Origin of the sequence: Flavobacterium kochi (assembly GCF_048286715.1) — a bacterium.
Classification (GTDB): Bacteria; Bacteroidota; Bacteroidia; order Flavobacteriales; family Flavobacteriaceae; genus Flavobacterium.
In genome coordinates, this window is record NZ_JBLVPW010000002.1 from 1 (window position 1) to 115,343 (window position 115,343).

Sequence of the window (115,343 nt, forward strand, 5' to 3'; positions counted from 1 at the left end):
ACTTTGATCGTCTGGGAATGTCTTTATAAACTCTAAAATATTCTCACCCTGAAATATCTTTTCCATATCCTTGTATTTACTATAAATATAAGTGTTTTTTATGTAAGTAACTCGATAAACTTAAAATAAAAGGAAATACAAGGTGACTTACTATTTTTTTCATTTAATAGATTTTTAATTTTGTAAATAAAGAAGACATAATTAGTGCTATAGTGATTCTTGTTTTATAGTTACGACAACCTCTTTTTTAATGTCACGAGAAGAACTTCCTAATTTCAAGGTGTAATTTCCTGGCTCAACAGTCCATTTTTTAGTGGCAACATTATAGTATGCCAATTCTTGTACTGGAACCTGAATGGTTACGGTTTTGGAATTTCCAGCTGCAACCAATACTTTTTGGAAGCCTTTTAACTCTTGGGCAGCACGAGTAATTTTCGAATCTGATTGAGACGAATACAATTGTAGCACTTCTTTACCATCCACTTTTCCAGTGTTTTTAACCGTTACAGAAATAGCAATTGTTTCATCAGTAGTATATGATTTCTGGTCTGTTTTCACATTGTCGAAAGCAAAAGTGGTGTATGATAATCCGTATCCAAAAGGATAAAGAGGCTCAATTTTTTTAGTGTCAAACCAACGATATCCTACCAGAATTCCTTCGGCATAATTTACTGATTTGTCTCCAGGGAAACTGTTAGTAGCGTGTGCAGGGGAGTCCATGATATTTTTTGGCATCGTCCAGGGTAATTTCCCGGAAGGATTTACTTTTCCTAACAATACATCTGCCAAAGCATTTCCACCTTCGGAGCCATTGAACCAGCTCCAAACCAAAGCCGATGTTTTTTTGCTGATGTCCTGAATATCAAAAGGAGCTCCTGCAATCATTACAACAATTGTATTAGGATTTGCTTCTCTAACTTTGTTAATCAATTCTTCTTGCCCGAATGGTAACGTTAAGTTTCTACGATCGGAAGCTTCGGTTTCATAATCACGGTTTGAACCTGCAAAAACGATGACTACATCTGAATTTTTGGCGGCTTCTATCGCTTCCTGTAATTTAACAGGATCCAATTGATCAATGGTTACAGGACCGTTCAACGTAATATCTCCTAATTTCCCTTTGTTTTTTTCATCGTATCGCTCTAAATACCCTTCTGCATAATTAATTTTGATGGAGCTTGGCAATCTGTTTGTTAAACCTTCTAAAGGGGTAACCTCTCTTTTTGTTTTAACCCCTGCGCCAAACCCGCCCAAAGCGTTTTTCTTAGTTGCATTATTCCCAATGACGGCAATAGATTTTACGCTATCTAGTTTTAAAGGCAATGTGTTGTTGTCGTTTTTTAATAAAACCACTGATTCTGAAGCAATTTTGTAGGCATCCTGATAATGTGCTTCGGTTGCAATGCTTCCTTTTACACGGTCTTTGCCACCAATTGCTTTTACCTGGAACAAGACCCCTAATATCCGTTTTACGTGTTTATTAATTTCTGATTCTGAAATTTCACCAGCCTTTGTTGCAGCGATCAGTTTATCAGCCAGGAAAAATTCGTTGAAAGGTTTTGGTGTTCCCATTTCGATATCCAATCCATTTTTCAAAGATTTTACTGTGGTATGTACTGCCGCCCAGTCTGAAACAATAATCCCTTTAAAACCCCATTCGTCGCGCAGTACTTCATTCAGCATGTAATCGTTCTCACATAAATATTCGCCTCTAAACTTGTTATAAGCTCCCATTAAACTATACGCTTTAGCCTCTGTCACTGCAGCTTTAAATGCGGGCAAATAAATTTCACGAAGGGTACGTTCGTCAATTTGAACATCAACAAAATCGCGATTGGTTTCTTGATTATTGGCAGCAAAGTGTTTTACGCAAGCCATAACGTCGTTGTCCTGTAGTCCAACAATCAATGGCACAGCAATTTTTTTGTTTAGGAAAGGATCTTCAGTTAAATATTCATACGTTCTGCCTCCAAGCGGCGTTCTGATAATATTTATAGCTGGCGAAAGCAACATATCTTTGTCTCTGGCACGCAATTCCTGCCCCACACTGTTCCCGAAAAGATGAGCCAAATCGGTATTCCAGGTTGCTGACAAACCTCCACCGGCCGGATAATACGTAGCAAAATCGTTAGTTAATCCAGCAGGCGCCCAGTTATCACGAGAAATTTCTTCACGAACTCCTATTGGACCGTCGGCCATTTTTAATTCTGGAATACCCAGTCGTTTTACACCACCGGTAGAAAACATACTGTTACCATGTAACATACCTATTTTTTCTTCGAGGGTCATTTTTGAAATCAACTTGTCAATTTCGGCATCGCATTTAGTGCTTAAAGATTTTGCAATACCGGTTTTTGTTTGTTTTTTATTTTTAAGCGTTTGAGAATGGGCATCATATCCAGCGAAAAGCATTACTGAAAATGTGATGGATAATGTGATAATTTTATATTTCATCTGTAGCTAATTTTATTTTTAAATTATTTTTTTTGCAACTATTTTTTTACAAAATTCAGCAGTAAAACATCATTTTCATTGGTAGTAAATTCCTTGGAATAGATTCCTTTTGAATCAATGGTCACTTTTTCTGTTGCAATCGGTGAACCGTTATTTTTTTCTTTAAGGATAGCAACTTGTTGCTTCGTCAACTGATTTGGTTTATTCATCCCTAAATAATCCGTGTAAACGTCATTCGCTTTATATCCTACTTTGTATAGCTCCAAATTATATTTTCCTTTTGGCAATCCTGTCACTTCAATTTTTATACTTCCTTTTGGTCTAGACGGTAAATCCTGCACATAATATTTTTGGTTATTGACTGAATCTCCAGGATGTGTATTGGTAAAATCCCAAAAAAGCAGCTGTACATCTCCTTTTGAATTTTTGGTTGCCCAAGAGGACTGGTCTGTATTTTGGAGTTCTGTTTTTCCCAGCTTGTTTAGCAAATAATAGGAGAAATAGGCGGGTTTCTTGATCCCTTGCGTATTCAGCAATCCAAATCCTCCATGAAAAGGCGTAAATCGTGGGCCGGCTTCTTCGAAAATATCAGTAAAAACCCAATAAGACATAGAGTTTGGTGCATTTCCCACTTGCTTCAGTTTTTGAAGAATATAAGCAGCTGAATGATAACTGTCATGAATGGGGTCGGCAGGAGTATAGGATGAACTCCATTCGGTATAGTGCAATTCCAGATTTGGCTTAGCCGAACTAGAAATTTGCTTACGTGAATTAACAATATCGCCACTCACACTGGATTCCTCTTTATTCAAGACGGTTCCAGAAGTTCCAAATTCATCTAAAAACCCTTGTTTTACTCCGTAGGTGTGTGTTGAAATGAAGTCCAAGGGAACATTATTTTTAGCGCAAAAATCAATTGTTTCAGGAACCCAGGCAGCACCGGCTGTAGCAGGACCACCCACTTTGTAGGCCACATTTACACTTTTTATGGCACGTGCACTGTAATCATACAATTTGAAATATTCCTCCTGAGTACCTGTCCAGAAGCCTGGTGACAGGTTGGGCTCATTCCATACCTCAAAATACCATGTTTTCACTTCATCGGCACCATAACGTTCCGTAAAATGAATGGTTAAGTTGCGGATTAAGTCTTCCCATTTTTTATAATTTTTTGGCGGTGTTACATTGCCTTTCCACCAAAAAATGGTTTGATTTCCACTCGCCAATGCTGAAGGCATAAAACCTAATTCAACAAAAGGTTTCATTTTGATACTCAAAATAAAATCATACAGGGCGTCGATGTATTGATAATTATATTCCGGATTTCCTTTTGCGTCTTCACGATAAATAGCCATGTCATCAGACAATAAACCATGCATTCGAATGTATTTAAAATCGCATTCTTTTTTTACAATAGCTAGCTGTTGCTGCCAATCGGCACGCAATCCTTCATTCGCTCTTCCTGCTCCGATACACTCTTTGAACATGGTATTCAATTCGCCTACTGATTTATTATAATCGACTTTTATAATTCGATCTGTAAAAGTCGATTTTTCAGCGTCTTTATTTTGCCCAAACAAATGAAGGTTTGCAGAGCAAAAAAGAATAATAAGTAATACTAAATTTCTTTTCATCTTAAAATAATAATTGTTTTTAGAATCATAGTCATTCTATTCTTACTTTTTAATCAAACTCGTTATGACAAAAAGAGGTTAGACAGGCACGGTAAGTGCGTCTTTACAAGAGATCTATAAATTACAGTTTTTTAAATCGAATGGCTGTTCCTCCGGCTCCGCCTAAATGCAATTTTAATACATCCGAAGCCTTCACTGTTTTTTTAGAAATGGCTACTGCAGATGGATTGTGTGTTTCATCTGTTCCTTCTGCATCAGCATAAATCTGTGCTTCGTAAGTTGCTTTAGCATCTAAAAAGGTCAATGGAATAGCTAAATCTCTAGCTTTTTCATTGGTAATACTTCCTAAAAACCAGTCAGCACTGTTTCTGTCTTTACGAGCGGTAGTAATGAATTGCCCGATTTCGCCATTTAAGACTTTAGTCGTTTCCCAATCAGTTGGAACATCTTTTAGGAATTGCAAAGCTGGTTTACCTTCGTAATTTTCAGGAAGGTCCGCCATCATTTGAATTGGAGCGTAAATGGTTACATATAATGCCAATTGTTGGGCGGTTGTACCGTGTACTCTTTTGCCCGGATAGCCCTGTTTTACCTCCACATCAAAAATCCCTGGTGTAAAATCCATCGGTCCGGAAAGCAATCTGGTAAAAGGAATAATCGTCAGGTGATTTGGCGGGTTTCCTTCACTCCAGGCATTGTACTCTTGTCCTCTTGCTGCTTCTCTTGAAACCATATTAGGATAAGTACGACGTTCTCCCGTATCTTTTATGGACTCATGATACAATACTGCCAAATCATATTCGGCCGCTTTTTCTAATATATATCTAAAATAATTTACTCCAAATTGTCCGAAGTGCCACTCTTTCATATTCAATTTTGAACCTACATGACCAATTTTAACCGAATGCATTCCCAGTTTTTTATATAAAGCAAAAGCTGCGTCGATTTCTTTTAAGTAATTAATTAAGTTCGAGCCCGTCTCGTGGTAACCAATAAGCGCTACATCATTTTTTTTACCGTATTCCACTACTTTTTCCAGATCAAAATTATCGGCATTTTTTGTAAAACTAAACTGGTGCATCTTATTTTCATACCAGGCAGGTGTCCAGCCTTTGTTCCAGCCTTCGATCAGCAAATGATGAAAGCCTTCTTTGGCCGTAAAATCAATATATTGTTTAGCATGCTCAGTTGTGGCACCTTGTTTGTCGCTTTCCCAAAATGTATATTTCCCGATATGCATTCCCCACCAAATCCCAAAATATTTGTAGGGTTTAAAGTAACTTGTATTGGCTACTTTATTTGGTTCGTTCAGATTCAATATCAAATAAGACGTAATTAAATCTGTAGGTTTTTCAGCAATTTGTACCGTTCTCCACGAAGAAGTAAAAGTATCTTTTACACGAACTTTTACACCATCAGCCCAAGGCACCAGGTCGGTTTTTAATTGCGTGCCTTTATTATTTACCAGAGTCATACTCGCAAAATCTATCAAATTAGCTTCGTGGAAACTCAAGGCTAATCCACTTTTGCTTTCAATAGTAAGAGGGGTAAGAACAGTATCGAGAGAACTTACGGGCGCATCTTTAAAAAGGTATTCATCGCGATTTTCTCTGTTAGCAGGAATCCACCATGCTTTTCCATCTTCTTTTAGGTTGAAAGTTGTTTTTTCATCCATAATGAAAATACTGTCTTTTGTACCTTGTTTTGGATATACATACCTAAAGGCAATTCCATCATCAAAAGCACGGAACTGGATTTCCAGTTTGCGTTTTTGTTTGTTTTTTTGTTGCAGTTTCACCACCAATTGATTGTAGTGGTTGCGGATTTTATGTTTTTCTCCCCAAACTTGTTCCCAAGTTTCATCGAAGGTTGATTTTTCAACTTTAATGATTTCAAAATTGGTACTTAAATCATCATTGTTTTTTAATAAAAAACCCATGTCAGAAGGTGTGATAACTTCTGTTTTTCCGTGTGAAACAGCATATTTTGGAACGCTGTTTACTAGTTCAAATTTGATTTTATTTTGCCCTCCCGGAGCAGTCAATTCGTAGGATTTTACTTTTTTGCCTTGAGAGTTACCTATAACTATTGAAAACAACAGAGCAGGAAGTATCAGTCTTTTTATCATGGTATTATTTCTTAATTGTCTTTTTATAAATCAGGGAATTAAGAAACTCAACTCCCCGATTTAAAACTAACTCAACTTATTTATTTTACCCACTCCGTTTTGAAAGTGGTTTTTCCAGTTAAGGGATTTGATGTTGTTTCAAAATTGGTTCCCTTTTTAGAAAGTGAGATGGTCTGAACGGCATCTCCTTCAGGTAAGAAAACTTTTGCGGTGGCGGTATTAGTGCCTTCAGTTGCGAATACTTTCAGAGTTAATTTGCTCCAATCCATGTCTTTTGTAGATTGTGCCAATGCAATATGAGGGATCGCTGAACCATCTCTAACCAAAACTACGATTGGAATAGCACCTGCTTTGATTTTATGCCAGCCGCCCTGGTATACTTTTTTGGTTTGGTAATCAATCCAAGTCCCTTCCGGAAGATAGACATCTCTTTCAGTAACTTCTTCGAATAAAGGGGCAACTAACATGCTTGAACCAAATAAATATTCATTGTCCACCAACCAGGCTCCCGGGTCATTTGGATATTCCAGAAACAAAGCACGCATCATTGGCAATCCTTTTTGAGAACTTTCTTTGGCTTGCGCATAGATATAAGGCATTAATTCGTAACGCATATTATCGGCGTTTCTAAATCCTTCCAAAAAGGCTTTGCTGTATAGCCAAGGTTCACGCGGAGGCTCACCATGACTTCTCACGTGTGAGGTTAACATCCCGAACGGTGCCCATCTGCGGTATAGATTTTCCGGTGATTTTGTTGCAAATCCTCCTACATCATGACTCCAGAAACTGAATCCGCTTAATCCTAATGAAAGTCCGCCTCTTAATTCGGCAGACATCGCACCATTTGTTGTTTCGGCATCACCACCCCAGTGTAATGGGTAACGTTGGCTACCTGCCCAAGTGCTTCTTGCCCAAATCAAAGTATACCCTTTTTCTTTTTGAGTAATTTCGGCAACGGCTTTGTTGTAACGCAATGGATATAAATTGTGCTCATAGAAACCAGTACGTCCTGAATGATAAATCCCTTCTGGCGGGGCAGCTTCTCCAAAATCTACTTTGAATACACTTACTCCCTGGTCAAATAAATGTTTCAGTTTAGCCTGGTACCAGGTCACTGTTGCCGGGTTTGAAAAATCCAGTACTGCATCTTCATAAGGAAGGTTTCCTTTGCGGTCTCTTACTGCTAGATTTTTGTCTATGATTTCATTGAACAAGGTGTTCTTTGGAGAGAAATAAGGCAATTGCCATAAACATACATGGAAACCATCGTCTTTCATATCCGACATCATTTTTACTGCATCCGGAAAACGGTCTTTAGAAAACTCATAATTGTTTCTCCAATCTACATCAAACCAACCTGTATCAAAGTGAATTACATCGGTTGGGATTTTATAGGCGCGTAAATCTTTAGCCACTTGACGGCCTTCTTTTTCAGAGAAATAGGTGATACGACTCATCCAAAAACCAAATGACCAAAGTGGAGGCATTGCAGCTTTTCCTGTCAAATTAGTATATTCATCCAGTATTTCTTTTGGTTCCCCAATGAAGAAAAACAAATCGGCTTCATCATCGCCAATATACATTTCATTGGCACTGCCAAAATACCTTCCAAAATCAACAGTGATAGGAGTGGAGTGGTGCATGAACACCCCATAACCACGGCTGCTCATATAAAACGGAACTGGTTTGTACATGGTTTCATTTTGGATTCCATTGGCATCATCTGTCCATAATACCACTTTTTGTCCGCGTTTGTTGAATTGGGTGAATGATTCCCCGCAACCAAATATTTTTTCATCTGGTTCTAAGCTGAAAGCAGCTCCCATACTTCTGGAATAATCGCTGTTTCTGCGAACAAACGAGAACGGTAGCGTTGGCGTGTAGGTATTTTTAAAATCAGAATCATGTAAAGTTCCTGTTAACAATTTTCCTTTTTCATCGTAAATTTTTACGTGCCAAGGTTTAGTCTGAATTTCAACAGAACCGTGTTTGCTGGTAAATTTATAACCGCCGTCAATTTTAGAATAGTTCCATAATTCCGGATGATTTGGCGCTACACCGTTGATCAGCATCAGTGATTCTTTTTCTGGATGAAATTGTGGTCCGGAAGTCATTTTGATTCTCAAGGTACGGTCTGAAACGAACTGAATTTGAAATGGCAATTCAGGTGTTGCTGCATACTCCGTAGCTGGAAACTCATTCGCAGGAACTACATCCGGTTTCATCATCATATTGTTGAATGCCTGACGCGTTTTGTAATTGTATCTCAGGTATTTTACTGTTCCTTTTCCTGTTTGAGGGTCAAAGCCTGTAAGCTCGTCAGCAAAATAAAAAGTATTTAGGTAATTCTGAAAATCTTTGCTGATATCAATTGGCGCGTTAAGAACATCGGCGTTTTGTATTTGAGCTATAGCTTTTGGGGCTGCAAAAAGACCAAACGCCAGGAATATGGATAATATAAGTTGTCGTTTTTTCATTGTTGTTTGTTTTAAAACCTCACCCCGCTCCAAAGGAGAGAGCCGAAGCCGAAGTAATGTGAATTGTTATTATAGTATTCTTTATTTAACCGCAATCACTGTAGTGCTGCTTTTCAAACCATTGGCACTGGCAGTCAATTCTAGTTTTCCTGCTTGGTCTCCCGCTTGGATTACGACCAGACATTTTCCATTTAAGGCTGTGTGTGTGGTTCCTTTATACGATTCGTGACTAACAGGATCTCCACTACAAACACCTACAATTTTACCATTACCTTTTAATGAAAATTGAATCTCATTATTGGCATTTGGTGAAAGCACACCATTTGCATCAGTAATAGCAACTGTTACAAAAGACAAATCATTTCCATCAGCATGAATAGTTGCTCTGTGAGAGGAGAGTTTGAAAGTTGCAGGAGCTCCAGCAGTTTTGATTGTCGATTCTAAAACTGTTTTTCCATTTTTGCGCGAAATCGCTTTTAGTATTCCCGCCTGAAAGGGTACGCGCCACATGATGTGTAAATCGTCGCCTTCTTTCTTTTTAATGCCTACTGATTTTCCGTTAAGGAAAAGTTCCACTTCATCAGCATTGTTATAGTATGCCCAAACATCTACGTTTTGTCCTTTCTTCCAATTCCAGTGTGGAAAGATGTGCAATACAGGCTTGTTAGTCCATTCGCTTTGGTACATATAATAAACATCTTTGGGGAAACCTGCCAAATCTACTATTCCAAAATACGAACTAATCGATGGCCATTCATAAGGGGTTGGTTCACCGATATAATCAAAGCCGGTCCAAATGTACATTCCTGAAAGATTATCGTTTTTCTTGATGACTTTCCAAGTGGCTTCGTGCGTAGAACCCCAAGGTGCCTGCACTTGGTCATAAGCAGATACTGTGTTGCCAGGATTTCCTGTTGTTAACGGAAGATCCCATCTTTTTGGCCATTGTTTAATGGTATCAGAAACGGCATCGTAATATCCTCTTGTCTCTAAAGCCGAAGTAGTTTCGGTGGCGATGAAAGGAATTCCGGGAAATGTTTCTTTGTGTTTGGTATACGACTCATGAGCATAATTGTATCCTATTAAATCTAATGCTCCTGAAGCAGCGATTTTATTTTCCTTTGTTGGCGGATTCATCGCCGAAGTAATCGGGCGTGTTGCATCTAATTTTTTTGTTAATCCTGCCAGCTCCAACGCGATTTTTGTACCAGATTCATCCCATTGTTCTGGAATTTCATTGCCGATACTCCAAATAAAAATACTGGAGTGATTGCGGTCACGAAGTACCTGATCTTCTAAATCTTTTACATGCCATTGATCCCAATTAAGACTATAATCATATTGGGTTTTGCTTTTTTTCCACATGTCAAAAACCTCATCCATTACAATGAAACCCATTTTGTCACAAAGGTCTAAAAGTTCCGGAGCAGGAGGATTATGGGAAGTTCTGATGCCGTTTACACCCATGTTTTTCAAAATTTCCAATTGGCGTTCAATCGCTCGGGTATTAATAGCAGCGCCCAATGGTCCTAAATCATGGTGCAAACAAACTCCTTTTATTTTTACTTGTTTTCCGTTTAAAATAAATCCCTTATCGGCATCAAATTTAAAACTTCTGATTCCGAAATTGGTTTTATATTGGTCTATAATCGTATGGTCTATCCTGATTTCAGTAATGGCAGAATAAAGCTTCGGTTTTTCAACAGACCATAATAAAGGATTACTTACCGTGGCGACTTGTTGGATTGTTTGACTTGCATTGGCATTAACAGTAATTTTTTGACTAACAGAAGTTATTTTTTTGCCATTACTATATAATGTAGTAACTACCAAAGCATTCTTAGCAGTTGCATTCTGGTTTTTTATTGTGGTTTCAAGATTAATTGTTGCGCTTTCTGAACTGGTTTTTGGCGTAGTAATATATGTTCCCCATTGTTCAATATGTAATTTATCTGTAGTTTCAAGCCATACGTTTCTGAATATTCCAGAACCGGAATACCAACGTGAATTGGGTTGTTTTGAATTGTCAACTTTTACTAAAATTTCATTGTTTTTATCACCGTAATTTAAATAAGGAGAAAGGTCGTATTGAAAACCAATATATCCGTTTGGACGTTTACCGAGATAATGCCCGTTAATCCAGACTTCACTGTTTCTATAGACGCCATCAAAAACTATAGCAGTTATTTTTGTTTTATCTGCAGTAGCAACTTTAAATGTTTTTTTGTACCAGCCCAATCCCCCATTAAGAGCACCTCCGCCATAACCTGCAGGACTTTTTTCATCAAATTTTCCCTCGATACTCCAATCATGCGGAAGATTTAAAGTTCTCCATGATGTATTGACATTTATGGTATCCCTATCTTTTATGCTTTCATTCAAGTGGAAATTCCAACCCGAATTAAAGCTGGTCTTTCTGGAATTTAAGTCAGTTTTGTCTTCTGTACTATTAAAAGCCAAAGTGATAATAATCCCAAGCAGAATAAGTATTTTTTGAAAATGGCTGAAATTTTTCTTTTTGTTCATAATGAATTAATTATGGTATTTAAACTACCGATAAGTGCAAAATAGTGCTTACCGGTAGTATAAAATATTTTAAAGCGTTTTCCAATACCGTTAAAAAAAGATGAAGCTATTATACTGGTATTAGAGTAAAGTATTGAGATTAGATACTGTTAAAGCAATCGTATTCTCAATACTTTTATTCTTTTTAGAACTAAACAAATTTAGTTTAATTACTAGTTTTTGGTATTAAATTCATAACAACTTGTACACCGTCGTTACGAATTGCGGCATATCTTAAAGAAGTTGCAGTAAGCTCTATTAATCTAACATTAGAGAATGAAAAACCTGACAGGGTTTCATTATAATAGGCATTAAGATGTAGCATTTCTATTCCTCCATTTAATATGATTCTATCATTTGTAGCACCATTTGTAAGACTAAAATTGTACGTTCCGGTTTGAGTGGTTTTAACAGTACTCCCTGTGGTCAATGAAGTTTGTTTGACTTTTACATTATAACCTCCGTTCAGGTCGAAAGTAACTTCTCCCCAATCTTTGTTTTCTATACCCGACCAGGATACGTCATTGATACTGCCTGGATACCAGGCCCAATCTCCTTCTACTGTCTTGTTTATATATCCACCACCAACAAATGCAAATGGACTTTCAGTTACCATGTTAAAAACCCATGTTTTTCCAGCTACACCGTTTGTAAGCATTGCCCATCTGGGATCACTAAATAAAGTTTGATCATTTTTTAAGATGGTTACCGTTTTTGTATCTGTTACTGAACCGCCTTTTGTATAAGCTGAAAAATTAACAGTGTAAGTACCGGCAAATGGCATGGCAATAGTTAAGTCATTTAGGTTTGAATGCCCCAATTCATTCCCTTTTGAATCAACATAACTCCAATACGGTATGATATCCGGAGTTAGGTTTTTCAATTGGATGTTATTCCCATTTGCTACAACCGTATAATTAAGATCTGAGGACTTGAGCGTCATGGCAGGAAGGCTGTTACGGTCTTCTACCGGTTCGCAAGAAAATAACGAACCGACTGCAGTTATAGCTATTAATGTTAAAAATATATTTTTCATAGTCATTATTTTTAAGGTTATTACCAACCTGGATTTTGTTTTATTGCTCCGTTAGAAAGTACGATTTGTGACTGAGGTAATGCAAATAAACCTAGTGTTTCTGTTCTAAATGTTACATTAAATTGAGAATCACTATTTACATTGTCAATAGCAGCTTTGGCTACAGCTGGACTTTGTCTGATTAAATCAAAGAAGCGTTGCCCTTCCAATGCAAGTTCTAATTGACGCTCCTTCATTATATTTGGTAAAGTTGCTGCAACGCGGTGAGTAGCATTTTGAAACGCACGGTCACGAACTTTATCAAGACAAGTTTTTGCAAAACCGGCATTAGTACCAAGATTAAGTTCAGCTGCCATCAACAGTACATCAGAAAATCGTATTACTGCATAATCTTCGACATTGTCAATTTGGAAATTTCCACCGTTAGCAGTTACGTCTGCAATTCCAGCTTCATTGGTAACCGGACAATATTTTTTCCAGGCATATCCTGTATATTGACGTTGGTCTCTTTTATTTGGTGCCGGATCAAAATTCAATCCTTCTCCTGCAAAATTGATGATTGTAGCATCTCTACGAGTATCTCCAACTTCGTAGGCATTATAAAGACTAGGAGTAACGGTAAGTCCGCCCCAACCATAAGCATATCGGCCTATGTTTCCACCACGTGGTGCAATTAATACTGATAAACGGTTTCCTTCGTGTAGATTCCAGTCTCCTTTACCGCTTGCATTATAGCGGATGGCCCAAACCATTTCTGTATTACCTTCACCTGCATAATTTGCAAGTGATGCAGCAAGCCATAGACGAGAATAATCTGCTATCAAAGCATGTCCACTGGTATTTACAACATCATTGATGCTGGTTATGGCTTCTGCCTTAGTAATTACACCTGCCAAATCAGTTTTATCATAATAATCCGTGTAGAATAAAAATGCTTTAGCGATGTAAGCTTCTGCAGCCCATTTAGTGATGCGACCGTAATTTGGATTCCCTACCTGAGAATAATTATCGGTCCCTAAATTAGCAGCAGCAAATTTTAAATCATTGGCAATTAATGCATAAGTAACTTCAGGAGCTACTCTTGGAGAATTGAATTCATTTGTGCTAATGGTATGATCAAGTGGAACAATATCTCCAAAAACTCTTGCTAATTCAAAATGGAAATGAGCTCTTAAAAAACGAGCTTCTGCTTCATATTTTGTTTTAAGGGCAGTGTCAGTACCCCAATTTACTTTATCCAAGTTTTCTAATAAAATATTGGCTCTGTATATTCCTTTGTAGCACGTTTGCCAAACCACATTATTCATTTCTGGATCGGAATTATTTTTAAAACGATCCCAGTCTAAAACAGCTATTCCATCAGCAGTTCCAAAACCTCCAAAACAATCATCTGAAGCTTCTTCGGTAATCATTTGGAATCCTGCCCAGCCACCTTCCTGTTGCAATACATCATATATTGAAACGAGTCCTTCAAGAGCATCTTTTGGAGTTCTATAAAAATTTTCTGAAACTTTTTCAGTTACAGGTGTGGTGTCTAAAAAATCATTCGAGCAAGAACTTAATACTAATAGGGTTGATGCTGTAAATAGTTTAATATAATTTTTCATTTTTTTGATAATTAGAAGTTAACATTAAGTCCTATCATATAGGTTCTTGGCTGTGGGTAGTACCCTACATCAATCCCTTTTGCCCATGATTGGTTTGTGTTTCCAAACCCAATTTCTGGATCCATTCCCTGATACTTTGTAAAAGTGAATAGATTGTTTGCGGCAACATATAATCTGAATTTAGAAAAGAAATTTAACTTGTTTGTTAGTTTCGTTAAATCACAACCTAATGTAGCAGACTTAATTCTAAAGAAGCTCGCGTCCTGAACATATAAATCTGACATTTTGGTATAATTTCCATTTGCATCTGAACCATAGGTAACTCTTGGAATAGTGTTAGAGCTTCCCTCTGTTGTCCAGCGATTCAAGATACTGGTTGTGAAATTTGAGTAAGGACGTTCGATACTGCGAATTCCAATAACATTTTGGTTTCCTGAAACGCCATAGGTATAAATAGATAAATCAAAAGCTTTGTAAGATAGTTCCATGTTCAATCCATAAGTAAAATCAGGATTTGGATCTCCAATATTAGTTTTATCATTAGCATCAATCTTTCCGTCACCATTTAAGTCCACAAACTTAACATCACCAGGCATTGCATTAGGTTGAACTCCTGCAGCAACTTCGGTTGCGTTTTGAAAAATGCCATTTGTTTTAAGTCCGTAAAAATAACCAATAGGCTGTCCTACTTCTACACGATTCATTTCATCCAAACCTTGAAAAAGAAGATTAGAATCACCATGAATTATGCCTTCAGAATTGGCAACACGAAGTACTTCGTTTTTATTGTGAGATATATTTCCGTTTATAGAAAATGCCCAGTCTTTTCCAAAATTGGTTCTGTATCCTAATCCTAATTCAATTCCTTTATTATTAACATCTCCACCGTTAGTATAGGGAGGCGTAGCTCCTGCAATTTCAGGAATAGACGCTTGTACTAACCAGTCCTTGGTAGTTTTGTTGTAATAATCGAATGTCAAAGTAAGGTTTGAGAATAATGTAGCATCAAAACCAAAGTCAGTCTGCTCAGATGTTTCCCATTTTAAATCTGGATTTGAAAGTGCATCCGGGCTGGAACCTGTGTATAGTGTTTCATTTGAACCTGTTCCAAAATGATAGTTTTTATCATAAGAGTTTATGGTTGACATGTATGCAAATCGTTTTGAAAACTGATCATTACCGTTTTGTCCCCAACTGGCTCTTATTTTAAGGTTTTTTATGACAGCTTCTTTTGGAAAGAAATTTTCACGATCTACATTCCATCCGGCTGATACCGCAGGAAAGTAAGCGTATTTATTATTAGACCCAAATTCAGAAGAACCGTCTCTTCTTATTGTTGCCGTGAATAAGTATTTATTGTCATAATCATATAATAATCTCCCAAAATAAGATTGAAGTCTATAATCATATCTTTCACCGGAAACTGTATTTGATGTTTTATCTGTTGCATTGCTTAAATATGCATGGGTAAAGTCGTTAAAAGTTAAATTTTTGCCCGTAGCGCCCATACTTTCTGAAGTGTTGGACTTAGCAGAAGTCCCTAACAATACATCAAAATGATGGATGTCGTTGATAGCCGCTTTGTATTGCAATGTGTTTTCCCATAACCAGCCCAAACTTTTATTAGAATTTTGCGTAACACTTGAGATAAGATTATTGTCAAAAAGCGTTTCATTATATTCTGGTTTAAAAGAACGATAAGAACTATCCGACATATCCACTCCAAAGCTGGTTTTGAATGTGAAATTTTTCATGAATTTTGCTTCTGCAAATACATTTCCCACATAACGATTTATTTTATCTTCTTTAAAATTATTATGATAAAGAGAAGCCACGGGATTAAAAACATCAGCGGCAATAATTGAAGTCGCAAAATTACCATTAGGATCATATGCAGCATCTAACGGAGATGCATTTAGAAAACTTCTTATACTATTATTGTAAAGACCCTGGTCAGAAACACCACTACTTTTGATATTGGCAAAAGAGAAATTTTCCCCAATTTTCAAATGATTTTCTATAACATCAGATGTGGTGTTCACATTGAATGTTATACGATCGTATTGTGACTGGTTAGTTTGACTACCAATAAGACCTTCTTGTCCATAATAAGATAATCCTGTAGCGATGGTAGATTTTTTATCACCACCGGTAATCATTAACGAGTGATTTTGTTTTAGAGCTCCATTATTGAATAAATCGTTTTGCCAATCATGGTTCGGAAGTGCAGCTATTTGCGATGCAGTATACAAAGGCGTAAAGCCAGAATTAACTCGTGCCTCATTCATGATAACCGCATATTCATTTGAATTTAGCATGTCTAATTTTTTGGCAATTTGTTGGTATCCGGTATAACTGTTAAGTGATACGTTCATTTTACCTTCTTTACCTTTTTTAGTCGTTACTAATATAACTCCGTTGGCAGCTCTGGCTCCATAAATTGAAGCTGCTGATGCATCTTTAAGGATGTCAACTCTTTCAATAGAAGAAGGATCTAAATATCCGATACCATTGTCCACAACAACTCCATCTACAACATAAAGAGGAGAATTGTTTCCCGCGGTTCCTACACCACGAATGTTTACTACCATACCAGCTCCTGGTTGTCCGGAAGTTGAAGTGATGGATACCCCGGAACTTTGTCCCTGTAAGGCGTTAACAACATCAAGACTGGCAACTTGCTGAATGTCTTTTCCGGTTACTAACGAAGTAGCGGCTGTAGACACTTTTTTCTTCTGAGAGCCGTATCCTATTACAACTACCTCTTTAAGATCTGCTGATTCCACTTGCATGGCAACGTTAATCTGTGCTTGGTTTTTTACTGACACTAGTTGTGTTTTGTAACCCATGGAGCTGATTTTTAATACAGCATCTGATGCTGCATTAATTTGATAATTGCCATCAAAATCGGTCATGGTGCTCTTATTTGTTCCCGCTACAAAAACACTTGCTCCAGGAATACCCATGCCGTCGTTACTAGATGTTATCTTTCCGCTAACGGAAAGAGATCGCTGTTGTGCAAAACCTGATTGCAGCATAAATACGCTGAATAGAATTGACATACAAAAGGGAAGCATTGTCGGTATACAATATTTTCTTTTCATAATTAAGAATTGATTAATTTGGTTAGTTTATGTTTGTTTTTAATGGACTAATAGGTGTTGGCAATAATTTGTTCAAATAATTCTTGTTTTCCACTTATTTGTTGAGGTTCTCCGTTTGCACGTGCAATTTCGTTAAGGGCTTCTAAAGAGAGTTCTCCTTTTTCATACTTAGCTCCATTGCCATTGTCAAATGATCCGTAACGCTGTTTGCGTAAATTTTTATAATTCGTATTTTGTAAAATATGCTCCGCATAAATAAGACCTCTGGCAAAAGCATCCATTCCAGAAATGTGCGCAATGAATTTATCCTCTAAATCGGTAGAGTTTCTGCGTACTTTTGCATCAAAGTTGATTCCGCCGCCTTGAATTCCACCACCTTCTAAAATGACAAGCATGGCTTGAGTAATTTCATAAACATTTACAGGAAATTGATCTGTATCCCAGCCATTTTGATAGTCACCGCGGTTCGCATCAATACTTCCTAACATTCCGGCATCTGCTGCTACTTGTAACTCATGTTCAAAAGTGTGGCCTGCAAGAGTAGCGTGATTTACTTCTAAGTTCAATTTAAAATCGTCTTGAAGTCCGTGTTTATTAAGGAAGCCTAATGTAGTGGCAGCATCAAAATCATATTGATGTTTCATAGGTTCCATCGGTTTTGGTTCGATAAGAAAAGTCCCTTTGAAACCTTCTTTACGAGCGTACTCTTTGCAGGTAAGCAAGAATTGTCCCATATGATCCAATTCTCTTTTCATATCGGTATTCAAAAGACTCATATACCCTTCGCGACCTCCCCAGAAAACATAATTTTCACCACCTAATGCAATAGTGGCATCAATAGCAATTTTAGCCTGAGCACCGGCATAGGCAACAACATCAAAGTTTGGATTGGTTGAAGCTCCATTCATGTAACGTGGGTTACTGAAAAGATTCGAGGTTCCCCACAATAATTTTATTCCGGATTCTTGTTGTTTTTGTTTGGCATATTCCACCATAGTTTGCACCCGATTCTCAAATTCTGCCAAGGTTGGAGCTTCGTCTACGATGTCCAAATCATGAAAACAGTAATAGGGCAGTCCTAATTTGCTCATGAATTCAAAAGCGGCATCCATTTTATCTTTGGCTCTTAGAATAGCGTTTTCATTTTTATCCCAAGAAAAGGTTTCTGTATTAGCGCCGAAAGGATCACCTCCTTTGTTGCAGAGTGTGTGCCAATAAGCCATAGAGAAACGCAGCTGTTCTTTTAATGTTTTTCCCGCAACCACGCGGTTTTCATCATACCATTTAAAAGCAAGCGGATTATCACTTTCTCTACCTTCAAATTTTATGGTATCGATGTTTTTGAAATAAGATTGTTTAGTTGTATTCATTATGGTTCTAGTTTAATATGATTTTTCCATTCTTGATATAGGTCTTGATATTGTGAAATCAGCGAATGATTGGGTTCCATTCGCCCGATGCATTTTAAACCTCTAAAAGCTTCATCAAGGCAAGCATAAAATCCAAAACCATAGGCTGCACCACGAGCTGCGCCTTCAGCTCCGGAAGTGTTGTATAATTCTAAAGTAGTTTGAGTGGTATTGGTGAAAATTTCTCTGAAAACAGGGCTTAAAAATAGATTGGCATTTCCAGCTCTCACGACATCTGCTGATGCTCCTACTGATTTCATGACATCAAAACCGTAATTCATTGCAAATACAATCCCCTCACAGGCTGATCGGATGAGGTGTTTGGACTGGTGGATATTAAAGTTTAAATTCTGAATTCCTGAATTCGCATTTTTATTATTAAAGATACGTTCGACTCCGTTCCCGAAAGGGTAGAAGCGAAGCCCTTTGCTTCCTGCTTCTGCCTTGGCGGCTTCGGCATTAAGAGTTTCATATGCAATTAGATCCGCTTTGTCAACCGACATAATTTTTCGTAACCATTGGTACAAAATACCCGAACCATTAATGCAAAGCATAACACCATTGTTTTTTTGGGATTCCGTATTGTTTACATGTAAGAAAGTATTGATGCGATTTTGTTTATCGTAGATATCCTTATCACTTACCGCATAAATTACTGCCGAAGTTCCTGCTGTTGCAGCTATTTCTCCCGGTTTTAATACATTTAGCGCCAAGGCATTGTTAGGCTGATCACCAGCACGGTAAGTGATTTTAGTATTTTTATCAAGACCTAATTCGGTAGCTATATCGGGATGAACTGTTGCCTGGTATCCAAAGTTTGGTACGATTTCAGGTATCATTTTCTCCGGAAGCCCCATTTCTTGGAGTATTTCAGTTGCCAAACCTCCTTTTACAAAATTCCATAAAGCGGCTTCTGATAGTCCGGAAGTACTGATTTGTGGAATTCCAGAAAGTTTTGCGGCTATAAAATCACCTGGAAGCATCATGTAGACTGCTTTTTCAAAAATTTCAGGTTCATTGGTTTGAACCCATTTTAATTTTGAAGCAGTAAAATTCCCAGGACTTCCTAAAATTTGTTGCTGGCAGTATTCGTGCCCCATATGATTGTACGTTTCATTCCCTATGGCTGCAGCTCTGCTGTCACACCAAATAATAGATGGGCGAACCGGATTTAGTTTTTCATCGGTTAAAACCAAACCATGCATTTGATAGGCAATACCAATCCCTGCTATTCGTTTTAAATCAATATGATGTTTAGTCCCTAAAGCCAGTATGCCATTTTTTACATTTTGCCACCAGGAATTCGGATCTTGTTCAGCCCAGCCAAATTTAGGCGCAATAATATCCATCTCAAATTCCGGAACACTCACCGCAGCAACAGTAATTCCTTTTTCGGGATCAAATACCGATAATTTTATAGAAGAACTTCCTAAATCTATTCCTAAAAAATACATATACTTGTTTTTAAGGGGTTGTATTTTATTGTTTATATTTGCTGCATTTTTAAACTTATAGTCAAACTAACTTTATGCTTATAGTAAATTTGACTACAAGTGTAACACATTTTTTTTATATTAACAATATATTGTGTTTAAAAATTTGTAATTGATAATTAATTGAGGGTATTATTATACATTTGTATTAAATAAGCGCAGTGTTATCTGATAATTTTTTAAAATTTTTTTAAAAGGAAATAAAATTTTTAAAAATAATCGGCTAATAATTCCATGATTTTTTAAATATTTACAAAAAAGCATTCGACTCTTAAAACACAAAAAGAAACAAGGCTTCTTTTTATTTTTTTCTATATTTAATTCAAATTTCTATACCATGTTTGAAAAACATACCGATACCGATTCCTTAAAAATAACAGAGCAAACGGCCATGAACGCGATTACAATAGATTGTGTAATATTTGGTTTTGATAACGGAATTTTAGAAGTTCTGTTGGTGCAACATGCTGAAGGTATCAGTAAAGGAAAATGGGGTCTTCCGGGTGGCTGGATCAAGAAAAAAGAAAGTATAGATAATGCTGCCCATCGACTGCTGGGAGAGCTCACAGGATTAGATAATATATTCTTAGAGCAATTGAAGGCTTTTGGAGATCCTGACCGTTTCCCGCTGAGACGGGTTATTACAATTGGCTATTATGCTTTGATTAAAAGAGAAGATTATGATGTAAAGGCTGGTTTTACTGCGTCTGATGCAAAATGGTATAAAATTAATGAAATACCGGATTTAATTTATGACCACAATGAAATTTTAGATTACAGCTTAAAACAGTTGCGCAACAGAGTACGTCAGGCTCCTATCGGTTTTAATCTTTTACCCGAAAAATTCACGTTATTGGAGCTCATGCATCTTTATGAAGAGGTTTTGGGTGTGGAGATGGATAAGTCTAATTTTAGGAGAAAAATATTGCATATGAAACTATTACTTGCCTTAGATGAGAAGCAACAAGATGTTTCTCACCGAGCGGCAAAGCTGTATAAATTTGATCCTGAAATTTACAATAAACTTACCGAAAAAGGATTTAATTTTGAATTTTAACATTAGCTTATATAATTAAAAAATGACCTTCTCCACTTCCAAAAATAATCCCGAAAATAATAGCAATATAGCTAAAGACATTAAACAACCAACGACTGATGGAATTTCGATTGACTGCGTTATATTTGGATTTAACAAAGAAAGTCTTGAAATTCTTTTAGTGCAACATGCAGAAGGAGAGAGCGTAGGGAAATGGGGGCTTCTTGGAGGCTGGTTAGGAAAAGATGAAAGTGCTGATGACGCAGCGCAACGCATATTGCATGAACTAACTAGTCTGGACAACATCTATTTGGAGCAATTAAAAGCTTTTACCAATCCAAATCGTGTAAGCGAAAGAAGAGTTATAACCATTGCTTACTATACATTGGTAAACCGGGAAGACTATAATATAAAAGCCAGTTTTACCTTAAGGGAAGCTAAGTGGTATAAAATTAATGAGATACCAAATTTAATTTTTGACCACAACGAAATTTTTGACTTTAGTTTGATGCAGTTGCGCAATCGGGTACGCCAAGCTCCTATTGGCTTTAATCTTTTACCTGAGAAATTTACATTATTGCAGTTAATGCATCTTTACGAAGAAATATTAGGAATCGAATTGGATAAATCAAATTTTCGCCGAAAAATTTTACACATGAAATTACTGGTTGCTTTGGATGAAAAACAACAAGATGTATCGCATCGGGCAGCGCAATTGTATAAATTTGATTCGGAAATTTACGAAAAACTGACTCTCAAAGGTTTTAACTTTGAGTTTTAAAGTCAAAAGCCGCGACAGATTAAAAAAACTGTGATCATAAAAAAGGGTAAACCAAACAATATTTGAATCTGACTGATTGAATGTATTCCTCTCTTTTAAACAATTGCAAAATATGTATTTTTGATTCAAAACCTTCGCAATACCCTATTTGTATCACTTGTTTTTGAAACAAGTAATGATTTTTAATTTTTGGTATTTGATACCTGACTAATGCACAAATTTTCAAGCATCAGGTTTAAAAGATTCTCCGCAGAGCTCCAAACTTTATCAAAAGTATAGCGTTTTGAAGCTTTAGTTTTGTTAATCATAATGATTTCTTCAGCAAACATTTTAGCTTTATCTATCATATCTCTGCTGTTATACCTGTATTTGCTTGAAGTATTTATTCTTTTTAACAGGGTGGTAACCTAGCTTATGACTGTTTCTGATACATATCTAGAAAGGATATAGCAGCCTAGCTGAGCAAAGGAAGCGGCAGGAGAGTGACCGCTTGACTACTACGAATAGAGTCTTAAGTTTGTAAATACTTTTGATAGTAGCTCTTAAACACAAAATTATAAAAAATCACACTTGGTTTTTGTAACGTAGACGGTACTCTCGAGGTGATATTTCCATCACGGAGCTGAATGATTTTGAAAAATGAAATGGATCGTAATAACCCAAATGATAAGCAATTTCTTTTATTTTCAGGGTGCTAAATTGCAACAGGGTGCAGGATTTCTGTATTTTTAATTGATTGTAATAATCAATTGGTGTAAAGGATGTTTTCTCTAAAAACAAAGATCCAAAATAGGAACTCGAATAGCCGACATGTTGCGCAATTTGCTGTAATGTTATTTTGTTAGTCAAATTGTTTTTCATATAAATAATACTCATGGGTATGACATCCAAAGATTCCGTATCAACTGTTTTTATTTTTAAAAATTGATCTATATACTTTATGCTAGCTAAAAAATGTTGTAAGCAAATACTAGAATACTCCAGATTGTCAGGATAAAATCCCATTTCCAAATTTTGATAAATCTCCTCGAAAAGGTCCAATCTGTCCGACAATCTTGTATCATTTAGATTGATGATTTTTCCAGAAATAGAAGAATATAATGATGTGTTCGTCCCTTTAAAATGAATCCAGTAGATGCTCCAGGGATTTGATGCTTCAGCTTCATAACTATGACTCTTGTGGGCAGGAATAATGAAAGCTTGATTTTTAGAAAGTGAAAATTTTTCGTTTTCAAAAGTTATAAATCCTTTTCCGTTTTCACAGTAAATGAGTATATGCTCGAGGGCACCTTTTGACCGCTTTCGGAAATGGTATTTTGCATTTGGATAGTAACCAATATGAGTTATGAATAGCGCATTTGTCAATTCATTTTCAGATTGGAAATTACGAACACTATAAGGAACAACTATTGCTCTTTCACCTTTAAATCCATCAGCTATTTTATCCATATAGCACTATATATACGTTGAAAAAAAATATTCTAAGGAATATTAATTTGGACCTAAATTTACGAAATAATCATATAGTACATTATTTGAATAGGTATGAATTTTTTTCTGAATCAAATCTATTGGTGTAGTGTAAACTCCAATAATGAAATAAAAAGGTCGTTTTAGGGTTCAAAATTACTAAAAATCATTGCGTTACAACAGAAAAATTTACAGCAAAATTTAATAATCGCAATTTTTGGTTTAATGTCCAACTTTTAAAGGTTTTAAAATAAGAATTTTAGCTAGAATAATGATACTAATTTTCTTAGAGCTATCCGTAAATTCATTTTCGCCAAGCCAATAAACTGTATTTGAACTCCCGTGATTTAAAAATAATTAACTGGTTATCTCATTTATTTTTAACTAAAAAAATAGGCATACTGTAAAAAAAACTTTTTTTATTTTCAGTATAATAACTTATTTCTTTAAATCCATCTTTTTATACATGTTTTACATGAATATTACATTTCAACAGGCTTACCATGTAACGATCTTTGTAAACGATAAATAAATTAAAAATTGAATATATGAGTAAGTATAATTCTTCTTATCTGCTTTTCATCGCATTGGTTTCAGCCATGGGCGGTTTATTGTTCGGATACGACTGGGTAGTAATTGGTGGCGCAAAGCCTTTTTATGAAGTTTTCTTCAATATTGGAGATTCTCCTTCGATGCAAGGTTTGGTAATGGGTAGTGCTATTTTGGGGTGTCTATTGGGAGTAATGATTTCAGGGAGTTTATCGGATAAATACGGAAGAAAACCCTTGATGATCATAGCTTCTGTCTTTTTTACGCTGGCCGCTATTGGCACTGGTATGGTCAATACTATAGAATGGTTTATTGTATGGAGGGTAGTAGGAGGTGTTGGTATCGGTATTGCCTCAAACCTTTCCCCTATATATATAGCCGAAATTGCTCCTAGCGAATCAAGGGGTAAGTTCGTTTCTATAAACCAATTAACGGTTGTTATTGGTATTTTGGCTGCTCAAATCGCAAATTGGTTGATCGCAGATCCGATTGTTGAGGGACAGGCTATTTTAAATTCATGGAATGAACAATGGGGCTGGAGATATATGTTTTGGGCTGGAGCAGTTCCTTCTGTTTTTTTCTTTGCCTTGATATTAATTATTCCTGAGAGTCCTAGATGGCTCGCTAGTCAATATAAATATGAAAAAGCGCAATCGATTTTTAGTAAGATAGGAGGATCTAAATTTGCTCTGGAACAAATCGAACAATTGAAGTCGAGAGTTAGCAATGTAAAAGAAGATGTTAGCTATAAAATGTTATTTGAAGGCAAAATGCCTAAAATTCTTTTATTAGGAATTGTTATAGCGATTTTTCAGCAATGGTGTGGTATAAATGTAATCTTCAATTACGCTCAAGAAATATTTTCTGCCGCCGGTTATGGCGTGTCAGATATTCTATTCAATATTGTTATCACAGGTTTAACCAATGTCATATTCACATTTGTAGGGATGTATTTAGTTGATAAATTGGGACGAAGAGCACTAATGCTATTCGGGTCGATAGGATTAACTTGTATTTATGCCATATTAGGAACATGTTATTATTTTGAAGTGACAGGTGTTGTAGTTTTAATCCTTGTTATTGCTGCTATTGCTTGTTATGCAATGACACTTGCTCCCATTACTTGGGTAGTTCTATCTGAAATATTTCCTACAAGAATACGGGCAATGGCAATGGCTGTGTCTACTTTCTCACTTTGGACAGCTTGTTTTGTCCTTACTTATACTTTCCCGTTATTAAATAACGGTTTGGGATCTTACGGAACATTTTGGCTTTACGGTATAGTTTGCTTGCTGGGATATCTTTTCCTGCGCTTGTATTTGCCTGAAACAAAAGGTAAGTCATTGGAAGAAATAGAAAACGAATTAACAAAATAAAATATAATAAGATGGAGAAATTAACTTCGAATTTAACTCAGCCGAATGGAATTAAAGAAGATGTGTCGCTTAAGAGGTCACAAGATAGAATACTATCTAAAGATAAAAATTGTAAAGACGAAAAAATCACTTCTTATTTAATTCAGTCTACCGTTAATGAAGATGGTGTTGTACGTGTTTGGGCGGAAGATATATTGTTGCCTACTTATCAAATAGGGGAAGAGGAAAAAAATCCTATTTTTCTAGAAAAACGAGTTTATCAAGGTAGTACAGGAGTTGTATATCCTTATCCTGTTGTAGAAAAAATATCGGATTTAAAGGAAGATAAATCATATCATGCCTTATTTATAGAAAATAAATATATAAAAATAATGATACTTCCTGAACTAGGGGGGCGTATCCATATGGCTTATGACAAGGTAAAACAACGTCATTTTGTATATTACAACCAAGTAATTAAACCTGCACTTGTGGGCCTAACAGGACCATGGATTTCAGGAGGTATCGAGTTCAATTGGCCTCAGCATCATCGTCCAAGTACTTTTCTACCTACGGATTATAGTATAGAAGAAAATGCGGATGGTAGTAAAACAGTCTGGTGTAATGAGGTTGAGCGAATGTTTAGGACCAAGGGTATGCAGGGATTTACCTTGTATCCTGATAGAGCATATATAGAGATAAAGGTAAAAGTGTACAATCGCACTGCTTTTCCTCAAACTTTTCTTTGGTGGGCTAATCCCGCAGTTGTGGTTAATGATGGTTATAAGTCTGTATTTCCACCGGATGTTAATGCGGTATTTGATCACGGAAAACGAGATGTTTCCAAATTTCCGATAGCAACAGGAGAATATTACAAACAAGACTATTCTGCAGGGGTTGATATTTCTAAATACAAGAATATACCTGTTCCTACCTCCTATATGGCTGTGCAGTCAAAATATAATTTTGTTGGAGGCTATGAAGACAACGTACAAGCGGGGTTATTGCATGTTGCAAATCATCATATATCTCCTGGAAAAAAACAATGGACATGGGGTAATGGAGATTTTGGTCTTGCATGGGACAGAAATCTAACTGATGTTGATGGCCCGTACATAGAACTGATGACAGGTGTTTTTACAGATAACCAACCTGATTTTTCTTGGTTACAAGCTTATGAAGAAAAATCATGGGTACAATATTTTATGCCATATACCGAAGTAGGCTATGTAAAAAATGCGACAAAGGACGCAATTATAAACATTGAAGTAGAGGGTAATGAAGCTGATTTAATACTATATACAACGAGTCTTTTTGAAAAAGTAAAATTAGAACTTAAGGACAATGTAGATAAGGTATTATATGAAGAAGAAATCACGATATCTCCATTAAATCCTTATAAAAAAAGAGTTTCAATTGGTGATAGATTATCAGAGAATTTAATTTTTACTATTTACACAGCTGATGGTAAAATTCTTGTTCAATATAAAGAAGAAAAAACAGAAATAAAACCTGTTCCCGATCCTGCAAAATCTGCACTTGAACCAAAAGAGATTGCTTCAATGGAACAATTGTATTTAACGGGACTACATCTCGAGCAATACCGTCACGCCACTTATAACCCACTCGATTATTATCTTGAGGCTTTAAGTAGAGACTCTAAAGACGTTCGTTGCAATAATGCGGTAGGATTGCTAATGATGAAAAGAGGACAGTTTGAAAAAGCAGAAGCGCATTTTAAAATTGCAGTGGAAGTATTAACAGAGCGTAATCCAAATCCTAATGATGGAGAGCCTCTCTATAATCTGGGCTACTGCCTGAAGTTGCAAGGAAAGTTTGATGATGCTTACAATTCACTTTTCAAATCTACTTGGAATGCCGCTTGGCAAGATGCTGCTTTTTATGCGTTGGCACAAATTGACAATACAAAAGGAGAATGGGCAGAAGCTTTAGAGCGTATAGAATCATGTCTTATTCGCAACTGGCACAATCACAAAGGACGTCAATTGAAAGCTTCTATTTTGAGAAAATTACATAGAAACGATGAGGCTTTGGCTTGGATTGAAGAGTCAATTAAGATTGATCGTTTTAATATGGGATGTCGTTTTGAGAAATATTTACTAACAAAAGACAAAGCTATACTTGATGAGATGAATACCATAATGCGTCAATGGTCACATGGATATATAGAATATGCACTCGACTTTGCGGGTGCTGGATTGTATGACGAAGCGAGTCAATTGCTGAAAGAATGTATCCAAGAACCTGAAACTACTTATCCGATGGTATATTACACTTTGGGGTACTTCGCCTCTATGCAGGGGGATAGTAATAAGGCAATGAAATGGTATGAAAAAGCATCTTTGCAGTCTCCTGAAAAGTGCTTTCCTAACCGTATCGAGGAAGTAAATATTTTGCAAGATGCAATTCGATTGAACCCTAACGATGCCAAAGCTCCTTATTATTTAGGTAATTTCTGGTATGCATTTCGTCAGTACGATAATGCTATTAAGTGTTGGGAATCTTCGGCTACTATTGATAATAAATTTCCAACTGTGTTGAGAAATCTTGCCCTTGCTTATTTTAATAAACTGGACAACAAGGTAGCGGCTCAAGAATTACTGGAAAAAGCATTTGAATTTGATAGAACTGATTCTAGAATATTTATGGAACTAGACCAATTATATAAAAAAATTGGTAAATCTCCTTCTGAAAGATTGGAATTTTTGGAGCAATATGGTAACATGGTCGAAGAGCGTGATGATTTATGTATTGAACGTATTATTTTGTACAACCAACTAGGGAAATATGATATTGCAAAAGATCTTATCTCTAAACGAAAATTTCATCCTTGGGAAGGAGGTGAAGGAAAGGTAACTGGACAGTATACACTATGTAGAGTAGAATTGGCAAAGATTGCAATAGCTGAAAAACGATTCACTGATGCTATTCAACTACTTAAAGAAACAGAAGTATATCCTCATGATTTGGGGGAAGGTAAATTGAAGAATGCCGAAGAAAATGAGGTGTATTACTATAAAGGATTAGCTTATAAAGGGCTTGGAGATTTGGAAAATGCAAATGCAAATTTTATTCAGGCAACTCTTGGGTCATCAGAACCTGTTCAGGCTTTTTTCTACAACGATCAACAGCCGGATAAGATCTTCTATCAAGGACTTGCTTGGCGTGAATTGGGAGACGAAAATAAGGCTTGCAGCCGTTTCAATAAGCTAGTTGCTCATGGAGAAAAGTATTTGTTTGAAAAATGTCGAATCGACTATTTTGCGGTATCCCTTCCAGACCTTGCTATTTGGGATGATGATTTAAATATTCGAAATCAAGTGCATTGTTATTATGTTATGGCACTTGGGTATAGTGGATTGGGAAGTGCAGCGCAATCTGAAAAATATTATGAAAAGGTTAAACAATTGGATATAAACAAGCAAACCTTTAGCAAGTAGCAATAGTATTTTATTAGAATGTCTTCGGATAACTGAATAAAATATTTAATTATAAAATTTTAATACTATGCAAATGAAACATTTAGTAGCAGCTGTCTTACTTTTATTTTTACTCTGTTCATGGGACTCTAGGGATAAGTTGGTAATGGATATAGCCGGAAAGTGGACTGTGCAGTTAGACAGTATAGGTATTGGGCTGCAAAACGGATGGCAAAATAAGGCCTTTAAGCAAGTAATGCAATTACCGGGAACTACTGATGATGCCAGACTTGGAGTTCCCAACAAACTAAAACCAAGTTTGCAGAAACCTCAATTGAGTCATTTAACTCGAAAAAATAGTTATTTAGGAGCGGCATGGTATACCCGTGAAATAACAATTCCTGATAATTGGAAAGGTAAAGAATTTATATTGAAATTGGAGCGTGTAATCTGGAAAACCAATGTTTGGGTAGATGGCAAAGAGCTAGAAAGGGAACAACATAGTCTAATTGCTCCTCATTATTTTGACCTTACGAAATATCTAATTCCTGGACAAACACACCGACTGACTATTCGTGTTGACAATCGAAAACAGTTTGATATGAGTGTAGATAATATGGCGCATGCTTATACCAATGAGACACAGATTATTTGGAACGGTATCATAGGCGATATGAAAATAGAAGCCTTGGATCCTATTCGTATTACTAATTTGCAAGTAAATCCAGATATTGACTTAGGAAAAGCAAAATTAACTATTACTCTAAATAACAATACGAAAAAAAACGAAAAAGGAGTTTTAAATATTGTTGCGGTTAATAAAAAGAGTAAAATTTTGATTAATGCCCTTAAACAGACTATTCAAATAAAAGCAGGACAATCTGTAATTGAAGTTGATTATAATATGGGCGAGAATATAAAACTTTGGAGTGAATTTTCTCCAGAATTATATGAATTAAAAGTCCAGTTGAAAACAACAAAAAACAAATCATTCACTTCGGTAGATTTTGGGATGCGTAAGTTTTCTAGAAAGGGTTCTGTACTTACGATAAATGAGAAACCTGTGTTTTTAAGAGGAACATTAGAATGTGATATTTTTCCGCTTACAGGTCATCCACCAATGGACAAAGATGGCTGGAAAAAAGTATTTGTAACTGCTAAAGAATGGGGGTTAAATCACCTTCGTTTTCACTCATGGTGTCCTCCTAAAGCAGCTTTTGAAGTAGCTGACGAAATGGGCTTCTACTTGCAGGTGGAGCTGCCAGTTTGGGCTCTTAATATTGGTCAGGATCAAAGGGTAACCGATTTCTTGTATGCTGAAGCGCAACATATGATTGACGAATATGGTAATCACCCCTCTTTTTGTATGTGGTCTATGGGCAACGAATTACAAGGCGATATATCTGTATTGGCTAAAATGATGAACAGCTTAAAGAGTAAAGATACAAGGCATCTTTATACAACTACCTCTTTTACTTTTGAAAAAGGATATGGGGTTTGGCCAGAACCTGGAGATGATTTCTTTATTACCCAATGGACTAAAAAAGGTTGGGTACGCGGGCAAGGCGTTTTCAATAGTGAATCTCCCACCTTTAACAAAGATTATTCAACTTCAGTAGAAGGTATGAATGTGCCTTTGATCACACATGAAATAGGGCAGTATGCAGTTTATCCTAAGGTAGACGAAATTTCCAAATATACAGGAGTTTTAGAACCGCTCAATTTTAAGGCAGTAAAAGAAGATTTGGAACGCAAAGGAATGATAAATAAGGCAGCAGATTATACCAAAGCCTCAGGTAAATTGGCCGTGATATTATACAAAGAGGAGATAGAGAGAGCCTTAAAAACAGCTGGAATTAGCGGTTTTCAATTGCTGGACTTACACGACTTCCCGGGTCAGGGAACAGCTTTAGTAGGATTATTGGATGCTTTTTGGGATAGTAAAAATCTAATTTCTGCAGAAGAATTTAGAGAATTTTCGGCTCCCGTTGTTCCTTTAATCCGTTTCCCCAAAGCAACATACACAAACGATGAATCTTTTGTTGCCACTTTGGATGTAAGCAATTATTCGCAGGGTGCCCTAAAGGATCAAATAATAGAGTGGAGTATCATGGATAACAATACTTTACTGGCTTCGGGGATGGTGAAAACTACAATTTCGTTAGGCTATAATCAAAAGGTTATTGAGATCCATGAGCGTCTTCAAAAAATAAATAGGGCAGCTAAATTGATAATCAAAGTAGCGCTAAAAGGAACCGATTACAAAAATCAGTGGAATATATGGGTTTATCCACAAAAGCAGATTATAGATTATGGCAAAGTGGTTTACACGAGAAGCCTCAAAGAAACGTATAAACTTCTTGCTGCCGGGCGTAAGGTATTGTTAAATCCGGATTGGAAAAAAATTAAAGGCATTGAAGGGAAATTTGTCCCTGTATTTTGGAGCCCTGTCCATTTTCCTAAACAAGCTGGTACTATGGGCGTGCTTTGCGATCCAACGCACAAAGCCTTGGCTGATTTTCCAACAGATATGCACACTGATTGGCAATGGTGGGATTTAAATGTCAATTCTACGACTCTTATTATGGACAGTATTCGTGGTGGCAATCCTATTATAGAGATGGTAGACAACTTTGCGAACAACCGTAAACTGGCATCACTTTTCGAAGGTAGTGTAGGATCAGGAAAACTTGTAATAGCGTCCTTTGATTTAGCTGCAGATTTAGACAAACGCCCAGTTGCCAAACAGATGTTAATTTCCATACTTAATTACATGAATAGTGAATTATTTAAGCCTGAAACTATTAAAAATCCGGATGCTTTGAAATTGATTTTGACAGATGAAAAGGATAAAGTCAAAGAATCAGCCATAAGTATTTATTAAAATAAATCAAAACAACCAATTTATTTATACTAACCTAATTTTTGCAAACATGAAAAAAATGAAATTATTATTTTTGCTTGTTCTATTTTCTGCCTTTATAGGCTGTGAAAATAACGAGCCAACTTTTCCAGCTTCTGGTGATCCCAGCGTAGGAGTGGAGACAAATGAAATTTATGGCGGGCCCGATAGAAAGTTTGAAATTAAAGCATCATTAAATGATGATTTGGGTCTAAAATCAGTCCAAATTAGAATACCTGAACTTCAATTGGATAAAGTAATTGAATTCGCTACAGATCCTTTGATTAAGGAGTACGATCTTAATTATAAATTTTTGGTTCCTGAGGGTAAACTTACCACAGATAAATTCGAAGTAGAGTTGTTAGTGACCGATGTATCGGGTAATGTTGCGACAAAAAAAATAAACTTAAGATTAGATGGTGATTTTGAAGCGCCAAAATTGACTAATTTAAAACCTGCAGAGGGAAGTGTTGTTTTTAAGACAAATGATACAAAAGTTACGGTAAGTTTTAAAGCAGAAGATATTACAGGTATTGATAACTTAACTGTATCATGTGCTGCTTTGGGAATTAGTGATGTAGTTACTGTTGGAGATGCTAAATTATATGAATATTCTAAAACCTTTTCAATTCCAGCAGATCTTAAATCCTACGATATTTTAATCACTGCTAAAGACAATTTTTTAAAGCAAAATCAAGCCACCACTAAACTAAATTTCACAGTTGCAGATGGCCTGACTTCCATGTATTTAGTTGATCTACCTATTAATTCAAACCTGTCTAGTGATGCTTTTGGAGTTCCTATGCGTTTTCATAGTAAAGCAGGGAACGTATTCACTTTCAAGTACTATGCTGATTCAGATAATAAGGGAATCTATTTTCTTGGCCAAGAAACATCTTTTGAGCCCCACTGTTTTGGATTATCTTCCGGGGGATCACTTGGAAATAGTATAACTACTCATGCTATTATTTTGCCAACCAAAGGGTATTATAAAATCGCTGTTAATCCAATTGACTTAACTTATTCAGTTACACCATATGTCCCAACTCAGGCCCCAATTAATTTGAGTACTACCCCTATAACGATATGTGGTAATGGTATGGAAAATGGCGGTTGGGATCCAAATTCTACTCTTCTTTCACTTTCTGCCGATCCATCAAATCCGTATAGGCTGTCTCGAGAAATAAAATTAGATGGAAAGGGTATAGCAATGACAATTACAGGGAATAATTGGAATCCGTTCTGGCGATTAGACAGCTTTGGTGTTGCCCCTTTTCTTGGTGGAGGAAATGCAACATACAGTGGAGTAGCTGCGGGTACTTATATTTTTACACTTGATACTGAATTAGAGCGTACCACTTTAATAAAAAAACAATAAAAAATAATTTAAGATGAAACAAAAAATAATTTTGATTCTTACTGCCTTGTTATTTAGCGTGATAGCTGTAGGGCAGATAACTGTGAAGGGCAAAGTTTTAGATATAAAATCAGAGCCTCTTGTTGGTGTAAATGTTGTGCTGAAAGGTTCAACTATGAACACCAGTACCGATTTTGACGGTAATTATTCACTTACTGTTCCAAGTAAGCTGTCGGAAATTGAATTTTCGTATGTTGGTTATACTAGCAAACTAATAAAAATAGGTGAAAATACAATCATTAACATTACGCTTGAAGACCTCAAGAATGAATTACAGGAAATAGTTGTGATCGGTTTTGCTACGGTAAAAAAGAGTGATTTAACAAGCTCTATTGCCACAGTAAAAGGAAAAGAATTGAAGACTATGACTGTGGGGAATGTAAACGAATCACTTCAAGGTAAAGTTGCAGGAGTACAAGTTGTAAGTGGAGGGAGTCCAGGAGCCATGCCTAAAGTATTAATTCGTGGAATCTCAACTATAAATTTAAGTACAGATCCACTTTACGTAATTGATGGCGTGCCTATGGGGACGAATGCAAACTTTTTGAATCCTAATGAAATTGAAAGTATGGAGATACTTAAGGACGCTTCCGCAAGTGCTATTTATGGTAGTCGGGCTTCAAATGGGGTAATTTTGATTACAACTAAAAGAGGTAAAGCTGGAGCGACTACTTTCAATCTAGATGCCAGCTATGGGGTACAGTTAATGAAAAATCCTTACAATATGGCAGACGCGGAAGAGTATGCAACTATATTTAATACTGCAGCTTTGGCTTCCGGATTTCCTGCCGAGTTTGGTGATCCTGCTAGTTATAGAGGAAAATCCACTGATTGGTGGAACGCTGGTATTAGAAAAAGATCATTTGTTAGCAATGTAAGTTTTGGATTTCAAGGCGGTAGTGAAAAAAACACTTATGCTGTTAGTTTGAATTATTATAAGAGAGAATCTTTCTATGAAAAAGGAGGATGGGAAAAAATTACTTCTCGTATTGCATCAGATTATAAGTTTTCGAAAAAGATATCGGCAGGTTTTTCACTTAATCCTAGATACGAATCTTACGGTAGTCCCGACAATTGGGCTGATTTTGACCAAATTGATCCTATTACGCCGATCTACAAACCTGCCAATCAATTGACGGGAGATGAGAATGAATACAGTATCTATGCAAGATCCCCAACTTACGTATGGAATCCTATTGCAAGAATTAAAAGATTTAAATCCAAAAATAAAAATTATGCACTCGCTACTAATGGATATGTTCAATTTAGCCCTATAAAAGATTTAATTTTACGTTCACAAGCTTCTTTTGAATTGAATTCTGCTATTTCAGATAATTTTTATCCTGATTTTATAATTGATGTCGCTCATGAAAGTCAATTGATTAACTCAATTTCCCGTAGCACAAGTATGACTCGTTCTTGGAGTGTCCAAAACACAGCGACTTATATGAAAACTTTTGCTGAAAAGCATAATTTCTCTCTTATGGTTGGTAATACGGCCGAAGAAGTTAATGGAGCAGATTTATATGGTTCAAAGCAAAAACTTCCTAATAATACTGATGCTTTGCAAGAGTTGAATGCGGGGACTTTGAACCCGCAAACAAGTGGAAGTTCATATACCAATTCGATTATGTCTTATCTAAGTCGTTTGACTTATAATTATGATAGTAAATATTACCTGACAGCCACATACAGACGAGATGGATCTTCTAAATTTTTAGCTAATAACAAGTGGGCTTCTTTTCCTTCTGCTTCATTTGCCTGGAGAGCTTCAAATGAGGAATTTATGTCTAATTTTTCCGACGTATTAAATGATCTTAAGGTTAGAGTAGGATGGGGGAAAGTTGGAAATCAAAATTTGCCAGCAAGTGTGTATCTTTCTAAACTAGGGCAAAATTATTATTCTATTGGTGATATGGTTGTAAATACCACTTATCCAAGTGCGGTTCCTAATAAAGACATACAGTGGGAGACAGTAGAGGATATCAATGCCGGAATAGATTTTGGACTTTACAAAAATAAGCTTTCTGGATCGATAGAGTATTATGTGAAAAACACTGAAAACATGTTGTTCCAAAAAGCATACCCTAATTACAGTGGGTATCCATCTGATGCTCGAATCTGGTCCAACGTAGGTTCAATGAGATCGCAAGGTCTGGAGTTTAGTCTCTCTTATAAAAATTCAGTAAGAGATTTTAACTACGGAGCAAATTTTAACTTCACAAGTACCAATGTAAAAATGACAAAGCTTAGTGTTGAGAATGAGCAATTATTTGGTTTTGGAGAAAAAACACTTACAGTTGAAAATGATGAGCCGGGTTATTTCTTTGGCTATAAAGCCGATGGTTTGTTTCAAAATAAAGTCGAGTTGAATGCGCATACAAATGAATATGGAGATTTATTGCAGCCTTATGCTAAGGAGGGAGATATTCGATTCGTGGATGTAAATGGTGATGGCGTGCTTGATTCTAGTGATAGAACAAAAATTGGTTCACCTTGGGCTGATTTCACAATGGGCTTAAATTTGAATTGCTCCTATAAAAGATTCGACTTTTTGGCCAATTTATATTCAAGTATAGGGAATGATTTGGTAAATCAAAACAAAGACGGGCTCAATAATGCGTCATCTAGAACTAATAAATTAAGTGGCTTGTCAGAATCAGCTTGGCATGGTGAAGGGACCTCTAATGATATACCACGTTTGTCACAAACGGATAATAATCAAAATTACTCTCGTTTTTCTTCATTTTATATTGAAGATGGTTCCTATCTACGTCTAAAGAATATCCAATTTGGATATACAATAGATAAAAAAATGGGATTTGAGAAAATAAGATGTTCGGTGTCGGCTCAGAATCTGTTTACTCTTACAAAATACTCCGGTGTAGATCCTGAAGTTGGAGGAGATGTACTTGGATTTGGATTTGGTGGTTGGAATTATCCAGTTCAAAAAACCATTTTATTTGGAATTAATGTATCATTTTAATTTATTATTCATGAAAAAAATAATTTTATCAATCATAGCCTTGTGTTTTATTTCAAGCTCTTGTAGCAACGATTTCATCGAACACAATGAGAGGGGTACACAAACCCTCGACAACTATTTCTCCAGTTCAGAAGAGTGTCAGACCTTTGTAAACGATTTGTATAAGCGTGCATTTTTGCACTACGACTGGTATCAACTGATTCCAGGGCGATTGGCAAATGAAACTGCCACAGATGATGCCTGGATGGGTAATACAGGACAAAATGCATCGGGTTTCATTCCCGCAGCCCAGTATCTTATGACTCCCAATAATATGGGGTATCTGTCGGACTTGTTCAAAACGCGCTACGAAAATATTGGAGCATGTAATGTTGCAATAGATGGCATTAAAAAAGCTCCAATAAGTGATACGCTGAAAAATCAATATTTGGGAGAATCCTTGTTTCTTCGGGCCTATAATTATTATGATTTAGTCAACAATTTTGGAGGTGTACCCTTGGCATTAGGTCCTTTAGGGATTGGTGATTTGACTTTGGAAAGAGCTCCGAAAGATAAGGTGTATGAAAGTATTGAAAAAGATCTTTTGATGGCAGCCGATATGTTAAAACCATCTTATGCAGCCTCAGATAAGGGAAGGGTCACTAAATGGGCCTGTTATGCATTACTGGCAAGAGTTTCTTTGTTTCAAGAGAAATGGGCAGAGGCTGAGAACTATGCAAATAAGGTAATCACAGAAGGAGGATTTTCTTTGGAAAATAATTTTCTGAATATATGGAGTGTAAACAATCACAATGGTGTCGAATCTATTTTGGAAGCTCAAAGTAATAGTGATCCAAGCAAGCAACTAGGTAACATATTGTCTACATTCACTGGAGCTAGGGGTGAATCGAAAGATAACTTTCCAAGCAAAAGCGCTTCTGATGTGATGGATGGATGGGGATGGTGTGTGCCAACAAGTGATTTAGAGAACTGTTATTTATCTGAAAATGATGTGGTTCGTCGTCGCAGTACAATCACAGTTACTGGAGATGCAGCTTACGGAGATGAGGCAGACAATCCGACTCATATTTGGGATGTTAAGCAAAGCAAATCGGGACGTATTATTCGTAAATTTTATATACCTATAGCAACTCGGCGTACACTTGTAAGTACCTATGGTAATGCTCCGCTTAATGTTCCGGTCATACGTTTAGCTGAGATGTATCTGACTAGTGCGGAAGCAGCTTATCATTTAGGCAAATCGTCCCAAGCAATGAATTATGTAGATATTATACGAAAGCGTGTAGGACTTTTACCAAAGACAGGAAAAGTTTTTGGAGATGATATTCTTCGAGCCATTTGGAAAGAACGTCGCATGGAATTAGCTTTTGAGGGACTTCGTTTGTTTGATATTCGTCGTGAAATAGATCCCAGTTCCAATAAGCCTGTAATAGCCAGTATTTTGGGGGCTTCAGGAACTTTTGTGTTGTATAATACTACTTTGTCCACAGACAAATATGAAACAACCAATTTAAAAGAACTGCAAGATAAAGGTGTCAACTTTAATATAAATAAAAATCTTGTATGGCCTATACCGCAATCTGAAATAGATAGAAGTGCAGGTTTGATCAAACAGAATCCAAATTATTAAAAAATTATGAGGATATTAAAAATAACTTTAACAAGCTTGTTTTTTGCAGGCTTGTTAATAATGTCTTGTTCATCAGAAGTCGGTCTGGAAGCACCACCAATACCTTCAGATGTCAGAGAAATTAAAATCGACTTGAATCAAGAGCTACAAACGATGGATGGTTTTGGAGCATCGGATGCCTGGCGATGTCAGATGGTTGGGAAAAATTGGCCAATTGAAAAAAGAAATGCTATTGCCGATTTACTTTTTAGTAAGGAAATTGATGCATCAGGTAACCCCAAAGGAATAGGGTTATCCATCTGGAGATTCTATTTAGGTGCAGGCAGTGCAGAGCAAGGATCAAACAGTAATATTACAGATGAGTGGCGTAGAGGCGAGTGTTTTCAGAAACCAGATGGAACTTATGATTGGACAAAACAGACAGGACAACGATGGTTTTTACAAGCAGCTAAAAGTCGCGGTGTAGAAAAATTCCTAGCATTTACAGTCAGTCCACCTGTGCAAATGACTCTAAATGGAAAGGCTTTTTCCTCTCAGAAAGAGAATATGAACATCAAAACAGGAATGCTTCCGAATTATGCGGATTTCTTGGTCGAAACCATAGATAATTTGCAACGTAATGAAGGAGTTACTTTTGATTATTTAAGTCCGATAAATGAACCACAATGGGATTGGATGGCAGGAAGTAATGGACAAGCGAGTCAGGAGGGAACGCCTGCTACCAATCAGGAGATATTCGATTTCACTAAACTATTGTCCGACAGAATGAAATCGAAGTCATTAAAGACCGAGATTGTTCTTGGTGAAGCAGCAATAATTAATTATTTATATGATGATGTTAATGGGGAAAATAGAGACGACCAAATAAATGTTTTTTTTGGTGCTCCTTCAACAAATATATCACAACTTGCTAACTTAAAAAAGGTAATTACAGGGCATAGTTATTTTTCGGTTTGGCCAGTAAATGATCAGGTAAGCTATCGTGAACGATTAAATTCTCGTATTAAACAAGTGGGTAGCTTAAAATACTGGCAAACCGAATATTGTATCTTGGAACAACCAGGTACGGCAGAAATTCCCGGTGGATCAGGTAATCAAAGAGATCTTGGAATGAAGACCGCATTGTTTGTAGCGCGTATCATTCACAACGATATTGCAGTTGCCAATGCTTCATCCTGGCAGTGGTGGACTGCTCTTACCAGAGCTGACTTTAAAGATGGATTAATTTATCTTGATGATGGTAGTAATAATGGTAGTACTATCGGTGACTATTGCAAAAATGATGGATTTTACCACGATTCAAAATTATTATGGGCTTTTGGGAATTACTCGCTTTTTGTACGTCCAGGAATGATTCGTCTACAAGTACCTAATCAAAACGTAACGTTGGCATCTACCGATGTAATGTTAACTGCTTATAAAGATTTAGCCAAGAAAAAACTGGTTATTGTAGCTGTTAATTTTAGTGATTCAGCGAGATCTTATAAACTCAATTTAAGTATTTCTTTGAAAAACAATGAGTTAACTCCTTATGTAACTTCTGAAGATTCAAATTTAAAAAGAGGAGCCAACGTAAACAGTAGCAAGTTTGAAATACCTGCTCGTTCTATCGTTACTTATGTTGGGGAGTATAATTAATATTTTTTAGAATTTAAAATCGTTTGTCTTCTTGTCTGTCTGAGCTTTTCGACGTCTTATTTATGTAAGTACTTCGGAAAGACCAGTATGGCTGTGCGGTAAAATGATGGGTATCAATTAGACTAATTCACATAATTGATTATAATTTTTAAATTAATTTTTCATAAAAAAAAGCAATGGAGATAAAAAAAAAGTCACATTTTATGTATAATTCTACTGTAGAATTATTTGGGTTAATGCCTAATGACGAAGTGGTTGATTCTTGCGAATTAACGAACAAAAATGGAATGCAGTTGAAGGTTATCAATTATGGTGCTACCATTACTTCATTGAAAATGCCATTAAAAAACGGAGAAGTTGTTGATGTGGTTTTAGGGTTCGACACTTTAGAAAAATATATAAAATCCTTCGATTTAAAGGGAGCACCTTATCTTGGAGCTACCGTAGGGCGTTTCGCGGGCAGAATCAACAATAGTGTTTTCAGTTTGAATGGAAAAACAATTCATTTAAACAAAAACAGTAACAATCATTCGTTACACGGTGGAAATCATAACTTCAGCCAAAAGGTTTGGAAGGTTAAAAAAGTAAAGAATGGTAAAGACCCATCAATAACTTTAAGCTATTTTAGTCCAAATAATCAAGAAAATTATCCAGGGGATTTATCGGTAGAATTGACCTATACTTTGTCTGAAGAAAATGAATTAATAATTGAGCACATAGCCACTACCACTCAAGATACACCTTTAAATTTAACCCATCACAGTTATTTTAATCTTGATGGTCACGAATCCGATATCACGGAACAAGAATTGATTGTGAATGCAAAAAAAATGTTGGAAACTACGAGGGAAAATATTCCAACGGGTAGTTTTTTGAATCTGGAAAACAATCCTTTTGATTTTAGTCAGCCGAAAAAGTGTCCTTCAAAAATAGATAACACATTTGTTTTAGAAAAAGAAAATGAATTTGCTGCATCGCTTTTCAATAAAAATAATAATCTGAAAATGTCGGTACACCAATCAGCCTGGAGTTCATATTTATGTTGGAGGGAATTGTTTTAAAACTATAAAAGGAAAACAAAGCACAGAATATCATTCTTTGAGTGGTATTTGTTTTGAAACACAGAATTTTCCTGATGCGCCTAATCATAGCCATTTTCCAAGTTCGATTTTGAAAAAAGGAGAGAGGTTCCATCATAAAACGATTTATAAGTTTCAATCCTTTTAAGATAAAACTAACGCTAGATTGTAGGGGTATAATATCATTTGATGAATAACAAAAAAATATATAATGGCTACTAAAAGATTCTTGTTACCAATTTTTATTTTATCCTGCCTTACTTTTAATCAGATATTATTTGGAGAATCTCAAAAAATTAACATGAAGATTAAATAGTAGTCAGGGTAAATAAAAAGAGATGAGAAAAGTTGGAAGTGAAACGGATTTTGAGCGTTAAACGTCTTTTAAGAGTTTCGTTAAAGCAAGATTCCCCGCTTTTTCAGAAGAGGGGAATCTATTTTCTTTTATTTAGTTGTCACTACATTAGAATGCAGGAGGCTTATTTTTTTGGACTGTAAATAAAATTTTTAAAGGTTACCTGTCCTTCTCCAACTGCAGAAAGCCCCAAACGAAGACTCATAAAGCCACTCAAGACATTATGATTAAAGGAGGAAACTTCTGCTGAATTTTCAATTTTATGCCACTCCTTTGCATTGGTACTGTAAAACATATCGAGGAGCTGTTCTTTTTTTTCTAAACGAAGAAAGATATGGTTCTTGTTGATGCCTTTCTTGGTCGGGAACTGCCATGACCTAAGTATTGCCATTACATTTTCTTTATCTACAGCTATGCCAGTATAGAGTTTGTTATCATAGAAAAGTATTAGTCCTGCTGTAGCGTTGCCCTGAATTTCAACTTCAACTTCAGCAGTATAAGAATGATCAGAGGGTGTACAGAGAAGCGGTGCACTTTCCCCGATGCTTTTTCCTTTGGCTTTGATTTGAATTCCACCTTTAGTTAATTTGAACCTCTGGGGATCATAATCGTTAAAGAACTGCCATTGCGGGCTGAGTGCTGTACCGGAAAAGGTATCTGTAAGAATGAAGATGCTTGGTGTAGGCTTGCCTGATGGTTTTTTAATGGGTCCCTGTGTTTTTATACCTTCAGGGGTTTTATACCATCCATCCTTAGCCCATTCTACTGACTGTAGCAATGTTTGGCGTCCCATATTATAATAACCGTTTTCATATCCATGAAAAACCATCCACCATTTTCCTTTGGCATCATCAATTAGACTTGCATGACCTTTAGACCACCATTTTTCCGAACTGTCTTTTGTTTTGAGAATTGGATTGTAAGGAGAATTTTCCCATGGTCCCAGAGGTGATTTGGATCTTGCTGATATTACCATGTGACTTGTTGCCGGCCCAGCGGTGCCTCCTTCGGCAACAGTAAGATAGTAGTACTCCCCATGTTTTACAATTTTTGGACCTTCCATGCAAAAACACTCTATTGACCACAGGGCGGGTACCGGCCATCCGTCATAAACATGTTTTGCTTCTCCGACAACCGAAAGACCATCTTTAGATAGTGGTACATAACTTCCGTTACTAAAATAAAGGAAACGGTTTCCATCCTGATCCGCGATGTGGCCTGGATCTATATTGCCAATTTTTAGATCTATTGGATCATTCCAAGGACCATTTATCGAATCAGCCCATATGACATAATTAGTGTCGTTTGCAGGGAAATAGATATAAAATCGGTTGTTATACTTCACCAAGTCAGGAGCCCATACTGATCCTACATTTTTTTTAAGGGCGTGTGTCACGGGAGTCCAGTTGATTAAATCTTTGGAGGTCCAGATCAGTAGTCCCGGGAAATAGTTGAATGAGGAATGCACAATGTAGTAATCTTCACCATCTCTAATTATCGATGGATCGGGATAATCTCCTGAAAATATCGGATTTTGATATGTGGTGTTATTGTTTGGAGTAGGCTGCTGTTGCTGTGCAATGGTCCCCAGTGATAGAAAAAGTAAGGATAAGGAGAGAATTTTTTTCATAGTTTTAATCAAGGCTATTTTTAATTTAAACAGTTGTAATTTGAACCTTATGGTCAAATGTACTAAAAGTTATTTAAAGAAAAGAAGTTCCTGAATAATTAGGGTTTTTTCATAGTAATCCCGGGCCACAATAGAATAAAAGTTGTACAGACAGGGAGCACTGATTAGGAGGCGTAAGGGAGTAAATTAAATGATTGTCACAACACTATTTGTTTAGGATTTTTTTGGGTTAACCAATGGGAATCAATTGAGGTCACAAGTAATTAGCCTGGGTTAGTTAGAAGACTTGTGTAAACAAAAAACCATACCATCAATGATACAGGGTTTCACACTAGCAAAATCACGAATAGGAAGAACTGCACTTCGCTTCAGCCTTGAAAAAAATAACCGCAGATTCACAGTTTCAAAAACTGTAAATTTGCGGTTTAATTTTCTTTAACTTCTACACAAGACGTAAAACCGTAATAGGAAGTGTTACGTCTGTGCATGAAGTAAAAACTTTCTAGAGGAATTGAAAGTTTTGCTATTCTTTTTTAAATGAAGTTGACTTGTGTAGTATTAACAATTTTCTTAACGCAAATACCCCATTCAAAAAAGTATAATTATTTATTTTTATGTTCTATTTCTCTGGACAATGTAGGTTGTTTTTCGTTCATGATTTTCGTTACCGTAATGTGCATCCAAACCAGACAGATTGCCGAGAATAACAGGATAAATATCCAAGAGCTTGACCAAATTCCGGTTGCAGTCAATAGGTAACTGAAAATAATTGGTCCGAAGAAACCACCAAGACCACCGATCATACCTACCATTCCGCCTACAACACCAACTTCTGTTGGGAAATATTCAGGAATGTGTTTGTAAACGGCTGCTTTCCCGATTCCCCAGGAAATACCAATTAAAATTACTAAAACTAAGTACACCCACATATTCGCATCAAAATGGATTGCGGTAATTCCTTTAGCAACTAATTCCTTTTTCTTTACGTCTTGGTTTTGCGTCACAACCACTTGTTGCCAAGAATTACGAGTTGGGAAAATAGAGCTTTCTGCCGGTTTGTCAAATCTTTTAGCGATAGGGAAATCTTTATCTCCAATTTTTACATTGGTGTCAGAAACGGCTGTAATAGTTCCTTTTTTTGTAGCCATTACACCAGGACCTGTGGTGGTGATATCCATTTTAGGAATCATCAATAAAGCACTTAAGACTACAGAAGATCCTAATACCCAGTACATCACTTTTCGAGCTCCGAATTTATCGGATAAATAGCCGCCAAAAGCACGAATCACTCCAGAAGGTAAGCTGAACATGGTAGCAAATAATCCGCCCATGACAAGGCTGGTTTGATACACATTCATAAAATTGGGCAACAACCATTGGGAATAGGCAACGAAACATCCAAAAACTAAGAAATAATAGGCTCCAAATCTCCAAACGCGTACACTTTTTAATGATTGAAGCATTTGAGAAACTGTTTTTGTCTGGTTTTCTATTTTTTTGTTTTTGGCAAAAACTAAGAAAACAACACCAATAACTACCAGGGCAGCGCCATATATTACCGGTAATAATTTCCAGCCATTTTGAGGATCTTCAATTGAAAAATGATTCAATAGAGAAGGCGCAAGAAATGTTGTTATTGCAGCTCCTGCATTTCCCATTCCAAAAATCCCCAAAGCCCTGCCTTGCCATTCTTTTGGATACCAAATAGAGGTATATCCAATACCAACGGCAAAACTTGTTCCTACCATACCAAACAAAAAGCTTAGCAAAGCAAACATGAAAAAACTATCAGCTAAAGGAAGCAGAAACAAAGGAATAGAGCAGAGTAGCAGCAATATTGAGAATACGTATTTTCCACCAAATTTATCAGTCAGAATACCAATTGGTAAACGCATAATAGAACCTGTTAGAATTGGAATTCCAAGAAGCCATCCTACCTGGACAACGCTCCATTTAAAAATTCCATTGTCTACTAAGAATGTAACCAAAACACCATTTAAAGTCCAACAAGCAAAACATACAGTAAATGCAAGTGTATTTAAAACCAAAATTTTATGTGATTGGGATAAAGAGTTTGAATTTTTCATAATACTTATATTTTTTTACAAATGTAAGTACAAGAACTTAGTAAAAACCTGCGTTTTCGCAGTTTATGTAAAATAATTAAGTATTTATACTTAATTTATATTGTTATACGTAGTTTTTAAGGGATTGCAAAGACGCTTTAGCAAAAAAAAATTACAATAAAGAATATTCAGTAGCTTTATTAGACAGTTCCATAAGATTTTTTACTTTCAATTTTTTCATCAAATTAAAACGGTGAACCTCCGCAGTACGTTTACTGATATCTAAAGCTTCGGCAATTTCTTTATTGCCTTTTCCGGATAATAAAAGTTTAAGAATTTCCTTTTCTCTTTTGGTGATTAGCAGTTCTTCGTCAACTATTTGTTTTGTTTCCATTACATTAGACGGATTACTAAGCTGACTAATTAATATAGAAGAGATATCTCCGCTAAAATATTTTCCGCCATTAGCAACGGTATGAAGTGCCTTAAGAAATTCTTCTTTGCTGGAACCTTTTAGTAAATAACCATCGGCTCCGGCTTTGATTGATTTTAATACGTACTCTTCTGATTCATGCATAGAAAGCATAACAATTTTTACCATATTGTTTTGACTTCTTAGTTTTTCAACTACTTCAATACCGGTTAAATTAGGCATACGAATATCTAAAATCAGTAAATCAGGTTTAGCTGTTTCTACCATTTTTAGTGCTTCTAAACCGTCCGTAGCTTCGCCTACAACTTCTATGTTGACTTCGTTTTCCAATAATGATTTGATACCATCTCTTACAAACACATGATCATCTGCCAGAACAACTCGAATAGTATTATTCATAACTTACTTAATTTTGAAACTTGATTATTACGTATATTAACCTAAAAATAAAGGCTAAGATACGTATTCTAATGAAATTATTTTATTTGGATTGAAAAAAGAGTGAATTTTGTAAATTTACGAGATTCTTGTTTGGTTTAATAATTTGCTCAACTGCTCAGATAAAAATAATATTCTTTTTGCGGGAGTTAAAAACAGCTCTTTTTACGAGTTGACTATTGATATCAGGTTTTATCCCTGAAGACATAAATTATCGGATATATATGGTATTTCAATTGTCTAAAAAAAATGCCCTATATAAAATACGGGGCTAATTTTTTAAAAGACCTTTCAGATTAAAAACCCTGCCTTAACGGCCTATCAGATTTTTTATCCTGTCTTAATAGTACAAATTTATAATTGTTACCATTAATTATCATTACTTATCAGTAAATTTTAACAAATAAAGACTCTATTTACAAATATTCTAAATTATTTGCGTTTTTTATTTTCTTTTGATGGCTATTTATCTTTATTTAAATAGTCTTCTACAGCCTTTCGAATTCGCACAGCTGGTTTGAAGTTTTTTTTATATTTTTAAACAAACTAGTTTTGTTATGATGTAATTGAACAACACATTGACCATCACGGATAAAAAAGTCTCTTGTATTCGTTGCGGTCCAAATTGTTATTTCATAAGTATTTACATCAACAAAATGATAGTCGATCGCGACATTTAAAATATCATCAACAACGTCCATTCTATTTTGGAGGACAATTCTAACCGATTTGTTTTGTATAAACGGAGGAAAATTTATAATTGTTTCCATATGTGCATAATTAACCACATGATTAAAAGTATCATTTATAAGATTTTTTACATCTTCGATATCAATTCCTTCTCTCATGCCATTTTCATCTCCGATATGCAGCCTAATCATGTAGTGCTGATCTGTCCAAACATCAGATTAAATCCGAGTGTAGAGTCATATAAACGCTTTGCATTTTTAGAGCATTTGTTAGTTGAGTATGTTTCTACATCAACTATTTGATTTCCCCTGTCTATGGTAATCCTCGGTCTTTTTCCTTCTCTCATTTTAATTTTATCGGAAAACAATATTAAATAAAAAACTGAGACGAATTTCCTAACTAATCAATTTTTTATTCATATTAATATCCGAAATATTGAAAATTGACCTATGTAATCCATTGGCCGCTTAAAATATCGCTAAAAATGGGAACAATCTTCGATTGATTCATTTTAGCCGGGTTTTATTTAATATGAGTTTTATTTAAAATGCTTGTTAGATTGAATTTTGTAAATTTCCGAAGATTATATAGGAATATTGAATGTAATTCGGGTTCCTTCACCTGGAATCGAGTTAATAAAAACCCGGCCATTAATATATTGGATTCTTTCTTTCATGAAAAGCAGTCCCATTCCGGACTCGCTGTTTCTCTTTTTCTCGGCTGTAGTGATATCAAATCCTTTTCCGTTGTCGTCTATCGTAATACTTAAAATAGAATTGCTATGCGACAATTGTACAATAATATGTGTGGAATCAGCATATTTTAAAGCATTGTTGATGGCTTCCTGGGTCAGTCGATAGATGTTGATTTCAATTAAGGAATCCAGTCGTTTATCAAAATTGGTCTTATTATAAAAAAGAATATTCTTTCCTGTCAGTTTTGATAATTCCAGAGTCAGTTTCGCAATAGAGGAAACGATACCATGGTCGCTTAATTCCGGAGGCATTAAGTTGAATGTGGCGGTACGAACTCCTTTTATAATGTCAAGCGATAATTTTTTTAGGTATTCTATTTTTTGGGCTGCTTTTTCTTTATCATCCAGATTGATACTTTCCAGACTAAATTTTAAGCCGGTAAGCATTTGCCCGATTCCGTCGTGAATTTCTCTGGCGATCCTATTTTGTTCGTTTTCCTGATTTTCTACAATTTTACTCGAAATAATCTTTTGCTGATTAATTTTATCGGTTACATTTTCAGTATTCAGTCGTTCGACTTCCTGTTCCGCTTTCTTACGCTCGGTAATATCAAAACAGATAATCAATAATTCGGATTCCTCTTTTTTTATGGTTACGGGAACCATGGATAAGTCGAGCCAGATCGATTCTCCGTTTCGATTGGTGATATTGAGTTCACCCTGCCAGCCACTACGTTGTTTTTCGGTAATAATACGGTCAATTACGACTTGTTCTTTTTCTAAGGGGGTCAAAACCTGAGAAAAGGTCTTTTCAGAAATGAAAGGGTTGTACTGAAGTAGTTTTGAGAATTTTTCGCCAATGTGGATCACGGTACCATCAGGGGCAACGCGGCAATAGAGCAGCGTGTTCTCCATGGCGTAATTGAGTGATTTCAGTTCTTTAACAGAATTTTCTTTTATTTCACTAATTATTTCAGTGTTGTAAGCGAGTTTTAGTGCTTTTTTTTCGGAAGATAAAAGTTTAGAAATAAGTTTTTCTACTTTTTGATTTGTCGGTTTAAAAATGAACAGAAATTCCAGTAATAAAACCAATAGCGTAAAGGCTAAAATCGCATATTCTGTTTTACTTTGCAGTCTCACTTTTTCCAGAGCCTCTTTGTCGTATTCATCAACAATTTGGTTCATTTTAGAAAGGAAAACCACTTGGTTTTCGAGAATGGCCTGTACTAATTTTTGATTTTCGGGTTCTTTGGTATTTCGTTTCTTATTTTCTAAAAAAAGGGATGTAGCGTCAACAATACTGTCAAAATTAGGTTTGATTACCTTAAATAATACAGAAAGGGTAGTGCTTTTTTCTTTTGGAAAACCCAGGCTGTCATTTCCTTTTTCTAAATTAAAATGAGTAGTTTTCCAAAGCGAAAGCGTTTGGTTAATGTTTGTGATTTCCTCATTTTTTTTGGCAGTATCCGTTACGAAATTCAAAATGAGAACCTCTTTGGTCAACTTCTGGCTCAGCATTCTTTGTTTTCCCGAAATGTTTATTATTCGGGAATCACTCAGCTGACTGTTGAGATTGTATTGTATCAGCAACTGGCTTAACAATACTGTAATGGCAATAGTTAATAAGGCGAAAAGATACAATCGCCTTAAGTTTTTAAATGAAATAGTATCGATGGATCCTTTGGCGCTTTTTGTCATAACGAAATCGAATTACAGTTCGAGAGCCTCTTTGATCAATTCAAGATTCTCAACACTGTAGTTGATTTTTAAGGCTTCCTGACGTCCTTTTTCAGACATTTTAAGCCAAGTTTTCAGAATGATATTTTTCATTTTCTCCCTGTCGTGTTTGTGAACGAAAGGGTCTAGATAATACTCCAGGAACACTAAACAGATTACGTCTTCTAAAAGTTGCGTTTCTTCGTCTTTCTTAAGTAATTTTTTTTCTATCAGAAATGAAACTCTGGCGATAAATTCATCGCTGTAACCCGCTTTTTCTAAAATAACAGCGGTTGTTTTGGCGTGAAATTTTTTCAAATCTTCGCGCCATTTTAGATAACCCACACGATCCATAGGGTAGGAGTCCCGGGCTATTTTCCATCGGCAGATGTGTTGTGCTTTAGCAGCAATCTGAACTGTTTCTGAAGCATTTGGATGGAAATCCATCAGTCTTTCATACATTCGATTCGAATATAATAATTCCTTTGGATAGGTTATAAATTGGTATGTTTCGTGGTTTGGATCTTGAGCATTCTCTGCATCAATCCATTTACTTGCGTTCTGGAATGGTGTTGTTGTCATTTGAAATGTTTAAAATCAAAGATACATAATTAATCCAAAAAGCCAACGAATACTTCATCTTCTACAATTTTTACAGGATAGGTTGCGATTTTTAAATCATCACCATTCAGATTTGATCCATCTACAAGAGAAAATGTTTTCTTGTGCATCGGACAGGCTATTTTAGGGATTTCATCAGCAGAACCGATCATTCCTCTTGAAAGCACCATTTCCATTTTATGAGGACATAAGTTTTGGCAGGCGTACCATTCGTTTCTTCGATCAAATTTTATAATGGCTATCTGTTTGTTTTTGTATTTGATACAACCACCACCATTACTAGGAAAATCAGATGTTTTTCCTGCCTTGAACCATATTTTTACTTCGTTTTGAGAAACGGTTTGGTATTGATTTAGAATATTTTCCATTTGAATAATCTTTTAATTTTTTCGCTCCTAATCCCGCTCTAAGGAGCGGAATCAACAGCTGAAAAATAGTTATTTAGTTGTGTATAGTATAGTAGTTGTTTTTATTTTGAAAAACGGCTGATTACCACGATTTAGGCATTTTTTGATCTCTTAATGGTACAAAAACGATGTTGTCATCCGCTTCATCAGAATTGGTGAAATGACTAAAACGTTTCATCATTTCAGGATCTTCAATAGCTTGTTTCCATTCACATTCAAAAGTATCCACCAAACCTTGCATTTCTACTTCTAATGCTTCTACAATTCCCAAACTGTCCTCTATTACCACTTCTTTTAAGTAGTCTAATCCACCTTCCAGTTTTTCTAACCAAGTAGAAGTACGTACTAATGGACCTGCGGTACGGATGTAAAACATTAAGAAACGGTCTAAGTATTGGATACAGGTAGCTCTGTCAATTTGCTCCGCCAATAATACAGCGTGCTTAGGATTTGCCCCACCATTACCACAGATGTATAAGTTCCAACCGCCTTCAACCGCGATTAATCCAAAATCTTTTCCTCTTGCTTCAGCACATTCTCTGATACAGGCAGAAACACCACCTTTTATTTTATGAGGCGAACGAAGTCCTTTGTATCTGTTTTCTAATTCGATGGCAAAACCGGCACTTTCGTCCATTCCGTAGCGACACCAGGCATTACCAACACAACTTTTTACAGTACGTAATGATTTTCCGTAAGCGTGACCGCTCTCAAAACCGTTGTCGATCAGAATTTTCCAAATTTTAGGTAAATCATTTAATTGTGCTCCGAATAAATCAATTCGTTGCCCTCCGGTAATTTTGGTATAAAGATTATATTGTTTGGCAACTTCACCTATCACTATAAGTTTGTCGGCAGTAATTTCTCCACCAGCGATTCTTGGCACCACTGAGTACGTTCCATTACGTTGAATATTGGCCAGGAATCTATCATTTGAATCCTGTGCTGTGACGTGTCTGTTGGCAGTGTCATTATAAATACTAGAGAATATTGAAGATAAAATAGGTTTACAAACCTCACATCCATCTCCTTTTCCTACAACACCCAGCACTTCGTCATGGCTAGTGAATTTGTTGATTTTTACGATATCGTATAATTCTTGTCTGTTGTATGCAAAATGTTCGCAAATCACATCTTTTACTTCCTTTCCTAATGATTTTTGAGTTGCTTTCACAAGGTCAACTACCATCGGTTTGCATCCGCCACAACCTGTTGTCGCTTTGGTGTGTTTTACCACATCTGATAAAGTCGTGCAGGTTTCATCAATGATAGAGCAGCAAATAGCGCCCTTGGTAACATTTTCACAAGAGCAGATTACGGCAGTATCCGGTAAATCCATTGCACTTCCAAAGGATGATGCTTCACCGCCTCTGGAACCAAGAATCAAATCTTCCGGGTTTTTAGGTAATGGCATCGCATTGCTGTAAATTTGGAACAATGCATTATAATCGCTTGAATCACCTACTAAAATTCCGCCCAATAAGGTTTTGGAATCTTTGGTAACGTTGATTCTTTTATAAATTCCACTTAATTTGTTTTCGTAAACAATGGCGGTCACATCCTCATTTTCTATAAAAGGATCACCAAAACTCGCAACTTCAACACCAATTAATTTTAATTGTGTAGACATATCGATGGTATCCCTCATCGTTTTTGCCCCTTTCAGGATTTGCTCAGCGGCCACATCGGCCATCTCGTATCCAGGAGCTACAAGACCATAAATCATATGATTGTAAAGTGCTACTTCTCCTATCGCATAGATATAAGGATCTGAAGATTGCATTTGGTTGTTTACTACAATTCCTCCTCGCACGCCTACTTCAAGTCCGGAAACTCTTCCTAGTTCGTCACGTGGTTTGATCCCTGCAGAAATTACCAGCATGTCTACTTTTAAGAGTTTTTCCCCTTCAAACATCATTCCTGTTATCGTATCCTCACCAGCAATATATTGTGTTGATTTGTTCAGGTGAATGCTAATATTGAGTTCCTCAATTTTTGATTGCAACATATCACTCGCCCCTTTGTCAAGCTGTCTTGGCATCAATCTTGGAGCAAATTCCACAACATGAGGATTTAAACCTAAATCATATACTGCCTTAGCGGCTTCAAGTCCTAACAATCCGCCACCAAGGACGGCAGCTTCTGTAGCACCATTTTGTTTTATTTTCTTGGCGTAAGCCATAATCGCATCCAGATCCTCAATAGTTCTGTATACAAAAACCCCTTCTTTGTCAACTCCTTCAATTGGAGGAACAAAAGCCGCAGATCCTGTAGCTAAAACTAAGTAGTCGTAAGTATGCGTTTTTTCTAAATGCGTATGTATCGTTTTTTGTTCTCTGTTAATATCAGTAATTAATTCAGAGGTGTTTAGAGTAATATTGTTTTCTTCATACCAATTTGATGTTGATAATGATAAGTCATCAGCGCTTTTACCCGCAAAGTATTCACTCAAGTGAACTCTATCATAGGCGCGTCTTGGTTCCTCTCCAAATACGGTGATTTGATATTCTTCCTGTCCTGATTTTGCGATGAATTTTTCACAAAATTTGTAACCTACCATGCCGTTTCCGACTACTATTACTTTAATCATAATCTCATTAATTAAGTATTATTACGCAAATATAAGTATTAATACTTAATTTAGGTACTTAATTTTGTGTTTTTGAAATTAATTGGTAATTCTTCAAAAAAGAGTATTTTAAATAGGATATTTATAATTTAAGGCCTGTTTTGCTGAAATAAATATTTAGTATTTGAGGATTTAAAACAGTAGTGGATAAAAAAAAGCTCCCAAAACGGTGTTTGGGAGCTTTGTATTACTTTAAAATGGGTACTTATTTTTTACAGGTTTTTGCATCGAATGCAAAAAGACTACTTATTTATTTAATAAATTAAAAAAAATTGAAGCTACTGAGACGGGTAGTACCTTTTTCTTAACCAAAAAGCAATATTTACCAAAATTATCAAAGCAGGAACTTCTACTAAGGGTCCAATAACACCGGCAAATGCCTGTCCGCTATTGATACCGAAAACTCCGATTGAAACTGCAATGGCCAATTCGAAATTATTTCCGGATGCTGTGAATGAAAGCGCAACAGCATCTCTATAATTGGCTCCGATCTTTTTTGAAACAAAAAACATCAGGAAAAACATAATGGTGAAGAAAATGACAAGCGGAATGGCAATTCTGATCACATCCAGTGGCAAATCAACAATCATTTCGCCTTTTAGGCTGAACATGACGACGATGGTAAAAAGTAAAGCAATCAACGTGATGGGAGAAACAAAAGGAATAAACTTTTGATTAAACCATTTTTCTCCAATGAATTTCTTAATGGTGTAGCGGCTAATTACGGCTAATGCAAATGGAATTCCTAAATAAATTCCAACTGTTGTGGCAATTTGGGCTACCGTAATATTTAATGCCAGCCCTTTTATTCCGAATAAGGGCAGCATGATTTCCAAATAGAAATAAGCGTACAAACCAAAAAACAAGACCTGAAGCAAGCTATTGATCCCGACTAAACCAGCCGTTAATTCTCTGTTTCCCTCGGCTAATTCATTCCAAACAATGACCATTGCAATGCAAGGCGCAATTCCAATTATGATTAAGCCCGTCATGTATTGCGGATCGTCTTTCAAAAAGAATGTTGCCAGTAAAAACATTAAAAACGGACCGAAAATCCAGGTGATCAAAAAAGAAGCGGTCAGTAATTTTGGTTTTTCAAACATTAAAGGAATTTTTGAAAAATCAATTTTAGTCAATGGCGGGTACATCATTACTATTAATCCGATTGCCAGCGGGACATTTGTCGTTCCACTGGAAAAGGAATTGATGAAATCACTGCTTGATGGAATAAAGTATCCAATGGAAACACCCAATGCCATTGCCAGAAATATCCAAAGTGTAAGATAGCTGTCGAGAAAGTGTAATCTTTTTTTATGTAGTGCCATTAACAGGATTTTATTTGGGAGAATACATAGCACATTTCGATTGCAATTTGCAAACTGCGTTCCTGATATTTTTCTGCTTGTTGTGGCGTATTATCAAACGCTTTCGGATCTTCAAAAGTAACTGGAATGCGTTTTTCGGCTCCGGCAATAAAAGGACATCCGCTATCGGCTTGTGAGCAGGTCAATACCGCTGCAAATTCACTTTGAGGATTAAAATCATCATCATAGGTTTTAGAAAAGCCGATAACAGGATGCTCGTTTTTAGCATATTTTATGGCATAAATTGGATTGTTTCCCGCTGCAATGGTTTTAATTTTAAATCCCGATTGCACTAATGTTTTGGCAGCCATGGGAAATAAAGCTGTTGCTTCTGTGCCTCCGGAATAACAAAATACATTTTTGATAGCATAGTGCGCGGCCGCTGTTTGTGCCCAAACCTGAGAAAGATGGCTTCTTCTGGAATTGTGAGTGCAAATCAGGTTCAGCCTAATTTCCTGCTGATTCGTTGCTTTTGCCTGGATAAAATCAATAAGGGGTTGCAAAATAATTTTGCGTTCTGCCGATATAGTGTCAAAATCAAAAGCGCGAATTGTTTTTTCGATTTCCGGAAATAGGAGGGTTTTGGTTAAAGTCATTTTATAGTATTAAAAAATTAGCAACAGCTTCCGCCAGGAGTACAACAGCTCGATTGCGTTGGGATTTCGGATAATTTCATTTTCTGTTTTTCTGCAGGAATTCCACATTGGTCCTGAGCCAAACAAGCTGTTTGCTTGTTTAAAAGAGTGAATTCTTTTCCGTTGAAACCAATGTCATATTTTCCAATAGTTTCAGCTTGATATTCTACTTCAATTTCGTGGTCTTCGATTCCCAGCACTTTTTCTGAAAGGGAGATGATATCCTGAAGTTTTTGCGGTTTTAGACGGTGTTCGAAGTCATTGGCATCCCACAACTGGAAATTTACCACAGTCTCTTTTCTTAGTTTTCCACCGCAATCAATAAAATTTTTGGTGATTAAACCCACTTCGGTTACGTGAAAATGTTCAGGAACATAAGTTCCGTTTGGCAATACAAAAGCAACGTTGTCTACGGTGCCTAACTGCTTTTTAATTTCTGATAGTTTCATTTTTTTATAATTTAAAAATTAACAACATTGATTTTTCCTGTTTTCTAAATAAGCGTTTATGTGCTGGAAAAAGCCTTTTATTTTATTGAATCCCTCCTCGTTCAGGCAATAACAAATTGCATTTCCTTCAAAATTGCCCTTTATAAGTCCGGCATTTTTTAGCTCCTTCAAGTGTTGAGAAACGGTAGGTTGTGCCAAAGGTAGTTCGTTTACGATATCACCGCACACGCAACTGTTTACTTTTATGAGATGTTCTATTATGGCAATTCGGGCTGGATGGCCTATGGCTTTGGCTAAGGTAGCCAATTCGTTTTGCTCGTCTGTGAAATGTTCTGATTTAGTAATTCCCATCGTTATATATTTATATTGCAATATTACGATATAGATAGGTAATAAACAAATTTGGAATACTATTTTTTATTTAAATTTTTATTGCCGGCCTGGTATGCTATAGGCAATAGTATGTCTGGCATTTTGAAGTTAACGCCTGTAAAAAGGAAAATGGTTTCCAAATAAAATTTAAAAGATATTCAATTCCTAAACCTCCAAAGGGATAGTTGTTACTTTTTTTTCCGAAAAAGATACATCGAGTTTTTATAAATTATTCAATTCACATCCATTTCGATAGAAAATCAATCAAATCTTCTCTCAGATCTTTAAATAATTTCTCAAAAATTGCGATACTTTCCCGGTGCTTTTTATGATCTGAAAATTTTTCTTTATCAATACCATTAGGATTGTCAAGCGCTGCTGCTTCAAGATACAATTCGTGACTTTTAATATCATGAGTTAAGATATCAATCTGTTCCTTTTGTATAATCAGCTGATTATTAAAATGATCCGCCAGGGAGCGTACTTCTTTAGAAGTGTTTTTTTTTGCCACTTCCAAAATTCGGCTATCCATGATTTTAAGTTCATCTTTATAAAAGGAAAGTTTGTTTAACCACGTTTTGTGTTCTTCGTGTAATTGATAAATTGTTTTTTTAGTTTCCATTTTTCGTCTTTTTTAAATAATTTGAGATTAATTGAGTCGGAGCTGTTTTTATTTCAGTGGCAATTGCAAAAGCTAAAGAATTGGGGAAATTTATTCCAAAATATTAAAGCTCGAATATGTCTTTTGGGATGGCGTGAAAGCCTACTGATTTTACTTTGTCTTCAATAGCACTGATCAATACCATTTTGGAGGTGTGAACGGTGAATTCCCGGGGAAAGATTTCTGCATTCAACAATACATCTTTTATTCCGTCTAACTCCAATACGCTGGCTTTAATTTCCATTAAATCGGCTTCTTTCATGGCATTTGTTCCAAAAATCTGACCGTGATTTCCCGGTATTACATTGTCTTTTAATGCGCTCATGTTTTTATTTTTTAAAATTAGGGATCCGGTTTGGATGTATTCAAATAAATAATTAAGTTGTTTAAAGTTAATCATTTATGTTGTATTAAATGAAAAAAAACTGCAGATTTTAAGATGTGAAAATGGATTGTTTAAACAAAAATGTACCTAAACAGAAAGCGATCCCAAGAGAAGCCTGAATCCTTCTCCAGGAGGTAAAACGGTTTTACTGTCGCCAGTTTTTGTAAATCCATTGGTTCTGTCATTCTTTATCTTTGAAAAATAAAACGGCTTGCTGTGCAGAAATAACTTTGTCTTTGTAACTTTGAAATGTATTGTATTGCAATTTTAGTGGAATTAGAATTGGATAGATATCGTAATAAGTTATAAAATTATTCATTTCAGTCGCAATGGGTTTATCTGAAACTGCAGAAGAGAAATATTATATAAAAGAGGTTGATACGGATAAAAAAAGTATTTATTGTCATCATGATTTAATGGGCGAATTATTTATTCCAAACCATAAGCATGAAAAAGCCCAAATGCTCTATTCCGAAGGAGGGATTGTTTATGTTACCACGGAAACCAAAACTTATTTTCTTCCTGCTCGTCACTTTATTTGGATTCCGGGTGGAACAGAACATAGTATTCATCCCAATTCGGAAAATGTTATGATGCGGAACCTTTATTTTCCAATAGATTCGAATGACCTTTCCTTTTATGGAAAAGAAGGGATTTATCCCATTAATGATTTATTGCTTCAAATGTTGCTTTTCACAAACCGATGGAATGGAAACCTGAAAAAAGGAAGTAATAATTTTAGTATTGCTCATGCGATAAAAGCTATTTTACCAGAAATCTGTCCGACCAATTTACCGTTATCGTTGCCGTTACCAAAGGATATCAGGCTCCACAAGATTAGTGACTTTTTAGATAAAAACTTAGATGAAACTATTTTATTCTCTGATTTGGCAGTTCGGTTTGGTTTTAGCGAGCGCTCTTTGTATCGTTTGTTCCAAAAAGATTTCGGCATGTCGTTTATTCAATATTTTACTATTCGAAGAATTTTAAAAGCAATTGAATTGTTACTTGAAAAAAAACTGTCAGTAAACGAAGTGGCCCATGCCGTTGGCTATAATAGTGTGCCTACTTTTAGTAATACCTTTTTCAGGATTTTAGGACAACGCCCTTCCGATTACTTAAAAGGAGTTGAAATATTAAAAAAAACAAACCCTTTATAAAACCAATTATCTAAAAAGTACTCACACGTTGAAGCTGATTCTTTTGATTGCGTATTGTTTGTCCGAAATGAATAGTTATTTGACTTTAGTTGATTTTAGGACATAGATTAAATTGAGGAACTTTGGACCCTATTCCTTTATCAATATTATGTTTCTTAAAAAATGGGTTCTTTTGGGCCAGTCGAAAATTAATTTTTCAAAAAATGCGGGCTTACTATTTCTTTTCTTTCAAGGGATAACGGCACTACAAGCACAACAAGCTACTGCTCTTTCTTTAAATGATGCTTTAAAAATCGCTAAAGAAAATAATAAGACGATTCAGAAATCTCATATTGAACAGCGTATTTCAGAAAAAGAGATTACCGAGACAAAAAATCTTCGTTTACCAGAAGTTAATTTTAATGCCATGTATTCCCGATTATCAGATCTGACGGAATATGAAGGTGGTTTTTTTTCCGACAAACATACCTATACTCCGGAACCCGGAACTTTCCTGTATGATGCAGTTGCAAAATTTGATATGCCGCTTTATACAGGCAATAAAATCAATAATGCGATTAAAAAGTCAAAGGAGGAAAATGAAATTGCCAAAATCAAAGTAGAGCAGACGCAGAAGGACATTCAATTACAGGTTACTGCTACTTTTTTGGGTATTTATAAAATGATGGAACTCCAGAAAATCATTGATGAAAGCATTAAAGAAGAACAGGAAAGAGTAAAGGAGGTTACCGCTTTTAAAACCTTTGGAGCGGTTACTAAAAACGAAGTACTCCGTTCTGAACTGCAATTATCGGATAGAGAACTCCATTCGCTGACCAATAAAAAAAATATCAGGATTGCGCTTCAGGAGTTAAAAACAGTATTGCAGTTGCCCGAAGAATCAGAAATTGCAATAGATACAACAGGCTTACTCGATATAGCCCCATTGAAAGATTATGATTTCTATTTTAAAGAAGCCCTTCAAAACGAAGAAATGCGCATAACAAATAGGGAAGTAGACGTAAAAAAAACAGAGTTAAAGATGGTGAAAGGGAATTATTATCCCAGGGTCAGTTTCTTTGGGAATTACAATCTAAAATATCCCGACTACATGCTGTTTACGTTGAATCGTCCCTATCTCTATACTATAGGACAGATAGGAGTGGAGGCTACTTATAATTTGTCTGGTCTTTATAAGAATAAAGCCAAAGTTCAGGTTGCCCGTTTAAAAGTGGAATTGCAAAAAAATGAATCTGAGATTGTGAAAAATGAAATGGTGGATAAGGTGTTTAGAAAGCATACCCAATATCAGGAAATACTCGACAAGTTAACCGTTACGGATAAAGCATTAGATTTAGCTACTGAAAATTACCGTATTGTAAAAGTAAAATACCTTAATCAGCTGGTGTTGATTACTGAAATGGTCGACGCAGATAATGCTTTACTTCAGGCAAAATTCAACAAAGTTTCGACCAGAATAGACATGGTTATGAAACATTATGAATTGCTTCATACGGCAGGATTACTCAACGAATAAGAATTTCAATTTAATATAATTTAGTTTCAGGTTTATATGGTAAAAATACATTATTCGTCAAGGGCTCATCGATCATTTCATTTACTAATTACCGTGATTGCCGGTATTCTGGTTCTCAGCGGAATTGTTTTAGGGATTTGGTTTTATATTTTTAATAAAAATCACGAAGAAACTAATGACGCTCAGGTGGAGCAATATGTAACACCAATTATGGCCCGAATAACGGGTTATGTTGCCGAAGTGCGCTATAATGAAAATCAGTTTGTTCACAAAGGAGATACTTTGATTGTAATTGACAATAGAGAATACCAGGCGCATTTAGACATGGCATTGGCAGATGTTGAAAATGCAAAAAGTAATAGCATTACCATTGAAAAAAGTGTAGTAGCAACGTCCAATACAACTTCAGTCAGGAAAGCTCAGTTAGAAGCTGCAAAGACAGAAGTGTGGAAAACGAAACTGGAATTCAATCGGTACAAAGGATTAATAAGCCAGGAAGCGGCTACTGAACAGCAGCTTGAGAAAGTAAAGGCGGATTACGAATTGGCACAGGCACGCTATCAGGAAATAGCAAAAACAATTCAATCGGCGGCATTAAACACAGCAGAAGCTTCGGCTAAAATCCCAACAGCGCAGACGGTAATTCAGTCTAAGCAAGCCATAGCAGATAACGCCGCTTTGTTTCTTTCCTATGCTGTAATTACAGCCCCCTATGATGGCTGGGTTGGTAAAAAAATGATGCAACCGGGACAAATGATAAAAGAAGGGCAGACCCTAGTTTCTATCGTCAGTAAGGAAAAATGGGTTACGGCCAATTTTAAGGAAACGCAGGTGCAATATTTATCCATTGGCCAAGAAATTGAGCTGAAAGCAGATGCGATAAACGGGAGGGAATTTTTGGGAAGTATCGAATCTTTATCGCCAGCCAGTGGTGCACGTTTTTCACTATTGCCTCCTGATAATGCTACGGGTAACTTTATAAAAATTGAACAAAGAATTCCGGTTCGAATAAAATTAAAAGAAAGTGACGCACAAACGGACTTTCTCAGAGCAGGTATGAATGTTACCGTAATAGCCGAACACAAATAATAAGATGTTAGCACTAAGTGTTTTTAAATCCTGGGTTCCCAATTGGGCTATTATAGCTATCATCTTTTTCTGTATGCTTCACTCCATGGTTTTATTGGGAGTATATACTTCTAATGTGACCTATGCAGCGAGTTTTTTAGATGTGGAAGTCGAAGATTTGCAGTTTTCCATGTGTGTTACCTATGGGACTTTTTTGTCCACAATTCTCATTGAAAGCAGGTTGTTTAAATTTTTTCCAACTAAGAAGTACTTCCTTGTTATTTACAGTCTGGCAGCTCTAACATTTGTATTAACGGCGTACACAACGTCTTTTTCTTTGTTTATTATGCTAAGGATGGCCGAAGGAATTCTGATGGCATTGCCCGTATTACCTTTACGGCAATTTTTAATCGCAAGATTTAAGTCTAAAAATACCCTGATTATTGCTTTTACGATTAATTATGGAGCTCTGATGCTGGCTGCTCCTTTTATAATGAATATTGCGGTCTGGCTGCTTGAAAATTACGATTGGAAATATATGGCCTATGGTTCGGCATTCTTCCAAATTGTCTGTGTGGCCCTGGTTATGATTACCTTTAATAATAATCGTTTTCATAAAAAAATCCCGCTGTATCAGATCGATTGGGCAAGTTTTATTCTGGTGCTTACCGCTATTTTGTGCGGCAGTTATTTTGTGGTTTATGGTGAAAAAAAATATTGGTTTGAGTCCCCTCAAATTGTTGTGGCACTTATTAGTGCCTTGATAACCGGAGGTTTTTTTATCGCCAGGCAAATGCTGGTCAAAAGACCTACTTTTGATATGAGGGTATTTCGGTATGCGAATCTGCGAACTGGATTATTATTGTCGGTGGTTTTTTACATTGCCAGATCGACGTTGAATATCTGTCATAGTACGATGGCTGTCGTTTGGAATTGGGAACCTTCAAGAGTGGCGCAGGTGCAATATCTGAATTTAACGGGGAATGTAATCGGGATGATTTTGACAGGGGTGTTTTTGGTCAAATCAGTTGCTTCTCGCTCTATTTTTATAATTGGGTTTTCACTTTTTGCCCTATTTCATTTTTGGTTTACTTTTCTTTTTGTGCCAGATGCTTCTTTATTGGATATTGCGATTCCTTATATGTTGCAGGGCGTGGCGGTTGGAATACTATTTGTTCCGTTAGTTTTGTTCACAGTAGCTGCCGTTCCGACCCATTATGCTCCGTTTGCGGGAGTAGTTGGCGTTGCAGGCCGATTCTGGGGAAGTATAATGGGTTTTGCGATGATTCAAAATGCAGGGTTGTTTTTACAAAGTACTCATTTTACGAAATTCAGACAATTTGTTCTTCCGGAAAGTCCAGAGACCCAAATGCGTGTCGAGCAAATCACCCGAAGTTTTGTGGCTAACGGATATACCTTGGATGATTCCAATAAATTAGCGATGAAACAAATTATCGGTTCTGTTTCAAAACAATCGGTTTTATTGTCCAATATGGAAATCTTTACCGCTGTTGGTTACCTCATGCTGATTGTTGTTATTTTTCTATTGCTTAATCAGCACTTAAGACAAACATTTGACCTCTTCAAAAATAGAATTTGGGGGAATTGAAAAGAGTACTATAAGGCAACCTGGGGATACTGTTCGAATTTCTGATTTACATCCCTTAAAAAACAAGTTTGGGATTTAGAATTAGCTGTCTGCTTTTTACCGGAGGTGAGCATGTTATGATCTTGAACAGCCATTTAGAGAAACAGTGTTATTTTTATTTTTGCATAGTGTAATAAGCAAAATAACCATTTTTTTGTATTCTAAATAGCGCATTATGGAGGAATTGTTTCAAAAATATCAAACAAAATTACAAAATACGTCTACCCAATTTGTACGGAGTTTTATTAATGATGTGAACTGAGACGCCCGATTAATTGGGATTAAAGGGGCGCGAGGTGTAGGTAAAACGACTTTGCTTTTACAGTATATGAAACTGAACTTTAGTAAAGAATTAGAAAAATCATTATACGTAAGTTTAGATTCTATAGGATTTAGCAATACCACTTTGGTTGATTTGGCAGATGAATTTGTAAAAAAAGGAGGGAAATATTTGTTTTTGGATGAGATTCATAAATATGCCAATTGGGCACAAGAGCTCAAAAATATTTATGATGATTATCCAGAGCTGAAAGTAGTTTTTACAGGTTCCTCTCTTTTGGAAATTTTGAATGCTAGATTTGACTTGAGTAGAAGAGCCATTGTATATCATCTTCAGGGGCTTTCTTTTAGAGAATATATTTCGCTAGAAACAGGAATACATTTTGAGCGTTTGTCTTTAGAAAATATTTTGGAAAATCATTTAACGGAAGCGACTTTGATTAATGCAAGCATAAAACCTTTTCAATATTTTGAATCCTATTTGAAGGATGGTTATTATCCTTTCTATAAAGAGCAACCTGAATTGTATAGGCAACGATTGGAAGAACTAATCAATATGATGCTCGAAATTGAATTGCCTTTGTTACGAGGCGTTGATTTGGGTTACATTCATAAAATAAAAAAGCTGCTGGGCACTATTTCTAAATCGGTTCCTTTTATTCCTAATGTGAGTAATTTAAGTGCTAAAATGGGAATAAACCGATCGACTTTGATGCTCTATTTACATTATTTAGAAGAAATTGGACTAACAGTTAATCTATATAAAGAAGCTAGGGGCAGTAGTAAATTACAAAAACCAGCTAAAATATATTTAGAAAACGCCAATTTGATGTTTGCATTGTCGCCTTCCAAATTTAATGTTGGGAATGTCAGGGAGACTTTTTTTACAATCAATTGGGTTACCATAACAAACTAAGTTATCATGAAGCAACTGATTTTTTAGTAAATGAAAAGTATGCTTTTGAGATAGGAGGAAAAGACAAGTCCGGGAAGCAAATTAAGAACTTGGAAAATGCTTTTATTGCAGCTGATGATATTGAATATGGATTTAAAAACAAAATACCATTGTGGATGTTTGGTTTTTTGTATTAAAAAAATGAAACGATTAGATGCATAAAAAGCAAAATGTCCTATTCTTAACTTAATTGGAATAGGATATTTTACTTTTAGAACAATTAACCTTCGGATGTTTTTAGGGGAGTTGTTGTTTCTTTTTTGTCTAAACCCCGTTTTCTTAACAAAGGTGCAACACTGGGTTCTGCTCCACGGAAACGTTTATACAGGACCATTGGATCTTCGCTTCCGCCTTTTTCCAAAATATTTTTTCGAAATGATTTTGCTTTTTCAGGATTGAATAAACTGGTTGTTTTGAAGACTTCAAAAGCATCAGTGTCCAAAACACCTGACCAGATGTAGCTGTAATATCCAGCCGAATAACCGCCTGAGAAAATATGATTATAATAGGTGCTTCTGTATCTTGGAATGATTGCCTGTATTAAACCGATTTCGTCCATAGCATTTTTCTCAAAAGTATTGGCATCTATTGTAATTGCTGACTTTTGGGTATGATACTTTAAATCTAAAAAGGAAGCTGCCAAATATTCCGTAGTCATAAAACCCTGATCAAAAGTGCTCGATTCCTGCATTTTTTTTATTAGTGTATCCGGAATGACGTTTTCTGTCTGGTAATGTTTGGCGTACATTTTTAAAACTTCAGGTTCTCCAGCCCAATTTTCCATAATTTGTGAAGGCAATTCAACAAAATCTCTTGGTACACTTGTACCGGCTAAACTTCTGTAGGTTACATTAGACAATAATCCGTGTAAAGCGTGCCCAAATTCATGGAAAAAAGTGGTCACTTCATCAAAAGTCAATAAAGCGGGACTGTTTTCTGTTGGTTTAGAAAAATTGCAAACAATAGAAATTACCGGAGCCTGTCTAAATCCGTCAACTGTTTTTTGGGCTGTGTAGGAGGTCATCCAGGCACCGCCGCGTTTTGAATTTCGGGGATAAAAATCCATATATAAAATGCCGACATGTGTTCCATCGGATTCTGAAACTTCCCAAACATCCACCTCTTCATGGTATTTCGGCACCTTATATAAGGGTTTGAATTGTAAGCCGTATAAGTTTTCAGTAACTTGAAAAACTCCTTTTCTGACATTTTCTAAACTAAAATAAGGTTTTAGTTCCTGCTCGTCCAAATCAAAACGTTGTTTTCGGATTTTTTCCGTGTAAAATCGCCAATCGTAGGGCTGTACCGAATCGTTGATTCCGTCTTTTTTCATCATTTCCTGAATATCTGCAGCTTCGGTTTTGGCAATTTCTAAGGCAGGTTTCCATAAATCATTCAAAAGGGTATAAACATTTTCAGGAGTTTTGGCCATGGTTTCCTCCAAAATATAATTGGCATGCGTTTCGTAACCGAGAAGTCTGGATTTTTCGCTGCGAAGATTCGCCAATTTCAGGGCATTACCTTTATTGTCAAAATTGTCATCGTGATTGCCACGGGTTTGATAGGCTTCCCAGATTTGCTGTCTTAAATTTCTATTAGCGCTATACTGTAAAAAGGGGATTACACTGGAATTGGATAAGGTAAAAACCCATTTTCCTTCTTCTCCTTTTGATTTTCCATCGGCAAAAGCGGCAGCAATTAATTCCTGCGGTAATCCGGATAAATCGTTTGGCTCTTCGATAACCAATTTATATTTATTGGTTTCCGCCAAAACATTTTGACCGTATTTCAGACAAGTCAGCGAAAGTTCCTCGTTTATTTTTCTCAGTTTATCTTTGTCTGAATCTGCTAAATTGGCGCCGCTTCGTACAAATGCCTTGTATAAATTATCTAAAACTTTTGCTTGTTCTACATTCAGATTCAGTTTTTCTTTTTCATTCCAAAGTAATTTTACTTTTGAGAATAATTTTTTGTTCAAATAGATATTGTCGTTGTGTGACGTTAAGTCGGGAGCTAGTTCTTTGGCTATCTCCTGAAGTTCATCGTTGGTATTTGCACCATTCAAATTAGAAAATATCATATTGGCATTCAAAAGAAATTCGCCTGCATTTTCCATGGCAAGAATTGTGTTTTCAAAGGTGGGCACAGCGGTACTATCCGTAATTTGATCAATTTCTGTCTGATGCCGTTTAATGCCCTCTAAAATAGCGGGTTTAAAATGTTCGTTTTTTATTTTGTTAAAAGGCGGAACATTATAGGGCGTATTGTAGGATTGAAAAAATGGATTCGGTGCTTCATTTTGGTCTTTTTCTTGGGCTTCCATTGTTGACATTTTGTAATTGTTTGTAATATATAAAAAGAGTCTCTGTAAATTTAGCAGAATCCGGCTTGATTAGGAAACGGAAGATTGTTACTTAACTTTATTTTAAGAAATTTAAGGAGTAAAACGATCTTGTTTAAAAATATAACGAGTGCACAAAAGCAGCAGCTATTTGACTTTAGTATTTGCCGATTGGGAAGCTTCAAATTAGAAAAAGATGTACAAAGAGTTTCTGTTATAAAATCAGGATCAGAGGCTGTTTTTTTAATACTTATAAAATGCATTTTTGTTTAAAAATGATTAACTTAGTGTTCTGTAAATCAATTTAATAAAATGGAATAATGGAAAATAAAGACGATAAATCAAATCGAAATAAGATGAAACCGGATAAGAAAGATAAAAATAAAGTCCCGGATTCTCTTTTGTATCCTCCAAGTGAAGATATGTATAGCCAGTTCCAAAAAGAAATCGAAATTGACCCGGAAGATATTACTAAAAAGAAGGCGCCTGTTGAAATTAATAATGTCAGGGAATTGAATCAAAAAGATTTCGATGAAGATGAATCTGGCAGTGACTTAGACGTTCCCGGATCAGAATTGGATGACGATCAGGAAGATATGGGAAGTGAAGATGAAGAGAATAATAATTACAGTATAGGAGGTGATAATCACAGCAATTTAGACGAGAATACAGGAAAGAGTTAAAATCCAATCTACTAATTTTTTTAGTCTGGTTATTGACTGTTCCAAGAATATAACAATCCGTTGCCTTTTAGATTTATTTTAACTCTAATTTTATTTACCATGATATCTTTAAATAAATACAATCAAAAGCGTAATTTTAATTCCACCGTTGAACCTGAAAGTGCCATTAAAAAAACTACAACTGAATTAGTTTTTGTTATGCAAAAACACGCAGCATCCCATTTGCACTATGATTTTCGGTTGGAAATGGACGGAGTATTAAAAAGCTGGGCCATACCAAAAGGGCCATCCATGAATCCCGCCGACAAAAGGCTGGCGATTATGGTGGAAGACCATCCTTTTGATTACAAAGATTTTGAAGGAATTATTCCCGAGGGAAATTATGGTGCAGGAACTGTAATGATTTGGGATAATGGGACCTATACTTTAGCGGATGGAGAAGGTGCAGAGAATGTCGAAAAAAAGTTAAAATCCGATTTAGCAAAAGGACATCTTAGTTTTATTTTAAATGGGAAAAAGCTCAAAGGGGAATTTGCATTGGTGGAACTAAAAACGAAACAGGATAACAGCTGGCTTTTAATAAAGAAAAATGATCAATATGCAAGCACTGAGGATGTTTTGGAACAAGATAGATCTGTGATTTCGGACAGGACTTTAGAAAGTTTGGAAGTAGCCCAATAGCTATAGTCCTGCCCCATACAATTTAGTGAACGGTTTCCAGTTTTAAATAAAGGATATACATTTCGTTTTCTAGTTTTTTGATTTCACTTTGCCAATGGTTGATGTCATTTTCAATCAGGCTAATATCCTGATCTCTTTCATTTGTTGTTCGTAATAATTGAAAATCTTTGGCATCAGCTAATTTAAGTTTATCTTCTTCTAAATTGGTCTTATTGTATAAAAGTATTTTCTTGATTTCTAAAAGTCGATTGTTTATAGAGTCTTTTTTTTCTTTTGTAAGTCTTTCAGACTCTATTTTTTCTTTGATGGCAAGTTGTATTTTTTGCTCGTCAATTTCTTTTTGTTGCAATTCCAGTTGCTGGTTGCGAAACTCAGTTTGGCTATTTTTTTGTTCTAATTCAGTACTTCTGTTTTCTTGATAGCTGTCAAAAATCAGGGTACCGATAATTAAAGCTGCAATTCCCATAGCGAAATAAAAGATACTTTTATCTAAGCCTAAAATAGTTTTTCGAATTTCCTTTTCCTCTTCTTCCTCCTCTTCCTCTTTTGGCAAAGGGGGAATCTTATTTAGCGGCGGCGGTATCACGGACAAAATACTTTTCAATTCGGCTATATCTCCGGCATATTTCCATTCGTCCATGCCTTCGGACCATACCAAAATTGTTTTTGTAATTTTTTTAGCTTTTAATTCTTCCATGATAAATGGGCCACTGTTTTCAGTTCCGTTATGAATGTAATAGGTTTTCATTTATAATAGTTTTAATGGGGCTTATTTATTGTTAATCAAATTAATTATCACTTTAACCATCATGTTTTTATCATCGGATTTGGATTCGGCTATCATCAGCGTTAGTGCTACTAACGCATTATCATCAATTATTTTTCCTGCATCATGATACAATAATCCATTACGATCCAGAAACCAGACAAATAGAAAAGCTGCGATTCTTTTATTACCATCCGAAAAAGAATGATTTTTGGTGACAAAATACAATAAATGTGCCGCTTTTTCTTGTACCGAAGGATATAGATCGATTCCGTCAAAGGTTTGATAAATTGTTTCTAAGGAGCTTTTAAATGAATCGTCTTTTTCATTGCCAAACAAATTAGAGCCACCAAATTTAGTCTTTAATCCTTTAATGGCTTTCATTGCTTCCGGATAAGATATTTTGAATAGTTCTTTCGTATCGGTTGCTGCTATTTTTAATGTTTGATGATCGTATTGGTCTAAAATATCCAATGCAAAGGTATAGTCGCTCAGTACTTTTAGTAAACCTTGTGCTTCGTCACCGTTTATTTCTTTTGCCTTCACTACATTCTCTAATAATTGTACCGTTTGCTTCAATTCTTGGAACTTGTTTTCGACTTCTTTTAATCGTTTTTCATTAATGGCGTACCCTTTGATTAAATAGTCTTTTAGGCGTTGGGTTGCCCATTGACGAAACTGAGTACCTTGTTTGGATTTTATGCGGTAACCAACGGATATGATAACATCGAGGTTATAATATTTTATTTTTTTCTTTTGAGTTTTTCCGCTAATTGCACCATGTTGAGTGGTATGTAAGAAATCCTTACACACCACTTGTTCGTCTAATTCTTCTTCTTTAAATATATTCCCAATATGTTGTGTGATGGCAACCCTATTTCTGCCAAATAATTCTGCCATCTGTTTTTGAGATAGCCATACAGTATCTTCTTTAAATGTAACGTCTATCAGGGTTTCACCGTCAGTTGTTTTATATATTTCTATTTCATTCATATTGAACTGCAATTTTAATTTTTGCTAAATAATCTTTTAAGCGTTGTATTGCCGATTGGCAAAACTGTGTTTCTTGTTTAGATTTTACACGGTTATAGAAATCAACTTTCTATGTTTTACCGTCAGTTGCAGTTGGTGCAAATTTTGCAACAACTGATTTTTTATTCAATTCACCTTATGCCTGCCCATGGTTTTGATATCAAACAGTTCGTTTTCAATATTTACTTGAAATTTTACTTTGTTATCTGAAGATTTATAATTTCTATCTGATTATTCATTAAGCTGCAATTTTAAATTCAAGTGATATGCGACTGACTAAATTGAGTACTTGTATAGAATTTACATGATATCCTACAGAAATTATGGCATCTAGATTGAAATGTTTCAATTCTCTGGAAATATTTTTAGAGCCTTCTTTTTGAACTGTTCGGAAATTTCGAACAGTCTTCAAACAAAACTTCAACTTCGGTTTCATTGTATTCGGTTTTGAATATTTCTATTTATTTACCATTTAGCTCCAAATTTAAAAATTCATCAAATATTTTTTTAATCGTCCCATTGACAGAATTCTATTCTTTATTTTTGATTTTACACGGTAGTAAAAAAACAAAAATAACAAAAAATAAGTTTGTCTGTGATCACAAGAACCAAAAGAAGGTTTTAAGCTGTGTTAAGGATTGGAGGTGTAAAATTTAATACTAATTTTTTTAAAAATAATAAAATAAAATAATAAAATAAAAAACTGAATGTCGGCCGCATTCGAGGCTAATTTTGATGGTTTTAGCAGCTTACTTCTGGCAGTTTATTTAGAATTTATCAACCGAATAGAAGAATGGTCTCTGTTTTATGAATTCAATTATTGGCATAAAATCTTACCGGAAGCTCAAGGTTTTCAATGAAATAATAACGCGATGGCAATCTCCAGGGCAATTAATATGATAACCACCCATTCCAGTCTGGAGCTTTCCCGTACGTTCAGTACATCGGTAAACAACGTAAGATTGTTCTCCACAATTTGAAGACGGTAATCGAGGTCTTTAAAACGGGTATTGATATCAAAATTAGTCTTAAGGTGGCGGTTGAGAAGGTTGAGTTCTTCATTATCCCAAACGAGATTCGGGTCATCAAGAATATATAAATTATCTACAATACTGTTTTTTACATTCAGGACTTTTCCAATGTATTTGAGCAGATTGGTTTTGGAAATGCTGAGTTTTCCACGTTGTTCTAATTCCAGAATGTAGTGTTTTGAAGAGGTAATAAGGTCATCAGTCAATACCTCGTAATATTCAAGCGCAACAGATTGGGCGATATTGAGCATAACGATGCGCATGAGGGAGGAATCTATTTGAGAAACGGTGACATAATTGTTTTTTACAATGACCTTTTGCAGCGTTTCTTCAGTTTCAATGCGGTATTCTTCCGATAGATCCAAATCGACCAAAGTCGTGGCGTAATTTTTTATAAAGTTGGCGAATTCACTTTTGGCAACCGCATCATAATTGGCAAAGACCACAACACCATAATCAAAAATATACAAATAACGCTTGTTTTCCTCCAATGCATAAAACACTTCGGAAGTGGAACCCGAATGCGCTTCGGCGCGAAAATCACCACGGAATTTCTTCATATTGAAGGATTCCGCAATTTGAACAGCTTCGATTCTGATTTCCATAATCAAACTATTTTATACAAATTTAACGAAAATTCAGATTTTATATCCGTCTTTGCGCTATTCTTTCGTTTTTTAATTAACGGGACGCTGGAATTTCTTTTTGTAATACCAAAATACTATTCTTACAAATGCAGTTGACTAAACTATTTTTACTCCAATTATTTTATTGTTAGCGCAAACATATGCCTGTTATTTTATTCAATTGATAACTTTTTTATATATTTGGGTTTTATAATTGCATCAATTTGTCCTATTTTCTTTTTTGTATACCCTAGGATCTTCTAAAGGATTGAGATATCATAACTAAAAAGATAAAGTAAAAATAGTTGTGCATTATACCTTCATAATCGAGCAGTGACTTTAGAGGGCAAAAAAAATCCAGAAAACCTTTATTCAATTGAAAATTAGAATTTTATTTATCAGTCTTATTTTTATAGGACTTGTTGCTTGTGATAACAAAGGAAAAACTACCCCTTTAGATACTGAACTCCATCGTGGTCAGGGAAATGCCATATCTGAAAGCCATACTAACAGTAAAGTACTTTTAGATGCTTCCAGGCCTTTAGATGTAAGGTATTCATCCGAACAATTGGATAATACGAAAGGACTTTCCAATAGTTCTGTTAATGCTATTTTTCAGGATTCCGAAAATTTACTTTGGATTGGTACCTGGGATGGTCTAAATCGATATGACGGAAATAATTTCAAAATTTTCAGACCTGAATTGGACAATGAAAATAGCCTTAGCAATCAGGTAATCCTTAAAATAGACGAAGATAATTCCGGACGAATCTGGATACTGACCATACATGGAATTAATCGGTATGATAAAAAAACGGATGCGTTTCAGCGTTATTATTTTAGCAGGAAAAATAAACCTCCTTTATCAGAATCAGAATTCAATATGGCGCTTGATGCTTCAAAGAAAGTATTCTGTGCCGTAAAGGATTGGGGGATTGGCTACTTTGACGGGACTGAATTTCAGTCACTAAAGGCTAAAAATCTTTCGACCAAAGCGGTGATAAAAATGGACTTTTCCCCAACAGGTCAATTGCTTGTTTTGTTTGAAAACAATACACTTTATGCTTTGTCACTTAGCACTGACAGCAATAACAAAAAGACCGTTTCAAAAGTGGCATTGATTGCAGACAATGTTAAAACTTTTGGAATAGTTTCAAATCAGAAAATCGGTATCGTTACGACAACAGGAAATGCAGTATTGCATTCTTTGTCTGACAATAAGAGTCAGGTTATTACTCAAAAAAATGTCGAAAATAGTATTGGACATATCCCGGAAGGGCTTGTTCTTTCCAGTAAGTCAGGATATTTAATCATTGACAGTACTGGAAACAGCATCGCTAAACCATGGTTGAAATATCTTAAAAATCAAAAGATTACCACCTTGATTCAGGGAAGTGAAAATGTACTTTGGACAGGAACGGATGGCGATGGAATCTTTAAAATGTATCCGCTTAAAAGAGCCTTTAATTTAATTTCTAAAGCACAAATTCCTGAACTGGATGGCGGCATCGTTCGTGCATTTCTTGAAGTGGAAGGGAATTCTTTTTGGGTGGGAACCAAAGGAAAAGGGTTATTTCGCTTTTCTTCTGATTTTTATCTGAATCCTGAAAAATCGTTGCAATACACCAGGTTTAATGAAAGTAACAGCACGATCAATAATGCAGTATTTGCTTTATGCAAAGGACAGGAGAATTTGATTTTTATAGGAACTGATGGAGGTGGCATTACTGTTTTTGACTTAAAAAAATCAAAGCTGATCAATTGGTCTGAAATTTTAGGCAATGAAAAATGCGATTATTTTAAGTCAACATACAGCATTTATCAGGATAAAAAAGGAATTATTTGGCTGGGAACCAATGGGTATGGGATGATTCGTTGTAAAATAGAACGTTCCGGAGATCGATTAAAAGTAACCGAATTCCAAAAATACCTTGCGGGCAATAATGCAGCAAAAGCATTGAGCAGTAATATTGTTTTTTCAATAATTCCGAAGAATGAAAATCAGCTTTGGATAGGAACCCGTTTGGGTGGTTTGAGTCTGTTTAACAAAGAATCCGGTCAATTTCGCACCTATAAAAATATAAAGAATGATCCTAAAAGTCTATCCAATAATGACATATTGTGTCTGCAAATTGATGCCAATAACAGACTTTGGATTGGGACGAGTTTTGGATTAAATGTATTGGAAGATTTAAAAAGTGACGGAAAAGCGGTATTTAAAAGTTTTACTGTTAAACAGGGACTTCCTAACAATACCATTCACGGAATTGTTTCGGATAAAAAATCCAATCTTTGGTTAAGCACGAATTTCGGGTTATCCAATTTTATCCTTAACGGAACAAAGTTTATTAACTATACAAAAAATGAAGGTCTTCAAAATAATGAATTTGCAGATGGGGCTTTTTACCAGAATGAGAAGTCTGATTTTATTTTTATGGGAGGAATAAAAGGATTTAATTACTTTTTGCCTCAAAAAATAAAGGAATCATCGGTTATTCCAGCTCTTCTTATTAATAAAATTAGCGGGCAAAATCAGGCAATTCCTTATTATCAGGGATTGGTGATAGCGCCGGATGCGACTTCGCATCCTTCGATTGTATTGAATCATGATCAGAACTTTTTTGACATTGAATTAGCAGCTTTGACCTATATCAACAGCGAAAAATGCAAATACGCGTATCAATTGATGCATTTTGATAAGAGTTGGAATTTCATCAGCAACCGAAGAACGATTTCTTTTACCAACGTTCCTAAAGGAAATTACTCTTTGTGGATAAAATGGTCCAATAGCGATGGTATTTGGAGCAAACCCGTTCATGCTATTGACATCCGAATTAAGCCCGTGTTTTGGCAATCTAATCTTGCAATTATACTCTATTTGGTATTGGTCGCACTTTTTATATTGTTTGTACTGAGTTATTACAAAAAACGCCAATCGTTAAGCCAAAACATACTTTTTCGAAAAAGAGAAGAAGAACTTCATGAAAACCGACTCACCTTTTTTACAAATGTGGCCCACGAATTCCAGACTCCTTTGACTTTGATTGTTGGACCTGCTCAAAAATTAGCGGAAACCGAAAATCTTAGCGATAAAAATCAGAAGTTTATCCAGATGATTCAACGAAATTCGTCAAGATTATTGTTTTTGACGCAGCAATTATTAGAATTCAGAAAAGCAGAGTATGATTATTTAGAAGTAACAGTAAAAGAATTTGATCTTGTTAATTTGGTTGAACAAATCGCCGAATTATTTGACGAATGGGCATTGGATAAAAATATTGATTACAATCTTGACATTCCATCAACATTGCCTGGATGGTTTGACAAGGATAAAATTGAGAAAATAGTATTTAACCTGATGTCAAATGCTTTTAAATATACTCCTGTCAATGGAAAGATTGATCTTAAATTTCAGATTCAGGGTGCCGATTCAAAAATAATAAACATCACTATTGTCAACACCGGAAAAGGGATTCCAAAACAGAAGTTAGATTCGCTGTTTGATCGCTTTTTCTTGTCGGATACCAATACAGGGGCTGATAACGATATGTTTAGAACCGGTATTGGACTGGCTTATATTAAAAAACTGGTCACCGTATTAAGAGGTGAAGTGCTGGTTTCAAGCATTGCAAATGAAGAAACCACTTTCACCATTCTGATACCCTGCAGTAAGGAAGCGTTTAGCCAAAAGGAACTGGACGTGGAAGTAAGTCCGGTTTTGATTTCGCATCATCTTAAAAATATCCTGGAAGACGTTCCGGGTCCATCTGAAGAAACTCCAAATAAAATTGAGTCACTTAACGTGTTGGAAGACAGTCGAAAAACGGTATTAATAGTCGAAGATGAGAAGGAAATTCATCTCTTTCTGAATGATTTATTAGGAGAGAAATACAAAATTATTGTAACCTATAATGGTATAGAGGCCTTAGAAGTCCTTGAAAACAAAATTCCTGATATCATCATTAGTGATGTAATGATGCCCCTGATGGATGGGGTAGACCTTTGTAAGAAAGTCAAAACGGACATCAAAACCTGTCATATTCCGTTTATTATGCTTACGGCAAAAGATTCGGTCATCCATAGAATCGAAGGTTTAGAAAGTGGCGCGAATTCCTATATACCGAAACCCTTTTATCCCGATCATTTATTGGTGAGGGTACAAAAGTTACTGGAAGAAAAAGAATTAATAGTAAAGCACTTTACCCAGGATACGCTCATCGAGAATCTGGCTACGCTTCCCATAAATAATGAGGAAAAGGATTTTGTAAAAAGAGTCATTGAACTTATCCGTAAAAATATTGATGATGAAAATCTTCAAAGCTTATTTATTGAGAAAGAATTAGGAATCAGTAATTCGCAATTGTATAGAAAAATCAAACAGATTTTCGGTTTCACTCCGGGAGATTTAATTCGAACCATACGGTTAAAATATGCTGCAGAACTATTGCGTAAGAATGTATTGACAGTTTCTGAAGTGTGCTATCAGTCGGGTTTTAATAACCGTTCTTATTTTTACCGTGAGTTTAAAAAAATGTATACTACCACTCCTAAAAATTACCAGTTGAAGTATAAATCTAAGTTCTAGATTTTTTTAATAAAGACCTAAAAATCAACATCTTTGTAAAAGGTGTACACTTTTGAAGAAATAGTGTACACCTTTTTTTATGGGCTCTAATTACTTTTATCAAATGATTTTTAATCAAAAAAAACCATTAATGCATTTAATTAACCTAATTTTTATTAACATGAAAAAAATCACTCAGTTTATTAATCAATTTAACACTTTCTCATGATGCGAAAAAATGTCATTTATACTATGGTTCTATTATGGACAATAGTTGCAGGGAGTGCAATGTACGCCCAAACGGTTAAAGGTGTAGTTTCTGATAGCAGTGGTCCAATGCCGCAAGTAAACGTTACTGTAAAAGGTACAACTATAAATACTGTAACGGATTTAGATGGAAATTATACCCTTTCTAAAGTGGATTCGAATGCCGTTTTAATTTTTAGTTTTATCGGATATTTAACTAAAGAAATTCCGGTAAAAGGAAGCAGTGTTGTCAATGCGGTATTAACCAGTGATTCACAAAAACTGGATGAAGTGGTGGTTGTTGGATATACCAGTCAAAAGAAAGCTTCCATAACCGGTGCAGTCAGCACGGTTAACATGGAGGATTTATCAAAAACAAGGGTTGTCGATGTAGCTCAGGCTTTACAGGGACAAGTTGCAGGTGTTTTTGTAGCGGCCAATACCGGTGCTCCCGGAGATGGTATTAAATTAAGGATTAGAGGGGAAGGTACACTTGGCAAGAATGACGTGCTGTATGTTATCGACGGGGTTCCTACTCGTGACATTTCTTTTCTTAATCAATCTGATGTGAAAACAATGTCAGTATTGAAGGATGCGGCAGCTGGAGCTATTTATGGTTCCCGAGCAGCTAGTGGAGTTGTTTTGATTACCACTAAAAGCGGACTAAAAGGAAGAAGTAGCTTAGATGTTGATTATTACTCAGGAATTCACTTTGCGGCTAACCTTCCAAAAATGCTGAATACAGACCAATACTTAACTGTAAAAGATCAGGCTTGGCATAATACTGCCGGAAATGCAGCATCGGCTATTAGTCCTTATGCAGCGGACAGGAACAGAACAGATTTGGCGGATACCAACTGGCAGGATGAATTGTTTACAACAGGTATTTCTAAAAACTTCCAGGTGTCGGCAAGCGGAGGTTCCGAAAATGTACAGTATTTAATTTCAGGAGGTTATTTTGGACAGGACGGTATTGTAGTAGAAGATAATGATAAATACCAACGTTTTAATTTCAGAACCAACGTTAACGCAGCGGTTTCAGATCGTTTCAAAGTGGGAACAAATCTTCAGATTAGCTACGCGAAACAAGATAAACTATCTTCCAGCGGTGATGCACCGGGTGTGATTCGTCATGCATTGTTACGACCTCCGGTTTTGGGCGTTTACAAAGACGTTAGCGATCCAACTTATAAAGAAAGCAATCCTTATACGGATTTGCCTTTTTACACCGGTCCAAATGACGGGTGGAGTAAAATTTATGAATACACTTCAAATCCTATTGCTATTGTTCACTTTACAGATGACAAAAGAAATACATTCCAAACTTTTGGAAATTTATACGGGGAATATGCTTTTTTAGGAGACAAATCTTTAAAATTCAAAAGTAATTTAGGTGTGGATATCAAATTTTCTCACAACAAAAACTTTGCTTCAAACTTCGGAGATGCTAACATCAATGATTCTTCCAATCCCTACTATGGTATGGGACGAAATAACAGGCCCAATGGTTTAGATGAAAACAGAGGTCAGGATATGACATTTACTTTTACCAATACATTGAATTATGTAAAAACGTTCAACGATGTCCATAGCGTAAATGTATTGGCAGGTATGGAAAACATCAATAGCAAAGCTTCAGCAATTGGTGGCAGCAGACAAAATTTTGACAATACTACGGATCCTTTCAGATACCTGGATTATGGTAGTACAACTAATGCTTACAGTTCAGGATCTGCACAAAACTGGAGCTTGTTATCCTACTTTGCTTCGGGTACTTATGGCTACGCCAATAAATATTTTGCAACCGCTACAATGAGAGCAGATGCTTCATCACGATTTGGACCAAATAATAAATGGGGCTATTTTCCATCTGTTTCCGGAGGGTGGGTACTGTCTCAAGAAAGTTTCATGGAAAAAACAGATTGGATTTCTAATCTAAAATTAAGAGCAAGTTGGGGTCAAGGCGGGAATCAGGAATTACCAAATAATGCCTACGAAACACTTGTTTCTTCCACTGGAGGAGTTGTAAATGTGGTCCGTTATGGAAATCCGGATTTAAAATGGGAAACTACGACACAAACTAACTTTGGAGTAGATTTCGGAATTTTGAAAAACAATTTGTCTTTTACAGCTGATTATTTCACAAAAACCACAGATGATATCTTATTAACGGTGGGCTTACCTGCGGTATCTGTAGGAGTTATAGAAAGGACTTACGTCAATGCAGGTGAAGTGAGCAATAAAGGATTCGAATTCGGAGTAAATCTGCAGAATCACGAGCATGCCTTTAAATACGGCGTAAATGCAAACATTGCAACCCTGACAAACAGGGTAAACAAACTTCATGAATTTGTAAAAAATATTAGTGATGATGCTACACATACAAAAACCGAAGTTGGTCAGCCCATCAGTTCTTATTATGGGTACCAATTTGATGGTATTTATCAAAATGCAGCGGAAGTCAGCAGTACTTTATTTGCAAACGCTAATGGAACACAGCCTGGAGACATCAAGTTTAAAGATTTAAATGGTGATGGACAGATAAATGCTGATGACCGTGCTTTTATTGGTAATCCAATTCCAAAAATAACCTATGGTCTTGCATTTAATGGAGAATACAAAAACTTTGACATCTCTTTCTTATTGCAAGGAGTGGAAGGAGTAGATCGTTATAATGATTTGAAACAAATCTTAAACTATGACAGCCGTCCTTTCAATTCTACAACAGCAGTATTGAATAGCTGGAATGGAGAAGGTTCAACCAATACAACGCCTCGACTTACTTTTAATAATAATGGCGGAGGTAATGTATCTAGTGTTTTTGTTGAAGATGCTTCTTATTTAAGATTGAAAAATCTTGAAATTGGTTATACTTTCAATAAATCGGTTTTAGGCATAAAAAACATGCGATTGTATGCATCAGGTCAAAATTTATTTACAATAACCAAATACACAGGCTTGGACCCGGAATCTACTTCATTGATTGACAAAGGAACATATCCACAATCTCAGTCGTTTATTTTTGGAGTAAAAGTTAAACTTTAAATAAAAAATTAAAAAATATAAATTATGAAAAATTTATTTAAAACGAGTATTCTGTTGGGCTTATTGTCGTTGGGGAGTTGCCAGGATGAGCTCACACAAGAGCCAATAGGATTAACAACTTTGGATCAGGCGAACAGCACTCCAACATTAAGTACGGTTGAAAGTTCTGTAAACTCTTCTTATGAATTGCTTTCGAACCGATTGAACATATTAGCACAATGGGACTGGGGCGGAGGTCTTGTTTTTCAAAATGATTATGTTATGCAGGACATCGCATCGGATGATATGGAGAAAAAATGGAGTTCAGATGGAGATCAACCGTGGATGGATGACATTAATAATTTCACATTTACGTCAACAAACGGGGGACCAAATGGATTATGGAAATACAATTATGAAGGGATTAAAAGATTAAATATCGCGATTGAATTATTAACAAAAGCGGATATTGAAGCGATTACCGGAATAACGGCTGCCAGAAAAAACCAATTGTTGGGTGAAGCTTATTTCTTGAGATCGTATTACTATTTCTCTTTGGTTACCAATTTTGGTGACGTGCCATTAATTTTAGCACCGGTAAAAACCTATCAGGAAGCTTTTGATGTTGCAGTGAGAGCAGATAAAGGATTGGTTTGGGACAAAATAAAATCAGATTTAGTACTGGCAAAAGCATTGCTGCCAAACTCTAAATATTCTTCCACTACGGAAAAATGGAGAGTTTCTAAAGGTGCGGTGATAGCGCTTCAGGCAAAAGCAGCGTTGTATACTCAAAAATGGGCAGAAGTAATAACATTGGTTGATGAGTTAGCGCCACTTGGGTATAGTCTGAACGCAAATTATTTCGATAATTTCAGTACTTCTAAAGAGTATACGGATAATGAAGTTATTTTTTCTTATGACCACCAAACGAATACCACTCCAAGAAGAGGTAATGGAATTTGTGCTCCTTTAGGATGGGGATTCTTTGCACCAAGTACCGATTTTTTAAATTCATTTGAAGCAAATGATCCAAGAAAATTATATACAGTTGATGCCGCTAATCAAAATGTGAATAAAATGTTAGGAAGTTTAGATGGTGCCAATAAAGGAAATGATGATGCTGCTACCAATAAAGTGTACATGCGTTATGCCGACGCATTACTTTGGAAAGCAGAAGCAATGAATGAGACTGGTAATTTTTCTGGAGCGATTGTTATTATCAACCAAATAAGAGCCAGAGCCAGAACAACCGTGACGGCCTTGGGAACCATCCCGCCAGTAGGAACGTTGTTAGACAGAGTCGCGTCTACCGACAAAGCGACTATAAAGGGGTGGTTAATTTCAGAAAGAAGGGCAGAACTTGGTTTTGAGAATCAAAGAATGCTCGACTTAAAAAGATGGGGAATTGCAAAAGCAGTGATGACAGCTCATGGAAAAAGTTTCCAGGACAAGCACATGTTGTATCCAATCCCTCAATCAGAAATTGATGCATCAGCAGGGACTTTGACACAAAACCCAGGGTATTAATATTCTGATTAAATAGGTTTGGTTTAATTAATATTCCTTGAGAAGTAGCAGTTACAATTAAAAAAAATTGCTGCTTCTCTATTTTTTACTTGCAGAAATAGCTTTTTAAACAAAGTGAGCCAGGTAAGAATATCAGATTCTAATTACCACTATAAACAAAACAACATTTAAAATGAGCAGATTTTTCAATACCCTTTCTATTTTACTATTCTGTCTTATCGGAACGATTTCGTTCAGTCAGAATATTAATTTAAAAGTTGTAGGAGATGTTGAACATGGTTTTAATGTTGACATTTACAATGGGAATCAATTAATAGTTAAAAACACAGAGGAGTTTTCATTGGAAATGGCTAATTCGGATTTAAGTGAAAAAGCAAAAATTTCCGCATGGAAAGGATCAAAATGGACCGGCGATGATACGATGGTGCATTTAACAAGAGACACCTATGTTTCTGAGTTTGATTTGAATATTTCGATTACAGTTACTTATGAAATTATAAACAAAAATGTGATCAAAAAAAGCATCGATTTATATCAGTCGGGCATGCCTTCGTTATATTATACGTTAACTGAAACTTCAAAACCAGCTCAAACGCCTTCAAAATATGTCACTTTTGAATACGATAATTTCCCCGGAGGTTTTGCACATGAAATGTTTCCTTCGGCTGGATTTGTTACGCCGGATAATCATGTTGTTGGATTTTTGATGGATGCCGGCTACAAAAACCATTATACCCGAACTACCCGAAGACGTTTTAACGGACATGGTGGTGGTTTTGTAGGGATGCGAAAACTTCCGGATCCTGCTTTGGTAGCTGTTGCAACTTTAGAAGAAAGAAAAAACAACCAAAATTACATCAGGCAGACATTTGGTGAAATGTACAATCTGGATGGTGGAAAAGAATTAAAATTAAAAAATGACAGCCAATTTAAAAAAGTGGGTGATGTTGAAATTGAAAAGAATGACAGTCTGGTAACCCTCACATTCAACGAGAATAAGCTATCCGGATTCGAAATTGCAGCACCATTTAAGGATCAAAAAGTGTATACAATTTCTTTTCTTTCGAAAGGAACAACACCTATTGCGCTTAAACTTTTTAGAATTAAAAAGGGCAAGAAAACAATTGAATTGGAAGATGGCGTAAAATACATAGATAAATTTCCCACTTCGGAAAAGGAATGGACCCTTTTTAAAGGGAGCGTTTTGGTGCCTTATATAGAAAATGACAGTGTATCTTTATTCATAGGTGCACAGGATGGAAAAGAGTGTACCCTTGCAATAAAAAATTTGCAAATTACAGCACATCAGCCTGTAAAGGAACCATATAACAGAATTAATATTGGCGAAAAGGTTACAAAAATAACCTATGTTTTTATTGAGCCATGGAAAAATCATCATGATTTTGTGGTGTCTTCACAATCGCGTTTGGCTGAAGGTAAAGGATTTAAAGGGAATTTGATTGAGAAAATGTTGTACGCAAATTTCAATATGCTAACATGGATTACCGCGATAGATGATTTTACACCTTTTAATGTTCCTAATAGTAACTATTCGCCAGATATGTATAATCGGGATTCTTTCTTCTCTGTCGTTTCAAGTTATAATAAGGAACTGAATCTTTCCATTTGGAACAAATGGGCACAAACCCAAAATGCAAAAGGAGCTATTGGAACTATTATAAGCCCTTATATGGGATCCATAGAAGTGAAGGATAATGAGGCCACTATCGAATGGCTTATTTGGGCAATGATCAATAAAAGACGTTTTGGAGTACAACTGCCAGAAGCGAAAATTAAAAAAGCAGTTGACTATGTTTTAAATGAATTTGATGAAAATAAGGATGGAATTTGCCAATCCCACTTTAGTATGAGTCAAGTTGACATTATTGATTATAAGCCAAAAACGGACAGGCTTGCGGTAAATCAGGGAATGCTGGTCATTGCGTTGCGAACTATAAAGGAATTGGGTTTTGACATCAGTGAAGCCTATATAGAAAAAGCAGCTAAAGCGTATCGAAATTTTTATGATGAAAAAAGAAAACACCTTTTGTTTGATAAAGAATTTCCTGATATCATTACTCTGACAGATTTAGAACCGGAATTCTTCTCATTATGGCTGTTTAACAGACCAATTTTGACGGACGAAATGGTAATTAATCATTTGAATCAAATGCCAGTTCTTAATAAAGTGTCAAATTCGCCTCATCCGGAATATGGAACAACAGCACCAATTTGTATTCGATTGACCGGTACTGAAAAAGGATATGCTTATTTAAGTGCAGATTATCAGCCTTTTGGCGAGTTTGGAAAATCTAATTATGCCGACGGTTCGCAAGATGGCGTTTATTATAACGGGGGCAGTTGGTTTCGGGCCGAATATTGCGCTTATGTAGCGGGGCAAAAACACGGGTGGGAAAAGGCGGAAAAAAGGATGGAGAACAGGGCCTGGGCCGAAATTAACCTCAATCAAAAATGGCCTTACAGCAAAGAATTTATTCCAACAAAATGGACCACAACGGATTCTTGGTGGCCTTCAACAAGAGGTTTGTGCTGGAATGTATTCATTCTTATGGCAGACGAAGTAGCAGGAATAAGAACGCCAGAAATGGATCCGGACTTCAAAGCTAAAAACTAGAAATCAAAAACTAGAAATCAAAAACTAAAAACTAAATAGAATAGCATGAAAGATATCGCAAAACGTTTCACACAAAATCCTTTATTGTCCCCGGCAGATTTACCTGCCAGTAGAGAAGGGTTGCAAATTACCTGCCTTCTTAATCCGGGCGTATTTCGATTTGAAGAAAAAACATGGTTGATTGTTCGTGTAGCCGAAAGACCGGAACAAAAAGAGAACATTATTTCTTTTCCTATTCTAACGGAAACAGGGGCCATTAAAATTATAGAAATTCCTACTAACGACCCTGACTTGGATGCGAGCGACGCAAGAGTAATTAATTATAAGGGAGTTGATTATTTAACGACGCTGTCTCACCTGAGATTGTTATGCAGCGAGGATGGACATCATTTTTATGAACCGGAGAATTATCCGCTTTTAGTTGGTGAAGGAATGCTGGAAACATTTGGCGTTGAAGATTGCAGGGTAACTTTACTCGAAAATAAATATTATCTTACGTATACAGCTGTTTCTGATAATGGAGTAGGAGTAGGTTTACGCACCACAACGGATTGGAGAAATTTTGAATCGCACGGAATGATGTTGCCTCCACACAATAAGGATTGTGCCATTTTTGACGAAAAAATTAATGGAATGTACTACGCTTTACACCGCCCAAGCAGTGTTGATATTGGAGGGAATTATATTTGGATCACTTCCTCTCCGGATGGGTTACACTGGGGGAATCATCATTGTATTATTAAAACCAGAGCCGGTTTATGGGATAGTAAAAGAGTTGGTGCCGGTGCTGCTCCGATAAAAACGGAAAAAGGCTGGTTGTCTATTTATCATGGCGCCAATGCAGCACATCAATATTGTTTAGGGGCTTTTTTAATGGATTTAGGAGACCCGACAAAAGTAATTGCACGAACAGAAGAACCTATTATGGTGCCTACTGCAACATATGAACTGACTGGTTTTTTTGGAAATGTAGTATTTACCAACGGGCATGTGGTACATCCTGATGGTGATACCGTTACCATTTATTACGGTGCTTCAGATGAGTTTGTTTGTGGCGCGGAGTTTTCTATTAATGACATTTATTCACTTTTAAAATTTAACTAATGTTCAAGAAACTACAAATAGAAATTGGTCATTTTAAAAGCCAAACTCATAATTTTCAAATTCTGGTACTTACCAATCTTGTCTATGCCATCGTTTTACCCGTGATCGATATTTTTGTCGCTGCCTATGTAATGAGAAGCTCCAATGATCCCGTAAAAGTGGTAATTTATCAGCTTACGATTTACACCGGAATTCCGCTTACCTTTTTATTGAATGGTTTTTTGTTGAAACATTTTAACATTAGAAAATTATATTCGGCCGGAATGATGCTAAGCGGCGTTTCCATGATGATTATGATGTCGTTGAAAACGCTAGATTTAGTGGGAATTGGATTCGCCGGAATTACCATGGGATTGTCTTTTGGTTTCTATTGGTCTAACAGGGATTATCTGGCACTGGCCATTACCAATGATACGAATCGAAATTATTATTATGGCTTGGAAACTTTTTTCTATACCATTATAGCCGTTATCATTCCGATTACTATCGGCTGGTTTATCGAATCAAGCGGTGACGAAGCACAAATACATACCGCCTATCTGATCATTACCGGAATCGTGTTTTTAGTGACCGTTGTAGCATCCATAGTTTGTTTTAGGGGAACATTTAAAAACCCGGAACAGAAACAATATGTTTTTTTTAAATTTCATCAACTGTGGTATAAACTGTTATCTTTATCCTTGTTGAAAGGTTTGGTACAGGGTTTTCTGGTAACGGCGCCCGCCATGCTGATTATGTTATTGTTAGGTAAAGAAGGAGCGTTAGGAACTGCACAATCCATAGGAGCAGTAATTGCAGCGGTAATTATGTACGTTTTAGGGAGGCTCTCTAAACCTTCAGACCGTATAAAAATATTCACGGCGGGACTGGTATTATTTGCTTTAGGAGCAGTAATCAATGGATTGTTATTTAATCAGACAGGGGTAATTTTATTCATCCTGTTGTTACTGATTGCAAAACCACTAATGGATTTGGCGTATTTTCCAATCCAGTTTAAAGTCATCGATATCGTTTCCAAAATAGAAAAAAGAGGAGAATTTGCTTATATTCTAAATCATGAAGCAGGTTTGTTTGTGGGCAGGTTTTTGGGTGCCGGGACATTTCTGGTTTTGGCGTACTCCATCTCTACTGAAATTGCGTTACGGTATGCCATTGTAATTGTGGCACTATTGCAATTGTGTTCTATTTTTGTAGCCAAGAAAATTATAGCGCAAGGAAAATTGCTTTCGCCGGATGAAACAAAAATTGATAGTAAAGTGCTGAATGAAGTGGCAGAAAAGCTGGTGTAATGCAACGGTTACTATTTAAAATATATTTACAACTAAATAAAAATAAGGAATGAATACTATTTTCAAAATCACATTGGTGGGCCTGTTTTTTATTCTTTTCGGAATAAATGGAACAGCCCAGGTAAAACAACAAAAGATTGCTCGTGTGGATCAAATGCCAAACCTGCCAAAACCATTGCAAATCATCGATTATAAAAAACTGGCGGTCAGTTTTGACAGTACGGTGTATGATTTCAATGCCAAAGGAAAATTCTGGCCTATGGTATGGATGGACAAGAGCAAAAAGAATTTTTCTCAAGATGTTGTCGGAATGTATACTGCGGTCGGTGATGTAAGACAAGGACCAGGCCATAATAAAGGAATGTTTCACGAAGCGCTTGCGACGATGGGTGCTACATTAGGAGCTAGTTTGGTTGGGATTGACAAAAGCAAACAAAAAAATCTGGACTATGTTGCAATGCTTAAAAACTATTATAATAAAGAAGCAGGCTGGGATATTATGATGAATAATACCTGCCCGGAAGTTGCTTTATTAGGGGGAGGTTATGGGCGTGACTGGTGGTACGATGTATATCCGAACCTTTTGTTTTATGCTGTTTATGACAAATATCCTAAGGAACCGGGTTTTAAGGAAATTGCTAAAAGTATCGCAGAAAAATTTTTCAAGGCCGATTCCATATTGAATGGAAATTATAACTATTCCTATTTTGATTATGGCAAAATGAAACCGATGAAAAACAACATCTGTGCGCAGCCTGATGCAGCAGCCGGTCATGCCTGGGTTCTGTATGCAGCCTATAAAAAGTTTGGTGATCCACGCTATTTAAAAGGAGCGATGCGGGCATTAACTGCCCTGGAATCGCAACCGATAAATCCAACCTACGAATTACTAATGCCTTTTGGAGCTTATTTATCGGCGAGAATCAATGCGGAGCGGGGTAAAAAGTATGACACCAATAAAATGTTGGCCTGGAGCTTTGACGGAACTGCTGTATGTCGTGAAGGGTGGGGTGTACTGGTCGGTAACTGGAATGGAATTGATATTTCAGGAATTGTGGGCAGCACGGTAGATCATGGAGGTTACGGATTTTTAATGAACACTTATGATGCGGCCTGGCCACTAGTTCCTATGGTTCGATACGATCAATCGTATGCCGGGGCAATTGGTAAATGGATGTTGAATGCAGCAAATGCATCCCGCTTTTTTTACCCGCAATACATGCCGGACGAGCATGAAACGAACCCTGAACTGGCTGAAGTTTCAAAAGGAGTAATCGGTTATGAAGGCCTGATTCGTCAATCCAGCTACAAAGAACATGAGCATTTAAAAGGTCCTGTGGCACAAGGTGATGGACCGCTTTGGGTACCTGGGGAAAATCCAAAGGAATCTCAATTCAGTGTTTATGGCAGTGGCCACGCCGGGATTTTTGGAAGTATTATCCGTGTAACAGATGTTGTCGGCATACTACAGTTAAATTTATTGGCTACTGATTTTTACAGTGATAAAGCCTATCCTTCTTTTTTATATTATAATCCCTACACCACTGATAAGGCAGTTTCGATAGCTGTTAAAAAAGGAAAAAAAGTGGATTTATACAATACGGTAGCCGGGCGCTTTGTTGCGCGTAATGTTGCTTCTTCCGTTAAAATAAAGATTGCGCCAGAAAGTGCAGCCATAATAGTTTGTGTTCCCTCAGTGGGAACAGTTACCTACCAAGGCACTAAAATGCTGGTGAATGGTATAGTGGTGGATTATAAATTTCAACAGAAAAAATAAAAGGGATTGCCTATGAAATCGAGCATAGTAATCGTTGCACTACTTTCTTTTTTTATATTGGATAGTAGCTCAATGGAGGCACAAAATACCCAAAACCAGGAGGATTGGTGGAAAGAATCGGTCTTTTATCAAATCTATATGCCCAGTTATGCGGATAGCAATGGAGATGGATATGGTGATTTTAAAGGAATGACCACTAAGTTGGACTATTTGAAATCATTAGGGATAAAAGGAATCTGGCTCACGCCTTTTCTGACTTCTCCAAAAGTGGACAATGGTTATGATGTGGCCAATTATTATGAGGTGGATCCCACTTACGGCAGTAAAGCTGATTTTGATACTTTTTTAAAAGAAGCCCATAAAAGAGGAATAAAAGTAATTATGGACCTGGTGCTGAATCATACTTCTACGGACTGTAAATGGTTTCAGGAATCCCGGAAGTCAATTGACAATCCGTATCGGGATTACTACATCTGGAAAGATAAACCCAACAATTGGGAATCTTTCTTTGGCGGAACAGCGTGGCAAAAAGATACTTTAACCCATCAATATTACTATCATAAATTTGATAAAAAAATGGCCGATCTCAATTGGTCCAATCCTAAAGTGGTTGCTGAGGTTCAAAAAGTGTTGCGGTTTTGGCTGGATAATGGAGTGGATGGATTTCGACTGGATGTGATTAATTTTTTAAACACCAACGGAATTACAGCCGACAATCCAATTGTAGCGGGTCAGCAGCAGCATGTTAACGACATTGATCAGGAGGGAGTAAAAAATGCCATGCGAATAATAAAATCAACTGTAAATGCGTACGATAACCGATTTATAGTTGGTGAAATTGGAAGTGACAAAATTGAGGTTTTAAAGCAATATCAATCGCAAGATTTGTTGGATGTTGTTTTTAATTTTAACTTTGGAAGCATCAAAACATTTTCCTCGCAACGTATTTTTGATGAATTGCAAAGCATGGAGAAAAACATGAACAATTATCCGACTTTGTTTTTTGGAAGCCATGATATGCCCAGAATGATGGACCGATTGGCCGACGGGAATCCGCATAAAGCATTGGCATTAGCGGCCTTGATGCTTACCGCAAAAGGAGTTCCTTTTGTTTATTACGGAGAAGAAATCGGGATGCATAATATTATTGCCAGGAATTTGAAAGAAATGGTAGACATACAGGGAAGGACTCATTATGAACTGGCCTTAGCCAAAGGTAAAAATCCTGATGAAGCGCTTGTTGAAGGGAATGAGCACAACCGTGACAAATCGCGCAGTCCGATGCAATGGAATGGAAATGCTTTCGCAGGATTTTCAAACAGGAAAACGTGGATTAAAATTAATCCGGATTACAAGCAGGCCAATGTGCAGCATTTAATGAGCAAAGAAAATACTATTCTTAATAATTACAAAAAATTGATTGCATTACGGAATAATGAAAAAGTGTTGCAATATGGGAAATACGAGCGATTGGAGCATCATGACGATCAAATTTTGTTTACCCGGTCTTTTGAAGGCGATACACTCACAGTAGTCATTAACTTTGGCTTAGCAAAAGATATCAGGCTTCCAAAAGGAGCAAAAATCCTGATGGGAACCCCAAAATTGAAATCCAACGATTTTATTATTTACAGAAACCGGCAATAGCACAAAATAGATCAACACAGATCAACCAAATATCTATTACTTTTTAAACAATTAAAATGAATCTGAACCTACCTGATAATTTAGAAAAAAGCGCTGTTTTTCAAGAGCTTGCGGCAGCATTAAAAAAAGAAAATTTCACCGTTATAAAACAAGATGAAACCCGTCCTTGGGGAGGTTTTTTTGTGATTGATGAAAGTCAGGCGAGTGCTTTTGCCGCTAAGTTTTTCCCGCATCTTGGAATGGATGCGATTCGAATTACAAATAAGTTAAGTCCCAAAATTTTGGTAGTTGCTCCACACAAACGCCTGTCATGGCAATTTCACCATCGCAGAGCAGAAATATGGAAAGTACTCTCTGGAATTGTAGGGGTTAAAACAAGTCTGACAGACGAAGAAGGAGCGCTTCAAAAATTGGCTCCGGGTACTTTTATCCAAATGGACAAGGGAGAACGTCATCGCTTGATCGGATTGGATTCATGGGGCATAGTAGCCGAAATCTGGCAACACACAGACCCTGAAAATCCTTCTGATGAAGACGATATTGTTCGTTTGCAGGATGACTTCGGCAGATAATAAAAGTATTGCTTTTTTACTTTTGTAACAAAAAAATTAAAATGGAAACATTGTTTGAGGAGTGCATTTATTCCTGAACAATGTTTTTTTTTGGAAGAATCTTAAGGAATAATCTAAGGGATTTTAGGAAAAAAAATCTTAAATTTGATAAGGTTTAAAGTGCTTTTTTTAAAATTTAAAATAGTTATTATCAGCATGTTATTGTTTTTTTTAATGAGACAATATAAAAAAGAATAAGTCAAGGTCAGTCACCGTATTGCATTCAATCAGGGATGGGTTTTACTGGGGTAATTCCGGAATTCCATAAAAACTGTTGCGATGAAAAAAAAGACAATAGTATTGATTTCCGTTTTGATTCTCATTACAACTGCCGCTGTTTTATATTTTGTATTTCGAAAAAAAACAGAAGCCATAACTTTCGTAACGGCTAAGGTAAGTTATGGTGCTATTGCCAAAAGTGTCACCGCTACCGGAACCATTCAGCCCGTTGACACCGTTTCGGTAGGAGCACAGGTTTCTGGTGTTGTAAAGAACATTTATGTTGATTTTAATGATGTAGTTAAAAAAGGGCAATTGTTGGCCAAAATAGACCCTTCCATTCTTTTGGCGCAAGCCGAACAATCAAGAGCGAATCTTGCCAATACAAGAAGTAATCTGAGTTTTCAGCGCGCCAATTATGACCGGCAAAATCGATTATTCGAATTGGGAATTATCAGTAAGGCCGATTATCAGTTAGCACTGAATCAAATTGAAACGGCCAAAGCTGCGGTTGATAATTCGCTTGCGCAATTGAAGATCATAAATAAAAATCTTTCGTATACCAATATTTATTCCCCAATTGATGGTGTGGTGCTCAACAGGAATGTTAGTGCCGGACAGACAATCGCTTCCAGTTTTAATGCGCCCACGTTATTTGTCATTGCAAAAGATCTTACCAAAATGCAGGTTAGTGCGGCTGTCGACGAAGCAGATATTGGTGATATACATTCGGGACAAAAAGTGACTTTTACCGTAGATGCCTTTCCGGATGATGTTTTTCAGGGAAAGGTTCAGGAAGGTTTGCTTCACCCTTCGGTTTCCGCGAACGTGGTTACTTATAAAACCCTGATTAATGTGGATCATACTACCATGAAACTCAAACCGGGGATGACTGCCAGTATTTATATTTATACAGAAGAAGACCCTAACGCTTTAATGATTCCGTCCAGGGCTTTAAATTTCAAACCGGATTCTACGTTGACAAGCCGTTACATCGTCGTGCCTGCGAGAAGAGGTCAACAGAACAGCAGCGAAAAGAGGAATTTTAAAAAAGAACCTCTAGATAAAACTACCAGTGTGAATGAAGCTGGGCAAAAAGCGTATGTATGGAATAAATCAGGGGATACATTACTAGAAAAAGTGATAACAATTGGATTGAATGATGATGTCAATGTTAAAGTAACAGAAGGACTTTCGCCAAATGAAGAAGTGATAACGCGTGCGGTAATTGGTGAAAGTAAAGACAATGGTGCCCAACGCAGTCCTCGCCGGAGGTCCAAGATATTGATGTGCTAAAAACATAGGAATAATGAATTCAGTTATTGTAGACATAAAAAACCTGAGACGGGAATTCAAGATGGGAGATGAAATCGTTAAAGCACTTAACGATGTGAGTTTTACCATTAATTCCGGTGAATTTGTCACGATTATGGGGAGCAGCGGTTCCGGAAAAACGACCTTATTGAATATATTGGGATGCTTGGATAGACCAACGGCAGGAGATTACGTTTTGGATGGAATCAATATGAACACGTTGTCAAAAAATGAGCTGGCAAGGCTTCGAAACCAAAAACTAGGTTTTATTTTTCAGTCTTACAATTTATTGGCAAGGACATCGGCAATTGAAAATGTGGAATTACCCTTGCTATATAATCCTGAAATTTCAGCGAAAGTACGTCGGGAAAAGGCCCTGAGTGCATTAGAATCTGTTGCTCTTTCCGATAGGATTCATTATCTCCCAAGCCAGTTGTCAGGAGGACAGCAACAGCGCGTAGCTATTGCACGGGCATTGGTCAACGATCCCGTCATGATCCTTGCCGATGAGGCTACCGGAAATCTTGATTCCAGAACCTCGTACGGAATTATGGCGCTGATGCAGGAATTAAATGAGGTACGCGGAAAAACGATTGTCTTTATCACACATGAACCGGATATTGCCGCATTTAGCAAACGGACCATTACACTTCGGGACGGAAAAATCATAAACAACAACGTCAATAAGAACATACGCAATGCAAAAGAAGTCTTACAAAGCCTTCCGCCATTAGTTGATTTGATACCTGAAAAAAAATGAAAATAATGAATCTCATACGGATCGCCTGGAAAGCAATTCAACGCAATACCCTGCGCGCATTTCTGACGATGCTTGGAATTATCATTGGTGTGGGCGCAGTTATTGCGATGATTGCCATCGGTCAGGGTTCCAAGCAAAGTATTCAAAGTCAGATTTCCGGTATGGGCAGCAATATGATTACCATTAGACCCATCAGCAATGTGATGGGAGGACCCAGAATGGATATTGGGAGTATACAAACCCTTACCGAGTTGGACGTCAAAGCTTTGCAAAAGTATTCCGTAGCGATTAATGCCATTTCACCTTCGGTAAGTTCAAGAGGACAGGTCATTAATGGACCTTACAATTGGTCTACTTCGATACAGGGTGTCTATCCGGAATATTTATCGATACGCGGTTGGGCCTTGCAGGAGGGAAGTTCTTTTACGAATCAGGATGTAAAATCAGTTGCCAAAGTGTGCCTTATTGGACAAACCATAGTGAAAAATCTATTTCCTAATGGGGAAGAGATCTTGGGGAAAAACATTCGGTTTAAAAAAGTTCCTTTCAAAATAATTGGAATACTGAGCAAGAAAGGGGAGAATACATTCGGTCAGGATCAGGATGATGTGATTCTTACGCCAATTACCACGGTACAAAAAAGAATTCTTTCCACTACATATTATCAATCTATTTTTGCATCGGCTATTGATGAAAATGCAACAGATAATGCGGTTATGGAGATTCAAAAGATTTTAAGGGCAACTCATAAATTGACAAAAGGAACCGAAGATGATTTTTCGGTGCGAACACAAGCGGAGCTGATCAGTACTTTTTCTTCAACAAGCCAGACCTTAACGGTATTGTTGACCGTTATTGCCGGAATATCACTAATAGTAGGAGGGATTGGGATTATGAACATTATGTACGTTTCGGTAACGGAACGCACTAAAGAAATTGGATTGCGAATGTCTCTTGGTGCCAGAGGAATTGATATCCTGATGCAGTTCTTAATCGAAGCCATTATGATTAGTATTACGGGTGGAGTACTGGGTGTACTGTTGGGAATCTCTGCCACAAAACTGGTCACTCATTTTATGAATTGGCCTACTTTAATAACACAATCCTCGGTCTTGCTTTCTTTTTTTGTCTGTTTTATCACAGGTGTATTTTTTGGGTACTATCCGGCACTTAAGGCTTCCCGGATGGATCCTATAGAAGCCTTGCGTTATGAGTAAATACGGGGCTCCAAATGAAAAAAAAGGATACTGGAGTGATGCTGCTTTACCTTACTGTTTTCAATTCTAATGTCAGCTTCTTTTTCATGCGCTGACTATCTGCCTTTTTGGATTTATCAAATACGGCAGTTTTTGAGTAAAAAACAGGCATTGGTCGGTTTTAAAACATTATAATTCAATTAACATGCAAGAATATCGACCTTTGGTGTAAATGCTTAATTTTGCTCAAAATTTGAAATTTAAATGACAAAAAATATTCCAATTTCTATATTAGAATTAGCAATAATAACCCAAGATAGCAACGCCGGCGAAACATTGCAAAAAACAAAAGCCGTGGCGCAACTTGCCGATAGTTTGGGTTACAAGAGATTTTGGTTAGCCGAACATCATAATATGGCACACGTGGCAAGTTCCGCAACGGTTGTGCTGATTGGTTATATTGCCAGTCAAACGCAAAATATTCGAGTTGGTTCGGGCGGAATTATGTTGCCAAATCATTCACCGCTTATCGTTGCGGAGCAGTTTGGAACATTGGAACTGCTCTATCCTGACCGGATTGATTTGGGTTTAGGAAGGGCGCCGGGAACCGATTCGCTGACCGCACAAGCTATTCGAAAAGATTTCTTTGAACAATCACAACGATTTCCACAAAATGTGGCTGCACTCCAAGATTACTTTTCTGTGGAAAATTGTAAGGCAAATGTGCGTGCCTTTCCGGCAGAGGGGACAAAAGTTCCTGTTTGGATTTTAGGTTCCAGTATGGACAGCGCTGCTTTGGCTGCTGCCAATGGATTGCCGTATGCATTTGCAGGGCATTTTGCACCGAAACAGCTCTTACAGGCGTTTGAATTTTATCGCGAGAATTTTCAGCCTTCTTCATTTTTGGACCAACCTAAAACTATGGCATGTGTTAATGCGATAGCCGCAGATACCGATAAAGAAGCTGAAATTTTGTCAACAAGTCTGACGCAAATGTTTCTGAATTTAATACGAAACGATAGAAAAGGATTGCAGCCTCCGGTTGATTCCTTAGTCGGTATTATGAGTGATGAGGAACTTTTTCATGTAAACCAAATGACAGCCTGTTCATTTGTTGGAAGCAAAGCGAAAGTAACAGCCGAACTGCAGCAATTTATAGATTATTCCTGTATTGATGAACTGATGATTACCAGTCCAATTTTTAATCATCAGGACAAACTGAAAAGCTTGCGACTCATGAAGCAAGTTATCGATACCATAAAATAGTATTGGACCTAAATTATAAGAAACAGTTGAAAATTAAAAATGCCACTGGTTAAATTTCATTTTCAATAATCTTCTTGCGATGCTGAACACCCCATTTGTGCAATGCACTGATAACTTCCGAAAGCGTTTCACTGTAGGGAGTTAAAGAATATTCTACACTTACTGGCTTAGTATCACATACGGTTCGTTTTACTAAGCCGTTCATTTCAAGCTCCTGCAACTCTTTGGATAGTATCCTGGGGCTGATCCCAGCTTCACGGGATAGCTCTCTAAATCTCTTTTTTCCGTCCGTCAAAATTGATATTAATATCAATTTCCATTTTCCCCCAACCATGTCCAGGGTGTCCCGAATGGCCAGTCTAGCCTTTACGCAAGACTCATCAGTCGCTTTTTCACATGTACTTCTTGTATGCATAGTATTCTTTTTGTAATCGGTATCCTTTATGTAACAGGTTACAAATGTATAGCAAAACACCCTAACTTTGTATCATAAAACAAAAAAAATATATAATATGAAACTTTTAAAAAGCATTACACTAGGAAATCTTAGATTAAAAAACAGCATGATAATGGCTCCTATGACAAGAAGCCGCGCAAATAACGATGGTGTAGTTGGAGACTTAACTGTTTTATACTACACGCAAAGAGCTGCTGCGGGTTTGATTATTTCTGAAGGGATTACTATCTCTGAGCAGGCTGTGGGAAGTCCGTGGACACCCGGAATCTATTCTCAGGAACAAATTAGTGCCTGGAAAAAGGTTACGCAATCGGTTCATGCAAAAGAAGGATTAATTTTCGCGCAACTTTGGCATACGGGACGGGTTGGTCATTCTGTTGACAGAAATGAAAACCTTCCTGTTGCTCCTTCAGCAATTGCAATTCAGGGACAGCAACATTTTACCTCGCAAGGATTAAAAGAGTATGAAACTCCAAGAGCATTGACAACTATTGAAGTAAAACAAATTATCCAAGACTACAAACAAGCCGCGGTTAATGCGATGGAAGCTGGCTTTGATGGTGTTGAGCTGCATGCTGCGTTTGGGTATCTTCCTAATGAATTTTTAGCGGAAAGCGCTAATCAGAGAACGGATGAATACGGAGGAACTATTGAAAATCGAAACCGTTTCGTATTAGAAATAATGCAAGAGATGGTAAACACTATCGGCAGTAATAAAGTGGCGATACGGTTATCACCCACTAATACTTTTAACGCTATGGAGCACAGTGACCCCGTTAGCCAGTATACGCCATTAATAGCAGAATTGAATAAAATGCCATTAGCATATATCCATTTAATGAATGCTATGGCCCCATTGGATAACTATCCTCATTATCCTAAAAATGTGATGGAAACATTTGGTCGCTTAAGCAATCTTCCAATTATAGCGAATGCAGGTTACAGCAGAGAAACTGGCGAGGCGGAGTTAGAAAAAGGAATTGCTAAAATGATTTCGTATGGCAGTTTGTTTTTAGCGAATCCGGATTTGCCTAGGCGCTTTGAAATTGGGGCAGCGTTAAACGCACCGGATAACGCAACCATGTTTGGAGGTGGAGAAAAAGGCTATACCGATTATTCCTTCGTAACCGCTCAGCAATAATTTTAATACGATCCTATCCGGTACAAAGTGTAATCTTAGATTTAAACATTAAAAAATGCAAAACATTAAAAATGAAATCTATAAACAAAACACATCTTACCTTTGTATTTGCACAATTTGTTTAACTCAGGGGTAATGAACCGAAGAAATTTCATTCTTCGGTTCTTTTAAATTTAAAAATATGCTACAAAAAATAGACGAGTCAATAATGGAAGGAAGAGGTCCGATAAAAATACTCTATCCTGGCTTAAAAAATAAAAAGAAAGATACAAGTATAGGAAGTATAGGAAGAATTGATCATGCTTACTTTAAGGGTAATCACATCGTACCGATGCATCCACATCTAAATGATGAAATTCTTTCTTATTTCAGAAGTGGAAAAACAGAGCACAGAGACTCTGAAGGCCACGTTGAGTTTATTGGAAAAAATAAACTAATGCTAATGAAAGCAGGAAAATTATTCTATCACGAAGAAAAAATGTTCGACGAGGGTGAGCCATTGGAAGGGTTGCAGATTTTTATTCGCCCCGGCAGTAAAGACTTAAATCCTGAAGTAGTATTTCTTGATTTAGAAGAATTGCATAGTCAGAACAAATGGAGATTATTAGCCTCACCAACAACGGAAACAACATTCCAGTTTAGCAGCCAAACATGGATATATGACATGAAGCTTGTGAGTGCCAGTACAACTCTTCCTATTCCTGCACAAAAAAGTCTTACGTATCTATTATATGTTTTCAATGGAAATGTAGTAGTAAATGAAGGTATTGCCCTTAAAAAAAAAGAGAGTTTAATAATAAAAGAGGAAGAAATAACAATTAGCACTAATTCAGAAGCTGAGTTAGTATTATTTGTAACGGACGAGGGCTCCCAATATTTTTCAGAAGGGATGTACAGCGGTAATAAAATGAAGTAAAGTGGGTTTGCCAATGCTATTGGTTTGATTGCTTTTAAATAGGGAAATAATAGTAATTAACTTTTGGAAGTAAGCTTGATATTAACCAATTACAAAATGATAATTACAAGCTATATGATTCGGGAGACGAATTATTACATGATTTTTTACAGAATAAAAACAACAAACACCCTAAGCACTTACAATATTTAGCCGACCGTCACGAAAGGATTATTCTTAAAATTCGATTTGTCCTTAATCCTTTGACTATTACCTTAACATTATTAGAAACAATGGGAGATAAACATTTATAGAAAACCTAGCAGAGAATTTCAGTCGCATACTTAACGACTATTCAGATGAAAGAAAGAGATTTACAATTTACAAAGATTTGATCGAAGAAAGACTTCCGTAAGAATATAAACTTCTATTGCCAATATTAATGTATTAAAGATGAGAAGCAAAAGTTTGCAAATTGAAAACTTTTGTTGTATCTTTGATAAATGAATATCATAAGCCGAAATACAATAACTCATTATAGCGAAAAATATCCAAAGGCAAAAAACCAGTTATTAACCTGGTATAATGAAATTCTTAAAAAAGATTTTGAGAATTTCAACGAGTTAAAAGAAGTTTATGGAAACGCAAGTTTGGTCAACAACCAACGAGTAGTTTTTAATATTAAAGGAAATGATTATAGACTAATTGCATCATTTAATTTTAGACGCAAAATTTGTTATACTATTTGGTTTGGCACACATTCAGAGTACGATAAAATTGATGTTGAAACAATTGAATACAAAGACAATTTATAACTTATAATAGATAGAAAAAATGAACTGGAAAGTAATAAAAACAGAAGAAGAACATAAAAAAGCCGTTACACGAATTATAGAAATTTTTCATGCCGAACAAAATACGCCCGAAGATGACGAGCTTGGAGTATTAGCTGTTTTGATAAAAGATTATGAAGACAAGCACCATCCAATGCCTGAACTTGACGCATTAGAAGTAATCAAAATAAAAATGCAAGAAATGGGTATGAAAAATAAAGATTTAGAACCTATTATAGGGAGCAAAGGACATGTTTCGGCAATATTGTCGGGCAAACGTGAAATTACCTTAAAAATGGCTCAAAAGCTTAAAAATTATTTTGGTATTCCAGCCGAAGCATTTTTACATAATGCCTAAAATAGATTTATGATAATTATGTCTATTAAGAAAAAAAGCACTTCTTAACTCTTTGAATACAAGGATTATTACTTATTGAATCGAAAATTAACCAATAAATACTTATTTCTTACCTTAACATAGTTAGAAATAAAAATGCTGAAAGTCTAGTGGTCCTGTGTTAAATAATGTATCATGACCCTTGTATTTACAGAGACTAGCATAAAGGTTTCGGACTCTCTCTACCCATATAAGATACCTTAATAAACTATCATTTACTTTTCTTCAATGCGTCCATTAATTCTACCATATCCACTACGGCATAAGTAGATGAATAGTCGGATACAGCGTAGGGTAATATAAGGCTGTTGTTGTGAATAATTGAACCGCAAGAATACACTACATTGGGTACATAACCTTCTCTTTCATCTTCTAAAGGGGAAAGCAAGGGTTCTTTAAGTCTTCCAATTTCCTTTGAAGGATCATCAAGATCAAACAGCGAAGCCCCTATGCAATAGCGTCTCATGGCACCTACACCATGGGTAATAACCAACCAGCCTTCTTCGGTCCAAAGCGGTGATCCACAATTTCCGATTTGTGTAAATTCCCAAGGATAACGCGGCTCCTGAAGCATAACGGGATCGTTCCATTGTGTAACTCTATCAGAATACATAAGGTAATTGTTAACCCCGTCAATTCTGGAAAGCATGGCATATTTGCCTTTTATTTTTCTAGGAAAGAGTGCCAGGTTTTTATTTTGGGCACCAGCTCCATGCAAAGGCATTACACGGAACGTGTAAAAATCTTCAGTAGAAATAAGTTTTGGAAGAATAACATGGCCATTATAAGCCGTATAAGTTGCTATGATTCTTTCTGACTTATCATCATCCATAAAGCGCACAAAACGGGCATCTTCAATACCGCGACTTTCAGAATCAGATATCGGAAATATAACACGTTCGGTAATATCGGAATCGTGCTTGAATTGTAAATCATAAAACGAATCCGCCAACCACATGATTTCTTTGAGAGCGGTTCTTCTCTCCTGACGAATCATAGGATCGCTTAAGGCTTTATTTACCATGTTTTTTAATACAGCATACTCAAATTCATCTGGCAGGTCCTGCATAATAAAGGTCGAGTATTTGTTCGAAGTATGCATTTCTGCCAATTTCATCAAAAATCGTTCTTTGTTATATAACGTTTTATGTACAATCTCCGCTTTATCAATATTATTTCCAATTTTCATCACCTGGAGATGGTTGTTCTTGTCCAGGATTCCCCTTCTAAAAACGATGGATGAGATATGACCTTCGCCAGTGGCACGGAACGAAATAATGACCCTTTTTTCACCCATTTCGAGGCCTGACTGATCTAAATCTTCTATGATGGAAGGATTGAAAAAGGCAGCGGACTCTATAGCATACTCCATTGTACAATAGGAACCAATAAGCATTTTTCGTTCATCTGACAGACCGTCATAATTGATTTGCATCCCTTCAATGATTCCTCTGATTTTTTCGCAATGCCTAAAAAAGGTGCTGGAAATATTGCGATGCCGTCTGGCAAACTCACGGAGTGTGTGTTCCAGGGTATCTATAACCTGTTTTTCGTCCAACATCATTATATGGCTTACCATTTTTTTGGTTCGTTCATCGCCATTTATAAAATACCGGGCAACAACTCTTCTGGAATCAGGGGTAAATATTACATTTTTTCGGATGACAGAAACTCGCATATATTTATTTTTAAATTATAAGTAAAAAGTGTGCTTTTAATGTGTTAATAAAGGCGGTTAGGCATTATATCATATATGTTTTGGTCTCGTTACAAAGTTTGGATTTTGAAAGCTCCACTTTAATAATCCATTTATTTCAAAATTACGAAAAAATAAATATAAAAATAAGGGTAAATTGATTGGCAATCTGAATGTTGCTTTTTTTGATATTTGATACTTTATCAGAAAGTTTCAGCCAGATCTTTGCCCGGAAAGGGATGTTGTTAATAGGCGACAGCCTCAATCAAATTTGTGATGGCTACTGTTTTTTACTCTGGAAACCCGTTTCTCTCATTTTTTATTTCTGAAGGGTCTTTAGGTATGCCCGGTTCTGTTAATGGAATACGATACTTTTTGTTTTTCTCAGGTGAAGTAGGCCTATCTATCGGTATTCTATGGGAAACTGTCGATTTCCATTTTGGGACTTGATTTATTCCGTATATTTATTTTTAATTTGTACATGATGAAACCATTTTCAGTTAAAGATATTTCGATTTTTTCAAAAGCATTACTCTTTTTTGGACTGCTTATCGTTCAAAGTATGCCACTGTATTTGAATATTAGCTTTCCACTGGAATTTTGGTTGAAGCAAATTTTCATGTATGTTTTATGGATCGCAGTGTTTTACCTCACCTATAAAATAGTTGTACCTAAGCTTTTATTTCAAGGAAAGAATGGTTTTTTCTTTATCGCGATATGTCTGCTACTGCTATCCGTTCTGTACATTAGTGACAGTTTCGATACACTCTTAAACCTTGATGCGATACTGAGAAAACATTTTAAAATTTCAGTAAAAGATAACCAGCATGGTCTGATCTCAAATTTAAGCGAAATTATAATAACCTTGTTAATAGTGGGAGCCAGCACAGTTATAAGTGTTGCCAAAAAACTTCAGGCCGAAACCGAAATGCGACAAAGTCTTGAAAAGGAAAAAGTCACTTCGGAATTATCGTTCCTTAAATCACAAATCAACCCTCACTTTTTTTTCAATATACTCAATAGTATTTATGCCTTGGCAGGTACGGAAAATCAACCTGCCCGGGAAGCCATATATACCTTATCACACATGATGCGCTATGTACTTTATGATACCAAAAACAATCTGACAACCCTAAGTAAAGAAATTGGTTTTGTGGAGGATTATCTTAAACTTATGGAACTGCGAATAACAGATAAAGTACAGGTAATATTTGAAAAGCCTGCCAGTATCAAAGAAGTAGAGGTAGCTCCAATGTTATTTTTACCTTTTGTTGAGAATGCGTATAAACATGGAATTAGCGGCATTTATCCAAGCTATATTTACATAGGAATTGAGCAGTCCGAAAAATTCATACAGATTGAAGTACGCAATTCCATATTTGAAAATCAAACCCTAAACAAAGAAGAAAGCAACGGGATTGGTCTAATTAATACCCGCCGAAGACTCGATTTGATTTATCCCGGTAAGTACGAATTAGTTACTAATGAAGATCTCCTTCAAAAGGAATACAGTGTAATCTTAAAATTGCAAATCTCATGATATTAAAATGTATCGCGGTTGATGACGAACCGCTGGCGTTACAGATTATCGTTTCTTATATTGAACAAACGCCATCCTTATCATTAGTGGGCCAGTTTTCAAACGCCATCGAAGCATTAAAAGCAATCCATGAACAGGACATTGGCCTGCTGTTTCTGGATATTAGAATGCCAGACATCAATGGGATTGAACTGGCAAAGATCGTGGAACAGTATCGTGTAAAAGGTAATTTAAGAATCATCTTTACAACAGCTTTTGATCAGTATGCACTTGACGGTTACAAAGTAGATGCGCTCGATTACCTGCTGAAGCCTTTTAGCTTTGTTGATTTCAGCAAATCTGTTGCAAAGGCGCTGGCTTATTTCGAGCTGATCCGAAACCCGGAACAGGAAATAAAAAGCATTAATCCGACAATTCCTGAAACAGAAGTAGCTTATATTTATCTAAAATTTGAATATCAGCTCGTTCGAATTGCCGTGGACGATATTATATATATAGAAAGCATGAAAGATTATGTAAAGGTATTCAGGCAGAGCGAAGACAAGCCCCTATTGTCACTGACCAGTATGAAATCGCTTGAAGAAAAGCTTCCTGAAAACAAATTTATGCGAATCCACAGGTCCTTCATTGTATCACTGGATAAAATAAAGGCCGCAACAAAAAATTCAGTCCAGATTGGTAAGGTTACTATTGCGGTCACCGATCAATACAAAGACAATTTTATAAAATTTTTCCAGGGCTGGGCGTAAATTTTTGAATTATTAGCGTTCTGTACTCTAGTGCCAGTGAAGTAAAACGTAGTGTTTTTAGATTTTTACTGGTCTCAGTTGAGGGGTTAGAAAACTATAATTTATTGGAGTCCTTTGGTAATACAAAAAAAATATATATGTTAGATTGAGCATATAGATTTAAGAAAATGTTTGTATAATTTATTAATGACACATCGTTTTTCCTGGCCGAAAAAATGATGATGGGAATAATCATGATTTATTTGAGGGCGATGTTTTTTTTTGAATTTCAGCACTTATAAAAGTACCATCCACTGGCAATAATTGTTTCTATAACTAAATTGAAAGATCTAAATACTGTTAGAAAGTTAAATTTTATTGTAGATTTAACTATCTATTGTATATTTGACTAATTAACGTACTTTTGTAAAAAATAATCATGGCAATTGTTGAAAAAATATTAGCACCTGCAAATTGGGAATTTACTTCTCCAAGTGAACGCTTATATACGTCAGACCATGTTATTGATGCTTATCTTACTGGTAAAAATGAACATTAGAACAAACAGAAAAATTGATTGTTGATAAACTAAAAACGAACATCAATAATTCTAGTTCTTATACAAATGAAATATTAAAATACCTAAAAAAACAAAAATTCAATCCAATTGATGCTTATTTAAAAATAAACTCATGGGATGATTTTTCTATTTTATTAATATTACCGGAAAAGGAATTTTTAAGCGATAAAATTTATTCTGTTTATGATTATCTAACGAATTTAGAGGACAATGTTGGCTCTGAATTTTACAAACTTAATGTTAGTATCTATGATACTGATGGAGAAGTTGACGATAGTTGTATTAAAGCAGATGGTTTTAACCTAAAACATAAGTCTTCAAAGTAAGATGAGTAAGGCTCACGCAAAACATAATGAAGATGTATGTGATTTTCTGATTGCGGATCGCAAATTCACGGATTGGATGTAACAACTTCTTTCTATTCTGCATTGCATTATGTACAACATGAAATATTCCTTTAACAGAAAATGGTACAACATATCCTCATTTTAATACTTATTATAATTTAATATTAAAAAGTAAAAGAATTTCCAAACACGAAGGTACAAAACAACTTGTTAGAACACATATTCCAACTTGTTTCTCCCATTACAGATGGCTTTTGGACGCTTGCATGAATGCAAGATAATCTTCAGCAAAAGCAAATCTTGCTAAAACAAATTTGGATGAAATCAAAAAACATCTCAAGAAATAAATTAAAATATTTTTATCTAAAATTACAACTAATGCCGTTGGGTAAGATTGGGCTTAAGTGGAATTACCGTATTTTCGTTTAGCAGAAAATGCCCTGCTTTAAAATTAATAACCTCGTCATGCAGTACAACCTCAGTCTGCGAATAAACTTTGCTTCCCCTTTAAAATCCTTAAATTATCATACTCTAAAATTAATATAGAAATCATTTAGCAAGGGTCTTTTTATGTTGCTGATTGTCTGATAATAGTGCCCTAAAAATTTAGTTTTAAATACTCCAGTTTTATTAAAAATAAGACTTGTGGGTTGAGTTCCATTTTTTGAGTGTGGGCAGCCAGATAAAGCGACTGGATTAACGAAGATAATTCTTGGTAACAACATTCCGTCGACGTTCTCCGCCTTCCTGTCGAATGTGTTGGTATATGTTCCTGTTAAGATGTTGCTTTGTATCTGAATCCAAACGAATTGATTAAAACAATTCTAATGAATTCAGAACTTAAAATATCTTAAAATGAAAAAAATTGCCCTTATTGCCGTGTTGCTTTTTGCTGTTTTATCTGCAAAAGCCCAAACTTTTACCGGAATGAATAGTTTAAAGGGAAAAATTTCTGGGACGGTCATCGATTCGATAACCAAGGCACCAGTAGATTACGCATCAGTAAGCCTTTACAAAACCAACGCCACTAAACCCCTGACAGGAGTTTTGACCGATGCTACCGGAAATTTTAAATTGAATGAAATTCAAGCCGGGACATATACCGTTACCATTTCATTTATTGGCTACAATGACAAGACTATAAAATCAATAACTACGACTGATGCAAAGATGGATATTGAGATTGGAAAAGTGGTTTTGAGTCCCGAAACAAATTCTTTGAAAGAAGTTGTGGTGGTGGGAAAAACACAACAAGTGACCAATAAGATTGATAAAATTGTTTACAACGTAGAAAAAGACCTGACGGCAGGCGGTGGCAATGCTACCGATGTGTTGCAGAAAGTTCCTATGGTAAATGTGGATATTGATGGTAAAGTATCCATTCGTGGAGATGGAAATGTCCGTGTGCTTATCAACGGAAAACCGTCGGGTGCCACTTCGGCTAACCTTTCGGATGTATTGAAAACAATACCTGCTGACCAGATTAAAAATATCGAAGTGGTTACCTCACCTTCAGCAAAATATGACGCAGAAGGATCTGCCGGAATAATAAACATCATCACTAAGCAGAAAAATGTTTCAGGAGTAAGCGGCTCGGTAAGCGGGGGGATTGGTACGAGACAAAATAATTTTAATGCAAACGTTAATTATAATAAAAACCGTTTCAGTTTATCGGCAAATATCGGATTCAACAATGGCTGGCCACAAAAATCAGCTTCTGAATCCAATCAGATTTTGGACAATAATAACGCAAACAGTCTGCAAACAACAAAAGGGACCAATGAAGTAAAACGTAGTGGTGTCGTGGCATCGGTAACGGCAGGATATGATTTTAATGCTTCCAACAGTCTTAGTACAACCTTCCGATATAACGATGGTGGATTTGAGCGAAAAGGCATCAGTGATAATCAGTTTACTGATTATATGGATTCCTCGAACAACAGTATTTATACTGGACAAAGCAGCGCGAAAAATTCTTTTGGAGGATTTGACTGGAACGGTAACTATGCTCACAAATTTGCAAAGGCAGGGCACGAACTTACCTTTTCGTCTCAATGGAGCCACAGTATAGTGGAGACCGATTATCAAAATATATATTCTGATTTTTATACCAATCAAAAAGCAAATAATGACGGAGTAAATAATGAATACACACTCCAATTGGATTATACGCTGCCGGTAACTGAAAAATTTAAACTGGAAGCCGGAGGTAAAACAATCATCAGAAAGATTTCGAGCGATTTTAAAAATTATGTTCCCGATGCACAAAATGCATTTGTTTTCGATCCGATTAGTTCTAATTTATACCATTACGATCAGAATGTTGCCGCCGGTTATGTCGTAGGAACTGTAACGTTACCCAAAGGTTTTACTGTCATGACGGGTGCACGGTTTGAAAATACGGCTATCAAGGGAGATCCAACCAATGCACTGCAAACAAATTTAAGCCCATTTAAAATTGACTATGGGACATTTATTCCAAGCTTTACACTGCAGAAAGCATTATCGGCATCATCATCTTTAAAGCTGACTTATAGTAAACGTATTTCAAGACCAAGTTTTACCTATCTGAACCCATTTGTCAATAAATCAAATATTCAGGCACAGACACAGGGAAATCCTAACCTTGATCCCGAAGTATCACAAACCGTAGAGTTTGGGTATTCCACATTTTCACAAAAGCGCAGCCTGAATATTTCAGCGTATTATAAATATACATCAGACCTAATTGAAGGTATTGCAATACCTTTATCAGAGGAGACAGGAACGATCACCAATTATCAAAACATTGGAAGCAATAAATCTTTTGGGATGAGTTTTTTCGGTTCGGTAAACCCGTTTAAGATACTAACGCTACGTGGAAACTTTAATGCCTTTACCTACAAACCAGACCCAACGGGGGTATACAACCTGGAACAGTCTACAAATGGCACATCCATACAATATTCTGCTTTCGTGAGTGGTACCCTTCAGTTTAAAAACAATATTGCGGCTGAAGCTTTTGTAATCCAAAATTCTTCTAAGAAAACACTGCAAGGCACCAGTCCCGCTTTTAATTTGATGGTATTTGGAGTTAAAAAACAATTCTGGAACAAGACTGCATCATTGGGTATTAACATGGTATCACCATTTAAAAAGGATTTGGAATTTAAGCAAAATTCAAGCGGACAGGGATTCAGTCAAAGTAGTACCTTTAAATTTCCAATCCGTTCCTTTGGAATTACATTCAGCTATAATTTTGGTTCAATGAATTTCACCGGAGCCAAAAAGAAGGGTGTTACCAATGATGACCTTAAGGAAGGGGATCAAAACAATCAGGGCGGTATCCCTTCAATGAAATAATAATATAAAAGGACTTTGTATAAAGACATTCCAGTAGCAACAGGAGCTTTGAAATTGATATGATTTTGTATGGAATCAATTGTTTAGAAACGCCACGCTATTGTGGCGTTTTTTTTAGATCTGCATCAGGAAACCAATTAGATTTTCCTTTTTGTTAAGACCTAATTTTTTCCGTAGTCGATAGCGGGCCAATTCAACGCCTCCACTTGAAATATTCATTATTTCGGCAATCTCTTTGGTAGACATATTCATCAGTAGATAAGTGGATAAATCTAATTCTCTAGGAGAAATTGTCGGATACTTTTCTTTTAGCCTTTTTAGAAAATCGAAGTGAACATTCTTGATGTGTTTCTCCAGATCTTTCCAGCTTTTGTCCGCGTTTACTTCTTTTGTAATACTTCTGTTCAGTTTTGTAAATTGGAACTTGGCATCTTCATCAAAGGATTCCACATTGATGTCTTTTAGTTTATAAATGATTCCGTTCAGGATTTTATTTTTCTTTACTACCTGTAAGGAGTTGTTAACCAATTCTTTATCTTTTGCCAGAATTTTAATTTGAAGCTTGTCATTTTTTAATTTTTCAATCTCTTTTTCAAGCTCATATTGCTCTTGTCTGATTTTTGATTCTTTTTCTAAATAGAGCCTTCTTTGTTCAATAGTTTCGTAGTACCTGTTTTTTCGTATTTTCGTTTTTATTCGTTTTCGGATAAAAAATACAGTGGCAGCAATAAGTAAAATATAAAATAAATAAGCCAAAAAATGCCTGTACCAGGGAGGTGAAATACTGAAATTCAATGTGGTTTGCTCTGATTGTTTGCCATAATTAGTTCTGGCTTTTAGCAGCATGGTGTAGTCACCTTCTCTCAGATTGGTGTATTCTTTAATGGCATTTGCAGACCAATTGCTCCATTGATTATCAAAACCTTTCAATTGATATGAAAATTCAAGATTTTCAAGATTTTCATACGAAGGGGATGAAAAAGTAAATTTCACATGATTGGAAGCGTACGGAATTTTGTAATTGTCCAGTGCTTTTTGCCCGTTGCCTAAAATAATAGTATCTCCGGGAAATGAAAAACCTCTTATATACGCCTTTGGTTTTGCTTCGTAATTGTTTAACAGATTGGGATTATAATGCGCTAATCCATCTGTTAAACCAATGAAAGTATCGTTAGGGCCAATTGTGTTTATAGACAGATTATTATACACGATATTTCCGGTAAGTTTTGAAAAAGGGGCTACAATATTTTTATAAGCACCCGTGGTTGTTTTCATCAGGACCCCTAATGATTCGCCAAAAATGTACCAGATATTTCCATACTTGTCTTGAGTTAAAGTGTTTATTTTTGGAACTTTGGAAAATAAATCGCTCATTTTTTTATCTTCAAAAAAAAGATTCTGTTCGTAGGAATACCTATAAAAGTGATTGCTTGTCTGAAAGTAAATCTTATTGTCCAGTTGTTGTATGTTTTCAATCGCTTTTACAGTTTTAGACAAATTTTGATATGTTTTGATTGACTCAAACTTCTTCAGATCACCACTTAATGTCATTCGATAGACTAAATTGTCTTTTTTTATCCAAACATCTTTTTGCTCCAATTCAAATGCTCCGGATGATTTAGAAAAACCTTCAATTTTATTTTTAAATTGCCAGCCATTGGCCGTTTTTTCAAAGACCGAAAATCCATTGTAATTGGAACCAATTAAATAGTTGGGCTGATTGGGGAGTTGCTGAAACTTCCAATACCCAGTATTGTCCAATATTTTTATGGTTTTTCCTCCTGAGATCAAAAGACCGCCAGTGTTATGAGAGCAAAATAACTGGTCGTCAATCACCTGTATGTTCCATGCCTGTCCGGTGGTTCCTTCTACGAGTTTAAACGTATCTTCTTTAATTGAATTATTCCAGGAGTGATAAAAGACACCCTGATTTGTAGCTACGTAAAGATTTCCTTTGTGTAATGCGGTGCCATACACTGTACTGATATTGTAGCTGAATCCAAAATAAGTAAAAGGAGAGTTTTCATTTATAAAGGTAATCCCATTATCAAGACCCAGCCAGAGATTTTTTTTACTGTCTGCAAAAGAGGTTAGTACAGTGTTATTCTGTAGCCCTTTTGCGCGATCTATATGCTGAATAATTTTTCCGTTTAAATCGCAGATAATGACGCCATCTAAAACAGAATTAAGAACTATAAAGGGATCCTTTATAGTAATGCCTCCCAGGGAACTGTTCTTTTTAATGAAAGCATTCGCTTCGGTGTCCCAGGGAATCATTTTTTCATGGTCATATATATAAAGCCCTTTATTTAAGGTAGCCACCAGCAGCTTGTTCTCAGGCAACGGAAATATACCCCAGATTTCTGTATTGTTTAAAATGGCAGTGTTTTTTAGCTGGTATAGTTTTTCGTTTTTGTATTCCAATATTCCCATTGAAATGTCCTGGAGATAGAGGTGGCTTTTTACCTGGAAGGAGAACTGGAATCGCTTGGGCGCTTCAATGATTTTAATTTTTTTGTGCTTAAAGATATATACTCTTTCAAAGGATTGAAAAATAACTTCGTCATTATGGATGTGTATTTTCCAGATAAAATCCATCAGTTTCAGAGTAGTCTTGTTTATAATTTTAGATAATGAAAAATAAACCAGTTTCCCTTTTGAATTCGATTTGAAATAGCCGAATTCACTGTAACCTCCCACAAAAATTTTTCCCGAATGATCAATTTTTACGCAGCGTACGGCTGTGGAGTTTGGGATGTTGTATTTGCGCCATGAGGAACCGTCAAACTGAAAAAGACCATTGTTGTTAGCGAAATATAAATTGCCGTTTTTGTCCTGGTCAATATCCCAATTTTGGGTTCCTCCTTTATAGTCGGATCTTTTGTAATTTCGAATGTCCGGAAGTCCAATGTTTTTTACCTGGCCAAAGAGGGCTGTGGTTACCAATAAAATTAGAAGATGGAATTTTATAAATCTCATGATTGAATTCTAAATATAATGAATTGACTACTATTAAAAAAAAACTTCAATTTCTATTTGTTGAACACTGGGAAGTAGTGTTTGATTTTAGTCAAATTGAATAAAAAAGCGAAATTTTTATTTATTTTATAAATGTAGTGGTTTTTTTTTAAATTAACATTTGTATAACAGTATAATTTTAAATATAAATCATTTAAAATTAGTTATTTATGTTTAATTTGATGTGTTTTTGTTATGTAATAAAAAAGCATTTGATGTGTTTTTGTAATATAATTTTAATGTGAATATAAAAAAAATAGATATAATATTGCTAGAAATTACTAATTAATTAACCAAAATTTTTAGAAATATGAAATTTACAAAATTGTTTATTTTTTGTTTTTTATCTATTCTATTCTCAGTTTACGCACAAGCACAAGATGTTAATGTAAGCGGAAAAGTTTATGACGAAAACGGACTTCCCATTCCAGGAGTATCCATTTTAATTAAAGGAACTTCCAAAGCTACTGCTTCGGATATTGATGGAAATTATCAAATAAAGGCCACTTCAAATGGTGCTTTAGTATTTAGTTATTTAGGTTACGATACCGCTCAGCAATCTATTAACGGAAGAAATCGAATTGATGTAAAACTGAATCCTTCAACTGAATCTTTACAGGAAGTTGTAGTTGTAGGTTATGGTACCCAAAAGAAAAGTGTTGTTACCGGAGCAATATCCAGTGTAAGGGCTAAAGATCTTGAAAAAGTTCCTAATGGTCGTATTGAGCAGGCTTTACAGGGCAGGGTTTCCGGTGTTACCATTGCTGCCAGTTCCGGCCAGCCTGGTGCGTCATCAACCATACGTATCAGAGGGGTCACTACTTTTGGAGAAGGAGGGAATGATCCTCTTTGGGTTGTAGATGGTGTTGTTGTAGATGCTGGAGGAATTGGATTTCTTAACCAGTCTGATATTGAATCAATCGAAGTGCTGAAAGATGCCGCTTCAGCAGCGATTTATGGAACACGTGCGGCTACGGGAGTCATTTTGGTTACAACCAAAAAAGGAAAATCCGGAAAAATTACAGTGAACTACAACGGATTTGCTGGAGTTTCATCACCGGAAAAGACCTTGCATTTACTAAATGCTACTCAATACGGTGCTTTATTAAATGAAAAATCAGTTGCTGCGGGCGGACCAGTTATATTTTCTAATTTAGCTGCTTTAGGGGTTGGCACGGATTGGCAAAAAGCTATTTTTAATACGAATGCTTTTCGTTATTCTCATGAATTAAGTATCAGCGGCGGTAGTGATGTTTCTAATTTTTATGCTTCTTTTGGGCTTCAGGATCAGGAAGGAATTGTTTCTACTGAAATTTCTAATTATACCAAAAAGAATTTTCGTTTGAACTCGACTCACAAAGTGTCTAAAGTATTTACTTTCGGACAGACCTTTGGATTTTCGAGACAAAAAACAATTGGTATCGGTAATACGAACAGTGAATTTGGCGGGCCATTAAGCTCTGCAATTAATCTGGATCCGACTACCCCGATTGTTGAAACAGATCCTGTTAAGGCAAATGCTGCTCCGTACAGTTCAAATCCTGTAATTCGCGATGCTAATGGAAATCCTTATGGAATTTCCAGCTTGGTTGGTCAGGAGATGACTAATCCTTTGGCATATGCCAAAACAAGGCTAGGAGGGTACGGCACTTCTGATGATTTAGTTGGAAATGCCTATTTAGAAGCTGCAATAACAAAGCATATCAAAGTGAGATCAACTCTTGGTGGAAAATTGTCTACCTGGGGAGGCCAGGGTTTTACGCCTGTTTTTTACTTAAGTGCGACTTCAAATGTGCTTAAGAATAATTATAGCAAAAACGATAACAAAAGTTTTGCGTGGAATATTGAAAACATTGTAACCTATGCAAATCAATTCGGTAACCATAATGTAACGGTATTGTTGGGACAAGGTTCTTATGTGGACAATATTGGAGGTGGTTCCGGAGCTACATTGTTTGGATTGCCTATTACAGATTATCGTGATGCCTCTTTCAACTTTGATATACCACAATCAGACAGAAGCAGTTATACCTTCGATATGACAGAACATAAATTGACTTCTTTATTTGCACGTATGAATTATGACTATAAGGAAAAGTATTTGTTTACCGGGATTATTCGTCGCGATGGTTCAAGTCGTTTTGGAGCCAATAATAAATTTGGTGTATTTCCATCGTTCAATTTAGGATGGGTGTTAACCAAAGAAGATTTTTGGAAAGAAAATAACGTGATTAATACCCTGAAAATCAGAGGTGGATATGGAGTTGTAGGAAATGATGCAATTCCAAATTTCAGGTACCTTTCCTTAGTGGAAGGAGGTTACAATTATTCTTTTGGAAATACCGGAGCAATAACTACCGGTTATGCCAACCTTACCCTAGATAATCCTGATTTGCAATGGGAGGAAACATCTCAGACCAATATCGGTTTTGAATCCAGATTTTTCGATGCCATCAGCCTTACGGTAGATTTATACAAGAAAACGACTAATGGAATTTTACGTCCAATCAATATACCGGGTTATGTCGGGGTAGCTTCAAATCCTACAGGAAACGTAGCCGATATGGACAATAAAGGTATTGAGGTTGAATTTGGGTACAGAAAGAAATTTGGGGAAGTTAATTTCTCTGTCAATGGAAACGTTGCTTATTTAGAAAACAAAGTTACCTACGTAGCTTCGGATTCAAATTATATTTCAGGAGACGCTTCTTTTCAGTCGATGGGACCAGTGACAAGAACACAGGTTGGACAGTCCTATAACTCCTTCTACGGATTTAAAACGGAAGGAATTTTTCAAAATGAGGCTGAAATAGCCGCTTATACAAATACTTCAGGCGGTTTAATCCAGCCAAGTGCCCGTCCTGGGGATTTCCGTTGGGTTGATACCGATGGAAATGGTTCTATAGGAGATGATGACAAACAGTTTTTGGGAAGTAATATTCCAAAATACACCTTTGGTTTAACCTTGAACCTGGAGTATAAAAACTTCGATTTTATGGCATTTACGCAAGGGGCAGCCGGGAATAAAATTTTCCAGGGATTGCGCAGACTGGATGTCGGTAACGCAAACTATCAGACGAGAGCATTAAGCCGTTGGACTGGTGAAGGAACTTCAAATGATTATCCGAGACTTACCAATGATGACTCGAATGGTAACTTTAGTAAGATGTCAGATTTCTATCTGGAAAAAGGAGATTATCTGAGGTTAAAATTAGTTCAGTTAGGGTATTCACTGCCTAGTGACGCGATTAGTAAAATTGGTGCAAGCAAAGTACGCTTGTATGTTACTGCTGAAAACCTGTTGACTTTGACTAAATACACAGGATTTGATCCTGAAATTGGTGGAGGTGTATTCGGGATTGATAAAGGGATTTACCCGCAAGCAAGAACATTTATGTTTGGAGCCAATTTACAATTTTAATAAAATTAAGAATTATGAAAACGATACAATTTAAATACTTTCTTATTGCAATAGCAATGGTTTCTTTTGGATCCTGTTCGGAAGAGTTTGTGGATATAAAACCAAAAGGATCCTTTCTTTCTGATAATTATTACGCCAATGAAGGACAGGCTACAGCAGCTTTAGTTGGAGTGTACGATGCGATCAGAAAAAATTCAGGTGGTTTTGAAAATATGATTGCCATGATGAATGCCGGTTCAGATGACTTCTACGCTGGTGGTGGTGGCGCAAGTGACGGAGCGGGAATCCAAAATTTTTCTAAGCACACACTTACCGCTACAACGGTTCCGGGCAGTTTTTGGAATGATCATTACCAGGGGATCTTCAGAGCCAATACGCTGCTGGTAAAATTACCTGAGGTTGCTATGGCTGATAATTTGAAAACAAGGTTTGCAGCAGAGTCAAAAGCATTGCGTGCGATCTATTATTTCAATTTGGTACGAATATTTAAAAACATTCCGTTGCTATTGGATCCTTTAACAGCGACTAACATGTATGATGTGGAGCAGGCAGCTCCTGAGGCCGTGTACGCTCAAATTGAAAAAGATTTATCAGAAGCCATAAATGCTTTACCAACAACGGTTCCGGCTGCAACAGAATCCGGACGTCTTACAAAAGGTGCCGCTCAGGCGATGCTTGGAAAAGTATATTTGTATGAAGGTAAAAAGACAGAAGCAGCTGCTGTTTTGGCGCAGGTAAACGGGACTCCGGGAACAACGAATCAATACGGTAACAGACTGTTGTCCAGCTTTAATGATTTATGGGTTGTTTCCAATAAATTTAATGCGGAGTCACTTTTAGAAGTGTCGCACACCAGTGCCGGTAATTCTGATTGGGGATTCTGGGGAAGTGGTAAAGATGAGGGAAATTCACTAAATGTTATGGTAGGTCCTAGAAGCTACTCCAGACCATCCGGTTCTACAGCTCCGGATTTGCCATCGGGATGGAGTTTTAATGTTATTACACAAGATTTGTACGATGCCATTAAATTAGACCCAAGATTTGGAGCTACTGTATTTGATCTGAAAGCTTTAAAAGCGGCAGGTCAGGCAGATTATATTGGTGGTTATCAGGATACAGGCTATTTCTTAAATAAATTCCTTCCAAGAAAAACGGATGTTCGTACCGGTGGTGGAGCAGCAGAGTTAAATTACAAACAAAACTCTTACGTAATTAGACTTGCAGATACGTATCTGATGGAAGCGGAAGCATTGGGTTCAGGAACAAGGGCACAGGCATTGCTGGATGCAGTAAGAGCAAGAGTTGGTTTGCCCCCTGTCCCAGTTACACTTACGGCGATAAAAAATGAAAGAAGAATGGAACTTGCCGGCGAAGGCCATAGATTTTTTGATCTGGTAAGATGGGGTGATGGGGCTTCTAAATTGGCAAGCAGAGGTTTTGTTGCCGGTAAAGATGAAATTTTTCCGATACCAACGAGAGAACTTCAAGGTACTAAGTTGAAACAAAACCCTGGGTATAATTAATAAAAGATACAATTATGAAAAAGATAAAATTTATTTTCAGCTTTGTACTGCTGCTGGCTGTTACTGTAAGTTGTACTGTTGAGGGGATTAGTAATGATACTGCTCTTTTGGGTACTGATTCGTCAGCGAATCTCAATAAGATATTTGATGTCAGTACTGATAATTCCGGAAAAGTGAAGATCACTCCCACAGCTGATGGTGCTACTTCGTTTCAGGTCGTTTATGGACAGGGTACCGAAGCGCCAACTACGGTTGCTCCCGGTTCCAGTGCAACCCATATTTATCCGGAAGGGAAATATACGGTGAAAATTATCGCCACCTCTGTTTCTGGTGCAAAAACAGAACAGACATTCCCATTAGATGTTGTCTACAGAGCACCGGAAAGCTTAATTATTTCCACATCCGGAGAGATGAGGGTAAAAGCTACCGCTTTATATGCCAAATCATTTTTAGTATACTATGGAGATGTAGCGAATGAAGTGGGTACACCAATGGCTATAGGCCAGGAATTACCCGCTCATGTTTACCCGGCAACCGGGGGACCTTTTGTTTTGAAGGTAACAGCTCAAAGTGGAGGTGCTGCAACTACTCAGGGAACAAAAACATTGTTTGGATTTCCGGTTGATTTTGAAAATACAGCCGTAAATTACTTTTTTGGGACTTTTGGTGATGTGACTTTTTCTAAAGTGGCAAATCCAAACGCTACGGGTTTAAATACCAGTGCAATGGTGGGTAAATATACCAAGCCTGCCGGAGCAGCTTCATGGAGCGGAACGTACAGCCCATTGAATATCCCTGTTAATTTTTCTTATGGAAAAAAAATCAAAGTTTTGGCTTACAATCCTGATCCTGCCAATATTGGTAAAAAATTAAATGTTGAATTGGAATGGGCTGTTGACGGAAATCCGGGAAATGGTGTTGCTGCATTAAAAGCGCCATTTACGACCTCTGGTGCCTGGGAAGAAATTGTATTTGATTACAGCGGGATTTCAGGAATACCTGCAGGAGCCAAATTTACGCAACTTGTTTTACGCTACAATGATTCGGATTCAGGAACTGGAGAAGTTATCTATGTGGATAACATTAGATTAACAAATTAAAATAAAACTATGAAAACAAATATAAAATTCATTTTTGGAGTTTTCTTTGTGTTACTGCTAACATTAAGTAGTTGTACGCAGGAAACCTATTCGTTAGGAGATTTAACCGCTCCGACAAACATTGTTGTTAGTACTCAGGTTGTAGGGCAAGATGCAACGCATCCTAATGGCGATGGTTCGGGGAACGTGAAAATTACGCTAACTGGTGATGATGTGCTTTCCTATAAAATAGATTATGATGCCAGTACTGCGGTGGATTTAGTTTACCTGCCCAATGGTACCACAACTAAAAAATACACCACCCTTGGGGTAAATACCTACAGGATTACGGTTGTTGCTTATGGCAAAGGCGGGTCTTCCACTAATGTTACCAAAGACGTTACAGTAAGAAGTGATTTTACCGTTAATCCGGCAATTGTCACTGCTTTAACAAACGACGCATCAAAAACCTGGGTTGTTGATAAAAGCGTAGCAGGTCATTTGGGTGTTGGTCCTTGGAATGTATCTTCTATCAGACCGGAATGGTGGGCTGCAGGGGTTAATGAAAAGGTAGCTTCTGCCAATTGTTTTTACACAGCTACTTTTACTTTTGCTAAAGTTGCCGGTACCGGAACGTACTCTTTACAAGTGGCTACTCCGGACGGTGCATTTACAAAAACAGGTTCATTGACAACGCTTCCGGGAATTCCTGCAACAGGAGATGAAGGCTGCTACAATTATGGGGGAGGAACCGCTGCTTTTTCTTTCATTCCTTCTTCAAGCGGAGCACCGGCATTGCCTTCTATGTCCGATAATTCACCGTCAACTCAAACCAGTATGCTGTTATCCGGAGTCACTACTTTCATAGGATACGGTGCTGTACTGAAAGAATATGAAATTTTGGCAATTACATCAACATATATGTATCTTAGAGTACAAGGAACCGAAACCGGAAATGCCTGGTATTTAAAATTAAAGCCGGCACCCTAATAAATAGGAATGAAATGTAAGCTCAGAACTCATTGGATAGTTCTGAGCTTTATTTTAATAGGAATTATAAAAAAATAAATAATGGGAAATAATGTATTGCTTCAATTTTCAAAAAACAGGAATTATCAATTCCAGAGGAGTTTGTTTTTCATAGCTTTAGCTAATTTTTTCATGTTGTTTTCCTGTAGTGGAAATAATAATGGAGGAGATACAGTTATAACAGCGCCTTCAAATCTTGCAGTTTCAGCAACAGTAGTGGGGGCAGACACACAAAATCCAAATGGAAACGGTAGCGGAACAGTGAATTTTAGCATCGATGCCACTAATGCGACTTCCTATAAAATTTTACTTGGAAATGGAGAAACGAAAGAACTGACAAATGGAAATTTTACTTATACCTATACAACATCCGGTACACATACCTATGTTATATATGTGTCTGCATACAATTCAGGACAGTTTGTTGCTACCACACTTTCAGTAACAGTTTTCGTGGGATCTTCTTTAGTCTGGTCCGATGAATTTAATACGGACGGAGCGCCTGACAGTTCAAAATGGGGATATGATTTAGGTGCTGGTGGCTGGGGAAATAATGAGTCCCAATATTATACGAACCGGGCTGAAAATATAATTGTTCAGAATGGTCTTTTAAAAAT

At 36.3% G+C, this 115,343-nt stretch carries 79 protein-coding genes and 1 pseudogene (1 of these 80 running past the window's edge); 45 read left to right on the forward strand and 35 right to left on the reverse strand.

What is annotated here, in order from left to right; all coding sequences use genetic code 11:
- Positions 1-207: 207 nt before the first annotated feature.
- The 10 genes from ACNQGH_RS02540 to ACNQGH_RS02585 form a co-directional block, all read right to left on the reverse strand.
- Positions 208-2,454, reverse strand: coding sequence for a glycoside hydrolase family 3 C-terminal domain-containing protein (locus tag ACNQGH_RS02540; RefSeq protein ID WP_417954412.1), 2,247 nt, complete (start codon positions 2,452-2,454; stop codon positions 208-210).
- Between the two features lie 38 nt (positions 2,455-2,492).
- Positions 2,493-4,088: a GH39 family glycosyl hydrolase gene (locus ACNQGH_RS02545; RefSeq protein ID WP_417954413.1), complete on the reverse strand. Its 1,596-nt coding sequence runs from the start codon at positions 4,086-4,088 to the stop codon at positions 2,493-2,495.
- 121 nt (positions 4,089-4,209) lie between these two features.
- Positions 4,210-6,216 (reverse strand): glycoside hydrolase family 97 protein, encoded by a 2,007-nt coding sequence (locus tag ACNQGH_RS02550; RefSeq protein WP_417954414.1) that lies wholly within the window; start codon positions 6,214-6,216, stop codon positions 4,210-4,212.
- A gap of 80 nt (positions 6,217-6,296) precedes the next feature.
- On the reverse strand, positions 6,297-8,693 hold the full coding sequence (locus ACNQGH_RS02555; protein WP_417954415.1) for a glycoside hydrolase family 31 protein: 2,397 nt from the start codon (positions 8,691-8,693) through the stop codon (positions 6,297-6,299).
- A gap of 81 nt (positions 8,694-8,774) precedes the next feature.
- Positions 8,775-11,219 carry a glycoside hydrolase family 2 TIM barrel-domain containing protein gene (locus ACNQGH_RS02560; protein ID WP_417954416.1) on the reverse strand — a complete coding sequence of 815 codons (2,445 nt, stop codon included), beginning with the start codon at positions 11,217-11,219 and terminating at the stop codon, positions 8,775-8,777.
- Positions 11,220-11,424: 205 nt separating this feature from the next.
- Positions 11,425-12,294 carry a hypothetical protein gene (locus ACNQGH_RS02565; RefSeq protein ID WP_417954417.1) on the reverse strand — a complete coding sequence of 290 codons (870 nt, stop codon included), beginning with the start codon at positions 12,292-12,294 and terminating at the stop codon, positions 11,425-11,427.
- 20 nt (positions 12,295-12,314) lie between these two features.
- The gene (locus ACNQGH_RS02570; protein ID WP_417954418.1) at positions 12,315-13,901 is read right to left on the reverse strand and encodes a RagB/SusD family nutrient uptake outer membrane protein; all 1,587 of its coding nucleotides are present in this window, start codon (positions 13,899-13,901) and stop codon (positions 12,315-12,317) included.
- An 11-nt stretch (positions 13,902-13,912) separates the two neighbouring features.
- Entirely contained in the window at positions 13,913-16,963 is a 3,051-nt protein-coding gene (locus ACNQGH_RS02575) for a SusC/RagA family TonB-linked outer membrane protein (protein WP_417954419.1), read from the reverse strand.
- 89 nt (positions 16,964-17,052) lie between these two features.
- Positions 17,053-18,375: a xylose isomerase gene (gene xylA, locus ACNQGH_RS02580; RefSeq protein ID WP_417954420.1), complete on the reverse strand. Its 1,323-nt coding sequence runs from the start codon at positions 18,373-18,375 to the stop codon at positions 17,053-17,055.
- Complete coding sequence (locus ACNQGH_RS02585) at positions 18,375-19,868, reverse strand: xylulokinase (protein WP_417954421.1); 1,494 nt, start codon at positions 19,866-19,868, stop codon at positions 18,375-18,377. Before ACNQGH_RS02585 ends, xylA begins: the two co-directional genes overlap by 1 nt.
- A 376-nt stretch (positions 19,869-20,244) precedes the next feature.
- Between ACNQGH_RS02585 and ACNQGH_RS02590 the strand changes: the two genes are divergently transcribed.
- Positions 20,245-20,964 (forward strand): NUDIX hydrolase, encoded by a 720-nt coding sequence (locus ACNQGH_RS02590; protein ID WP_417954422.1) that lies wholly within the window; start codon positions 20,245-20,247, stop codon positions 20,962-20,964.
- Between the two features lie 22 nt (positions 20,965-20,986).
- Complete coding sequence (locus tag ACNQGH_RS02595; RefSeq protein WP_417954423.1) at positions 20,987-21,724, forward strand: NUDIX hydrolase; 738 nt, start codon at positions 20,987-20,989, stop codon at positions 21,722-21,724.
- Between the two features lie 182 nt (positions 21,725-21,906).
- On the opposite strand, the gene ACNQGH_RS02600 is transcribed toward ACNQGH_RS02595, so the two are convergent.
- A complete protein-coding gene (locus ACNQGH_RS02600; protein ID WP_417954424.1) occupies positions 21,907-22,071 on the reverse strand; it encodes a hypothetical protein in 165 nt (54 codons plus the stop codon).
- A gap of 217 nt (positions 22,072-22,288) precedes the next feature.
- The gene (locus tag ACNQGH_RS02605) at positions 22,289-23,173 is read right to left on the reverse strand and encodes an AraC family transcriptional regulator (protein ID WP_417954425.1); all 885 of its coding nucleotides are present in this window, start codon (positions 23,171-23,173) and stop codon (positions 22,289-22,291) included.
- A 569-nt stretch (positions 23,174-23,742) separates the two neighbouring features.
- On the opposite strand from ACNQGH_RS02605, the gene ACNQGH_RS02610 reads away from it, so the two are divergent.
- The 8 genes and pseudogenes from ACNQGH_RS02610 (at position 23,743) to ACNQGH_RS02645 (ending at position 40,338) form a co-directional block, all read left to right on the forward strand.
- Positions 23,743-25,119 (forward strand): sugar porter family MFS transporter, encoded by a 1,377-nt coding sequence (locus ACNQGH_RS02610; protein WP_417954426.1) that lies wholly within the window; start codon positions 23,743-23,745, stop codon positions 25,117-25,119.
- A gap of 62 nt (positions 25,120-25,181) precedes the next feature.
- On the forward strand, positions 25,182-28,559 hold the full coding sequence (locus ACNQGH_RS02615; protein WP_417954427.1) for a DUF5107 domain-containing protein: 3,378 nt from the start codon (positions 25,182-25,184) through the stop codon (positions 28,557-28,559).
- A 73-nt stretch (positions 28,560-28,632) separates the two neighbouring features.
- Entirely contained in the window at positions 28,633-31,422 is a 2,790-nt protein-coding gene (locus ACNQGH_RS02620) for a sugar-binding domain-containing protein (protein WP_417954428.1), read from the forward strand.
- Between the two features lie 58 nt (positions 31,423-31,480).
- The gene (locus ACNQGH_RS02625; protein ID WP_417954429.1) at positions 31,481-32,818 is read left to right on the forward strand and encodes a hypothetical protein; all 1,338 of its coding nucleotides are present in this window, start codon (positions 31,481-31,483) and stop codon (positions 32,816-32,818) included.
- A 13-nt stretch (positions 32,819-32,831) separates the two neighbouring features.
- Complete coding sequence (locus tag ACNQGH_RS02630; protein WP_417954430.1) at positions 32,832-35,843, forward strand: SusC/RagA family TonB-linked outer membrane protein; 3,012 nt, start codon at positions 32,832-32,834, stop codon at positions 35,841-35,843.
- A gap of 10 nt (positions 35,844-35,853) precedes the next feature.
- Positions 35,854-37,473: a RagB/SusD family nutrient uptake outer membrane protein gene (locus ACNQGH_RS02635; RefSeq protein ID WP_417954431.1), complete on the forward strand. Its 1,620-nt coding sequence runs from the start codon at positions 35,854-35,856 to the stop codon at positions 37,471-37,473.
- Between the two features lie 60 nt (positions 37,474-37,533).
- Positions 37,534-39,111 carry a glycoside hydrolase gene (locus ACNQGH_RS02640; RefSeq protein WP_417954432.1) on the forward strand — a complete coding sequence of 526 codons (1,578 nt, stop codon included), beginning with the start codon at positions 37,534-37,536 and terminating at the stop codon, positions 39,109-39,111.
- A 287-nt stretch (positions 39,112-39,398) separates the two neighbouring features.
- Positions 39,399-40,338 (forward strand): annotated as a pseudogene (locus tag ACNQGH_RS02645) (aldose epimerase family protein).
- A 331-nt stretch (positions 40,339-40,669) separates the two neighbouring features.
- On the opposite strand, the gene ACNQGH_RS02650 reads toward ACNQGH_RS02645, so the two are convergent.
- The 15 genes from ACNQGH_RS02650 to ACNQGH_RS02720 form a co-directional block, all read right to left on the reverse strand.
- A complete protein-coding gene (locus ACNQGH_RS02650) occupies positions 40,670-42,175 on the reverse strand; it encodes a family 43 glycosylhydrolase (RefSeq protein ID WP_417954433.1) in 1,506 nt (501 codons plus the stop codon).
- 602 nt (positions 42,176-42,777) lie between these two features.
- Positions 42,778-44,262 carry an MFS transporter gene (locus ACNQGH_RS02655; RefSeq protein WP_417954434.1) on the reverse strand — a complete coding sequence of 495 codons (1,485 nt, stop codon included), beginning with the start codon at positions 44,260-44,262 and terminating at the stop codon, positions 42,778-42,780.
- A 151-nt stretch (positions 44,263-44,413) separates the two neighbouring features.
- Positions 44,414-45,073: a response regulator gene (locus ACNQGH_RS02660; RefSeq protein WP_417954435.1), complete on the reverse strand. Its 660-nt coding sequence runs from the start codon at positions 45,071-45,073 to the stop codon at positions 44,414-44,416.
- Between the two features lie 527 nt (positions 45,074-45,600).
- Positions 45,601-45,993: a hypothetical protein gene (locus tag ACNQGH_RS02665; RefSeq protein ID WP_417954436.1), complete on the reverse strand. Its 393-nt coding sequence runs from the start codon at positions 45,991-45,993 to the stop codon at positions 45,601-45,603.
- A gap of 392 nt (positions 45,994-46,385) precedes the next feature.
- Positions 46,386-48,194: a sensor histidine kinase gene (locus ACNQGH_RS02670; RefSeq protein WP_417954437.1), complete on the reverse strand. Its 1,809-nt coding sequence runs from the start codon at positions 48,192-48,194 to the stop codon at positions 46,386-46,388.
- A gap of 12 nt (positions 48,195-48,206) precedes the next feature.
- Positions 48,207-48,794, reverse strand: a complete 588-nt coding sequence (locus tag ACNQGH_RS02675) for a DUF4202 domain-containing protein (RefSeq protein WP_417954438.1) — start codon at positions 48,792-48,794, stop codon at positions 48,207-48,209.
- A 29-nt stretch (positions 48,795-48,823) separates the two neighbouring features.
- Complete coding sequence (gene nirD / locus ACNQGH_RS02680) at positions 48,824-49,201, reverse strand: nitrite reductase small subunit NirD (protein WP_417954439.1); 378 nt, start codon at positions 49,199-49,201, stop codon at positions 48,824-48,826.
- A gap of 121 nt (positions 49,202-49,322) precedes the next feature.
- Positions 49,323-51,830, reverse strand: a complete 2,508-nt coding sequence (gene nirB, locus ACNQGH_RS02685) for a nitrite reductase large subunit NirB (RefSeq protein WP_417954440.1) — start codon at positions 51,828-51,830, stop codon at positions 49,323-49,325.
- 317 nt (positions 51,831-52,147) lie between these two features.
- Entirely contained in the window at positions 52,148-53,194 is a 1,047-nt protein-coding gene (arsB, locus tag ACNQGH_RS02690; protein ID WP_417954441.1) for an ACR3 family arsenite efflux transporter, read from the reverse strand.
- Positions 53,194-53,829: an arsenate-mycothiol transferase ArsC gene (locus ACNQGH_RS02695; RefSeq protein WP_417954442.1), complete on the reverse strand. Its 636-nt coding sequence runs from the start codon at positions 53,827-53,829 to the stop codon at positions 53,194-53,196. Before ACNQGH_RS02695 ends, arsB begins: the two co-directional genes overlap by 1 nt.
- 17 nt (positions 53,830-53,846) lie before the next feature.
- A complete protein-coding gene (locus tag ACNQGH_RS02700; protein WP_417954443.1) occupies positions 53,847-54,317 on the reverse strand; it encodes a DUF6428 family protein in 471 nt (156 codons plus the stop codon).
- Positions 54,318-54,335: 18 nt separating this feature from the next.
- On the reverse strand, positions 54,336-54,668 hold the full coding sequence (locus ACNQGH_RS02705) for an ArsR/SmtB family transcription factor (protein WP_417954444.1): 333 nt from the start codon (positions 54,666-54,668) through the stop codon (positions 54,336-54,338).
- A 259-nt stretch (positions 54,669-54,927) separates the two neighbouring features.
- Complete coding sequence (locus tag ACNQGH_RS02710) at positions 54,928-55,311, reverse strand: hypothetical protein (protein ID WP_417954445.1); 384 nt, start codon at positions 55,309-55,311, stop codon at positions 54,928-54,930.
- Between the two features lie 103 nt (positions 55,312-55,414).
- The gene (locus ACNQGH_RS02715; protein ID WP_417954446.1) at positions 55,415-55,675 is read right to left on the reverse strand and encodes a heavy-metal-associated domain-containing protein; all 261 of its coding nucleotides are present in this window, start codon (positions 55,673-55,675) and stop codon (positions 55,415-55,417) included.
- A 241-nt stretch (positions 55,676-55,916) separates the two neighbouring features.
- Complete coding sequence (locus tag ACNQGH_RS02720) at positions 55,917-56,054, reverse strand: hypothetical protein (RefSeq protein ID WP_417954447.1); 138 nt, start codon at positions 56,052-56,054, stop codon at positions 55,917-55,919.
- 10 nt (positions 56,055-56,064) lie between these two features.
- On the opposite strand from ACNQGH_RS02720, the gene ACNQGH_RS02725 reads away from it, so the two are divergent.
- The 6 genes from ACNQGH_RS02725 to ACNQGH_RS02750 all read left to right on the forward strand — a co-directional run bounded on the left by ACNQGH_RS02725 (position 56,065) and on the right by ACNQGH_RS02750 (position 62,498).
- Entirely contained in the window at positions 56,065-56,895 is an 831-nt protein-coding gene (locus ACNQGH_RS02725) for a helix-turn-helix domain-containing protein (protein ID WP_417954448.1), read from the forward strand.
- A 172-nt stretch (positions 56,896-57,067) separates the two neighbouring features.
- Entirely contained in the window at positions 57,068-58,411 is a 1,344-nt protein-coding gene (locus ACNQGH_RS02730) for a TolC family protein (RefSeq protein ID WP_417954449.1), read from the forward strand.
- A gap of 36 nt (positions 58,412-58,447) precedes the next feature.
- Entirely contained in the window at positions 58,448-59,500 is a 1,053-nt protein-coding gene (locus ACNQGH_RS02735; protein ID WP_417954450.1) for an HlyD family secretion protein, read from the forward strand.
- A gap of 4 nt (positions 59,501-59,504) precedes the next feature.
- Positions 59,505-61,088: an efflux MFS transporter permease gene (locus tag ACNQGH_RS02740; protein ID WP_417954451.1), complete on the forward strand. Its 1,584-nt coding sequence runs from the start codon at positions 59,505-59,507 to the stop codon at positions 61,086-61,088.
- Positions 61,089-61,455: 367 nt separating this feature from the next.
- Positions 61,456-62,322 carry an AAA family ATPase gene (locus ACNQGH_RS02745; RefSeq protein WP_417954452.1) on the forward strand — a complete coding sequence of 289 codons (867 nt, stop codon included), beginning with the start codon at positions 61,456-61,458 and terminating at the stop codon, positions 62,320-62,322.
- Positions 62,301-62,498 (forward strand): hypothetical protein, encoded by a 198-nt coding sequence (locus ACNQGH_RS02750; protein WP_417954453.1) that lies wholly within the window; start codon positions 62,301-62,303, stop codon positions 62,496-62,498. Before ACNQGH_RS02745 ends, ACNQGH_RS02750 begins: the two co-directional genes overlap by 22 nt.
- Positions 62,499-62,581: 83 nt before the next feature.
- Here the strand turns inward: ACNQGH_RS02750 and ACNQGH_RS02755 are convergent, their stop codons facing one another.
- Complete coding sequence (locus tag ACNQGH_RS02755; RefSeq protein ID WP_417954454.1) at positions 62,582-64,693, reverse strand: M3 family metallopeptidase; 2,112 nt, start codon at positions 64,691-64,693, stop codon at positions 62,582-62,584.
- Positions 64,694-65,022: 329 nt separating this feature from the next.
- Here ACNQGH_RS02755 and ACNQGH_RS02760 point away from each other — a divergent pair, with 329 nt between their 5' ends.
- Complete coding sequence (locus ACNQGH_RS02760) at positions 65,023-65,385, forward strand: hypothetical protein (RefSeq protein ID WP_417954455.1); 363 nt, start codon at positions 65,023-65,025, stop codon at positions 65,383-65,385.
- 99 nt (positions 65,386-65,484) lie between these two features.
- Entirely contained in the window at positions 65,485-66,066 is a 582-nt protein-coding gene (locus tag ACNQGH_RS02765) for a DNA polymerase ligase N-terminal domain-containing protein (RefSeq protein ID WP_417954456.1), read from the forward strand.
- A gap of 22 nt (positions 66,067-66,088) precedes the next feature.
- On the opposite strand, the gene ACNQGH_RS02770 is transcribed toward ACNQGH_RS02765, so the two are convergent.
- The 3 genes from ACNQGH_RS02770 to rhuM (ACNQGH_RS02780) form a co-directional block, all read right to left on the reverse strand.
- The gene (locus tag ACNQGH_RS02770) at positions 66,089-66,814 is read right to left on the reverse strand and encodes a DUF4339 domain-containing protein (protein WP_417954457.1); all 726 of its coding nucleotides are present in this window, start codon (positions 66,812-66,814) and stop codon (positions 66,089-66,091) included.
- A gap of 21 nt (positions 66,815-66,835) precedes the next feature.
- Entirely contained in the window at positions 66,836-67,825 is a 990-nt protein-coding gene (gene rhuM / locus ACNQGH_RS02775) for a virulence RhuM family protein/type II toxin-antitoxin system death-on-curing family toxin (protein WP_417954458.1), read from the reverse strand.
- A 277-nt stretch (positions 67,826-68,102) separates the two neighbouring features.
- Complete coding sequence (gene rhuM / locus ACNQGH_RS02780; protein ID WP_417954459.1) at positions 68,103-68,300, reverse strand: RhuM family protein; 198 nt, start codon at positions 68,298-68,300, stop codon at positions 68,103-68,105.
- Positions 68,301-68,571: 271 nt separating this feature from the next.
- Between rhuM (ACNQGH_RS02780) and ACNQGH_RS02785 the strand changes: the two genes are divergently transcribed.
- Positions 68,572-68,724 (forward strand): hypothetical protein, encoded by a 153-nt coding sequence (locus tag ACNQGH_RS02785; protein WP_417954460.1) that lies wholly within the window; start codon positions 68,572-68,574, stop codon positions 68,722-68,724.
- Here ACNQGH_RS02785 and ACNQGH_RS02790 read toward each other — a convergent pair.
- Positions 68,718-69,500, reverse strand: a complete 783-nt coding sequence (locus tag ACNQGH_RS02790) for an RMD1 family protein (protein WP_417954461.1) — start codon at positions 69,498-69,500, stop codon at positions 68,718-68,720. The genes ACNQGH_RS02785 and ACNQGH_RS02790 overlap by 7 nt on opposite strands.
- A gap of 397 nt (positions 69,501-69,897) precedes the next feature.
- Between ACNQGH_RS02790 and ACNQGH_RS02795 the strand changes: the two genes are divergently transcribed.
- The 13 genes from ACNQGH_RS02795 to ACNQGH_RS02855 all read left to right on the forward strand — a co-directional run bounded on the left by ACNQGH_RS02795 (position 69,898) and on the right by ACNQGH_RS02855 (position 92,700).
- Positions 69,898-74,106, forward strand: coding sequence for a hybrid sensor histidine kinase/response regulator transcription factor (locus ACNQGH_RS02795; RefSeq protein ID WP_417954462.1), 4,209 nt, complete (start codon positions 69,898-69,900; stop codon positions 74,104-74,106).
- Positions 74,107-74,310: 204 nt separating this feature from the next.
- Positions 74,311-77,376 (forward strand): SusC/RagA family TonB-linked outer membrane protein, encoded by a 3,066-nt coding sequence (locus ACNQGH_RS02800; protein WP_417954463.1) that lies wholly within the window; start codon positions 74,311-74,313, stop codon positions 77,374-77,376.
- Positions 77,377-77,400: 24 nt separating this feature from the next.
- Positions 77,401-78,882: a RagB/SusD family nutrient uptake outer membrane protein gene (locus tag ACNQGH_RS02805; RefSeq protein ID WP_417954464.1), complete on the forward strand. Its 1,482-nt coding sequence runs from the start codon at positions 77,401-77,403 to the stop codon at positions 78,880-78,882.
- 172 nt (positions 78,883-79,054) lie between these two features.
- Complete coding sequence (locus ACNQGH_RS02810) at positions 79,055-81,517, forward strand: hypothetical protein (protein ID WP_417954465.1); 2,463 nt, start codon at positions 79,055-79,057, stop codon at positions 81,515-81,517.
- A gap of 45 nt (positions 81,518-81,562) precedes the next feature.
- Entirely contained in the window at positions 81,563-82,621 is a 1,059-nt protein-coding gene (locus ACNQGH_RS02815; RefSeq protein WP_417954466.1) for a glycoside hydrolase family 130 protein, read from the forward strand.
- Complete coding sequence (locus tag ACNQGH_RS02820; RefSeq protein ID WP_417954467.1) at positions 82,621-83,910, forward strand: MFS transporter; 1,290 nt, start codon at positions 82,621-82,623, stop codon at positions 83,908-83,910. The genes ACNQGH_RS02815 and ACNQGH_RS02820 overlap by 1 nt, the downstream gene beginning before the upstream one ends.
- Before the next feature lie 49 nt (positions 83,911-83,959).
- The gene (locus ACNQGH_RS02825; protein WP_417954468.1) at positions 83,960-85,687 is read left to right on the forward strand and encodes a hypothetical protein; all 1,728 of its coding nucleotides are present in this window, start codon (positions 83,960-83,962) and stop codon (positions 85,685-85,687) included.
- A 12-nt stretch (positions 85,688-85,699) separates the two neighbouring features.
- Positions 85,700-87,334: an alpha-amylase family glycosyl hydrolase gene (locus tag ACNQGH_RS02830; protein WP_417954469.1), complete on the forward strand. Its 1,635-nt coding sequence runs from the start codon at positions 85,700-85,702 to the stop codon at positions 87,332-87,334.
- A gap of 56 nt (positions 87,335-87,390) precedes the next feature.
- The gene (locus tag ACNQGH_RS02835) at positions 87,391-87,906 is read left to right on the forward strand and encodes a cupin domain-containing protein (protein WP_417954470.1); all 516 of its coding nucleotides are present in this window, start codon (positions 87,391-87,393) and stop codon (positions 87,904-87,906) included.
- Between the two features lie 318 nt (positions 87,907-88,224).
- Positions 88,225-89,460: an efflux RND transporter periplasmic adaptor subunit gene (locus ACNQGH_RS02840; protein ID WP_417954471.1), complete on the forward strand. Its 1,236-nt coding sequence runs from the start codon at positions 88,225-88,227 to the stop codon at positions 89,458-89,460.
- 13 nt (positions 89,461-89,473) lie between these two features.
- Positions 89,474-90,238 (forward strand): ABC transporter ATP-binding protein, encoded by a 765-nt coding sequence (locus tag ACNQGH_RS02845; RefSeq protein ID WP_417954472.1) that lies wholly within the window; start codon positions 89,474-89,476, stop codon positions 90,236-90,238.
- Positions 90,235-91,455, forward strand: coding sequence for an ABC transporter permease (locus tag ACNQGH_RS02850; protein WP_417954473.1), 1,221 nt, complete (start codon positions 90,235-90,237; stop codon positions 91,453-91,455). Before ACNQGH_RS02845 ends, ACNQGH_RS02850 begins: the two co-directional genes overlap by 4 nt.
- Before the next feature lie 243 nt (positions 91,456-91,698).
- Positions 91,699-92,700, forward strand: coding sequence for an LLM class flavin-dependent oxidoreductase (locus ACNQGH_RS02855; protein WP_417954474.1), 1,002 nt, complete (start codon positions 91,699-91,701; stop codon positions 92,698-92,700).
- A gap of 49 nt (positions 92,701-92,749) precedes the next feature.
- Here the strand turns inward: ACNQGH_RS02855 and ACNQGH_RS02860 are convergent, their stop codons facing one another.
- Entirely contained in the window at positions 92,750-93,175 is a 426-nt protein-coding gene (locus ACNQGH_RS02860) for a winged helix-turn-helix transcriptional regulator (RefSeq protein ID WP_417954475.1), read from the reverse strand.
- 37 nt (positions 93,176-93,212) lie between these two features.
- Between ACNQGH_RS02860 and ACNQGH_RS02865 the strand changes: the two genes are divergently transcribed.
- From ACNQGH_RS02865 to ACNQGH_RS02880, 4 genes are all read left to right on the forward strand, one after another.
- A complete protein-coding gene (locus ACNQGH_RS02865; protein ID WP_417954476.1) occupies positions 93,213-94,298 on the forward strand; it encodes an alkene reductase in 1,086 nt (361 codons plus the stop codon).
- Positions 94,299-94,479: 181 nt separating this feature from the next.
- Complete coding sequence (locus ACNQGH_RS02870; RefSeq protein ID WP_417954477.1) at positions 94,480-95,214, forward strand: pirin family protein; 735 nt, start codon at positions 94,480-94,482, stop codon at positions 95,212-95,214.
- A 482-nt stretch (positions 95,215-95,696) separates the two neighbouring features.
- Positions 95,697-96,008 carry a type II toxin-antitoxin system HigB family toxin gene (locus ACNQGH_RS02875; RefSeq protein ID WP_417954478.1) on the forward strand — a complete coding sequence of 104 codons (312 nt, stop codon included), beginning with the start codon at positions 95,697-95,699 and terminating at the stop codon, positions 96,006-96,008.
- A gap of 19 nt (positions 96,009-96,027) precedes the next feature.
- A complete protein-coding gene (locus ACNQGH_RS02880; RefSeq protein ID WP_417954479.1) occupies positions 96,028-96,384 on the forward strand; it encodes a helix-turn-helix domain-containing protein in 357 nt (118 codons plus the stop codon).
- A gap of 250 nt (positions 96,385-96,634) precedes the next feature.
- On the opposite strand, the gene ACNQGH_RS02885 is transcribed toward ACNQGH_RS02880, so the two are convergent.
- On the reverse strand, positions 96,635-98,101 hold the full coding sequence (locus ACNQGH_RS02885; protein ID WP_417954480.1) for a glycoside hydrolase family 130 protein: 1,467 nt from the start codon (positions 98,099-98,101) through the stop codon (positions 96,635-96,637).
- 502 nt (positions 98,102-98,603) lie between these two features.
- Here ACNQGH_RS02885 and ACNQGH_RS02890 point away from each other — a divergent pair.
- The 4 genes from ACNQGH_RS02890 to ACNQGH_RS02905 all read left to right on the forward strand — a co-directional run bounded on the left by ACNQGH_RS02890 (position 98,604) and on the right by ACNQGH_RS02905 (position 104,656).
- Positions 98,604-99,659, forward strand: coding sequence for a sensor histidine kinase (locus ACNQGH_RS02890; protein WP_417954481.1), 1,056 nt, complete (start codon positions 98,604-98,606; stop codon positions 99,657-99,659).
- Positions 99,656-100,408, forward strand: a complete 753-nt coding sequence (locus tag ACNQGH_RS02895; RefSeq protein ID WP_417954482.1) for a LytR/AlgR family response regulator transcription factor — start codon at positions 99,656-99,658, stop codon at positions 100,406-100,408. The genes ACNQGH_RS02890 and ACNQGH_RS02895 overlap by 4 nt, the downstream gene beginning before the upstream one ends.
- Before the next feature lie 552 nt (positions 100,409-100,960).
- Complete coding sequence (locus tag ACNQGH_RS02900) at positions 100,961-101,293, forward strand: hypothetical protein (RefSeq protein WP_417954483.1); 333 nt, start codon at positions 100,961-100,963, stop codon at positions 101,291-101,293.
- An 876-nt stretch (positions 101,294-102,169) separates the two neighbouring features.
- The gene (locus tag ACNQGH_RS02905) at positions 102,170-104,656 is read left to right on the forward strand and encodes a TonB-dependent receptor (protein ID WP_417954484.1); all 2,487 of its coding nucleotides are present in this window, start codon (positions 102,170-102,172) and stop codon (positions 104,654-104,656) included.
- Between the two features lie 114 nt (positions 104,657-104,770).
- On the opposite strand, the gene ACNQGH_RS02910 is transcribed toward ACNQGH_RS02905, so the two are convergent.
- On the reverse strand, positions 104,771-107,635 hold the full coding sequence (locus ACNQGH_RS02910; protein ID WP_417954485.1) for a triple tyrosine motif-containing protein: 2,865 nt from the start codon (positions 107,633-107,635) through the stop codon (positions 104,771-104,773).
- A gap of 349 nt (positions 107,636-107,984) precedes the next feature.
- Here ACNQGH_RS02910 and ACNQGH_RS02915 point away from each other — a divergent pair, with 349 nt between their 5' ends.
- From ACNQGH_RS02915 to ACNQGH_RS02935, 5 genes are all read left to right on the forward strand, one after another.
- Positions 107,985-111,095: a SusC/RagA family TonB-linked outer membrane protein gene (locus tag ACNQGH_RS02915; protein WP_417954486.1), complete on the forward strand. Its 3,111-nt coding sequence runs from the start codon at positions 107,985-107,987 to the stop codon at positions 111,093-111,095.
- 14 nt (positions 111,096-111,109) lie between these two features.
- The gene (locus ACNQGH_RS02920) at positions 111,110-112,618 is read left to right on the forward strand and encodes a RagB/SusD family nutrient uptake outer membrane protein (RefSeq protein ID WP_417954487.1); all 1,509 of its coding nucleotides are present in this window, start codon (positions 111,110-111,112) and stop codon (positions 112,616-112,618) included.
- Positions 112,619-112,632: 14 nt separating this feature from the next.
- Positions 112,633-113,718 (forward strand): hypothetical protein, encoded by a 1,086-nt coding sequence (locus ACNQGH_RS02925; protein ID WP_417954488.1) that lies wholly within the window; start codon positions 112,633-112,635, stop codon positions 113,716-113,718.
- Between the two features lie 9 nt (positions 113,719-113,727).
- The gene (locus ACNQGH_RS02930) at positions 113,728-114,687 is read left to right on the forward strand and encodes a hypothetical protein (RefSeq protein WP_417954489.1); all 960 of its coding nucleotides are present in this window, start codon (positions 113,728-113,730) and stop codon (positions 114,685-114,687) included.
- Between the two features lie 81 nt (positions 114,688-114,768).
- Positions 114,769-115,343, forward strand: partial view of a family 16 glycosylhydrolase gene (locus ACNQGH_RS02935; protein WP_417954490.1) — the 5' portion only. Its footprint extends 529 nt past the window's final position; only the first 575 of its 1,104 coding nucleotides appear in the window; the start codon lies at positions 114,769-114,771; its stop codon lies beyond the right edge, outside the window.

Bases quoted from the DNA above. Each gene is read 5' to 3' on its own strand.
- ACNQGH_RS02540 (WP_417954412.1), bottom strand. From the start codon at position 2,454: ATGAAATATAAAATTATCACATTATCCATCACATTTTCAGTAATGCTT.
- ACNQGH_RS02545 (WP_417954413.1), bottom strand. From the start codon at position 4,088: ATGAAAAGAAATTTAGTATTACTTATTATTCTTTTTTGCTCTGCAAAC.
- ACNQGH_RS02550 (WP_417954414.1), bottom strand. From the start codon at position 6,216: ATGATAAAAAGACTGATACTTCCTGCTCTGTTGTTTTCAATAGTTATA.
- ACNQGH_RS02555 (WP_417954415.1), bottom strand. From the start codon at position 8,693: ATGAAAAAACGACAACTTATATTATCCATATTCCTGGCGTTTGGTCTT.
- ACNQGH_RS02560 (WP_417954416.1), bottom strand. From the start codon at position 11,219: ATGAACAAAAAGAAAAATTTCAGCCATTTTCAAAAAATACTTATTCTG.
- ACNQGH_RS02565 (WP_417954417.1), bottom strand. From the start codon at position 12,294: ATGAAAAATATATTTTTAACATTAATAGCTATAACTGCAGTCGGTTCG.
- ACNQGH_RS02570 (WP_417954418.1), bottom strand. From the start codon at position 13,901: ATGAAAAATTATATTAAACTATTTACAGCATCAACCCTATTAGTATTA.
- ACNQGH_RS02575 (WP_417954419.1), bottom strand. From the start codon at position 16,963: ATGTCAATTCTATTCAGCGTATTTATGCTGCAATCAGGTTTTGCACAA.
- xylA (WP_417954420.1), bottom strand. From the start codon at position 18,375: ATGAATACAACTAAACAATCTTATTTCAAAAACATCGATACCATAAAA.
- ACNQGH_RS02585 (WP_417954421.1), bottom strand. From the start codon at position 19,868: ATGTATTTTTTAGGAATAGATTTAGGAAGTTCTTCTATAAAATTATCG.
- ACNQGH_RS02590 (WP_417954422.1), top strand. From the start codon at position 20,245: ATGTTTGAAAAACATACCGATACCGATTCCTTAAAAATAACAGAGCAA.
- ACNQGH_RS02595 (WP_417954423.1), top strand. From the start codon at position 20,987: ATGACCTTCTCCACTTCCAAAAATAATCCCGAAAATAATAGCAATATA.
- ACNQGH_RS02600 (WP_417954424.1), bottom strand. From the start codon at position 22,071: ATGATAGATAAAGCTAAAATGTTTGCTGAAGAAATCATTATGATTAAC.
- ACNQGH_RS02605 (WP_417954425.1), bottom strand. From the start codon at position 23,173: ATGGATAAAATAGCTGATGGATTTAAAGGTGAAAGAGCAATAGTTGTT.
- ACNQGH_RS02610 (WP_417954426.1), top strand. From the start codon at position 23,743: ATGAGTAAGTATAATTCTTCTTATCTGCTTTTCATCGCATTGGTTTCA.
- ACNQGH_RS02620 (WP_417954428.1), top strand. From the start codon at position 28,633: ATGAAACATTTAGTAGCAGCTGTCTTACTTTTATTTTTACTCTGTTCA.
- ACNQGH_RS02625 (WP_417954429.1), top strand. From the start codon at position 31,481: ATGAAATTATTATTTTTGCTTGTTCTATTTTCTGCCTTTATAGGCTGT.
- ACNQGH_RS02630 (WP_417954430.1), top strand. From the start codon at position 32,832: ATGAAACAAAAAATAATTTTGATTCTTACTGCCTTGTTATTTAGCGTG.
- ACNQGH_RS02635 (WP_417954431.1), top strand. From the start codon at position 35,854: ATGAAAAAAATAATTTTATCAATCATAGCCTTGTGTTTTATTTCAAGC.
- ACNQGH_RS02640 (WP_417954432.1), top strand. From the start codon at position 37,534: ATGTCTTGTTCATCAGAAGTCGGTCTGGAAGCACCACCAATACCTTCA.
- ACNQGH_RS02650 (WP_417954433.1), bottom strand. From the start codon at position 42,175: ATGAAAAAAATTCTCTCCTTATCCTTACTTTTTCTATCACTGGGGACC.
- ACNQGH_RS02655 (WP_417954434.1), bottom strand. From the start codon at position 44,262: ATGAAAAATTCAAACTCTTTATCCCAATCACATAAAATTTTGGTTTTA.
- ACNQGH_RS02660 (WP_417954435.1), bottom strand. From the start codon at position 45,073: ATGAATAATACTATTCGAGTTGTTCTGGCAGATGATCATGTGTTTGTA.
- ACNQGH_RS02665 (WP_417954436.1), bottom strand. From the start codon at position 45,993: ATGATTAGGCTGCATATCGGAGATGAAAATGGCATGAGAGAAGGAATT.
- ACNQGH_RS02670 (WP_417954437.1), bottom strand. From the start codon at position 48,194: ATGACAAAAAGCGCCAAAGGATCCATCGATACTATTTCATTTAAAAAC.
- ACNQGH_RS02675 (WP_417954438.1), bottom strand. From the start codon at position 48,794: ATGACAACAACACCATTCCAGAACGCAAGTAAATGGATTGATGCAGAG.
- nirD (WP_417954439.1), bottom strand. From the start codon at position 49,201: ATGGAAAATATTCTAAATCAATACCAAACCGTTTCTCAAAACGAAGTA.
- nirB (WP_417954440.1), bottom strand. From the start codon at position 51,830: ATGATTAAAGTAATAGTAGTCGGAAACGGCATGGTAGGTTACAAATTT.
- arsB (WP_417954441.1), bottom strand. From the start codon at position 53,194: ATGGCACTACATAAAAAAAGATTACACTTTCTCGACAGCTATCTTACA.
- ACNQGH_RS02695 (WP_417954442.1), bottom strand. From the start codon at position 53,829: ATGACTTTAACCAAAACCCTCCTATTTCCGGAAATCGAAAAAACAATT.
- ACNQGH_RS02700 (WP_417954443.1), bottom strand. From the start codon at position 54,317: ATGAAACTATCAGAAATTAAAAAGCAGTTAGGCACCGTAGACAACGTT.
- ACNQGH_RS02705 (WP_417954444.1), bottom strand. From the start codon at position 54,668: ATGGGAATTACTAAATCAGAACATTTCACAGACGAGCAAAACGAATTG.
- ACNQGH_RS02710 (WP_417954445.1), bottom strand. From the start codon at position 55,311: ATGGAAACTAAAAAAACAATTTATCAATTACACGAAGAACACAAAACG.
- ACNQGH_RS02715 (WP_417954446.1), bottom strand. From the start codon at position 55,675: ATGAGCGCATTAAAAGACAATGTAATACCGGGAAATCACGGTCAGATT.
- ACNQGH_RS02720 (WP_417954447.1), bottom strand. From the start codon at position 56,054: ATGAATAATTTTATAACTTATTACGATATCTATCCAATTCTAATTCCA.
- ACNQGH_RS02725 (WP_417954448.1), top strand. From the start codon at position 56,065: ATGGGTTTATCTGAAACTGCAGAAGAGAAATATTATATAAAAGAGGTT.
- ACNQGH_RS02735 (WP_417954450.1), top strand. From the start codon at position 58,448: ATGGTAAAAATACATTATTCGTCAAGGGCTCATCGATCATTTCATTTA.
- ACNQGH_RS02740 (WP_417954451.1), top strand. From the start codon at position 59,505: ATGTTAGCACTAAGTGTTTTTAAATCCTGGGTTCCCAATTGGGCTATT.
- ACNQGH_RS02745 (WP_417954452.1), top strand. From the start codon at position 61,456: ATGAAACTGAACTTTAGTAAAGAATTAGAAAAATCATTATACGTAAGT.
- ACNQGH_RS02755 (WP_417954454.1), bottom strand. From the start codon at position 64,693: ATGTCAACAATGGAAGCCCAAGAAAAAGACCAAAATGAAGCACCGAAT.
- ACNQGH_RS02760 (WP_417954455.1), top strand. From the start codon at position 65,023: ATGGAAAATAAAGACGATAAATCAAATCGAAATAAGATGAAACCGGAT.
- ACNQGH_RS02765 (WP_417954456.1), top strand. From the start codon at position 65,485: ATGATATCTTTAAATAAATACAATCAAAAGCGTAATTTTAATTCCACC.
- ACNQGH_RS02770 (WP_417954457.1), bottom strand. From the start codon at position 66,814: ATGAAAACCTATTACATTCATAACGGAACTGAAAACAGTGGCCCATTT.
- rhuM (WP_417954458.1), bottom strand. From the start codon at position 67,825: ATGAATGAAATAGAAATATATAAAACAACTGACGGTGAAACCCTGATA.
- rhuM (WP_417954459.1), bottom strand. From the start codon at position 68,300: ATGAAACCGAAGTTGAAGTTTTGTTTGAAGACTGTTCGAAATTTCCGA.
- ACNQGH_RS02785 (WP_417954460.1), top strand. From the start codon at position 68,572: ATGTCGGCCGCATTCGAGGCTAATTTTGATGGTTTTAGCAGCTTACTT.
- ACNQGH_RS02790 (WP_417954461.1), bottom strand. From the start codon at position 69,500: ATGGAAATCAGAATCGAAGCTGTTCAAATTGCGGAATCCTTCAATATG.
- ACNQGH_RS02800 (WP_417954463.1), top strand. From the start codon at position 74,311: ATGATGCGAAAAAATGTCATTTATACTATGGTTCTATTATGGACAATA.
- ACNQGH_RS02805 (WP_417954464.1), top strand. From the start codon at position 77,401: ATGAAAAATTTATTTAAAACGAGTATTCTGTTGGGCTTATTGTCGTTG.
- ACNQGH_RS02810 (WP_417954465.1), top strand. From the start codon at position 79,055: ATGAGCAGATTTTTCAATACCCTTTCTATTTTACTATTCTGTCTTATC.
- ACNQGH_RS02815 (WP_417954466.1), top strand. From the start codon at position 81,563: ATGAAAGATATCGCAAAACGTTTCACACAAAATCCTTTATTGTCCCCG.
- ACNQGH_RS02820 (WP_417954467.1), top strand. From the start codon at position 82,621: ATGTTCAAGAAACTACAAATAGAAATTGGTCATTTTAAAAGCCAAACT.
- ACNQGH_RS02825 (WP_417954468.1), top strand. From the start codon at position 83,960: ATGAATACTATTTTCAAAATCACATTGGTGGGCCTGTTTTTTATTCTT.
- ACNQGH_RS02830 (WP_417954469.1), top strand. From the start codon at position 85,700: ATGAAATCGAGCATAGTAATCGTTGCACTACTTTCTTTTTTTATATTG.
- ACNQGH_RS02835 (WP_417954470.1), top strand. From the start codon at position 87,391: ATGAATCTGAACCTACCTGATAATTTAGAAAAAAGCGCTGTTTTTCAA.
- ACNQGH_RS02840 (WP_417954471.1), top strand. From the start codon at position 88,225: ATGAAAAAAAAGACAATAGTATTGATTTCCGTTTTGATTCTCATTACA.
- ACNQGH_RS02845 (WP_417954472.1), top strand. From the start codon at position 89,474: ATGAATTCAGTTATTGTAGACATAAAAAACCTGAGACGGGAATTCAAG.
- ACNQGH_RS02850 (WP_417954473.1), top strand. From the start codon at position 90,235: ATGAAAATAATGAATCTCATACGGATCGCCTGGAAAGCAATTCAACGC.
- ACNQGH_RS02855 (WP_417954474.1), top strand. From the start codon at position 91,699: ATGACAAAAAATATTCCAATTTCTATATTAGAATTAGCAATAATAACC.
- ACNQGH_RS02865 (WP_417954476.1), top strand. From the start codon at position 93,213: ATGAAACTTTTAAAAAGCATTACACTAGGAAATCTTAGATTAAAAAAC.
- ACNQGH_RS02870 (WP_417954477.1), top strand. From the start codon at position 94,480: ATGCTACAAAAAATAGACGAGTCAATAATGGAAGGAAGAGGTCCGATA.
- ACNQGH_RS02875 (WP_417954478.1), top strand. From the start codon at position 95,697: ATGAATATCATAAGCCGAAATACAATAACTCATTATAGCGAAAAATAT.
- ACNQGH_RS02880 (WP_417954479.1), top strand. From the start codon at position 96,028: ATGAACTGGAAAGTAATAAAAACAGAAGAAGAACATAAAAAAGCCGTT.
- ACNQGH_RS02885 (WP_417954480.1), bottom strand. From the start codon at position 98,101: ATGCGAGTTTCTGTCATCCGAAAAAATGTAATATTTACCCCTGATTCC.
- ACNQGH_RS02890 (WP_417954481.1), top strand. From the start codon at position 98,604: ATGAAACCATTTTCAGTTAAAGATATTTCGATTTTTTCAAAAGCATTA.
- ACNQGH_RS02895 (WP_417954482.1), top strand. From the start codon at position 99,656: ATGATATTAAAATGTATCGCGGTTGATGACGAACCGCTGGCGTTACAG.
- ACNQGH_RS02905 (WP_417954484.1), top strand. From the start codon at position 102,170: ATGAAAAAAATTGCCCTTATTGCCGTGTTGCTTTTTGCTGTTTTATCT.
- ACNQGH_RS02910 (WP_417954485.1), bottom strand. From the start codon at position 107,635: ATGAGATTTATAAAATTCCATCTTCTAATTTTATTGGTAACCACAGCC.
- ACNQGH_RS02915 (WP_417954486.1), top strand. From the start codon at position 107,985: ATGAAATTTACAAAATTGTTTATTTTTTGTTTTTTATCTATTCTATTC.
- ACNQGH_RS02920 (WP_417954487.1), top strand. From the start codon at position 111,110: ATGAAAACGATACAATTTAAATACTTTCTTATTGCAATAGCAATGGTT.
- ACNQGH_RS02925 (WP_417954488.1), top strand. From the start codon at position 112,633: ATGAAAAAGATAAAATTTATTTTCAGCTTTGTACTGCTGCTGGCTGTT.
- ACNQGH_RS02930 (WP_417954489.1), top strand. From the start codon at position 113,728: ATGAAAACAAATATAAAATTCATTTTTGGAGTTTTCTTTGTGTTACTG.